This is a genomic window from Pseudomonas sp. EL_65y_Pfl1_R83 (assembly GCF_963970695.1).
Lineage (GTDB): Bacteria > Pseudomonadota > Gammaproteobacteria > Pseudomonadales > Pseudomonadaceae > Aquipseudomonas > Aquipseudomonas tritici.
The window spans coordinates 226341-341683 of record NZ_CAXAQI010000004.1; the positions used below are offsets into that span (position 1 = coordinate 226341).

The 115343-nt window shown below is 60.4% G+C and carries 104 protein-coding genes, 1 tRNA gene and 3 pseudogenes (2 of these 108 cut by a window edge); 51 read left to right on the forward strand and 57 right to left on the reverse strand.

Annotated elements, in window-relative coordinates; genetic code table 11:
• The 5 genes from AACY08_RS07520 to AACY08_RS07540 form a co-directional block, all read right to left on the reverse strand.
• Positions 1–1493, reverse strand: the 5' portion of a protein-coding gene (locus AACY08_RS07520) for an acyl-CoA dehydrogenase (RefSeq protein WP_339468853.1). The gene continues 250 nt to the left of window position 1, outside the view; 1493 of the gene's 1743 nt are visible here — the first part of the coding sequence; the start codon lies at positions 1491–1493; its stop codon lies beyond the left edge, outside the window.
• A 28-nt stretch (positions 1494–1521) separates the two neighbouring features.
• Positions 1522–2757: a thiolase family protein gene (locus AACY08_RS07525; RefSeq protein ID WP_339468854.1), complete on the reverse strand. Its 1236-nt coding sequence runs from the start codon at positions 2755–2757 to the stop codon at positions 1522–1524.
• Positions 2754–4628 carry a feruloyl-CoA synthase gene (locus AACY08_RS07530; protein WP_339468855.1) on the reverse strand — a complete coding sequence of 625 codons (1875 nt, stop codon included), beginning with the start codon at positions 4626–4628 and terminating at the stop codon, positions 2754–2756. Before AACY08_RS07530 ends, AACY08_RS07525 begins: the two co-directional genes overlap by 4 nt.
• A gap of 62 nt (positions 4629–4690) precedes the next feature.
• Positions 4691–6139 carry an aldehyde dehydrogenase gene (locus AACY08_RS07535; RefSeq protein ID WP_339468857.1) on the reverse strand — a complete coding sequence of 483 codons (1449 nt, stop codon included), beginning with the start codon at positions 6137–6139 and terminating at the stop codon, positions 4691–4693.
• Between the two features lie 76 nt (positions 6140–6215).
• Positions 6216–7046, reverse strand: coding sequence for a p-hydroxycinnamoyl CoA hydratase/lyase (locus AACY08_RS07540; protein WP_010567568.1), 831 nt, complete (start codon positions 7044–7046; stop codon positions 6216–6218).
• Positions 7047–7259: 213 nt separating this feature from the next.
• On the opposite strand from AACY08_RS07540, the gene AACY08_RS07545 reads away from it, so the two are divergent.
• Positions 7260–7748 (forward strand): MarR family winged helix-turn-helix transcriptional regulator, encoded by a 489-nt coding sequence (locus AACY08_RS07545; RefSeq protein WP_339468858.1) that lies wholly within the window; start codon positions 7260–7262, stop codon positions 7746–7748.
• 5 nt (positions 7749–7753) lie between these two features.
• Here the strand turns inward: AACY08_RS07545 and AACY08_RS07550 are convergent, their stop codons facing one another.
• Positions 7754–9079 carry an OprD family porin gene (locus AACY08_RS07550; RefSeq protein ID WP_339468859.1) on the reverse strand — a complete coding sequence of 442 codons (1326 nt, stop codon included), beginning with the start codon at positions 9077–9079 and terminating at the stop codon, positions 7754–7756.
• Between the two features lie 305 nt (positions 9080–9384).
• Between AACY08_RS07550 and mhpT the strand changes: the two genes are divergently transcribed.
• Positions 9385–10593, forward strand: a complete 1209-nt coding sequence (mhpT, locus tag AACY08_RS07555) for a 3-(3-hydroxy-phenyl)propionate transporter MhpT (RefSeq protein ID WP_339436233.1) — start codon at positions 9385–9387, stop codon at positions 10591–10593.
• Here the strand turns inward: mhpT and AACY08_RS07560 are convergent.
• From AACY08_RS07560 to AACY08_RS07570, 3 genes are all read right to left on the reverse strand, one after another.
• Positions 10571–11518, reverse strand: coding sequence for a SphA family protein (locus AACY08_RS07560; RefSeq protein WP_339428065.1), 948 nt, complete (start codon positions 11516–11518; stop codon positions 10571–10573). The two genes, mhpT and AACY08_RS07560, sit on opposite strands and share 23 nt — an antisense overlap.
• Positions 11519–11599: 81 nt before the next feature.
• Positions 11600–12367 (reverse strand): coniferyl-alcohol dehydrogenase, encoded by a 768-nt coding sequence (locus tag AACY08_RS07565; RefSeq protein ID WP_339419458.1) that lies wholly within the window; start codon positions 12365–12367, stop codon positions 11600–11602.
• Between the two features lie 73 nt (positions 12368–12440).
• Complete coding sequence (locus AACY08_RS07570) at positions 12441–13916, reverse strand: benzaldehyde dehydrogenase (protein ID WP_339468860.1); 1476 nt, start codon at positions 13914–13916, stop codon at positions 12441–12443.
• Between the two features lie 271 nt (positions 13917–14187).
• Between AACY08_RS07570 and AACY08_RS07575 the strand changes: the two genes are divergently transcribed.
• Both AACY08_RS07575 and AACY08_RS07580 read left to right on the forward strand, forming a co-directional pair.
• Positions 14188–15942: a sigma 54-interacting transcriptional regulator gene (locus AACY08_RS07575; RefSeq protein WP_339468861.1), complete on the forward strand. Its 1755-nt coding sequence runs from the start codon at positions 14188–14190 to the stop codon at positions 15940–15942.
• A gap of 98 nt (positions 15943–16040) precedes the next feature.
• Positions 16041–16652, forward strand: coding sequence for a TetR/AcrR family transcriptional regulator (locus AACY08_RS07580; RefSeq protein ID WP_339419463.1), 612 nt, complete (start codon positions 16041–16043; stop codon positions 16650–16652).
• A gap of 19 nt (positions 16653–16671) precedes the next feature.
• Here the strand turns inward: AACY08_RS07580 and AACY08_RS07585 are convergent, their stop codons facing one another.
• From AACY08_RS07585 to AACY08_RS07635, 11 genes are all read right to left on the reverse strand, one after another.
• Entirely contained in the window at positions 16672–17151 is a 480-nt protein-coding gene (locus tag AACY08_RS07585) for a DUF3237 domain-containing protein (protein WP_339468862.1), read from the reverse strand.
• Positions 17152–17193: 42 nt separating this feature from the next.
• A complete protein-coding gene (locus AACY08_RS07590) occupies positions 17194–18297 on the reverse strand; it encodes a polyamine ABC transporter substrate-binding protein (protein WP_339468863.1) in 1104 nt (367 codons plus the stop codon).
• A 40-nt stretch (positions 18298–18337) separates the two neighbouring features.
• The gene (locus tag AACY08_RS07595) at positions 18338–19675 is read right to left on the reverse strand and encodes an alginate export family protein (protein WP_339468864.1); all 1338 of its coding nucleotides are present in this window, start codon (positions 19673–19675) and stop codon (positions 18338–18340) included.
• Between the two features lie 116 nt (positions 19676–19791).
• Complete coding sequence (locus tag AACY08_RS07600) at positions 19792–21054, reverse strand: serine hydrolase domain-containing protein (protein ID WP_339468866.1); 1263 nt, start codon at positions 21052–21054, stop codon at positions 19792–19794.
• Positions 21055–21570: 516 nt separating this feature from the next.
• A tRNA-Gly gene (locus AACY08_RS07605) sits at positions 21571–21646 on the reverse strand.
• 63 nt (positions 21647–21709) lie between these two features.
• Positions 21710–22270 carry a CDP-diacylglycerol--glycerol-3-phosphate 3-phosphatidyltransferase gene (gene pgsA, locus AACY08_RS07610; RefSeq protein WP_339419471.1) on the reverse strand — a complete coding sequence of 187 codons (561 nt, stop codon included), beginning with the start codon at positions 22268–22270 and terminating at the stop codon, positions 21710–21712.
• Positions 22271–22303: 33 nt separating this feature from the next.
• Positions 22304–24127, reverse strand: coding sequence for an excinuclease ABC subunit UvrC (uvrC, locus tag AACY08_RS07615; RefSeq protein ID WP_065872297.1), 1824 nt, complete (start codon positions 24125–24127; stop codon positions 22304–22306).
• A 1-nt stretch (position 24128) separates the two neighbouring features.
• Complete coding sequence (gene gacA, locus AACY08_RS07620; protein WP_003190387.1) at positions 24129–24770, reverse strand: response regulator transcription factor GacA; 642 nt, start codon at positions 24768–24770, stop codon at positions 24129–24131.
• A 166-nt stretch (positions 24771–24936) separates the two neighbouring features.
• Entirely contained in the window at positions 24937–25287 is a 351-nt protein-coding gene (locus AACY08_RS07625) for a helix-turn-helix domain-containing protein (RefSeq protein ID WP_339468868.1), read from the reverse strand.
• Positions 25288–25379: 92 nt separating this feature from the next.
• Positions 25380–25811: a GNAT family N-acetyltransferase gene (locus AACY08_RS07630; protein WP_339468869.1), complete on the reverse strand. Its 432-nt coding sequence runs from the start codon at positions 25809–25811 to the stop codon at positions 25380–25382.
• Positions 25812–26561, reverse strand: a complete 750-nt coding sequence (locus tag AACY08_RS07635) for a carbon-nitrogen hydrolase family protein (protein WP_339468870.1) — start codon at positions 26559–26561, stop codon at positions 25812–25814.
• Positions 26562–27171: 610 nt separating this feature from the next.
• On the opposite strand from AACY08_RS07635, the gene AACY08_RS07640 reads away from it, so the two are divergent.
• Entirely contained in the window at positions 27172–28254 is a 1083-nt protein-coding gene (locus AACY08_RS07640; RefSeq protein WP_339468871.1) for a 3-deoxy-7-phosphoheptulonate synthase, read from the forward strand.
• A 58-nt stretch (positions 28255–28312) separates the two neighbouring features.
• On the opposite strand, the pseudogene AACY08_RS07645 reads toward AACY08_RS07640, so the two are convergent.
• Positions 28313–28603: pseudogene (locus AACY08_RS07645) on the reverse strand (NAD(P)H-dependent oxidoreductase); the annotation flags it as partial.
• Here AACY08_RS07645 and AACY08_RS07650 point away from each other — a divergent pair.
• Positions 28541–28798, forward strand: a complete 258-nt coding sequence (locus tag AACY08_RS07650; RefSeq protein WP_445261443.1) for a hypothetical protein — start codon at positions 28541–28543, stop codon at positions 28796–28798. The pseudogene AACY08_RS07645 and the gene AACY08_RS07650 sit on opposite strands and share 63 nt — an antisense overlap.
• A gap of 140 nt (positions 28799–28938) precedes the next feature.
• Positions 28939–29757, forward strand: a complete 819-nt coding sequence (dkgB, locus tag AACY08_RS07655; protein ID WP_339468872.1) for a 2,5-didehydrogluconate reductase DkgB — start codon at positions 28939–28941, stop codon at positions 29755–29757.
• Here dkgB and AACY08_RS07660 read toward each other — a convergent pair.
• From AACY08_RS07660 to AACY08_RS07690, 7 genes and pseudogenes are all read right to left on the reverse strand, one after another.
• Positions 29754–30182 (reverse strand): chemotaxis protein CheY, encoded by a 429-nt coding sequence (locus tag AACY08_RS07660; protein ID WP_339468873.1) that lies wholly within the window; start codon positions 30180–30182, stop codon positions 29754–29756. The two genes, dkgB and AACY08_RS07660, sit on opposite strands and share 4 nt — an antisense overlap.
• A gap of 134 nt (positions 30183–30316) precedes the next feature.
• Positions 30317–33931: a transporter substrate-binding domain-containing protein gene (locus tag AACY08_RS07665; protein WP_339468874.1), complete on the reverse strand. Its 3615-nt coding sequence runs from the start codon at positions 33929–33931 to the stop codon at positions 30317–30319.
• A gap of 1 nt (position 33932) precedes the next feature.
• Positions 33933–34559, reverse strand: coding sequence for a response regulator transcription factor (locus AACY08_RS07670; protein ID WP_339468875.1), 627 nt, complete (start codon positions 34557–34559; stop codon positions 33933–33935).
• A 335-nt stretch (positions 34560–34894) separates the two neighbouring features.
• A pseudogene (locus tag AACY08_RS07675) lies at positions 34895–35038 on the reverse strand (MgtC/SapB family protein); the annotation flags it as partial.
• A 16-nt stretch (positions 35039–35054) separates the two neighbouring features.
• Positions 35055–37760 (reverse strand): magnesium-translocating P-type ATPase, encoded by a 2706-nt coding sequence (mgtA, locus tag AACY08_RS07680; RefSeq protein WP_339468876.1) that lies wholly within the window; start codon positions 37758–37760, stop codon positions 35055–35057.
• A gap of 561 nt (positions 37761–38321) precedes the next feature.
• Complete coding sequence (locus AACY08_RS07685) at positions 38322–38921, reverse strand: GNAT family N-acetyltransferase (protein WP_339469033.1); 600 nt, start codon at positions 38919–38921, stop codon at positions 38322–38324.
• A 12-nt stretch (positions 38922–38933) separates the two neighbouring features.
• Positions 38934–39278, reverse strand: a complete 345-nt coding sequence (locus tag AACY08_RS07690; protein ID WP_339468877.1) for an FKBP-type peptidyl-prolyl cis-trans isomerase — start codon at positions 39276–39278, stop codon at positions 38934–38936.
• Positions 39279–39540: 262 nt separating this feature from the next.
• Here AACY08_RS07690 and AACY08_RS07695 point away from each other — a divergent pair, with 262 nt between their 5' ends.
• From AACY08_RS07695 to AACY08_RS07705, 3 genes are all read left to right on the forward strand, one after another.
• Positions 39541–41499: a flavin monoamine oxidase family protein gene (locus AACY08_RS07695; protein WP_339468878.1), complete on the forward strand. Its 1959-nt coding sequence runs from the start codon at positions 39541–39543 to the stop codon at positions 41497–41499.
• 103 nt (positions 41500–41602) lie between these two features.
• Positions 41603–42490: a nitrilase family protein gene (locus tag AACY08_RS07700; RefSeq protein WP_339419497.1), complete on the forward strand. Its 888-nt coding sequence runs from the start codon at positions 41603–41605 to the stop codon at positions 42488–42490.
• A 14-nt stretch (positions 42491–42504) separates the two neighbouring features.
• Positions 42505–43668: a hypothetical protein gene (locus AACY08_RS07705; RefSeq protein ID WP_339468879.1), complete on the forward strand. Its 1164-nt coding sequence runs from the start codon at positions 42505–42507 to the stop codon at positions 43666–43668.
• Between the two features lie 48 nt (positions 43669–43716).
• On the opposite strand, the pseudogene AACY08_RS07710 reads toward AACY08_RS07705, so the two are convergent.
• Positions 43717–44259, reverse strand: a pseudogene (locus tag AACY08_RS07710) (hypothetical protein).
• Between the two features lie 196 nt (positions 44260–44455).
• On the opposite strand from AACY08_RS07710, the gene AACY08_RS07715 reads away from it, so the two are divergent.
• Both AACY08_RS07715 and AACY08_RS07720 read left to right on the forward strand, forming a co-directional pair.
• Entirely contained in the window at positions 44456–45949 is a 1494-nt protein-coding gene (locus AACY08_RS07715; protein ID WP_339468880.1) for a helix-turn-helix transcriptional regulator, read from the forward strand.
• Between the two features lie 132 nt (positions 45950–46081).
• Positions 46082–46354 (forward strand): DUF1652 domain-containing protein, encoded by a 273-nt coding sequence (locus AACY08_RS07720; protein WP_339468881.1) that lies wholly within the window; start codon positions 46082–46084, stop codon positions 46352–46354.
• Here the strand turns inward: AACY08_RS07720 and AACY08_RS07725 are convergent.
• The 3 genes from AACY08_RS07725 to AACY08_RS07735 all read right to left on the reverse strand — a co-directional run bounded on the left by AACY08_RS07725 (position 46317) and on the right by AACY08_RS07735 (position 48407).
• Positions 46317–47510 (reverse strand): MFS transporter, encoded by a 1194-nt coding sequence (locus tag AACY08_RS07725; RefSeq protein WP_339468882.1) that lies wholly within the window; start codon positions 47508–47510, stop codon positions 46317–46319. The two genes, AACY08_RS07720 and AACY08_RS07725, sit on opposite strands and share 38 nt — an antisense overlap.
• Before the next feature lie 77 nt (positions 47511–47587).
• Positions 47588–47896, reverse strand: a complete 309-nt coding sequence (locus AACY08_RS07730; RefSeq protein ID WP_339420135.1) for an RcnB family protein — start codon at positions 47894–47896, stop codon at positions 47588–47590.
• Positions 47897–47951: 55 nt separating this feature from the next.
• Positions 47952–48407 (reverse strand): nuclear transport factor 2 family protein, encoded by a 456-nt coding sequence (locus AACY08_RS07735; protein ID WP_339468884.1) that lies wholly within the window; start codon positions 48405–48407, stop codon positions 47952–47954.
• Between AACY08_RS07735 and AACY08_RS07740 the strand changes: the two genes are divergently transcribed.
• From AACY08_RS07740 to AACY08_RS07750, 3 genes are read left to right on the forward strand one after another with little or no spacing between them, the layout of a single operon-like run.
• Positions 48396–48953, forward strand: a complete 558-nt coding sequence (locus AACY08_RS07740) for a helix-turn-helix domain-containing protein (RefSeq protein ID WP_339468885.1) — start codon at positions 48396–48398, stop codon at positions 48951–48953. The two genes, AACY08_RS07735 and AACY08_RS07740, sit on opposite strands and share 12 nt — an antisense overlap.
• 11 nt (positions 48954–48964) lie before the next feature.
• Positions 48965–50311 (forward strand): glutamine synthetase family protein, encoded by a 1347-nt coding sequence (locus AACY08_RS07745; protein WP_339468886.1) that lies wholly within the window; start codon positions 48965–48967, stop codon positions 50309–50311.
• Between the two features lie 21 nt (positions 50312–50332).
• On the forward strand, positions 50333–51430 hold the full coding sequence (locus tag AACY08_RS07750) for a DNA alkylation repair protein (protein WP_339468887.1): 1098 nt from the start codon (positions 50333–50335) through the stop codon (positions 51428–51430).
• Positions 51431–51477: 47 nt separating this feature from the next.
• On the opposite strand, the gene AACY08_RS07755 is transcribed toward AACY08_RS07750, so the two are convergent.
• Positions 51478–52368: a LysR family transcriptional regulator gene (locus tag AACY08_RS07755; RefSeq protein WP_339468888.1), complete on the reverse strand. Its 891-nt coding sequence runs from the start codon at positions 52366–52368 to the stop codon at positions 51478–51480.
• Between the two features lie 130 nt (positions 52369–52498).
• Between AACY08_RS07755 and AACY08_RS07760 the strand changes: the two genes are divergently transcribed.
• The 6 genes from AACY08_RS07760 to AACY08_RS07785 all read left to right on the forward strand — a co-directional run bounded on the left by AACY08_RS07760 (position 52499) and on the right by AACY08_RS07785 (position 60251).
• On the forward strand, positions 52499–54145 hold the full coding sequence (locus tag AACY08_RS07760; protein ID WP_339468889.1) for a GMC family oxidoreductase: 1647 nt from the start codon (positions 52499–52501) through the stop codon (positions 54143–54145).
• Positions 54146–54210: 65 nt separating this feature from the next.
• Complete coding sequence (locus tag AACY08_RS07765; protein WP_339468890.1) at positions 54211–55836, forward strand: MFS transporter; 1626 nt, start codon at positions 54211–54213, stop codon at positions 55834–55836.
• Positions 55837–56001: 165 nt separating this feature from the next.
• The gene (locus AACY08_RS07770; protein WP_339468891.1) at positions 56002–57951 is read left to right on the forward strand and encodes a DNA topoisomerase III; all 1950 of its coding nucleotides are present in this window, start codon (positions 56002–56004) and stop codon (positions 57949–57951) included.
• A gap of 130 nt (positions 57952–58081) precedes the next feature.
• Entirely contained in the window at positions 58082–58522 is a 441-nt protein-coding gene (locus AACY08_RS07775; protein WP_339420123.1) for a CBS domain-containing protein, read from the forward strand.
• Between the two features lie 8 nt (positions 58523–58530).
• Positions 58531–59376: an NAD-dependent protein deacetylase gene (locus AACY08_RS07780; RefSeq protein ID WP_339468893.1), complete on the forward strand. Its 846-nt coding sequence runs from the start codon at positions 58531–58533 to the stop codon at positions 59374–59376.
• Between the two features lie 545 nt (positions 59377–59921).
• Positions 59922–60251, forward strand: coding sequence for a hypothetical protein (locus AACY08_RS07785; RefSeq protein ID WP_339420121.1), 330 nt, complete (start codon positions 59922–59924; stop codon positions 60249–60251).
• Between the two features lie 61 nt (positions 60252–60312).
• Here AACY08_RS07785 and AACY08_RS07790 read toward each other — a convergent pair whose 3' ends face one another.
• Positions 60313–61218 carry a LysR family transcriptional regulator gene (locus AACY08_RS07790; protein WP_339468894.1) on the reverse strand — a complete coding sequence of 302 codons (906 nt, stop codon included), beginning with the start codon at positions 61216–61218 and terminating at the stop codon, positions 60313–60315.
• A gap of 188 nt (positions 61219–61406) precedes the next feature.
• Between AACY08_RS07790 and AACY08_RS07795 the strand changes: the two genes are divergently transcribed.
• From AACY08_RS07795 to AACY08_RS07805, 3 genes are read left to right on the forward strand one after another with little or no spacing between them, the layout of a single operon-like run.
• The gene (locus tag AACY08_RS07795) at positions 61407–62105 is read left to right on the forward strand and encodes a CoA transferase subunit A (protein WP_339420117.1); all 699 of its coding nucleotides are present in this window, start codon (positions 61407–61409) and stop codon (positions 62103–62105) included.
• 34 nt (positions 62106–62139) lie between these two features.
• Positions 62140–62799, forward strand: a complete 660-nt coding sequence (locus AACY08_RS07800) for a CoA transferase subunit B (RefSeq protein ID WP_065872325.1) — start codon at positions 62140–62142, stop codon at positions 62797–62799.
• An 11-nt stretch (positions 62800–62810) separates the two neighbouring features.
• Positions 62811–63992: an acetyl-CoA C-acetyltransferase gene (locus AACY08_RS07805; protein WP_339468896.1), complete on the forward strand. Its 1182-nt coding sequence runs from the start codon at positions 62811–62813 to the stop codon at positions 63990–63992.
• A 105-nt stretch (positions 63993–64097) separates the two neighbouring features.
• On the opposite strand, the gene AACY08_RS07810 is transcribed toward AACY08_RS07805, so the two are convergent.
• Positions 64098–64514: a PaaI family thioesterase gene (locus tag AACY08_RS07810; protein WP_339468897.1), complete on the reverse strand. Its 417-nt coding sequence runs from the start codon at positions 64512–64514 to the stop codon at positions 64098–64100.
• Between the two features lie 156 nt (positions 64515–64670).
• Here AACY08_RS07810 and AACY08_RS07815 point away from each other — a divergent pair, with 156 nt between their 5' ends.
• Positions 64671–65465, forward strand: coding sequence for a DUF4349 domain-containing protein (locus AACY08_RS07815; protein ID WP_339468898.1), 795 nt, complete (start codon positions 64671–64673; stop codon positions 65463–65465).
• On the opposite strand, the gene AACY08_RS07820 is transcribed toward AACY08_RS07815, so the two are convergent.
• A complete protein-coding gene (locus AACY08_RS07820) occupies positions 65466–66551 on the reverse strand; it encodes a DUF1615 domain-containing protein (RefSeq protein WP_339468900.1) in 1086 nt (361 codons plus the stop codon).
• Between the two features lie 146 nt (positions 66552–66697).
• Here AACY08_RS07820 and AACY08_RS07825 point away from each other — a divergent pair, with 146 nt between their 5' ends.
• On the forward strand, positions 66698–67312 hold the full coding sequence (locus tag AACY08_RS07825; protein WP_339468901.1) for a LysE family translocator: 615 nt from the start codon (positions 66698–66700) through the stop codon (positions 67310–67312).
• 119 nt (positions 67313–67431) lie between these two features.
• On the opposite strand, the gene hemB is transcribed toward AACY08_RS07825, so the two are convergent.
• The 3 genes from hemB to AACY08_RS07840 form a co-directional block, all read right to left on the reverse strand.
• Entirely contained in the window at positions 67432–68406 is a 975-nt protein-coding gene (hemB, locus tag AACY08_RS07830; protein WP_339420111.1) for a porphobilinogen synthase, read from the reverse strand.
• Between the two features lie 114 nt (positions 68407–68520).
• Positions 68521–69363 (reverse strand): PhzF family phenazine biosynthesis protein, encoded by an 843-nt coding sequence (locus AACY08_RS07835; protein WP_339468903.1) that lies wholly within the window; start codon positions 69361–69363, stop codon positions 68521–68523.
• 2 nt (positions 69364–69365) lie between these two features.
• Entirely contained in the window at positions 69366–70064 is a 699-nt protein-coding gene (locus AACY08_RS07840; protein ID WP_339468904.1) for a glutathione S-transferase N-terminal domain-containing protein, read from the reverse strand.
• Positions 70065–70315: 251 nt separating this feature from the next.
• Between AACY08_RS07840 and AACY08_RS07845 the strand changes: the two genes are divergently transcribed.
• Together AACY08_RS07845 and AACY08_RS07850 are read left to right on the forward strand one after the other, a co-directional pair.
• Positions 70316–71017, forward strand: coding sequence for a histidine phosphatase family protein (locus tag AACY08_RS07845; RefSeq protein ID WP_339420108.1), 702 nt, complete (start codon positions 70316–70318; stop codon positions 71015–71017).
• A 44-nt stretch (positions 71018–71061) separates the two neighbouring features.
• The gene (locus AACY08_RS07850; protein ID WP_339420107.1) at positions 71062–72117 is read left to right on the forward strand and encodes a permease; all 1056 of its coding nucleotides are present in this window, start codon (positions 71062–71064) and stop codon (positions 72115–72117) included.
• Positions 72118–72254: 137 nt separating this feature from the next.
• Here AACY08_RS07850 and mnmH read toward each other — a convergent pair whose 3' ends face one another.
• The 4 genes from mnmH to AACY08_RS07870 form a co-directional block, all read right to left on the reverse strand.
• Entirely contained in the window at positions 72255–73352 is a 1098-nt protein-coding gene (gene mnmH / locus AACY08_RS07855; RefSeq protein ID WP_339468905.1) for a tRNA 2-selenouridine(34) synthase MnmH, read from the reverse strand.
• Entirely contained in the window at positions 73352–74386 is a 1035-nt protein-coding gene (gene selD / locus AACY08_RS07860) for a selenide, water dikinase SelD (RefSeq protein ID WP_339420104.1), read from the reverse strand. The genes mnmH and selD overlap by 1 nt, the downstream gene beginning before the upstream one ends.
• Before the next feature lie 94 nt (positions 74387–74480).
• Positions 74481–75230, reverse strand: a complete 750-nt coding sequence (locus AACY08_RS07865; RefSeq protein ID WP_339420103.1) for a TerC family protein — start codon at positions 75228–75230, stop codon at positions 74481–74483.
• A 41-nt stretch (positions 75231–75271) separates the two neighbouring features.
• Positions 75272–75523, reverse strand: coding sequence for a hypothetical protein (locus AACY08_RS07870; RefSeq protein ID WP_339468906.1), 252 nt, complete (start codon positions 75521–75523; stop codon positions 75272–75274).
• 134 nt (positions 75524–75657) lie between these two features.
• Between AACY08_RS07870 and nhaR the strand changes: the two genes are divergently transcribed.
• Positions 75658–76560, forward strand: a complete 903-nt coding sequence (nhaR, locus tag AACY08_RS07875; protein ID WP_339420099.1) for a transcriptional activator NhaR — start codon at positions 75658–75660, stop codon at positions 76558–76560.
• Between the two features lie 4 nt (positions 76561–76564).
• On the opposite strand, the gene AACY08_RS07880 is transcribed toward nhaR, so the two are convergent.
• Entirely contained in the window at positions 76565–77722 is a 1158-nt protein-coding gene (locus AACY08_RS07880; protein ID WP_339468907.1) for an MFS transporter, read from the reverse strand.
• A gap of 239 nt (positions 77723–77961) precedes the next feature.
• On the opposite strand from AACY08_RS07880, the gene sstT reads away from it, so the two are divergent.
• Positions 77962–79182, forward strand: a complete 1221-nt coding sequence (sstT, locus tag AACY08_RS07885; protein ID WP_339468908.1) for a serine/threonine transporter SstT — start codon at positions 77962–77964, stop codon at positions 79180–79182.
• A gap of 63 nt (positions 79183–79245) precedes the next feature.
• Here sstT and AACY08_RS07890 read toward each other — a convergent pair whose 3' ends face one another.
• Positions 79246–79755, reverse strand: a complete 510-nt coding sequence (locus AACY08_RS07890; RefSeq protein WP_339468910.1) for a DUF1993 domain-containing protein — start codon at positions 79753–79755, stop codon at positions 79246–79248.
• A 115-nt stretch (positions 79756–79870) separates the two neighbouring features.
• On the opposite strand from AACY08_RS07890, the gene AACY08_RS07895 reads away from it, so the two are divergent.
• Positions 79871–80518 (forward strand): YceH family protein, encoded by a 648-nt coding sequence (locus AACY08_RS07895; RefSeq protein ID WP_339420092.1) that lies wholly within the window; start codon positions 79871–79873, stop codon positions 80516–80518.
• Between the two features lie 34 nt (positions 80519–80552).
• Here AACY08_RS07895 and AACY08_RS07900 read toward each other — a convergent pair whose 3' ends face one another.
• Both AACY08_RS07900 and AACY08_RS07905 read right to left on the reverse strand, forming a co-directional pair.
• A complete protein-coding gene (locus AACY08_RS07900; RefSeq protein ID WP_339468911.1) occupies positions 80553–81359 on the reverse strand; it encodes a sulfite exporter TauE/SafE family protein in 807 nt (268 codons plus the stop codon).
• The gene (locus tag AACY08_RS07905) at positions 81360–82604 is read right to left on the reverse strand and encodes an NAD(P)/FAD-dependent oxidoreductase (RefSeq protein ID WP_339436221.1); all 1245 of its coding nucleotides are present in this window, start codon (positions 82602–82604) and stop codon (positions 81360–81362) included. It lies immediately after the preceding gene.
• 168 nt (positions 82605–82772) lie between these two features.
• Here AACY08_RS07905 and AACY08_RS07910 point away from each other — a divergent pair, with 168 nt between their 5' ends.
• Complete coding sequence (locus AACY08_RS07910; protein ID WP_339420086.1) at positions 82773–83636, forward strand: MBL fold metallo-hydrolase; 864 nt, start codon at positions 82773–82775, stop codon at positions 83634–83636.
• Between the two features lie 67 nt (positions 83637–83703).
• On the opposite strand, the gene bkdR is transcribed toward AACY08_RS07910, so the two are convergent.
• Complete coding sequence (gene bkdR / locus AACY08_RS07915; RefSeq protein WP_049709031.1) at positions 83704–84192, reverse strand: Bkd operon transcriptional regulator BkdR; 489 nt, start codon at positions 84190–84192, stop codon at positions 83704–83706.
• A gap of 195 nt (positions 84193–84387) precedes the next feature.
• On the opposite strand from bkdR, the gene AACY08_RS07920 reads away from it, so the two are divergent.
• The 5 genes from AACY08_RS07920 to AACY08_RS07940 all read left to right on the forward strand — a co-directional run bounded on the left by AACY08_RS07920 (position 84388) and on the right by AACY08_RS07940 (position 90543).
• The gene (locus tag AACY08_RS07920) at positions 84388–85623 is read left to right on the forward strand and encodes a 3-methyl-2-oxobutanoate dehydrogenase (2-methylpropanoyl-transferring) subunit alpha (protein WP_339420084.1); all 1236 of its coding nucleotides are present in this window, start codon (positions 84388–84390) and stop codon (positions 85621–85623) included.
• Position 85624: 1 nt separating this feature from the next.
• The gene (locus AACY08_RS07925; protein ID WP_049709033.1) at positions 85625–86683 is read left to right on the forward strand and encodes an alpha-ketoacid dehydrogenase subunit beta; all 1059 of its coding nucleotides are present in this window, start codon (positions 85625–85627) and stop codon (positions 86681–86683) included.
• Positions 86684–87943, forward strand: a complete 1260-nt coding sequence (locus AACY08_RS07930) for a dihydrolipoamide acetyltransferase family protein (RefSeq protein ID WP_339420082.1) — start codon at positions 86684–86686, stop codon at positions 87941–87943. It abuts the gene before it with no gap.
• A gap of 3 nt (positions 87944–87946) precedes the next feature.
• Positions 87947–89326, forward strand: coding sequence for a dihydrolipoyl dehydrogenase (gene lpdA / locus AACY08_RS07935; RefSeq protein WP_339468913.1), 1380 nt, complete (start codon positions 87947–87949; stop codon positions 89324–89326).
• A 197-nt stretch (positions 89327–89523) separates the two neighbouring features.
• Positions 89524–90543 carry a branched-chain amino acid aminotransferase gene (locus tag AACY08_RS07940; protein WP_339468915.1) on the forward strand — a complete coding sequence of 340 codons (1020 nt, stop codon included), beginning with the start codon at positions 89524–89526 and terminating at the stop codon, positions 90541–90543.
• Positions 90544–90626: 83 nt separating this feature from the next.
• Here AACY08_RS07940 and AACY08_RS07945 read toward each other — a convergent pair whose 3' ends face one another.
• The gene (locus tag AACY08_RS07945; protein WP_339468916.1) at positions 90627–91520 is read right to left on the reverse strand and encodes a GNAT family acetyltransferase; all 894 of its coding nucleotides are present in this window, start codon (positions 91518–91520) and stop codon (positions 90627–90629) included.
• Between the two features lie 267 nt (positions 91521–91787).
• On the opposite strand from AACY08_RS07945, the gene AACY08_RS07950 reads away from it, so the two are divergent.
• Positions 91788–92834: an ornithine cyclodeaminase gene (locus AACY08_RS07950; protein WP_339468917.1), complete on the forward strand. Its 1047-nt coding sequence runs from the start codon at positions 91788–91790 to the stop codon at positions 92832–92834.
• A 121-nt stretch (positions 92835–92955) separates the two neighbouring features.
• Positions 92956–93453, forward strand: coding sequence for an Lrp/AsnC family transcriptional regulator (locus AACY08_RS07955; protein WP_016974875.1), 498 nt, complete (start codon positions 92956–92958; stop codon positions 93451–93453).
• Positions 93454–93464: 11 nt separating this feature from the next.
• Here AACY08_RS07955 and AACY08_RS07960 read toward each other — a convergent pair whose 3' ends face one another.
• On the reverse strand, positions 93465–94748 hold the full coding sequence (locus AACY08_RS07960; RefSeq protein WP_339468918.1) for a Zn-dependent hydrolase: 1284 nt from the start codon (positions 94746–94748) through the stop codon (positions 93465–93467).
• 82 nt (positions 94749–94830) lie between these two features.
• Positions 94831–96318, reverse strand: a complete 1488-nt coding sequence (locus AACY08_RS07965) for an NCS1 family nucleobase:cation symporter-1 (RefSeq protein ID WP_339468919.1) — start codon at positions 96316–96318, stop codon at positions 94831–94833.
• A 591-nt stretch (positions 96319–96909) separates the two neighbouring features.
• Here AACY08_RS07965 and hydA point away from each other — a divergent pair.
• The 3 genes from hydA to preA all read left to right on the forward strand — a co-directional run bounded on the left by hydA (position 96910) and on the right by preA (position 101069).
• Complete coding sequence (hydA, locus tag AACY08_RS07970; protein WP_339468921.1) at positions 96910–98349, forward strand: dihydropyrimidinase; 1440 nt, start codon at positions 96910–96912, stop codon at positions 98347–98349.
• A gap of 78 nt (positions 98350–98427) precedes the next feature.
• On the forward strand, positions 98428–99795 hold the full coding sequence (locus tag AACY08_RS07975; RefSeq protein WP_339468923.1) for an NAD(P)-dependent oxidoreductase: 1368 nt from the start codon (positions 98428–98430) through the stop codon (positions 99793–99795).
• Positions 99795–101069, forward strand: a complete 1275-nt coding sequence (gene preA / locus AACY08_RS07980) for an NAD-dependent dihydropyrimidine dehydrogenase subunit PreA (RefSeq protein ID WP_339420064.1) — start codon at positions 99795–99797, stop codon at positions 101067–101069. Before AACY08_RS07975 ends, preA begins: the two co-directional genes overlap by 1 nt.
• Before the next feature lie 517 nt (positions 101070–101586).
• Here the strand turns inward: preA and AACY08_RS07985 are convergent.
• The gene (locus AACY08_RS07985) at positions 101587–102207 is read right to left on the reverse strand and encodes a TetR/AcrR family transcriptional regulator (protein ID WP_339468924.1); all 621 of its coding nucleotides are present in this window, start codon (positions 102205–102207) and stop codon (positions 101587–101589) included.
• A 116-nt stretch (positions 102208–102323) separates the two neighbouring features.
• Here AACY08_RS07985 and copC point away from each other — a divergent pair, with 116 nt between their 5' ends.
• The 9 genes from copC (at position 102324) to AACY08_RS08030 (ending at position 110726) form a co-directional block, all read left to right on the forward strand.
• Positions 102324–102689, forward strand: a complete 366-nt coding sequence (gene copC / locus AACY08_RS07990; protein WP_339468925.1) for a copper homeostasis periplasmic binding protein CopC — start codon at positions 102324–102326, stop codon at positions 102687–102689.
• A gap of 3 nt (positions 102690–102692) precedes the next feature.
• Positions 102693–103550: a copper homeostasis membrane protein CopD gene (copD, locus tag AACY08_RS07995; RefSeq protein WP_339468927.1), complete on the forward strand. Its 858-nt coding sequence runs from the start codon at positions 102693–102695 to the stop codon at positions 103548–103550.
• A gap of 183 nt (positions 103551–103733) precedes the next feature.
• The gene (locus AACY08_RS08000; protein ID WP_339468929.1) at positions 103734–104996 is read left to right on the forward strand and encodes an OprD family porin; all 1263 of its coding nucleotides are present in this window, start codon (positions 103734–103736) and stop codon (positions 104994–104996) included.
• 141 nt (positions 104997–105137) lie between these two features.
• Positions 105138–105962, forward strand: a complete 825-nt coding sequence (locus tag AACY08_RS08005; protein ID WP_339468930.1) for an NAD-dependent epimerase/dehydratase family protein — start codon at positions 105138–105140, stop codon at positions 105960–105962.
• Between the two features lie 30 nt (positions 105963–105992).
• Positions 105993–106868 (forward strand): SMP-30/gluconolactonase/LRE family protein, encoded by an 876-nt coding sequence (locus AACY08_RS08010; protein WP_339468931.1) that lies wholly within the window; start codon positions 105993–105995, stop codon positions 106866–106868.
• A 51-nt stretch (positions 106869–106919) separates the two neighbouring features.
• Positions 106920–107882, forward strand: coding sequence for a TRAP transporter substrate-binding protein (locus AACY08_RS08015; protein ID WP_339468932.1), 963 nt, complete (start codon positions 106920–106922; stop codon positions 107880–107882).
• A 63-nt stretch (positions 107883–107945) separates the two neighbouring features.
• Positions 107946–108473: a TRAP transporter small permease gene (locus AACY08_RS08020; RefSeq protein ID WP_339420053.1), complete on the forward strand. Its 528-nt coding sequence runs from the start codon at positions 107946–107948 to the stop codon at positions 108471–108473.
• 1 nt (position 108474) lies between these two features.
• Complete coding sequence (locus tag AACY08_RS08025) at positions 108475–109755, forward strand: TRAP transporter large permease (protein ID WP_339428162.1); 1281 nt, start codon at positions 108475–108477, stop codon at positions 109753–109755.
• A 98-nt stretch (positions 109756–109853) separates the two neighbouring features.
• Complete coding sequence (locus AACY08_RS08030) at positions 109854–110726, forward strand: aldose 1-epimerase (protein WP_339468934.1); 873 nt, start codon at positions 109854–109856, stop codon at positions 110724–110726.
• Between the two features lie 119 nt (positions 110727–110845).
• Here the strand turns inward: AACY08_RS08030 and AACY08_RS08035 are convergent, their stop codons facing one another.
• From AACY08_RS08035 to exaC, 5 genes are all read right to left on the reverse strand, one after another.
• Positions 110846–112309: a DASS family sodium-coupled anion symporter gene (locus tag AACY08_RS08035; RefSeq protein ID WP_339436214.1), complete on the reverse strand. Its 1464-nt coding sequence runs from the start codon at positions 112307–112309 to the stop codon at positions 110846–110848.
• A gap of 64 nt (positions 112310–112373) precedes the next feature.
• Entirely contained in the window at positions 112374–113744 is a 1371-nt protein-coding gene (locus tag AACY08_RS08040; protein ID WP_339468935.1) for an ATP-binding response regulator, read from the reverse strand.
• Positions 113728–114891: an alcohol dehydrogenase-like regulatory protein ErcA gene (ercA, locus tag AACY08_RS08045; RefSeq protein WP_339468936.1), complete on the reverse strand. Its 1164-nt coding sequence runs from the start codon at positions 114889–114891 to the stop codon at positions 113728–113730. Before ercA ends, AACY08_RS08040 begins: the two co-directional genes overlap by 17 nt.
• A 128-nt stretch (positions 114892–115019) precedes the next feature.
• Positions 115020–115091, reverse strand: coding sequence for a pyrroloquinoline quinone precursor peptide PqqA (gene pqqA / locus AACY08_RS08050; RefSeq protein ID WP_010209364.1), 72 nt, complete (start codon positions 115089–115091; stop codon positions 115020–115022).
• Between the two features lie 146 nt (positions 115092–115237).
• Positions 115238–115343, reverse strand: the final stretch of a protein-coding gene (gene exaC, locus AACY08_RS08055; RefSeq protein ID WP_339468937.1) for an acetaldehyde dehydrogenase ExaC. Its footprint extends 1415 nt past the window's final position; 106 of the gene's 1521 nt are visible here — the last part of the coding sequence; the start codon falls outside the window, past its right edge; the stop codon is at positions 115238–115240.

The window sequence follows — 115343 nt, forward strand, 5'->3', positions numbered from 1 at the left end:
CGCAGGGCAGTCACCACACCGGCCAGCGAGTCGCACAGACTGCCCAATGCACGGGAGAACCCTGCACACTCGACATACTGCAAGCCCTGCCCGGCCTCGGCACGCAACTCGGCCAGCAGCAGGCCAAAGGCTCGACCTTCATCCCCCAGCACTTTGCGCAGCAACAAGTCATTCGCCTGGATCTCGTTACTGCCCTCGTAGATCATCGCGATGCGGCTGTCCCGCAGGGTTTGCTCGATGGCGAACTCGGTGACGTAGCCGTAACCGCCAAACACCTGCAACGCATTGCTCGCCTGGCGAAAGCCCTGTTCGGTGAAAAACGCCTTGATGATGGGTGTCAGCAAAGGCGCCAAACGGGCGGCCGACAAGTCCTGGCCATGCTCGGCCTGATCAAGCAGGTGCGCCGCCCAATAGCCGATGGCGCGCATACCCTCGCTGGTGGTGCGCAGCTCCAGCAACACGCGGCGCATGGCCGGGTGATAACGGATCGGGTCAGCGGCCTGGGCTGCCACGCCTTCGGGCCTTGACGGTGCACGCATCTGCACACGCTCGGCGGCGTACTGCCGAGCATTCTGCCAAGCTGCCTCGACATGACCCAGGCCTTGCAGGCCGACATGCAGGCGCGCCGAATTCATCATCACGAACATCGCCGCGAGGCCCTGATTGGCCTCGCCGATCAGCCAGCCCTGGGCGGCGTCGAATACCAGGGAGCAGGTGGCGCTGCCCTTGATGCCCATCTTGTGTTCGATGCCGTCGCAGTGCACGCCATTGGCACGGCCGTCGTCCAGTTGCTTGGGCACCAGGAACAGTGAAAGGCCGCGACTGCCCGGCGGCGCATTGGGCAAACGCGCCAGCACCAGGTGCAGGATATTGGCCGTGAGGTCGTGCTCACCGCCGGAGATAAACAGCTTGCTGCCGCTGAGGCGATAACTGCCATCCGCCTGGGGCTGCGCGCGACAGCGCAGCAAGCCGACATCGCTGCCGGCCTGAGGCTCGGTCAGGCACATGGTGGGCAAGGCCTGGCCACTGACAATCTCGGGCAGGTAGCGTGCCTGCAGCCAGGGAGCGGCGTGGGTCTTGAGGCACAGGTAGGCGCCATGGGCGATCCCGGTGTACATGGCCCAGGCGTGGTTGCTGGCGTAGAGCATCTCTTGCAGCGCCGCATCGAGTAGTTGCGGCAAGCCCTGCCCGCCCTGCTCCTCAGCGCACGCCAGCGCCGGCCAGCCACCGTCGACATAGGCGCGATAGGCCTCGACGAAGCCGTCCGGGGTGCTGACCCGGCCCGCCTGCCAGCGGCAGCCCTGGCGATCACCGCTGCTGTTCAACGGTGCCAATACGCCCTGACTGAAGCGTGCCGCCTCCTCCAGCACCTGTAGCGCCAGCGGCAGGTCCAGGGCCGCGAACGCCGGGTGGCGCTGCCAGGTTTCGGGCGCCTGCAACCAGTGTTCAAGGACAAATTGCATATCGCGCAAAGGCGCCTCGTAGCTCCACATCGGGACACCTCATCGACTAAAAAAACAATCAAGCGCGGTAGACAGGGTTCTCGATCAGCAACGCCATGCCCTGCCCGCCACCCACGCACGCTGCGGCAATCCCATAGCGCAGGTTGTGCTGACGCAGTTGTCGGGCCAGGGTCATCACCAGGCGCAGGCCGGTGGCAGCCAGTGGATGCCCCAGCGCAAGCGAGCCGCCCTGGACGTTGAGGCGGGTGCTGTCCAGCTCCAGTTCATAGGCCACCGCCAGTACCTGGGCGGCCTGGGCTTCGTTGATCTCGAAGCGGCCGATGTCACCCAGGTTCAACCCGCTGCGTTGCAGCAGCAGGCGGATCGCCGGTGCCGGGCCGATGCCCATGAACTCGGGGGCCACACCGACCACCGCGCTGGCCAACAGACGCGCCAGGGCCGGACGCGTGCAGGCCGAGGCGCGCCCCACCAGTGCGGCGGCGGCGCCATCGACCACGGCGCAACTGTTGCCGGCGGTTTGTACACCGCCAGGGTGCACGGCGCGCAAGCGTGCCAGGGCTTCAAGGTCGGTGGGACGTGGGTGGCTGTCCGTGCTGACGGCACTGGCCCGACGCGCCAGGCTGATGCCCCTGGGCTGATACCCCTCAAGCTCGAACACCTGGTTGTCGACCGTGACGATTTCTTCCGCCCACACGTCGTCACGCTGCGCCTGCAACGCTCGCTGATGGCTGTCACAGGCGTGGCGGTCCACGGACTTGCGGCTCAGGCCATAACGGCGCGCCAGGTTATCGGCGGTGGCGATCATGTCCAGGCCAGGGGCCGGGTCATAAAGGGCCTCCCAGAGAAAATCCTTAAATTGCACCTCGCCGCCGAGTCGAAACCCATCCCGATGGGTGTAGGCCGCAATCGGGTTGCGCGACATGGATTCACTGGCCACACACAAGGCCAGTTGCACGCCATCCCGCAGTTGCACAGCGGCCTGGCGCAACAGCTCGAAACCGGTGGCGCAGATGCGCTGCACCCCCAGTGCCGGTACCGCTTGCGCCACACCGCTGTACAAGCCGATATGCCGTGGCAGCAAGTAGGCATCGAAGCTGGCCTGGGCCATGGAGCCGGCCAGTACGCTGTCCACTGCCTGCGGCTCAATACCCGCCCGGGCCAGTACTTCACGGCCAACCTTGATCCCCAGGTCAATGGGTGAGACCTGAGACAGTGCTCCACCCAGGTCAATCCAGGGGGTGCGCACGGCCTCGAAAATCGCCACATCGGCAAATGCCGAATACTGCCCGTTCAAGGCTTGGGCTCGGCACGCAACAGCGTGGTGTCTTCGCCGCGATACAACGCCTCGACCTTGGCGGCGCGCCATTGCAGTACCGCCCGCTGGTTGATCGAACCTTTGTCGGTGATTTCCCCACGATCGATGGACGCCGGCTCGTCGAGCAGGGCAATCCATTCCAGGCGACTGGCATTGCCGGTGGCCTCACGATTGAGGCGTTGCAACCAGTCGCCGAACCACTGGCGCACCGGCGCGCTGCCCAGCACTTGGGCGTCGCTGGCGTCGGCGTCCAGGCCCGCTAGCCGACGGCATTCGTGGAGCCTGGGGAACACCAGTGCTGCGAGGCACTCGCGGTCGGGGGCGGCAATCACCAGGTCCTGCACATAGGGCGAGCCGTCGAGCACCGCGCGATTGCGCAACGGACCAACGCTGACAAACACCCCGGAAGAGAGCTTGAAATCCTCGGCAATCCGCCCATCGAACATCAGGCCCAGTTGCGGCTGCTGAGGGTCGGCGAGCTTGATCGCATCTCCTGAACAGTAGAACCCCTGCTCGTCGAACACCTCGGCGGTTTGCTGGGGCGCCCGCCAATACCCCGGCATGATATGCGGCCCGCGAAAGCGTCCTTCGAACTTGCCATCCACCGGCACCAGGCGCACCTCGCAGCCCGGCGCGGGCAAACCGATATAACCGGCCATGGACAACGGCCCGGTGGTGAACGTGCAGGACGGTGCGGCTTCGGTCATGCCCAGCCCGGCCATCATGCGGATGCGTTCACCACAGTGCTGTTCGGCCACGCGGTCGAGGCGATCCCAGATACGTTGGGAAAGGCCGGCGGCGGCGAAGAAGAACAGTTTCATGCGCGCAAAAAAACGCTCGCGCAACTCGGCGTCCTGTTCCAGGGCGTTGACCAATTCTTCCCAGCCCTTGGGTACCGTTAAATAGGCCGTGGGCGAAACCTCCTTGAGGTTGCGCAGGGTCTCGGCAAAGCCTTGGACCGTGGGTTTGCCGTCGTCGAGGTAAAAGGTGCCGCCGTTGTAGAGCACGATGCCGACGTTATGGCTACCGCCAAACGTATGGTTCCACGGCAGCCAGTCCACCAGCACCGGCGGCTCCTCACCGAACACCGGAAACGTCTGCAACAGCATCTGCTGGTTGGCGCAGAGCATGCGCTGGGTGGTGACCACGGCCTTGGGCAATTTGGTCGAGCCCGAGGTGAAGAGAAACTTGGCGATGCTGTCAGGCCCGGTGGCCTTGAACGCCGCTTCAGCCTCTGCGCCACCCGGTGTGTGCAGCAGGCTGGCGAAGCTTATTTGGCTGCGCCCGGGCACTTGGCCGCGCACGCAGATCAGCGGGGTTTCGGCCGGCAATACGGCGTCGATCGCACGCTGGTAGGCCGGCGCATCACTGACGAACACCAGCCCGGGTTGCAGCAAGTCGCAGACATGCCGCAGCTTGGCGAAATCCTGGGACAACAACGAGTACGCGGGCGATACCGGGCAGTAGGGAATGCCGGCGTACATAGCGCCGAGGGCGACCTGCAAATGCTCGATGTCGTTGCCCGACAGCAAGGCCAGCGGCTTGTCCGCCGACAGCCCGTAACTCAGCAGGCCCTGGGCAATCGCGCGCACGCTGTCGAGCATCTCGCGGTAGCTGACACGGCGCCAATCACCGCCGGCCTGGCGTGCCGCGATAAACGTCTGCTCGGGCCGCACCCGCGCCCAATGCACCAGGCGATCGAGCAAGCGCGCCGGCAACTCGGCCAGGGGTTCCAGGGAGCGCATGTGCAACACGCCCTGCTCTTCAGTGACCGCCACCGGTGCGTGGCCGATGGAGACCTCGCGGTATCGCGGTACGGGCTGGGGTTGCGGTCGAAATTCGGAACTCACAAGGATGTCCTCCAGCAAGGCGGATCACAGCCGCCTTGTTATTGTTATGTCGCGGCGCCTGCTCAGATCGGGTAATGCCGTGGCCCGTTCTGCAAGGTCACCCAGCGCAATTGCGTGAAGTGCTCAATGGACGCCTTGCCACCAAAGCTGCCGTACCCACTGGACTTGACCCCACCAAACGGCATCTGCGCCTCGTCATGCACCGTCGGGCCGTTGATATGGCAAATACCCGACTCGACCCGCTGCGCCAGCGCCAGCGCGCGCCCGGTGTCTCGACTGAAGATCGCCGCCGACAGGCCGAACTCGGAATCGTTGGCCAGGCGCAACAAGGCTTCATCACCCTCACCACGCAGCAGTACGGCCACCGGTCCAAAGGACTCTTCGCGGTACAAGCGCATCTGTTCGGTGACACCATCGATCAGGGTCGGCTGCAGGATGCTGCCCTCCAGTTGGCCGCCTACCACCAGCCGCGCGCCCTTGGCCAGAGCATCGTCGATCAGGGCCTTGATGCGTGTGCCGGCGCTGGCGTCCACCAGGGAACCCAGCACCGAATCAGCCGCCGCTGGATCACCCGCACGCAGGGTCGCAACCTTGGCCGCCAGCTTGGCGCTGAACGCATCGGCGACCTTGGCATCGACGATCAGGCGTTCGGTGGACATGCAAATCTGGCCCTGGTTGAAATAGGCGCCAAAAGCCGCCGCCGCCACAGCAGCGTCAAGATCGGCATCGTCGAGCACCAGCAACGGCGCCTTGCCACCCAGTTCCAGCAACGCCGGCTTGAGGTGACGCGCCGAGAGCTCGCCGACAATGCGCCCGACATGGGTCGAGCCGGTGAAGTTGACCCGCCGCACCGCCGGGTTGGCGATCAGCCGCTCGACAATCGCGGCGGCATCCGCCGGGGCATTGCTGATGACATTGACCACACCATCGCCCAGGCCTGCGTCTTGCAATACCTGGCCCATCAGGCGGTGCACCGCCGGGCTTAATTCCGAGGCCTTGAGCACCACGGTATTACCGCAGGCCAGCGGCATGGCGATGGCGCGAGTGGCGAGGATGACCGGAGCGTTCCACGGCGCGATGCCCAGCACCACACCGCAAGGTTGACGCAAGGCCATGGCGAAACTGCCGGGGACATCGGAGGGGATCACCTCCCCCGTGATCTGGGTGGTCATCGACGCCGCTTCGCGCAGCATATTGGCCGCCAGGCGCACATTGAAGCCATACCAGTTGGGCATGGCGCCGGTCTCGCCGGCGGCAGCGATGAATTCGCTGCTGCGCGCCTGCAATTGCTCGGCAGCGTTGAGCAAGCGGGTGCGGCGTTCGTTGGGCGCCAGCGCCGCCCACGCGGGGAACGCGGCGTGAGCGGCGGCGACGGCGGCGTCGGCATCTTCCAGGGTCGCGGCGGCCACCCGAGAGACCACTTCACCGGTCACCGGGTTGCGACGTTCGAAGGTTCGACCGTCACGGGCGTGGCACGACTGGCCGCCGATCAACAGGGGCACGTCCAGCATGGTGATTCCTCTTTATTGTCTTTATCGGGAATACGTTCAAGCAGAGTACAACGGCGCGGCCAGGCGGCCGCGCCCTTCAGCGTTTATACGCCTGCAGGCCAGGCTTGATGCTCTTGTCGTCGAGGAACTGCTTCATGCCCTGCTCGCGACCGCCTTCGGTGTCGAGCAGGCGCGACTGATCGAGCTTGGCGTAGAGGTAATCCTCGTTCTGCTCCCAGGTCAGTTCGCGGCAACGCTTGAAGCCATGCTTGGCGGCACGCAGCACCACCGGGTTTTTCTCCAGCAGGTTACGCGCCAGCTCGATGGTCACTTCGCGCAGTTGAGCCAGCGGCACGCTTTCGTTGACCAGGCCCATTTCGGCGGCTTTCTGCCCGCCAAAGGTCTTGCCGGTCATGATGTAGTACAGCGATTGACGATGGCCCACGGTATCGGCCATGGCCTTGCTCACCAGGTTGCCCGGCGGGATACCCCAGTTGATTTCCGAGAGGCCGAAGGTCGCTTCGTCGGCGCAGATTGCCAGGTCACAGGCCACCAGCGGGCTGAAGCCACCGCCGAAGCACCAGCCATTGACCATGGCGATGGTCGGCTTGGCGTACATGCGCAGCAGTTTCCATTGCCATTGCGAGGCTTCGCGGCGGATTTTTTCCTGGAGGATTTCCGGGCCGGCATCCACCTCGCGAAAGTATTCCTTGAGGTCCATGCCGGCGGTCCAGGCTTCCCCGGCGCCGGTCAGTACCAGCACGCCGGCGGCAGGGTCCTGCTCCAGGGTTTCCAGGACGTCGATCATTTCCCGGTTCAGGGTCGGACTCATGGCGTTGCGTTTTTCCGGACGATTGAGAATGACCCAGGCAATGCCTTCTTCGATCTCAACCTTGACAGTGGTCCAACGGCCTTCGTAATTGCTCATGGCGGTACGCTCTTGTTCTGGGTGTGAAGATGATTCGAAATTAAACCGCAAATATAGTTATGTCAATTAACTATTAATTTGAATAACCAATATTTCACGTGATTAAACCCCTTACATTGCAGGCGCCGTAAAAACCCGGCGTAGCCATAGCCCGCCAATACCGGCAAACTAGATAGCCTTCTTAACCTCCACCTTCTGAGGATTGCACTGCCAATGGCCAAGCCTTCCAACATCGCCACCGCCAGCCAGGGCCTGCCCGACAACGATGAGGGACGGCCGCCGCTGGATTCAGCCCTGGACGATCTGATCGGTTACGCCATGCGCCGCGCCCAGCTCAAGCTGTTCCAGAACCTGATCGGTCGGTTATCGGACCACGACCTGCGCCCTGCGCAGTTCTCGGCCCTGGCGATCATCGAGCAGAACCCCGGGATGATGCAGGCCGACCTGGCACGTGCCCTGGCCATCGAGCCACCCCAGGTGGTGCCGTTGCTGAACAAGCTGGAAAGCCGCGCCCTTGCCGTGCGGGTACGCTGCAAGCCGGACAAGCGCTCCTACGGGATCTTCCTCAGCAAGACCGGCGAAGCCCTGCTCAAAGAGCTCAAGGCAATCGCCGCACAGAGCGACCTGGACGCCACCGCCGCCCTCGACGGCCAGGAGCGTGAAGCGCTGCTGCGCTTGCTGAAGAAGGTCTATCAGGACTGATCGGCTTACCAGAGCGCCACGGTGTAGAGCACCAGGAAACGGGTCTGGTTTTCATCGCGAAAAGCCGCGCCGCTCGGGAAGTCATTGCGGTAGATCGACTTGCGCGCCATAAACCCGACGTCCTTAAACGGGCCGCTCTGAATCACATACCCCAGTTCCATCTGAAACTCGCGCTCCTTGCGATCCTCGGCATTCAAAGCCGCCAGTTCGATATGGTCGCCACGCACATACCGCAGCCGAGCCTTCAGCCCCGGCACACCCGATGCGGCGAAGTCATAGTCGTAGATGGCTTGCCAGGTGCGCTCCTTGGCGTTGAGAAAGTCTGAACTCATGGTCAGTTCGCTCATGCCCATCAACTCTGTTCCCGAGATATAGGGCGTGGCCGTCTCCCCGCTTGAGTGCATGTAGCCAAGGCTGACGCGATGGCCGCCCAGGCGGTAGCCAAACAAGGCCGAGAGGTTGCGGTTATCGACGTTGCCCGCCTTGGCACTGCCATCCTCACGGCTGAAAAAACTGCGCAGGTCGCTGGTAAGCACGCCATCGCCTACCGGCAGGTTGTGCAGCAGCGCCAGGGTGTCCTGCTGGTAGAGGTCCGCGATCTGCGAATGGTAGGCGCGCAGGCTGAAATCTTTATTGACCTGGTAATCACCGCCCACGTAAGCCAGGTGCGACGTGGTGGCGGTGGCGTTGAAACGCCGGTTGGGTGAGGCGACAGTCATGGATTGGTAGTCGGTGGAGTCGCGTTTGTTGATGCGGTCGATGTAGCCGGTGTTGAGGGTCAGCCCATCGATGTCCTTGGAGCTCAAGGTGGTGCCGCGAAAGGTTTGCGGCAGCAGGCGCGACGGGCTGGCAAAGGCGAACGGCAGGAAGATCGACACATCGCCGGCCTTCACCGTGGTTTGCGCAAACCGCAGCTTGGCGGTCGGGGCCAGGCGCGAGTACTCATCGGCGGCGCGCTTGTCGCTGGCCGACACCGGCAACAATTCGGTACCGCTGCGGTCCGGCGAAGAGTCGAGCTTGACCCCCATTAACCCGCGTACATCCAGGCCAAAGCCCACTGGGCCAGGGGTGTAACCCGATTCCAGGTTGAGGATGAATGCCTGGGCCCATTCCCGCGCGGCGGTCTTCGCACCGTCGTCCTTGTAGTCACGGTCCAGGTAGTAATTGCGCAAGGTCAGGGTGCCGTGGCTGTCGTCGATAAAGCCTGCAGCCCACAGCGAACCGGGCAGCACGCTCAAGGCCAGCAAAGCCATCAGCCGGCGTGGAGTGTTGTTCGACACACAGGAGACAGACGCCGCTGCAACGGCGTCCTCCATAGGGAGTTCTGGCATGTTCGATGTCCATTTTTGTTGTTTTTTTGGGTTGGCACACGCTCGGCCTTGTCAGCCTCGCGAGCCAAGAATGGAAACAGCCGACGGCACTCGTCAACTGCACATGACCGATAATCGAACATTAATAAAACTATCTATTTTTTGGCAAAACCCATATCGATATCTCAATTGATTGAATTAAATGACTTTATTCTGTTTTTTTGCGGACTTTATTCCACGATTCATTTTTTAGTTATATTTGTTATCTTAATATCCAGCAGCCACTCAAGCTCGCCACCACAACAAAAACAACAATGAGGTTTGCCATGAACAGTCCATCGCGTCGTTCGACGCTGACTATTGCGTTGTGCTTTATCGTTGCGCTGATCGAAGGGTTCGATCTGCAAGCCGCCGGCACCGCCGCTGCGGGGTTACGTCAAACCTTCGCCCTGGATCCGAAGATGCTCGGCTGGGTGTTCAGCGTCGGAATCATCGGGCTGCTGCCGGGGGCGTTCTTCGGCGGCTGGGTTGCCGACCGGATCGGGCGCAAGAAAATCCTGGTCAGCGCGGTGCTGCTGTTCGGGCTGTTTTCCCTGAGCACCGCCTTTGTCGACAGCTACTCAAGCTTGTTGCTGGTGCGTTTCCTCACCGGCCTGGGCCTGGGCGCCGCGTTGCCCAACCTGATCGCCCTGTGCGCCGAAGCGGTGACCGAGCGCAACCGGGGCACGGCCATCAGCGTGATGTACTGCGGGGTGCCGCTGGGGGGAGCATTGGCCGCGGTAGTGGCGATGTTTTCCAGTGAGCACTGGCAGACCACGTTTATCATCGGCGGCCTGGCGCCCTTGCTGGCCGTGCCGTTGATGATCCTGCTGCTGCCTGAATCCAGCGCCTTTCGCCAACAACTCGACCACACGCACGGCGCCCGCCCCTCCACCGGCCAGGCGCTGTTCGGCGAGGGCCGCGCCCGCACCACACTGGCCTTGTGGCTCAGCTACTTCTTCACCCTGACCGTGATGTACATGCTGCTTAACTGGCTGCCGTCGCTGTTGCTGGAACAGGGTTTCAGCAAACCCCAGGCGGGCATGGTGCAGATGCTCTTCAATATCGGCGGCGCCCTGGGTTCGCTGCTCGGCGGCGTGTTGCTGGACCGCTGCAATGCCCTCAAAGTGGTGCTGTCGGTGTATGCCGGGTTGCTGGCGGCGCTGGCCGGGGTGGGGTTGTCGGTGGGCATCGTGCCCATGGCCTTCGCCGGCTTTGCCGCCGGCTTGTTCGTGATGGCTGCGCAGTTGGTGCTGTACGCCTCGGCACCGCCCTCCTACCCCACGTCGGTGCGTGCCACCGGCGTCGGTGCCGCCGTGGCCGTTGGCCGCCTGGGTTCGGTGGCCGGGCCCCTGGCGGCTGGGCAACTCCTCGCCGCCGGCGCCGGCACCGCGGGGGTACTGCTGGCGACGTCCCCCGGGGTGGTGATTGCCGCACTGACCATCATCAGCGTGATGGTGCGTAAGGCGCCAACTAGAACTTATGCAGCCAATTGAGCACCAGTTTGTTGCCCTCGGTGCGGTTTTCCGCCTGCTGTTCAAAGTAAGCGTTTACCGATAGCACATCTTCCTTGCTGAACGCATAGATCAGGCCTGGGCCAATGGCCCAGACCTTCTCCCGGCGCCCGCTCACGGCGTGTCCATCGACCTGGGTGTCGGTGATTTGCTTCAACCAATAGCCGTTGACCCCCACGCTCAGTTGCTGGCTCAAGGCATATTGCAGCGTCAGGTTGGCATGCAATGCCTGGCCGGCCTGGGTATCGGAAACATCCCCAAAGCCTGCCTGCGGATCATCATTCTTGCCATTCCACAGGTACATGAAGCGTCCGCTCGCCGACCATTTCGGGCTGAACCAGTACGTCGCCGCGTAATACGGGTTGAATGACCAGAAGTTGCTGCCGGGGTTGATCGAGCGATTGCGGTCATAGGCCCCCACCGGGATCGAGACATCAGCCTCGACACGCTGGGTCAACAGCGGGCTGCCATCAGCGCGGTTCAGGGTTGGCAGTTGCAGGAAGGCACCGACAGTCAGGTCACCGAAGCCAGCACGGGAACTCAGCGCCGCATTGTTCAACCCATCGTCGACATTCACATGGGCCAGCGAGGTGTTGATCAGGGTGAATCCGGGCATCGCGCCATTGGCCAGGGGTTGGCCGACGTAGATGATCTGCGTGGTAGGCGCCACCACTTCCACGTCCTGCTTGGGCAGCGCCAGCTTGTTGCCGTTGGCATCATTGAAGCGGCTGGCCCGGGAGTACGTCAGGTATTCCTCCAGGTACCAGCCCGGGCCGGCCGGGGCCGGTGAGCCGTCGTAGAAACTGGTGCTGCCGAGGTTGAGTCCGGGCAGGTCGTAAGCGTGTGCAATCGGTGACAGTGCGACAAAAGTCGTGGCCGCAACCGTCCGCAAGATAGGCTTGAGCATCTTGTATGTCCTGTATTTTTGTTGTTGTTCAAGACGCCCGGCACGGTGGATCCGCGCCGGGGTTTACCGCTGGTGCAACCCCTACACGTAGGTCGCCGCCAACCCGCCGTCCACCGGCAGATTGACCCCGCTGACCCAGCGCGCGGCGTCCGAGCAGAGGAAGGCAATCACCGCCGCCACCTCATCGGCCAGGGCTGGACGGGTCATGCGCTGGCTGTCCTCGGCCACCCGCTGCGGCCCGAGCATGCTGACGAAATCGCCGAGAATCGGGGTAAACACCGGCCCCGGCGCCACGCAGTTGATACGCACCGAGTGATCGCGAAACCAGCCCTGGGATTGTTGGAAGCTCCACACGATCAGCGCTTCCTTGAAGTACTGATAACAGCTGGCCGGCTCCACCGGATTGGCCGCCAGCCACTGCTGCCCGGCCTCGAAGCTGGGCGTCTCGGCCAGGGCCTTGTGCAGCGCCAGCCGTTGCGGCCATTGCGCGCCGAGCACCGAGGCAACATTGACGATGCTGCCGCCCGCCGGCATGCGTGGCAGCAACGATTGAGTCAGGTGCCGCAGCCCCAGATAATTGACCGTGGCCACCGCTTGCACGGGCGCCGTACCGGGCACCCCGGCGATGTTACACAGCCCGTCGACCCGCGATGGCAGGCGCGCCACCAGTGCATCAATGCTGGCAGGGTCACCCAAGTCAGCCTGGAAGAAGCCATCCAGGGTCAGTTGCGGTTCATGGCGATCAACACCGATCACCGTAGCGCCCTGGAAGCGCGCGAGCCGCGCCAGTTCGGCGCCAATGCCTGAGGCGACGCCGGTGACAATCAGGGTTTTGTTGTGCAGGTTCATGTTCAAGCCCTCTTATTTTTGTATAGGCGTGGGTGTATCAAATCGATGAGCCAGGGCTCAGAACGACCACGGCTCAGAACGGATAGACGGGCGGAGTATTTTTCACCGTGACCCACTGCCACTGGCTGTACTCGTCCCAGTCGGCCGGCCCGCCGACGCTGCCGCCATTGCCGGAGGCACCGCGCCCGCCGAACGGGTTGATGCATTCGTCGGCCACGGTCTGGTCGTTGATGTGCAGCAGGCCGCAGTCCAGCCGCTCGCCGATGGCCATGGCGCGCCCGACCGAGGGCGAGATGATGGCGGCCGAGAGGCCGTACTCCGTGCGGTTGGCCAGTTCGATAGCCTCCTCGTCGGTGGTAAAGCTGACCACCGTGGCCACGGGGCCGAACATCTCTTCCTCAAAGGCGCGCATGCCCGGGCGCACGCCACTGAGCACGGTGGGCTGGTAGAACAACCGGTCATAGTCGCCACCCGCCTCCAGCCGTGCACCGGCCTGCAGGCTGTCGCTGACGATCTCGTGCACGCGCTGCAATTGCCGTTGGTTGATCAACGGGCCGAGCGCCGCTTCACCCCGGGCGGCGTTGCCCACGGTGAGCGCCCGGGCCTTGTCCACCAGCTTGCGGGTGAGGCTTTCGGCGATGGATTCATGCACGAGAATCAGCCCGGTCGCCATGCAAATTTGCCCCTGATGCAGCCAGGCGCCCCACGCAGCATTGCTCGCGGCCAGATCGAGGTCGGCGTCTTCGAGAATGATCAGCGGGTTTTTGCCGCCCAGTTCCAGCGCGACTTTTTTCAGCTGTCGCCCGGCCACTTCAGCAACTTTGCGCCCCGCCGCAGTGGACCCGGTGAACGCAATCATCCGCACATTAGGATCGCGGCACAGCGCTTCCCCCGCTGGCGCCGCGCCGGGCAACACCTGCAACAGGCCCTTGGGCAAGCCCGCCTCTTCGAACAGCCGGGCAATGAGAAACCCTCCGCTGACCGGGGTCTGCGGGTCGGGTTTGAGCACCACTGCATTGCCCGCCGCCAGCGCCGGGGCCACTGAACGCAGCGACAGCACCAGCGGAAAGTTGAACGGTGAAATCACCCCGACCACGCCGTGGGGCTGGCGCCGGGCATAGGACAGTCGGCCTGCTGCACTGGGCAGCAGCACCCCGTGAGGTTGGGACAACAGCCCCGCCGCCTGATGCAGCAGCACAATCGCTTCGCGCACTTCGTGTTCGCCCTTGAATAACGCGCCCCCGGTTTCCCGGGCGACGTACAGCGCAAGTTCGGCGAAGGACCGCTGGGCCAGGTCCGCCGCCCTGCGAAACACCTCGGCGCGTTCCCGTGGGCCGAGTGCAGCCCAGGCCGGCTGCGCCAGGGCCGCGCTGCGGCAGGCGATGGCGATGTCGGCCGGGTTGGCCATGGCGCAGCGCATCAGGGGTTCGCCGGTGGCGGGTTCAATCACGTCAATCACAGATCCCGAAGCGGGAATCCAATCGCCGTTGAACAGGCATGCGGACGCGATGGCCCGCTGTAGAAAGGGGGTGGTTTCAGACACTGACATTGGCAACTCCCGGTTCTTGTAATTGTCATCGTCTGCACAAGGTGCAAACGCCGCATCAAGCCTTGAGCAAAGGCTGTGCCGCTTGCACGCAACGACGCGCATATAAACCGGCGAAGGCTCTGGGTCGAGGCCTGCCACGAAGCGTTCACACGCCTGGGGCGATCGCCCACAAAAAACCCGGGTTCTGCCACTTGTTCAATTGATAAGGTTATGTTTTATAACTATCTGAGCAATTGCTCATATCGATCACTCGCTTTGCAGGGGCATAACAATGACTAATCCCCACAGCGCGCTACGCGACGACCGGGTGGCCACCGCGCCCTACCCTCCGCGTGGCGACAGTCGCCAACTCAGTGACAGCAGCTCGCCCACCACGGCGGAACTGGCCGACTGCCTGTTCTTTTCCCCTGAAGATGGGCGCATCTGGCTCAACGATCAACGCATGTTGTTGCTGCACAGTTCGTCGTTCGGCGCCCTGCGCGCCGAGGTCATCGAGCGCCTGGGACTGGACCAGGCTCGGGGTCTGTTCACCCGCACCGGTTATGCCTCCGGCGCCCGGGATGCGCGCTTGATCCGCGAGCGTTGGCCGCAGGCCGATGCCGCCGCTGTGTTTCGCGCCGGCACACACCTGCACACCCTGGAAGGCATGACCAAGGTCGAACCGCTGCACTTCAAGTTCGATGCCGACTCAGGGTTCTATGAAGGGGAATTTCTCTGGCACCACTCGTGCGAAGCCGATGAACATGTAGGGGCCTACGGCATCGGCCAGGACCCGGTGTGCTGGACTGAAACCGGCTACGCCATCGGCTTCGTCAGTGGCCTCTTCGGGCAAATGGTGATTTTCCGCGAAGTGGAATGCCGTGGCATGGGCCATCGCCGTTGCCGCGTGATTGGCAAGACGGCCGAGCAATGGGGTGATGTCGAGCAGGACCTGCGCTACCTGAATGTGTCCCAGGCCGTCACCGGCCCTGCCGCCCCCACGCTCGCAGGCCCCGTGGGCAGCAGTGGCGGAACCCGCCAGCCCCAACCGTTGGTGGGCGCCAGTGCCGCGTTCAACGCGGCGATGCAAGCGCTGCAAAGGGTTGCACTGACGCCCGCGACGGTGCTGATCAGCGGTGAGTCCGGCGTGGGCAAGGAGATGTTTGCGCGCCAGCTGCACCAGCTCAGTCGTCGCCATGACAGCCCGTTTGTGGCACTCAATTGTGCCGCCATCCCGGATAACCTCGTGGAGGCCGAACTCTTCGGTGTCGAACGCGGCGCCTATACCGGCGCGACGCACTCGCGCCCCGGGCGATTCGAACGGGCCCAGGGTGGCACCTTGTTCCTGGATGAAATCACCAGCCTCAGCCTGCCCGGGCAAAGCAAGTTGCTGCGAGCCTTGCAGGAACGGGAAATCGAACGGGTCGGCGGGGTGCGCGGGATCAAGGTGGATGTGCGCGTGGTCGCCGCCACCAATATCGACCTGCGTAAAGCCGTGGCAGACGGGAGCTTTCGCGAAGACCTGTTCTACCGGCTGAACGTATACCCCATCGCCCTGCCCCCGCTGCGTGAACGCCGGGACGACATCCCGCTGCTGATTAATGCGTTCCTGACGCGCTTCTGCCAAGACTACGCCCGGACCCCGGCAGGCCTGACCATGCGCGCCCTGAAGACATTGCTGCGCTACGACTTCGCGGGCAATGTGCGCGAGCTGCAAAACCTCATCGAACGCGGCCTGATCGCCAGCGACGAAGGCCAAGCCATTGACTTGGGGCATCTGTTTCGCAACGAACCGATGCCCGCCGAGCCCTATGGCCTGGACGACCAAGGCAGCCTGTCAAATACCGGGCAGGCGCCCCGCTCGACGCTGCTGGATACCCTCGACCAGTTGGACCAGGGGTTTTCCATCGAAGGCCTTGAATCGCGCCTGATCAATGAAGCGTTGCAACAAAGCGCCGGCAACCTGGCCGCGGCCGCCAGGCTCGTGGGGCTCAGCCGGGCTCAATTTGCTTACCGTATGAAGAAGCATCAGCGGCAAACCCCTTGAATGGCAATGAGTGCTTTAAAAGCTTTACCCAATTAAGTATTTTGCAGGGGTCTGGGGCCAACACGCGCCCCTCTTTTAATTCGTGACAAGGATCTCCTGTGAGCGGACTGCGTGAACGTCAGAAAGCCGAGCGCCGGCAAGCTATCAGTAAAGCCGCGATCGAACTGTTTGAGCGCCAGGGTTTCCAGAACACCACCATCGAACAGATCGCCAGCCAGGCCGGGGTGTCGCCGCCGACGGTGTTCAAGTACTTCGGCAACAAGCAGGAAATCATCTTGGAGATCCTGCACCACGCCGATCAACGCGCGATCACCGACACCCGCAGCCTGATCCACAAAATAGACGACCCGGTCGAAGCGCTCTGCCACTTGGAACGCCTGCTCACGGGCTATGCCCTGGAAGTCATGCACCCCAGCCTGTGGCGTGAACTGCTGCCGCTGATCCTGTTCGGTGGCAGCAACGAACTGCCCGCGGGTTATCGGGCCATGAACGATGCGCTCAGGGCCGAAATCAGCGAACTGCTTCGGGAATTGCAACGGGCCGGCAAGCTGCGCCCGCAACTCGATGTGGAGTTGGCCGCGTTCCTCTTGAATGACTACTCGCACCTGCAACTGTTCAGACTGGTGAACCAGGAACACCCGGATATCGACGCGCACTCAACCCAGGTCAGGCGTATCACCGAGCTGCTGTTCTACGGCATGCAGGCCTGACAGCTTCTGGGGTCGGGCCTCAGTAAAAGCGATAGCAACGAATCATCACCTGGTCGGCGCACGGATAATGCACCAGGCCGATAAAACTTGATCGGGTGAGCCAGTCCAACCGCCCCCTGGGCACCTGGAACACCGGGGTGCAGGTGCAGCGGTACTCCGTCTCAGGAATCGGCCACTGACCATCGCGCTCCAGCTGGCGCCCGTACTCAGTCATGCTCAGCACACCCCGGTTACGGATGTTGATCACCTCGCCTTCGTCGGTCCTAACGCTGTAGCGGGCATCCAGTTGACCGATACCATCCTGGCGCAAAAGAAAACAATCTTCTCCGCCCGCCAGGACCTGGCCGCTGATGCCGACTCCATCGAAATCCCCGCCCAGAATCGGGTAGTTACAGCGCAGACCTTCAACGCTGTCGCCCAGCATCACACCTGGCCCTATCGCGACGCGAAGGGTCAGCACCCGCTGCAAGTTCGGGGCAATGTCCATCCGTTCAGTCATGGCAAGCTCCAAGCCCGGCGCGCACGCACCGGGCCACACTGATCAGCGGTTGCTCTTGATGGCGGTCCACGTGCGGGTACGGATGCGCTCCACGGCGGCCGGAATCGGCTCCAGGGCAAACAGGGTCTTGCGCGCTTCGTCCGGCACATACATGTTGGGGTCGTTACGGATGCTGGCGGCCACCAGCGCGGTGGCGTCCTTGTTCGGGTTGGGGTAGCCGATCTTGTTGCTGATGCGCGCAATCACGTCCGGGCGCAGGATGTAATTGATGAACGCATGGGCCTCCTCCAGATCGGGGGCCTTCGCCGGGATCATCATCACGTCCGACCACATGGGCGCGCCTTCCTTGGGCAGTGCCATCTCGACCTTGACGCCCTTGCCAGCGGCATCTGCCAGTCGTGTGGCCAGTGCGATACCGCCGGACCAACCCACGCCCACACAGATATCACCGTTGGCCAGGTCCATGCCGTAGCGCGACGAGTTGAAGTAACTGACGTAAGGGCGAATCTTCATCATCACGGCCTGGGCTTGCACATAGTCCTCACGCTTCTGGCTATTAGGATCGAGGCCCTTATAGTGCAAGGCAATCGGCAGGATCTCGTTGCCGGCGTCGAGGAAACCCACGCCACAACTGGCGAGCTTGGCGAGGTTTTCTTCCTTGAAGATGATGTCCCAGCTGTTCATCTGCACGTCGGGGCCCAGGGCTTTGCGCACCTTGTCGACGTTGTAGCCGATCAGCGTGGTGCCCCACAGGTAAGGTGCGGCGTAGCGATTGCCTGAGTCACCTGCGGTTTCCAGGGTTTGCATGAATTGCGGGTCCAGGTGCTGCCAGTTCGGCAACTGCTTGCGGTCCAGCGGCTGCACGGCACCGGCCGTGATCAAGCGTCCCAGGTTGGCGGAGCCGGGAAACACCACATCATACCCGGAGTTGCCCGTCAGCAGCTTGGACTCCATGGTTTCGACGCTATCGAACACATCGTAAATCGGGCGAATGCCGGTTTCCTCCTGGAAGCTCTTGAGCACTTCGGGTGGCAGGTATTCGATCCAGTTGTAGATCCGTACGGTTCGTTCTTCAGCCAGGCAAACACCACTGATGAGCAACGAGGCGACAGTGCCCAGCACGGTGTTACGCAAAAATCTGTTCATGATCAAAACACTCCAGCGCGGCCGCGATGGCTCGCAGCACTTAATAGCGGTAGGTGAAATACAGTTCCAGCGCACTGAACATCTGGTCGTTGCCGAACACCTGTTTGGCGGCGGCCAGTGGCTTGACCCAGTTGTACGACAGCGACGTATAGAACGACGGCGTGGGTGTCCAGTCGAGGAAAACCACACTTTCGTCAGCAAAGCGCCGATCACTGACCGATGCGCCCATGTAGTTTTTCTCGTCCAGCCAGAACTGATAGTGAATCGCGCCGAGGGTCAGGGTTTCGTTGAGGTGGGTCTTGAGGGAGAACTGCTGGACGTTTTCGTTGCTGTTGAACAACAGGTAGTTGCCGACCACGTCCCCGACCAGCCACGTGCTCCAGTCGACGAAGCCTTTGCTCAGTGGGTCCCAGGCTTTTTGCCGGTTGTCGGTGAGGTTGTCGTCGCCGGAAAAGCTCGCGTAGCGGTAGCCAAGGACCGGCGTCAGCGGCAAGGTGTTGAAGGCATAGTCGGCCTGGGCATACCAGGCGTTGGCATCGTAGTCGACCCCCTCGCCGCTGCCGCGCTCCAGCGCGTACTCGGCATTCAGCGTCAGCGCCTGTACACCGGGCACCTTGGCGTTGAGTGCCCGCAGGTTGTACACCTGCATCCCGTCCCGGCGGCGCGGGAGCGTGCTGCCTCTGGGGCCAAGGGCATTGACCTTCATGGCCATGGCGCCGAGCGTCACCTGGTCATCAACGTTGTAATCCACGTTGACGCCGGTCATGCGGAAATCGCCCAAGTCATCATCGGTGCGCAAGGTGAAGGCCTGGGACTTCAGCGCGCCATGATCCCAGGCAAGGATCGCCGAATCCTTGAAGGCGGTTCGCGGGCCGAGCCAGTAGGCGCCATCCTTGTACTGGTCGAGGTTACCGTCCATGACGATGAACCCCGTACCGATCATGTAGTTCTGGCGGCCGGCGGTGAGCGTCCACTCGCCGGCGCGAAAACCGCCGTAGAGTTCTTCGGCTGCGGCCTTGCCATCGGAGCTGCGGCTGAAGCCCCCCGCGTCGCCATCGCCGAAGGTGCTCGCTGCCACCAGGGAACCGCTCGCGAGCAGGCTAAAATCCGGTTGCAACGCATACTCGAGTTTGACCCCCGGTTTTACGTAGACCTCTTGCCAGTTGATCCGGGCGCCGCCGTTTTTACCGTTGCGCGCATCGACCTGGCCGCTGCCGAAGTTGACACCACGGGTAAACAACGTTGCGCCGCCTGCCGTGAGATTGACTTCGCCCTTGAGATCGCCGTCCTCAAAGGTGTAGCCCGCGAATGCGACGTGGGTGGTCAAGGGTAAGCCGACCGCTAACAGCGCTCGAGAGAAACGCTTGCTGAATACCATAAGAAGCTCCTGTGGAATTATTGTTGTTACAGGGCAGTCAATGGCGACGCAGGGCGCCGCCAACACCTGGGCAAGCCAGGTGAATAGAACGCAAAACTCTTATTTTTTGGCGTGGGTCAGTGGCTCAAGTGGGCTGCGATCGCGCGCAGCATGCGCACGCTGTCGGTATCGAACGGGCTGACCGCATCGGTGAGCGAAGATTGCTTGACGATCACTACGCCGGACGGCTTGTCGATGAACAGGTACTGGCCGTGAATACCCCCGGCCATCAGGGCCTGGCTGTGGTCGTTGAACACGTACCACTGGCTTCGATAGGACGCACCGGGCGTCCAGTGGGAGAACTCGGCATTTTGCGCGTAGACCGCCGGATCCGCGCCGGCGGTGATACGGGCCACCGTCTCGGGCGACAGCAGCTCAACGCCGTCGTGGCGACCGTTGTTGGCCAGCAGGCGACCGAAACGCGCCATGTCTCTCAAGGTGGCGCTGAAGCCCGCTCCGGCCACGTTACGGCCCCAGGGATCAGCCAGGAAATAGCCGTCGCGCTCGCACCCCAGGCGCCCCCAGACCTCCTCCAGCATCTGACTGCACGCTTTGCCCGAGGCACGCTCCATGACCCACGCCAAGGCTTCGGTGGTGGCCGTCACATAATGGAAAAACCCACCGTGGCTGCCGCGCTTCTTGAGGGAGGGCAAGTACTGGTACAACGATTCGAACTGCGCGTACTGCGCCGGTGCCGGTTGAAAGCCGCAGGCATAGCCGTACTGCGAGCTTTCTGAATTGGGGTCGTCATACACTTCGCTGTAGTCGATGCCCACCGCCATGTCGAACAATTGGCGCACCGTGGCATCGCCAAACGCGCTGCCCGCCAGTTCAGGCACGTAATAAGCGGCCGGCCGCTCGGGCTTGAGCACACCGCGCGTCACCAGCTGTTCACCCAAGGTACCGATCAGCGACTTGGTTACCGAGAACATGATATGCCGGTCACAGGCGTGCTGACCGTTGAAGTAACGCTCGAACAACACCGTGTCACCCTGCATCACCAAAAAGGCGTCGGTCTGGCTGGCGACAAGGTGCTCGATCACACGGATGCCCAGCCCGCTCTCACTGTCGAAACACAGTTGATCCAGAGCGCGGGGAGCCTCCTGGAGCTGACCGGCAGGCCCTGGCCCCGCCGACACATCAATGCTGGGGCGCAGTCGCGCCAGATGACGGAAGCCCCACTGATTGAAGGGCGCGCGCATCCAGTTGTTCCACGTTACCCGGTGTTCCAGCGCGGCGGGAAAACCCTGCATCAGCAGCGGTGCCACGCGAGTGGCCAATGAAGACTCATTGGCCTCGACGTAAGAAGTCGCAAGGGAGAATTGGGCTTTATGACTCATCGGGATAACCCTGAAGATGACTCTGCATGAAGCAGATGCAGAGAAATAATTACCCCATATAATATTTTAGTCAATAAAACTTTTTACCAAAAAAACAAATTCTGCTGCACGCTTGGATAAGCTCTACGCCGTCCTGATAAGCCCCTGCAACAGGGTCAAATTTTGAAATGCCCCATGCCTACCGATCCCATGCACCTCATCGACGGTCTTGCGCCCCTGCTGCGCCTGCACGGCGCTGAACCGCATTCCGGCGTCGTAGGGCAGCGGCAGGTGTGACACGCCCCCAGCAGCGGCCCAAGGTCACGCCTCTGCCGGACGATCCCGGATACAGAGAGCCTGCCAAAGCCCATGCCGTGGTACCTCTGCTGCCGATGGATACGCGGATTGATGCACTGAAAACTGCGCACATAAGAACTGGATCGGAGTGTTTTCAGGGAGGTGCGCAGCAAAAGTCATAGAACGACTTTTTCTGGACGAAAAAAATGGACCTCTTTTCAGAGGTCCATTCTTAATATTTGGAGCGGGAAACGAGACTCGAACTCGCGACCCCGACCTTGGCAAGGTCGTGCTCTACCAACTGAGCTATTCCCGCGTCTTGGTGGTGCGCATTCTATAGAAATATCAGAACCCGTCAACCCCTTGATTCAAAAAAGTTTTATTTCTTTTCAATGGTGGTGCGCAGATGCGGCCAGGCGGCGCGCAGATACTGGAGCATGGACCACAAGGTTAGGCCGGCGGCGATGAGCAGCAAGGCGTAGCCGCTCAGGACCCAGAAAGAGAAATCCGACGGGTTGGCCAGCAGAATCACCAATGCGAGCATCTGCGCAGCGGTTTTCCATTTGCCCATGTTGGAGACGGCAACGTGGGCGCGGGCGCCGATTTCGGCCATCCATTCGCGTAGGGCCGACACCACGATCTCGCGGCCGATGATCACCGCGGCCGGCAGGGTCAGCCACAGGTTGCCGTGTTCCTGAACCAGCAGGACCAGGGCGACGGCCACCATGAGCTTGTCCGCCACAGGGTCTAGGAACGCGCCGAACGGCGTGCTCTGCTCAAGTCGACGTGCCAGGTAGCCATCGAGCCAGTCGGTGGCGGCGGCAAACGCAAACACCGAGCTGGAGGCCATATGACTCCATTCGTACGGCAAATAGAACAACAGAATGAAAATGGGGATAAGCAGGACGCGTAGAACGGTGATCAGATTAGGGATATTCATCGGCACAACTGGCTACGAGGTGGAAAGGGCATTCTATTCGCTATGCAGGTTCGCATAAATCAACTCAGCGAGCTTTTTACTGATACCGGGTGCTTTGGCTATTTCGTCAATGCTGGCACGGGACAGCTCCTGCAAGCCACCAAAATGTTTTAGCAAGTCGCGACGCCGTGTCGGCCCAACCCCCGCCACCCCTTCCAGGGTTGACGTTCGCCGGGTTTTACCACGGCGGGCGCGGTGGCCGGTAATGGCGAAACGGTGGGCTTCGTCGCGGATCTGCTGGATCAAATGCAGCGCAGGCGAGTCACCCTTCAAGGTGAACTCGTGGGCGGCATCATTCAAGTACAACGTTTCGAAACCGGCTTTGCGTGTGGCGCCCTTGGCCACGCCGAGCAGGATCAGGTCGGGCACGGCCAGTTCGTTGAGCACGTCGCGAGCCATCGACAGCTGGCCTTTGCCACCGTCCACCAGCAGGATATCGGGCAGTTTGCCCTCGCCGTCCTTCAGCTTGCTGAACCGCCGCGTGAGGGCCTGGTGCATGGCTGCATAGTCATCGCCAGCGGTGACACCTTCAATGTTGTAGCGCCGGTAATCGGATTTGATCGGCCCTTCCGGCCCGAACACCACGCAGGAGGCCACGGTGGCCTCGCCGCTGGAGTGGCTGATGTCGTAGCACTCCAGGCGCTGCGGGGGCTCGTCCAGGTTGAGGACTTCGGCCAGGGCGTCAAAGCGTGCTGCGACATGCTGTCGATTGGCCAGGCGTGCTCCCAGGGCCTGTTCGGCATTGGTCACGGCCAATTGCTGCCAGCGCGCTCGGGTGCCGCGTACGCGGTGGCTGATGTCCAACTCGCGGCCGCGCAGTTCGTGGATCGCCTCGATCAGCGTGGGGAAGTCTTCATGCACCACGTTGACGATCAGCTCCGCTGGCAGGTCGCGCTCGGGGCTGCTGACGTAGTACTGGCCAAGGAACGCCGCCATGACTTCGGCGACCTCCTCGTCGATACCGGTCTGTGGGAAGAAATTCTTACTGCCCAACACCCGCCCGCCACGCACGCTGATCAGGTGCACACAGGCACCGCCTGGGTTGACGAAGGCTGCGATCACGTCCACGTCGCCGGTGCCGCCTTCCATGCTCTGCTGGTCCTGCACGCGGCGCAGCAGGGAGATCTGGTCGCGCAGTTCGGCGGCCTTCTCGAAATCCAGGGTGCTGGCGGCTTGCTCCATGGCGCTGGAGAGTTCGTCGGTGAGCGCATTACTGCGTCCTTCGAGGAACATCACAGAATGGCGCACATCCTCGGCGTACTCGGCCGGTTCAACCAGGCCCACACAGGGTGCCTTGCAGCGTTTGATCTGGTACTGCAGACACGGCCGGGTGCGGTTCTTGTAGAAGCTGTCTTCGCACTGGCGCACAAAAAAGGTCTTTTGCAGCAGGCTAAGGCTTTCGCGGATCGCGCCGGCGCTCGGATAGGGCCCGAAATACTTACCCTTCGACTTCTTCGCGCCACGATGAATGCTCAGGCGTGGAAAATTACCGTCGGATAAATACACGTAGGGGTAGGATTTATCGTCACGCAGCAGAATGTTGTAAGGCGGCCGCCATTCCTTGATCAGCGTCTGCTCGAGCAGCAACGCCTCGGTTTCATTGGCGGTGATGGTGGTTTCGACCTGGGCGATACGCGCCACCAGCGCAGCGGTCTTGGGCGCGAGACCGCTCTTGCGAAAGTAGCTCGCCAGACGGTTCTTCAGGTTCTTGGCTTTGCCGACATACAGCAGGCGCGCCTCACTGTCGAACATGCGGTACACGCCAGGACGGCCACTGCAGGTCGAGAGGAAAGCACTTGGATCAAACAATGTGGTCATGTCAGGCGCTGGCGTCCACCATGCCGTGGCGCACCGCGAGCAGGGTCAATTCAACATCACTGCTGATGGCGAGCTTCTCGAAAATGCGATAGCGGTAGGTGTTGACGGTCTTGGGCGACAGGCACAGTTTGTCTGAAATCGTCTGCACCTTCTGGCAACCGACAATCATCAAGGCGATCTGGATTTCCCGCTCCGACAGCGCATCAAATGGCGAGTCGCTGGTGGGCTGGAAGGATTTGATGGCCAGTTGCTGGGCAATCTGCGGACTGATGTAACGCTGGCCCGCAAATACCAGGCGAATCGCTTGCACCATCTCCGCCAGGCCTGCGCCCTTGGTCAGGTAACCGGCCGCACCCGCCTGCAACAGGCGTGTCGGGAACGGGTCTTCTTCACACACGGTCACCACCACGACTTTGATGTCCGGGTGGCTGCGCAACAACTTGGTCGTGGCGCCAAGACCACCGATACCGGGCATCTTGACGTCCATCAGCACCACATCGGGTTTCAACTCCCGGGCCTTGATCAGGGACTCTTCCCCGGACTCGGCCTGGCCGACTACTTGCAGGCCATCGATGTCAGCCAGCATTCGTGTAATGCCTGTACGAACGAGATCATGGTCATCGACTACTAGCACCCTAATCAAGCAGACACCTCGCGATATGGTCTTATAGGTTGCTGAACACCTTAGCAAAAAACCTAGGCGCAGACCTAGCTGCAAGCGTCATATATATAGCGTTAGCACACACAGTAGCCGCCCAGTGTGGGCCGGACGGCTCAACTTTCTGAGCAACAGGTCAGGCATCCCGGGGCTAGGGCGTGGTTTTACCGTTATGCGCCACACAATGCTCAGCAAGGCTAGACGTCAAACGACGGATTGCAGCCTGGTCTTCCTTGAACATCGCGCGGTAGTCACCCAGTACTTTTTCTTCAAGCTTGCTGAGATTCTCCAGTTGAAGCGGCGTGGTTTCACCGGTCAGCACGTACAACACGTCTACACCTCTTTCGGCGACACGCGACAAGTAGTCGGCTTTGGGCGCTCGCCCTCCGTTTTCGTACTTACCCTGTGCATTGGCTTCAACGCCGCCTATTTCACCAAATAATTTTTGCGACAGGCCAAGTCGCTCCCTTTCTTGTCTCAAACGCGAACTGATTCCACTCATTTGAATACGCATTCCTGTTTGACACGTTGAAGCGACAACAAGAAAGTCGCCTCCTGTACCCAGTATGCGCTTATTAGAATGGACCATAGGGATTAGCTCGATTGACAGGCACGCTCCATGCGCCAGAAGCAATCATCTTCACCCACAATGTTCAGCCCACTGCGCTGATAGAGCTGCCTGGCAGGATTACTCTTGAACACCGTCAAGCGTAACAAACCCAAGGCTTGAGCCTTGGCTGCCATCTGCTCCAATACCCAACTGCCCGCGCCCAGCCCGCGACACGCCTCGAGCATATGCAACTCGCGGATATAGAGCGCGCGACTGTCGCGGCTCAGGCTGATAAAGCCCAGCACGACGTCATCATTGCAGATCAGCCAGTTTTCACGGCCCGCCCAGGCAACATCAAAGCCATCGTTGGACCACACCAAGCCGTATTGCACGTAGTAGCGGCTCATGGCTTCGAACGTCAACGTCCGCGCCAATGGCAGGTCGTGGTGCGTCGCCGCGCGTAAGTGGAACGCCATTTAGAGAGCTACCACTTGGCCAGCCCACACGGCGCCAACACGACGGGCAATCACCAGCGCGTCGCCAACACCGGGAGCGGCGGCCAGCAAACCGCCATCAGCCGCCCAGATGGCGCTGCGACCGGCGCAAACATAGCCACCGGACGGGCCGCCATGGTTGGCCATCAACACCAGCAGGCCATGCTCAGCCGCATAGCCCTGGAGTAACGCGCTGTCCGTTGCGTAGCCGCCCTCGCTAACCAGCACGCCAGCGGCGTAGACAGTGGCGCCCGCCTCTGCCGCCAGGCGCGGATGACTGGCGTGGGAGAAGTCCGCGCACACGGCCAATGCTATCTGCTCATCCTCACACTCGAGGGCCGCACCGCCCTGGCCCGGGACGAACGCAACCTCTTCGCCTGGGTGCAAATGCTGCTTGGTATAGAGCGCCAGGGAGCCATCCGCGCCCAGTACCAGGGCGCCAATCAATACACCGGCATCGGGTGCGAGGCGGACAGGCATTCCCACTACCGCCGTCAATTGCAACGCCCGGGCTATTTCACGCAGCGGCGCCAGGACTGGGTCATCTGGCGTAATCGCCAAACCGGCAGCCAATGACGGCTCGTACCCGGTCAACGAAAGCTCGGGAAATACAAGTAATTGCACGTTATGCTCGGCCGCCACGTGCATGAACGCCAGGTGCCGTTCGATATTGGCCGGCACATCACCCGCAATGGAAATGGATTGAGCCGCAGCAAGGGTCAGGGCAGTCATGGTCGCGTCCAAGCAATTATTGTCGAAGTGTTAGAAGCATATCCCGGCCGATAGCAGTAAGTACCCCGGCACGATAGAAATTTCTGATTGAATCCCCCCGTGTGCCTCTAGTAAGCTGCCCCCATCATTTGGAGACATACCGTGTTGCAACTCACCCACACTCAGGTTTGCCCTGCTGCCAGCGCCCCGCGTCCGGTATCGGCTACCCGTGTGAACGGTTCGAGCGCTGCGGTATGCTTTTATTTTGGGTATTGGTTTAGCCACTGGCGCGCCTGATACCTGAAATCGGCGCCCACTACTCAAGGGGTCGCCTACCAGAGAAATCTAACCCCCGGTCGGCTCCCCGACCGGGGGTTTTGTTTTTTCAGGCCTCCATCAATTTTGCAAGAACACTTAAAGGACTCACGACATGAACTACGCCACCTATTACCGCTACGACACTTCCACTGCATGGCGATTTAGCAAGCTCCGTTCGGGACAGCCTGCCGCCTCCGATCGGTCACCTATTGGTGGCAAGACAACACACGCAGCCGATACGGCCAATTGTCGAACACCCCAGTAGGGCAGAGCGCGCGGGAATAGCCCGCCGCTTGCCCAGGAAGCCTTGAATATGAACACTGCCATTGCCGCCCTGCCCCTCTCTGCCCTGACCAGCGCCAATGAAGCCCTGACCCAGCGCCTGCCCAGTTCCCTTGATTTAAAGCTCAAGCTGCCGCTCAGCCCGTTCCTCAACGAGCAGGTCCATGCCCATCGCCAAGCCGTACGCGGCATCCTCAATGGCGACGATTCACGTTTGCTGGTGATTGTCGGTCCGTGCTCGATCCATGATCCGGAATCGGCCATGGAATACGCGCGCAACCTGAAGAAGCTCGCGCTTGAAGTCAGCGACCAGATGCTGCTGGTGATCCGCGCCTACGTCGAAAAACCGCGCACCACCATCGGCTGGAAAGGCCTGGCCTACGACCCTCATTTGGATGGCAGCGATGACATGGCTGCCGGACTTACGCTGTCGCGCGAACTGATGCGCGAAATGCTGCGCCTGGGCCTGCCAGTAGCCACCGAGCTGCTGCAACCCATGGCCGCCGGCTACTTCGATGACCTGCTCAGTTGGGTCGCGATTGGCGCGCGCACCACCGAATCGCAGATCCACCGCGAAATGGCCAGCGGCCTGGGCATGCCGGTGGGTTTCAAAAACGGCACCGACGGCGGCGTGGCGATAGCCTCTGACGCGATGCGCTCGGCCTCACACCCGCACCGCCATTTCGGCGTCGACAGCCAGGGCCACCCGGCGATCATCCAGACTCCGGGCAACCCCGATACTCATCTGGTACTGCGCGGCGGTCACCGTGGGCCGAACTACGATGCGCAAAGCATGGCGCAGGTGAAACACGACTTGGCCAAATCCAAGGTGGCGGCGCGCATCATGGTCGACTGCAGCCATGCCAACAGCGGCAAGGATCCGTTGCGTCAACCGGCCGTATTCAACGACGTACTGGAGCAACGCCTGCAGGGCGACACCGCGCTGATCGGCATGATGCTCGAAAGTCATCTGTTCGAAGGTTGCCAGCCGTTGAGCGCGTCGATGAAGTACGGCGTGTCAGTGACCGATGGTTGCCTGGGCTGGAGCAGCACCGAGCAACTGCTGCGCAGTGCGGCGGAGCGGTTGCGCGGACAACGAAACATCACTGACTGATGAAGATCGATATGTGGGGAGCTGGCTTGCCTGCTCCCACATTTGATCAATGCTCGGTTCAGAGACGTGGGTACAACGCCTCATCAAACTGCTCAAGTTTCGGAAACACCAAGGGCGGCTCATCCGCCAACCCTTGCCGCCGTGTCTCATACCCCAGCAGGAAATCCTGGCGCGCCTCAGCGCTGATATACGGAACGTGCCACGCCACAAACGGCGCCAATACGTCATAGCCCCCATACGCCAGCGTCCCGCGCAGAATCGATCGCAACATATCCGCCAGCGGTCCGTGAAGCGCGCCCTCGCCGAACATATGTTCACGCCCGCCCAAGGTGACCGTGAGCAGCGCCCGGACCTCTTCGTTGGCGGCTTTGCCAGTGCCTTCGGCGATGGGATCACCTCGCGCACCGGGCTGGCGAACAACAGGGTGGCATCGTACCTGCGGGAATCAGCCTGCGCGGGTCACTCCCTGGATGACTTCGGGCATATCCGCCAGGACCTGTTCACCCTCGGCGCCCTGCTGCCCCCCAGCGCACGCAAATGTTGAGCGATGCGCTGGATGCCGACCTGGCACGCGCCCATACTCGTGACCTGGGGTAAAGAGTCCTTTTCGGATTCGGCGGTTTTTCCAGAGGAACGACGAGCGGATACTCGACTCCATTGTTTACACCCCTTCAGGAGTTACTAATGTCTATCCCAACGCAAAACGTTCCGGCCTTCGGCCTAGGCACCTTCCGCTTGCAGGGCCAGGTGGTGATCGATTCGGTCAGCACCGGCCTGGAACTGGGCTACCGCGTCATCGACACCGCGCAGATCTATGAGAACGAAGCAGACGTCGGACAAGCCATTGTCGACAGCGGCATACCGCGCGATGAGCTGTTTATAACCAGCAAAATCTGGATCGCCAATTTCGCCAAAGGCAAGCTGATTCCAAGCCTGCGTGAAAGCCTGAGCAAACTGAAAACCGACTATCTGGACCTCACCCTGATCCATTGGCCATCGCCGGAAGACCAGGTGCCTGTCGCCGAATTCATGGGCCAACTGCTTGAAGCCAAACGCCTGGGCCTGACCCGCCAGATCGGCATCTCCAACTTCACCATCGACCTGATGAAGCAAGCGATTGCCGCCGTTGGTGCCGAGAACATCGCCACCAACCAGATCGAGATGCACCCCTACCTGCAAAATCGCAAGGTCGTGGATTTTGCCACCGCTAACGGTATCCAGATCACCTCATACATGACCCTGGCCTACGGCGAAGTGCTCAAAGACCCGGTGATTGAGCAAATCGCCGAGCGCCATCAGGCTACCCCGGCGCAAGTGACGTTGGCCTGGGCCATGCAACTGGGCTACGCGGTCATCCCATCGTCGACCAAACGTGCCAACCTGGAAAGCAACCTCAAGGCCTTGCAACTGGCCTTGAGTGCGGCCGACATGGCGCAGATTGCCGAACTGGAGCGCGGCCATCGCCTGACCAGCCCGAAAGGTATCGCGCCACAGTGGGACTAGGCCACGGGCGCGCGCGATAACTCCCGCAGCCACGGTAAAACCCGCAGGCCGGTGGTGGCTGCGGGTGGGTCGATGATGTCCATGAAGTGTTCGAGGTTGACGTTATCCGGCATGCCGGGCAGCCGTACCAGCACCGCCGGCGTTGCATCGGCGGGGGTGTTCAGATCCAGACTCAGGTCCTGGTGATCGTAGACCAGCACATGATGTGCCTGGGGTTGAGGCCCGCAAGCTTGGACCGCCAGCCCCGCACTGATGATCAGCACGTCAAAAGGTTGGGCCGGGATAGCAGTGAGTAGCTGGACCTCTTCGAAGGTCTGCACCGGTACGATCCGGTGATACCCCAACTGGTTGAGCATTTTCTCGATGTACAGGCGTTGCAGGTGCTGCTCATCGGCAATCAGGATAGTCAGTGCTTTGTTTGGCATGGCAAACCCCTGGGCAGGCAGTGCTCGTCAGTGAGCGAGGCCCATTTTCCAGACATATACCGAAGACAAAATCAGGCTTATTCCCCTTCCATGTAGGAGTTCTCCCAAATCCGCCGAATGGCTATCCACCTCAGTCAAGCCTGCTTGCTGTGCTGGCTCAGGCTGTGATGCAAACCATCGATGGCCATGCCAACCGCCTGTTTCGCAGCCGCCAGTGCTCGATGGTCGTGCCTTTCACACACCCCCTCCAAGGTTTCGCAACAGGCGACCAAACTGTGGGCCTTGACCATGCGAGCGCCCCCTTTAACGCGATGGGCCAGGTCATGCAACTTGGCGATATCCGCGTGATCTTTCAGCGTCGACAACAGCACGCGATCGTCTGCAAGACTGATGAGCAATGGCATCAGTAACTCGTTAAGCGCGGCAGTGTCACCGCCTGTCAGCGCAGTCAGCGTACTCAGGTCGTACACCGGCTCGACCTCACCCTTCACGGCTGCTGCGGTGCGAGGAGCCAGCGCCGCACGCAAATCATCGAGGCCGGTCGGTTTGAACAAGCAACCATCCATGCCCGCCTGCCTGCAGCGCTCGGTTTCCTCCGGCTGGGCGTTGGCGGTGAACCCCAGCAGCAGGCACGGCACCAGACCACGCTGACGCTCTTGGGCACGGATATCACGGGCCAGCGTGTAACCGTCCATAACCGGCATGTTGCTATCAGTGATGACGCCATCAAAATGCCCGGCCTGCCACAGTGCAAAACCCTCGGCGCCATTTTCGGCCGTGACGATGTGATGCCCAAGGAAGCTCAGTTGACGAGTCAGTAACAAACGGTTGGCCGGATAATCGTCGACCACCAGAAGGTTCAACGCCTGCGTCGGTGGAACACCAGCGACGGAAGTCGAAACCCGTGCTGCGCGGGTCAACGCCAGCGCCAACGTCACGTCCACCCGCGTCCCCTTGCCCAGCACACTGCTCAAGTGCAGTTGACCGCCCATCATCTCGCACAGGTTGCGACTGATCGCCAACCCGAGTCCGGAACCACTGCGCGCCGATTGGTCGTTGTTACTCCCCTGGATAAATGGGTTGAACAACCGCTGCTGATCTTCAGCACTGATGCCAACCCCCGTATCTTCGACATACAACCGTAGGTTCAAGTGGTCCCCGGCCAACGCAGGGGCGCACTGGGCACCCAGGCGCACCTGACCGGTGGCGGTAAACTTGATGGCATTCCCCAGCAGATTGGACACCACTTGCTTGAAGCGCAAAGGGTCGATGAGCACCGGGCGGTCAATCATCGGATCGAGATCCACTTGCAGGTGCAAACCTTTGTCCCGAGCCAGCCCCTCAAACACACGCGCCACAGATGCCAACAACTCGTGGAGATTGGCCGGCGCCAGGGTCAGGGACAGGTGGCCGGATTCTATCTTCGCAATGTCCAGAATATCGCCGATCAATTCCAGCATGCTTCGGGATGCCATCGACGCCACCTCCAGCGCATCCTGATCGACGCGGCCCTGCTCGGCGTTTTTCTGGGCCAATTCGATCATGCCTATCACGGCATTCATCGGCGTGCGGATCTCATGGCTCATGGTCGCGAGGAATGTGGTCTTGGCACGGTTTGCCGAGTCTGCGTCCTCCTTGGCTGCCTGCAACTGGCTCAACAGCCGCTGGCGCTCGCTCACATCCACCCAACCTGCAATCATGCCTACAACGTGGCTATTGCTATCTCGGTACGGCAGCATCCACTGGTAGATGGTTAGCACACCGCCACCGGGAACCTTAAGTACGCGATCCTGGATCTGCGGCTCCCCCCGCGCCATCAAGCTCAAGTATTCGGCGTGGAACGACTGTGCCTGGGGCGGGTTGCCCGTATCGGTTTGCACCACGGTCTTGCCGATCACGTCCTCCAACTTAAAGCCAAATACATCGAGGTAAGCGTTATTACAGGCCATTAACCGGCCCTGGCGGTCGCGCACGTAAATGGGGTGCGGCGTGCCGTCGATCAGAACGCTCATGAACCGCATCTGGTCGCTCAGGGCCCGTTCGGCCTGTGTGCGCTTGTGAATCAGGTTGCGCAGGTAGAGCACCCAGCCCAGGGTGATCAGCAGCAGCAGCGCGGCCAGGCCAAACCCTTGGATAATCACGTTGCGATGGCTGATCCAGTAGCTGTCTTCGATGATGATCTCACTGCGCCAACGGTTGGTCAGTTCGTCCATTTCTTCAGGCGTGATACACAACAGCGCCTTTTCGAGGATCGAATACAGCTCCAGTTGGCTGCGATTGACACCGAAGGCAATGCGCGCTGGCTCCGTACCGACGGTGCTGGTGATACGCAAGCGATCACGGTAATGGCGCGCAATCATGTAGCGTGCACTGATCAGCGAAATAACGTTCGCATCGACGCTGCCCTTGGCGACCAGATCCATGGCCTGCTCGGGGTTCTCGACATTGACAAACTCGATGCCTGGATAGTCCCGGGCAATCTGCACGGAGAGCGTGCTACCGGCGAGCAATGCCAGGCGTTTTCCAGGCATGTCCTCCAGCGTCACCAGGCGTTCGTCACCGGTACGCGCCACTAACACATAGGGATTGGACAGATAAGGCCGAGTGAAGCGCAGCTTTTCGGACCGCTCGACGCTGGGCGTGATCACCGCCAGCATATCCACTCTGCCGGTACTGACCTCTTCAATCTGCTGAGGCTGCGAACTCCCTGGCACCACTTCGAACTTCAAGCCCGTAAGCAAGCTGACTCGCGACAATACCTCGTCACTCAAGCCCACAAACTGCCTTTGCTCATTAAAAAAAGACAACGGCACGAACTTATCGAGCACTGCAACTTTCACCCGTGGGTGCTTCTGCAGCCAACGCTGCTCACTCTCACTCAAACGCAAACGGTCGGCAGCCAGGAAACCGCTGTCACCGGCACTCCAGCGTCGCAGGATCTCCATCTGCTGGTTGGCCGGGATAACGGCCAGCGCTTCGTTGATGATATTCAGTAGGCGCTCGTTGTCCTGGTTGAAGGCAAACCCGAACGGGTTGACCTCCAATGCGGAAAAATCTGCCATGCGGACGTTATTGAGGTGGTTCTTGTTGATCAGATAGCGGGCGCTGATAGCGTCGCCCAAGTAGACATCCGCCTGACCGAACGCCAAGGCGCCGATAGCCTGGTGAGTCGAGCCATACAGCTGCAGTTGCGCGTGGGGGTAAAAGGCCTGGACAGCGTCAGGCTGCATATAGTGGTAAAGCATCGCTACGCGCTTGCCAGCCAGGTCGGCGCTCAATGAATGACTGTCACCCGTGCGGGTCACCAGCACGGGTTGATCATTAGCGTAGGAACGCGACAGTATCAGTGCCTTATCGGCCGCTTCGTAACCGTTGGCAGACCCGACTAAATCCACCTCGCCGCGTTTGAGCGCTTCGATGACTTCATCACGAGTGTCGTAGCGTCGAACCTCAATAGGCATGTTTAAAATCAGGCTGATCAGCCACGCATAGTCAGCTGTAATGCCTTCAAAGTCGTTTCCGTTGGACCGGTCGAAAGGTATGTAGTCAGGTGCTGACACCCCCATCACCAACATCCGTCGCTCGCGCAGCCAGCGCCAGTCACTTTCCTCAAGTTCCAGACGGGGGTTTTCCAGCGTTGAATGGCCGAACAGCCGCAGTGTATGTGGCTCATCCAGAGCCATCGCTGCACAGGGCAACAGCCCCATCAGCAGGATGGCCATGAAAATCAACAGCCGGGAGATGGTCATTTCAGATCAGATGATTGCGCTGGGCGAACTTGGACAGGTGCACCACCGAGGACATACGCAGCTTCTCCTTGAGTCGTGTCTTATAGGTGCTGATGGTCTTGTGGCTCAACAACATGTCCTCAGCGATTTCCTTGTTGCCCAGGCCCAGCGCCAGCTTTTGCAGTACCGTCAATTCGCGATCCGACAGCGCGTCCACCAGTTCTTGCTCGGTGGTCTGCAAATCATCACGGCGCACCGAACTGGTGGCCACGCTGGGGAAGCAGCTGTAACCGGACCTGATCGCCCTGATCGCCTTTTGCAACTCATCCAGTTCACCGGTCTTGTTAACAAAGCCCATGGCTCCGGCGCGCATGCAGCGGGTAGAAAAGAACACCGCCAGGTACGAAGTCAGCACGAGGATTTTACAGGGCAGTTCCAGCGCCTTGATCCGGCTGATCACCTCCAGCCCGCCAAGCTTGGGCATCGCCAGGTCAAGGATGACCAGGTCCGGACATTTCTCACGAGCAATCTGCATGGCGTCTGCACCGTTGCCTGCTTCATATATTTCAACGAATCCTTCCTGCTTCAACAGGTACTTCACGGTGGCACGTATAAAAGGGTGATCATCCACAATTAAAGCTTTGCTCATAAGACTCCCCGAGGGATCAATACGCTTACATATCACACGGGACCTATCTACCTGTAAAAAGTAACAGTTCCGACAAACGGTGCTGATTACTCTGCATGACACTTCAGGCAGTACAGACCCCTCCTTTTGATAAAGCACGGTAAACACGTAGAGCCGCGCCCTTGTTCCTGAGGCGCAAGCGCGCAACCTTAGCAACGTCGCGCCTTATCAAATGAAGGGATCATCTCGATTGCTTGTAGGATTTTTCCTCGTAGTAGCATAGTCAGCTTTGCGCGGGACAAAGCCTGACAGCCGGGGGGCTACTCGGTGGTACTCGGACTCCAGAACGCCTGCACCAGCAGCACGTTGGTGCGCAGACCTGCAGTGCGCTGGCGGTATTGCCGCTCGAAACCGATCAGGCCACCAAGGATGAATGCCGCAGTGAGGCTGACCAGGGTGTCGATCAGGGAATTGAGGTTGATGTTGTTGATTGCTTGCAAAGGAAATCGTCCCTGTTTATTGCCAGCCAAACTTACGGATGTAGTAACCCTTCACCGCCTGGGTCAGGGCCATGTACGCCAGCAGGATCACGGGCAGGAACACAAAGTACAGCGATGGCAGCGCCTGCAATTTAAAGTAATGCGCCAACGGCCCCATCGGCAGGAAAATCCCCACGGCCATGATCACACCGGTCATCACCATCAACGGCATCGCCGCACGGCTTTGCAGGAACGGGATTTTCGGGGTGCGGATCATGTGCACGATCAGCGTCTGGGTCAGCAGCCCCACCACAAACCAGCCGGACTGGAACAGGGTCTGGTGGTCGGGGGTGTTGGCATCGAAGACATACCACATGAGTGCAAACGTGGAGATGTCAAAGATCGAACTGATCGGCCCGAAAAACAGCATGAAGCGGCCGACATCGCCCGGTTGCCAGCGTTGTGGCTTGGCGAGCATGTCTTCATCGACGTTATCGAACGGAATCGCGATCTGCGAAATGTCATACAGCAGGTTCTGCACCAGCAAATGCATCGGCAGCATCGGCAGGAACGGGATAAATGCACTGGCCACCAGCACCGAGAACACGTTGCCGAAGTTGGAACTGGCGGTCATCTTGATGTACTTGAGCATGTTGGCGAAGGTACGCCGCCCCTCCAGCACGCCCTCCTCCAGGATCATCAGGCTTTTTTCCAGCAGGATGATGTCGGCGGCTTCCTTGGCAATATCCACCGCGCTGTCCACCGAAATACCGATGTCGGCGGTACGCAACGCCGGCGCGTCGTTGATGCCATCGCCCATAAAGCCCACCACATGTCCGTTAGCCTTGAGCAGGCGCACGATGCGCTCCTTGTGGCTCGGCGTCAGCTTGGCGAACACGTTGGTGGTTTCCACGGCCTCTGCCAGCTCGGCGTCGGTCATGTCCTCGATATCGTTGCCCATCAGCAGGCCTTGTTGCTCCAGGCCCACTTCACGGCAGATTTTGGCGGTGACCAGCTCGTTGTCACCGGTCAGCACTTTTACCGCAACGCCATGGGCTTTGAGCGCCTTGAGGGCGGGAGCGGTGCTTTCCTTTGGTGGATCGAGGAAAGCCACGTAGCCGATCAGCGTGAGGTTTTGCTCATCCGCCAGGCTGTAAGTGTCGCGCCCCGGCGTCATGGGTTGCGCGGCCACGGCCACCACGCGCAGGCCTTCTTCGTTGAACGCAGCGGTGACCTGGCGAATACGTGCCAGCAGTTCATCGGTCAGCGCCTCGTTGGTGTCGCCATGGCGCACGTTGTTGCACACAGAGAGGATTTCCTCCACAGCGCCCTTGCAGATCAACAGGTGCGGCAAGCCTTCCTCGGCCACTACCACTGACATGCGGCGACGATTGAAATCGAACGGGATCTCATCGACCTTGTGGAACGCGGTGCCGACTTTCAGCTCGCGATGCACCTCCACGTGCTCCAGCACTGCCACGTCCAGCAGGTTTTTCAGGCCGGTCTGGTAGTAGCTGTTGAGGTAGGCCATTTCCAGCACATCGTCGGACTCTTCGCCCCACACATCCACATGGCGCGCCAGGAAAATCCTGTCCTGGGTCAACGTGCCGGTCTTGTCGGTGCACAGCACGTCCATGGCGCCGAAGTTCTGGATCGCGTCCAGGCGCTTGACGATGACCTTTTTGCGCGACAGAAACACCGCACCCTTGGCCAGGGTGGAGGTGACGATCATCGGCAACATTTCCGGGGTGAGGCCCACGGCAATCGACAATGCAAACAGCAGCGCCTCAGTCCAGTCACCCTTGGTGAAACCGTTGATAAACAGCACCAGTGGTGCCATCACGAACATGAACCGAATGAGCAACCAGCTGACGTTGTTAACGCCGTGCTGGAACGACGTGGTCGCGCGATCGGTGGCCGTCACACGCTGGGCCAACGCGCCGAAATAAGTGCTGTTACCGGTGGTCAGGATCACCGCCGTCGCCGCGCCGGACACCACGTTGGTGCCCATGAACAGGATATTTTCCAGGTCCAGCGGATTGCGGGTGTTGGCGTCCTGCTGGTGGGCGAACTTCTCCACCGGCATCGATTCCCCGGTCATCGCCGCCTGGCTGACGAACAGGTCCTTGGCGCTGAGCACACGGCTGTCGGCCGGGATCATGTCGCCGGCCGAAAGTACAATCAGATCGCCGGGCACCAACTGCTTGATCGGTAACTCAATGCGCTTGGCCTCATCGCGACGCAGCACCGTGGCGGTGTTACTCACCATGGCCTTCAGGGCATCGGCGGCCTTGTTGGATTTGGCCTCCTGCCAGAAACGCAGCAACGTCGACAGCACCACCATGGAGAAAATCACCGTGGCGGCCTTCATGTCTTCGGTCAGCCAGGAGATGACCGCCAACAGGGTCAGCAACAGGTTGAACGGGTTCTTGTAGCAGTGCCACAGGTGCACCCACCAGGGCAGCGGTTGCTCATGCTCGACTTCGTTGAGGCCGTATTGCACGCGCAGGGCATCGGCCTCTTGGGTGTTCAAACCTTCGCAATGACTGCCTAGCGTGCCGAGCAATTGCACGGCACTGTTGTTGGCCGAGACCACGAGGGTTTGCGCCAGGGTCGGCGGTACTTCGCGGCTGACACTGGCGTCGGTCACGGTTTCGAGCATCGCCAGGCGGCGGAAATGCCGGGCAATATGCCGGGTCCGCAGGAAGCCGGCGAAGAACTCTTTGAGCAGCGTGAAGTTCATGGTGTTACTCCTGCGCGAGGAAACACTCGTGCAGGTACGGCCGTCTGCCCCGCACCGTTTTATAGGCACAGTCAGCTTGGCCCGCCCACCGTAAAGGCAGGCGCGTCCGTAGCATCCCGAGGTGAGTCAGGTGCTGGTCAGCGTCGATGAGAGGGATTCGGGCAGGCGCCAGGATTGGCTGCTGCCGGGATGCCGCTTCTCGCTTTTATTGGCGAGACAACGGCATCAGAAGAATGCGCGTTACCTTGCCAAGCCTGTGCCGGCTACCAGAACCGGCCGACTACTGTCACTCGAACAAGTACCCACTGAGGGTCTCCGCTATTGATGAAAACGCGCGAAGCTTACGCCTCGATTTCAGGAGCGTAAACCGTAGGAAAGTGTCTGCGTGAGGAATAAGAAGATTCTTCAGGGAGGGTTCAGGAACGCATCTTCCTGAACCCTCCAGAGATCTAAATGTGGGAGCGGGCTTGCTCGCGAAGACGGTGTATCAGCCACTGCAGATGTCGACTGAGCTACCGCATTCTCGAGCAAGCCCACATTTCGGACAGCGTACATCTGTTGCTACGCGGTACCCGGTCTATCCCTCGCCACCAGCCTCAAGTAATCCTCAACCGCCCCACCCGCCAGCGCCTTGACCTGAATCGACACCCGGTTCACCTGCCGTCCCATCGTGACGCCCTCCCGCGTACGTACCTGCGCATACCCAAGCCTGGGCCAGAAACGCTCGGCTTTGATATTGCCGATAACCACCGTCAACCGCAGCCATTGGGCGCCCTTCTTCGCAGCCCATTCTTCAAGGTCCGCATGCAGTCGTTGCGCAAGGCCAGTGCCATGCAGGCAGGAGTCGACCAGCAGCAGCCCGATATGCCAGACACCGCTCGCCAGCAAGTCCGCCGCAATGTTCACCACCGCGACCCATCGGTCGTCAGCATCGCGATAACCCAGCCAGTACATCCGGCGGCACGTCCATCCTGTGGGCAGCTGCCCGTGCAACTCCTCGCGCGCTTCAGTCGGCGTGGCGGGCTCGCCGTTCACCGCAATGAAGTAATCCGGCGCTCGCTCGAAAAAAAGTTGCAGCTCGGCCTCGTCGCCAGCGCACAGCTCAACCACCCGAATACCTGCAACAGAGCAACCGGGCAACACGTGCTCATCAACATCCATGTTCATCCGCCCTCAATCATCACGCGTCAGCACTTCCAACAACTCAATCTCAAAACACAGGTTACTGTTGGGCTTGATATGCGCGCCCATCGACCGTTCGCCATACGCCAGATGCGCCGGCACGAACAAGGTCCGAACACCGCCCACCTGCATGCCCATCAGCCCCTGGTCCCAGCCCTTGATCACCCGCCCGGTGCCGATCACACACTGGAACGGCTTGCCGCGCTCCCAGGACGAATCGAATACCGTGCCGTCTTCCAGGGTGCCGGTGTATTGGGTAGTAATCAACGCGCCCTTGACCACGGCTTTGCCAGTGCCGGGGCGGATGTCGGTGATTTGGAGTTCGTTGTGGCTCATGGCGGTTCTCATTGAGGGCGCAAAGGATGGCGTTTCTCCCAGAATCAAGCGGGTTTGGCAAGCTTCAAACGCAACACTGACAGTTTCTACGCGCCGCAGCGCCTTTCAGGATCAGAGGGCGCTCTCTGCGCTTGCTGCCTGAAATTCACTTACAAAAAAACACGATGTCCCCTCCCCCCAAAACACCTTCAGCTTATTTCTCGCGCCCAGTGCTGACGCTCAACCTATAAAGCGTTCATTACGCTGAATAGGGAATATCAGAATGACCATCGGTTCCGGCTTCAACTACCCCGCAGACATCGCCCAGCGGCAGCATCGAGAAAAGCGCTCTACCGAGAAAAAATGGAGGCCAACATTTCCTAATCCACCCGACCTGTGCTTTGACTACCGCGCGTTGGTTGAACAGGTAAACGGGATTGCCCAGGCCACTGAACCCAATCATAAGATCTGCGTTATTGGCGCTGGCATTACCGGCCTGACGACTGCACGCGAGCTTTACAGGTGCGGGTTCACAAACATTACCTTACTCGAAAAATCCAAGCGTATTGGCGGCCGACACCTTACCGCCCTCGGGAACAATCACACCAACACGCCAGGCAGGCCCCCTTTCGAGATGGGTGCAATGAGGATGCCGTTCTTCAACAAGACAAATGAGCCTCCCAAAGACGGTCGCTCACTGATGGCCTATTACGCTAACGAATTCGATTTGCGCTATTCAGACTTTCCAAACCCGGGCAGCCCGGCCGTCCGCTCAACAGGTATATTCCTCAGAGAAGGGAGCATAGATAACAGCAGTGAACCCACCCTGCTGATCTGGAAAAACGCCGATGGAAAAACAGCCCCGCCAGGGCAAACGCTGGGCCACGTTTTCGGGAAATGGAAGACATTTGCCGAGCGTATGACGCTGTGCGTCTCCGAAAATTACGGCTCCGAACGCTGGGAGGACATGTGGGCATCGATAGTAAGAAAATACGAAGGTATGTCCTTTCGGGATCTGGTCAAGTTGCCAAGTATTGATACGTGGCACCACAGGGATCCTGGAAACTTTGGCGGCCTGGGTATGAGTGCCCAGGAATCTGCAGTGTTCTACGCCATCGGAATAGGTGATGGCAGTTGGGGCGCCTTCTATGACGTCTGCGCGCTTTACCCTCTGCGCACGGCGATATTTGGATTCAGCAGTCATCTGCAGTTAATCCACGGACGGGTTGACGCAGACGGTACTCCCATGGACGCGCCGTACTTGAATGCTAAAGAGACCCTGGACTCCAGAGGGCTGAAATTCAACAAACCAAACTATATTGGCCTTGGATCGCTGGCGGAATCGCTGCTCTTCATAAAACCCGACGAGACCGATGATTCTTTGTACGAACACCTTTTAAAGCGCCCATCCGGTTTACTGACCAGCAGTGCAGTGACAACACTGAAAAAACTCAAGAACGGAAAAATACGGGTGTATTACAGCTGGAATGCCACACAAAAAGACAAAACAGAAAACGTATTTATCGATTGTGACGCTGTCGTAATGACACTTCCCTCCTGGCTGATCGAGACACAAGTATCAATTGAGAACTTCAGCCAGGAGACACTCCCATTCAACATCATAGAAGCCTATAAGACCGCCCACTGGGAAACCAGCTGCAAAGTCTACGCGCCACTAAAAAAGTCGTTTCTCTCAGAGAACAAGAACATACCTCAAGCGATCGTTACGGACAGCTGGGTACATGATGTATATACCTACCGCTACCACAATAATAATACCTATGACTGCATCCTCCTCAGCTACACGTGGGAAGACGACGCGACCAAGCTATCGGTATTTGACGACGAACAACTGGTCGATAAATGCATAAAAGAGCTTGACCGAATCCTCTTGAAGTCCACAAACATCAAAGAAAAAATATCACCTTATATAGGGCATAAACAGGCCGTCGTTCAACGCTGGATGAACGACAAGCACTCGCTGGGTTGTGCAAAGCTCTATCGCGCAGGCACCTACTACGCCGCGGTGTCCTTAATGAAATACAACAGGGACTTCTCGCACAAATCGGGACTTTATCTCTGCGGCGAGTCGTTTTCCGTTGATGCTGGCTGGACTGAGCCTTGCTTCAGAGGCGCCGTCGACACCGTGATAAACATCTGCAATAAAACACGCGCCAATTTCAACGGCGGCTTTGACATGCAGGACTACCCAGCCTACAAAACCGAGCAACAAAGGAAATAGACTACGCAGTAATGAGAACCGTCTGACTTTCAATTAAACATATTGTCGCCTCTTATAAACATCCAACCATTTTCCGGTTGTATAACAATAAGAGGTCACCTCAATGAGCGAACCAGTAAGCCCTGCACGCGTAGCGGTCATTCAACTTGATCCACAGGTCGGCATGGCCAACCGCGCCAATAATCTGAGTCAGAGCCTCGCACTGGCGGCCGAAGCCGCGAACGGCGGAGCCAACCTGATCGTGCTGCCCGAGCTCACCAATTGCGGGTATTTCTTCAGCAGTCGCCAGGATGCTTTTGATCACGCAGAACGAGTGCCAGACGGTACCAGCGTGCAGGCGTGGATAGATTTTGCCTGCAGGCACCAGGTGTATCTGGTAGCAGGCCTATGTGAAATAGACGGTATGCAGCTATTCAATACGGCCGTGCTGTTAGGTCCCGAAGGCTACATCGGAAAATACCGCAAAGCGCATTTGTGGAACCTGGAAAAGCTATGGTTCACCCCCGGCGATACAGGCTTTCCGGTATTTGAAACGCCGATCGGCCGTATTGGCTTGCTGATTTGCTGGGACATCTGGTTCCCGGAGGTACCACGCATTCTCAGCCAACAAGGCGCAGATATTATTTGCAGCCTGAACAACTGGGTGTGGACACCACCGCCGCTATTCGATGACGCGGGAAAATGCATGGCGTCGTACCTGACGATGACCGCCGCCCACGTCAACAACGTGTTTATCGCTGCCGCCAGCCGCATTGGCGAGGAGCGAGACGCCCGTTACCTCGGATGCTCATTGATTGCCGGAACCAATGGCTGGCCGATTGGCGCTGTCGCTTCGGCCAATCGCCAGGAAATTTTGTTCGCCGACATTGATATCACCAGCGCCCGCAGTGCACCGATCTGGAACAGCCTCAACGATTTGCAACGTGATCGACGCAATGATCTCTACGATCAAATGCTCGGTTACGCCCAACACCCTGCCCTGCCGCGCTGATTGGAGGGTTGACTATGGGTAACCTCTTAGAAAAACCACGAACCCCCTGGCCCAACATTGACAAGACTGTTGTTGTCATTGCGCTGACCAGCGCTCTGATCATTGTGTGGTTAGCGTTCACCGGGCCCTGGCCTGGCTACACCGATATGGTGCAAAGCCTCCCACACCCTGTTGCCTGGCTGCGCTGGGTACTTGGCGATATCAGCGAGGTCGCTTTCTACAAACATGAACTGGCGTCGCTCGGCCTGCTGGGAGGTGCCTACCTGGCCTGGTGGGCCAGCCGAAGGGGTAAGGCCTGGCAAGGTTTCTCCATTTCCTATGGGACCGGATTATGGCCTTGGCTGATAACCAGCTCGTTGCTCGGCCTGCTACTCAGCAACCTGCTGTGGGGATGGGCTGTCACCGCTCAGACGTGGCAACCGACGTTCGCGGCGTTCGTCTCGTTGCCGGCGGCAATGGTGCTGATGTTTGGCGGCGGGTGGAAGGTCACCCTCACTGGCGCAGCACTGGGCGCTGTGCTCGTTACGCCGATGTGCCTGTTGATCGTCAACTTTGTCTGCGTGCCGCTGGGGTTGCCGACGGTGATTGGCAATGTGATGGGCATGGCCATCGGTAGCGTGATCGCGTTTATGCTATGCCGTCGGATGCCCTCTGTGGTGCGCTCGGACTTTACCCCACCGGCCAAACCGGAGCCTGCCGCTCTTCCCACTTATGGCGTGACTTGGAGCCTGCGCCGGGTGCTGGCAGATTTCTCCGAAGCGCCGTTTTTTGGAAACGAGCTAGCCAGTCTGGGTCTGTTGGCGGGAGTCCTCTTGGCGTACGCCCTGAATCCCGTGAGCCCGGCGTACGGCTCAGGCCTCATATTGCACCTGATCGGCGCGCAAGCACTGACGTCTGCGCTGGGTGTGGTCATCTGGCGACGTGAGTGGATCAAGCGAGGATGGTATCCCACCTATGTTCCCTTGGTGTCAGTAGTACCGGCTGCCGTGTTGACCCATGGAGGAAGTTGGATGGTGATGGGATCAAGTGCGCTGCTCGGTGCATTGATTGCTCCACCTTTAGCGTGCGCCATCGCGGGGAGGTTGCCGGCCCACTTCCACCCCTACATCGGTAACGTGCTCTCAATGGCGTTGAGTACGCTGATCATCGTACCAGTCGTGGGATGGTTAGTGGTTTAGCATAAGCGTGGTGAGAGGTCCCCCTCTCACCACCCTCATCACAACACGTCAGGCCAACGGTACGCGACGATTAATCAGCGCCATACGTCCCACAAAGAAGCTCAGCGCCGCCCCCCAACAGCAGCATCGCCAAGGTGCTCCAGGCCGCACGGGAAACCTGCTTGGCAGCCACTTCACGGGCTTTCTGTTCAGCCTGTTGCTTCAGCTCTTCGACCTTCTGCATGGCTTGCTGATAAGCCTGGCCGTAATTGTCGACGATCTGCGTGGCTTCTTTCTTACTCTTGCCGGTACGCGCCGCCACGAAGTTGACCAGCGCTTCTTTATCCGCCGCGTTCAGCGCAGGTTCACCGGACGCTATCACGCGTTCAAACCACTCCTTCACTTGGTCGCCCGCCTGCGCAGGATTGGTCGCTGCATCCGTCGCCGCGGCAATACCGCTGCTGGCAGCCAACAAGCCTTTACCCACCATGTTGCCGGCGGTGCCGAGCACACTAAGGACCAGGTAGGTTACCAGGGCAATTGCACTACCGGCCAACACCGCGCTTCAGGGCAAGCGAACAGCGACCGATTGGTTTCATAGACAGCGGTCATACAGAGGTCCTTCACACGTTATGGGAGCAAGGTGATGTGCCTTGTTGAGTGGGAGTGTGGCGAAACGACATCTGTTCAGTCGTGGCGCAAATGCACCAGATTGCCTGATGCATTCGCACTCCGTCCCCCTCACTTTCTCTGCACTATCCTGAAGCGTGCATGTCGGAGTTTTTATGCGCTTTTTTCCGGAGAAATCATGAGCCAGGACGTCCTCGCTAAAGAAACCAACCGCCGCCAACTGCAGCAGATCATTTCCGGGTTATCCGATGGGATCATTCTCGCCGAGGTCGACCAGACCATCCTGTGGGCCAACGAAGCCGCACTGACCATGCACGGCGTGGGCGACGTGATGGGGCTAGGCGCGGATGCGCGGGAGTATGCCGAGCGCTTCACGCTGCGCTATCGCAACAATCACCCACTGCTGCCGGAAAACTATCCCCTGGCCCGTGCTGCCGCTGGCGACGAATTCAGCGACGTCGTGGTGGAGGTGATTCCAAACGCCGATTCGGACAAAACCTGGGTACACCGCCTGCGCAGCCTGGTGATCGCCGACTCGCGTGGCGAACCGGAGCTGCTGGTACTGATCCTCAGCGACGCTACCGAATGGGCCAGTGCCGAGCAGCGCTTCGAGAAAACCTTCAACGCCAACCCGGCGCCTGCGGTGATCTGCCGTCTGAGCGACTTGCGCTATATCAAGGTCAACCAAGGCTTTCTGGAGATGACCGGTTACAACCGCGACCAAGTCATCGGCAAGTCCGTCTATGAGCTGGACGTACTGGAGCAGGCCGAGCGCAAGGGCCTGGCGATCCAGCGCTTGGGCGATGGCGCGACCATACCGCAGATGCAGGCCGAACTGAGATTGCCCGAAGGCGGCAGCAAACTGGTGATCGCCGCCGGCCAGCCGCTGGACATGAACGAAGAGGCCTGCATGCTGTTCTCCTTCACTGACCTGGAGCCTCGGCGCAAGGCCGAAACCGCGCTGCGCCAGAGTGAAGAACGGTTTGCCAAATCATTTCGCCTGACCCCGGTGCCGACGTTGGTCTGCAGCGCCGCCAACCGCCAAGTGGTGGATGTGAATGAGGCGTTCATGACGATCACGGGGTACACCAGCGAAGAATTGATCGGCAAGGCCATCGAAGACATTGGTTTTATCGACAGCGCAACGGCTGGCGCCCTGTTGTTCACCACCCTGGAAAAAGCCGGAAGCGTTGACGGCCAGGACTTGAAGGTGCGCAAGAAAGGCGATGAGGTTATCGACTGTGTCGTGTCCGCCGACACCGTGATCATTCAGGATGTGCCCTGCTACCTGCTGGTGCTGATGAACATCACCGAACGCAAGCGCTCGGAGCTGGAACTGGTGGCCGCCATCGAGGAAGTCATGCAAGACGCTTCATGGTTCAGCCAGACACTGATCGAGAAACTGGCGAACGCCAAAAGCGTCAACAGCCCCAACCTGCCGAATGTCGCGTTCACCGACCTCACGGCCCGTGAGCGGGATGTTTTGGGGTTGATCTGCGAAGGGCTGGCTGACAAGGAAATTGCCTCGCGCCTCAAACTGGCGCCCAACACGGTGCGTAACCATGTGGCCACGGTGTACTCCAAGCTGGGGGTGCATAGTCGTAGTGCAGCGATCGTTTGGGCCCGCGAACGCGGACTGTTTGCCCGCGAATTGCGGCTCAAGAACAAGTGAACGCGGTGCAAATGCACTAGTGCGTCTAGTGCGAATTCAACTTATGACGCGGGCAAGTAAACCCTAATCTTCAGGGCGTGGGCACAAGGCTTTGATCGTGTGCCACCGCATTTACACCCTGAAGGAACCCACATGTTTACCCTCTCTCAACTGCGCAATTGCATCGAAGAAGGTCTGTCGCCACTGACGTGCGAATTCACCCTGTGCCGGGACGCGTCGCTGACCCTCAAGGTCTACGACGCGGAGACCGGCCGGGTCGACCTGGTTGTCACCGGGATCAGCACGAACCGGCTGCAGACCCCGCAAGAAGTCGAAAAAATGGTGGAAGAGCTGCGTTACGAACTGCAATGCAACACCGTGGGCAAGCTCACGCTGGATGATTTGCCTTCAACGACGCACCCATGAAATAGAACACCCCGCCCGCAATGATAAACGCCCCCAGCATGTAGAACATGTAGTGGGCCGGCAAGCTGGCCAGCACCAGCCCACACAACACCGGCCCAAGGGCAGCCCCCAGGTTGGACAGGTTCTGCGCCCCGTAGTACATGCCGCGCAGGTGGTCCGGGGCGATGCGGTCGATGAACATGTACTCGGCCGGAAACACGATGATCTCCCCCACCGTGAACACCGCCATTGCCGTTACCCACCACAGCACGCTGGTGGACAGCGCAAAACCAATGATCCCCAGCATGAACATGCCCAGGCCTGCGATCAGCCACTGGCCCAAGTAGCGATGCGAGATGCGCCGCCCAATCACATACTGCAGGGCAATCACCAACACGGCGTTGGTGGTCAGCACGGCGCTGACCACGGTGTAGGTGTATTCGGCGGTGGTGGTGGTGACCAAATATTGCGACAGCCATGCAGTGAACTGACCGAATACCACGGCACTGAGCACGCCGCCAACGGTGAAGCAGACAAGGCGACGATCGCGCAACAGCACGCGGCCAACGGCAAGAAAGGGCACCGGCTTTTGCGTGGCATCAACGGTCGCCAGCGCGCGGTCACCCCAACGCCAATACAGCAGGAAAAACCCTACACCCAATAGCGCCGAAAGGATAAACGGCAAGCTGATGTCCAGCTTGGCAATCATCGCCCCGAAAAAAGGCCCTACGGCATAGCCGATATTGGTCAGGGTGTACTTGATGGAAAACACTTCGCTGCGTGCCTCTTCGGGCAACAAGCTGGCAAAACCGGCTTTGACCGCGATATCGATCACCGCGTAGGCCAGGTTGATCAGGATCAGGCAGCTGTAGAACGCCCAGATATTCTGCGCGAGCAGCGTGCCGATAAAGCCCAGTACAAACAGCACGCTCATGCCGAGCAGCAATCGGTAGCTGTTGATACGGTCGACCAGGAAGCCGCCATACATGCTGAGCAGCGAGCCGACAATCAGCGAACTGCCGATCACCAGACCGACCTGAGTGATATCGAGGGCAAAGTGGCTGGTGAGGTAAATCACCAAGTACGGAAACGTGATCGCCTTGGCCAACGTGAGCATCAACGTGGCGGACAGCAACAGGTTAACGGTGCGGGGGTAGTTTCTTATTGTGGCAAGCATCCTGCTTTCTTTCCTGGAAGGTAACGCGGCCTTTACGGCCGGCTACCTTAACTCAGGAACAGGGCAAGAAAGCAAGGTCATTTCTTGACGGGAGTGATCTCAAGGATGGTGCCGTTAGTGGTCTTGAGCAGGACGAATTTATCGCCCACCCGCGCCCACTGGCTGTCTTCTTCAGGCTGCTTGAGGCCGCGTTTTTTCCAGTCGCTGACGGCTGATTCCTTGCGCATCAACATATCCGGTGCGCGGTCGCCCTCTTTCAAGTCACGGGCGTTGATATTCGAAGGTTGCACGGTTTCCTGGGGGGTATCACCGGCGTGCACGACAAAGCTGGCGGTGGACAGGCTGGCGGCAACCAGCAGGCAGGCGATTAGGGACTTGGACTTCATGGGTGCTCCTTCAATTAATGGCGCTTACCCAGGTTCGGACCGCTGGCGGGTCTGATCATTCAATCAAGCCTTGGCACGGAGTGAGCGACCCAACTGCCACAGGTGTGCCTTGATGGAACACCATCCGCCACTGCCCCTCTTCAGCTCGCCATACCGAGCTGCGCAGCGAAGCCCCACCTGAGTCCCGATGAGAGCGATAGGTCACCAGAGCCACACCTTCAGTCAGCCTTTTCACCGTGAAATCAGTTATACAGCGCGCAGAAAACACCTCATCCTGCAGTCCGGAAATCACCTCTGCCTTGCTGCCCCACACATTTCCACTGGCACCAAACTCAACAAAATCATCCGCCAATAGCTCCGCCAACCGCGTCGCATTCGAACGGGTAGCCGTTTGCTGCAGCCCCTGTTCAAGCTCAAATAAGTGCGCGTCTAAATCCATTCCATTGCCTCCGTGAAATAAATCATGTAATTTTTCATGAAATTTATCGAAATAAATTTCATGACCCCACAAGAAGAACTCGCCACCCTGGCCGCACTGATCCACGATCTGCGCAAGCACAAGAAGCTTACCCTCGCCCAGCTCGCGCAGAAAATCGAGCGATCCGTGGGTTTCCTGTCCCAGGTCGAACGCGGCCTATCGCGCCCGACCGTGGCGGACCTCACCGCTATCAGCCACGCCCTTGATGTACCGACCACCTACTTCTACAGCCAGGCCAAACCCAAGGCGGTGGACTGGATCACCCGGCCCAACGAACGGCGCACGGTGTATTACGCCAATGGCATCACCGACATCCTCGTCTCGCCCAGCATGAACGGCGCCTTTTCGATGCTCGACAGTCTATTGGCTCCCGGAGCCAACAGCGGTGAACAAACCATGAGCGACCGCGCCGAGCAGGCCGGCTTTGTACTGGAGGGCGAATTGACGCTGTGGGTCGACGGTGAGACCGATCCGGTCACCCTCGGCCCCGGCGACAGCTTCCACCTGGCCAGCTTCGCCCATTGCCGCTACGCCAATCTGACCGACCTGCCCGCCCGCGTGTTGTGGGTTTACAACTAGGAGCTGCACCCGTGAAAAGCCATGCCACCCCGTTACTGGCCGAAGTACGGACCTTTCGCCAGAACCATCCCGACGTGCGTTACGTAGACTTGATCGCCTTGGACATTCCAGGGCACTTCTACGGCAAGCGTTACCCCATCGAGATGCTGGAAAAAGTCGCCGCCGGCAGCCCGCTGAAGCTGCCGCAGAACGCCGTGCTGCTGGGGGTTCAGGGGGGGCTGTTCAAGATTGGTGACTATTGCTTCAACGACGGCGACCCGGATGCCAACCGCCGTCTGGTGCCGGGCACGCTCAAGCCGGTGAGCTGGGAGTCGCAGCCGCTGGGCCAGATGCTGATTACCTCAGACGGTACCGAAGCACCCATCGAATTCGAACCTCGCGAAGTGCTGGCCAAGGTGCTGGAACGCCTGCAACGCAAGGGCATTCACCCGGTGGTGGCGTTCGAGTTGGAGTTCTACCTGTTCGACAAGAAACTCGACAATGGCCTGCCGCAATGCGCCCGCGACCCACTGAGTGACGACCCCGACGACCAACCCAACCTGCATATCGAACGGCTATCGCGTTTCAGCGAAGTGCTCGACGACATGGCGCAAACCGCCAAGGACCAGGGCATCGACATCACGGTGATCACTGCCGAAATCGGCCCCGGCCAGTTCGAAATCAACTTCGGTCACCAGGGCGACGGTATGCGCGCCGCCGACTGGGCCGCCCTGTTCTGTCGCAGCACCCGCGGCGTAGCGCTCAAGCACGGTTACCGTGCGAGCTTCATGGCCAAACCCTATCTGCAATTCCCCGGGAGCGGCATGCATGTGCATGTCAGCCTGTATGACGGCGCGGGCAATAACCTGCTGGCGGCGCACCAGCAGCAGCCATTGCGCCATGCCGTGGCCGGCTGCCTGGAATTGTTGCCGCACTGCATGCCGATCTTTTCGCCCAACCACAACGCCTTTCGCCGCCTGGGCGGCACGGTCAACGCGGCAACGCGCGCCAGTTGGGGCTTTGAAGACCGTGATGCGTGCGTGCGCATCCCCGAGTCCGACCCGCGCAACCTGCGCATAGAGCATCGCCTGGCGAGTGCGGATGCCAACCCGTACCTGGTGCTGGCGGCGATCCTGGTGGGCTTGGAGCACGGTCTTGAAGCCAAGCGCGAACCCATCGCCCCACTGAACGAAGATCGCACCAGCGGTACCGACTTCCCCCTGGAAATGCTCGACGCCGTGCGCGCCATGCAACATCAACCGGTACTGCGCGATAAGCTGGGCGCCGAATTTGTCGACGTCTACTGCGAGAACAAACGCCAGGACCACTTGGCTTTCCAGCAAGAGATCCCTGCGCGGGAATACCGCTGGTTTCTCTAAACATCCCCTATGGAATCACCGATGACTGACCAAAGCGCCCCGGCCCTCAAGGAAATTTTCAACGTCGAACGCTTGCACCACATCGCCACGCAAATGACGGCGGTGTACCCGGCGTTCGACGCCAAGGGCTTCCTCCAGCACGCCAAGTCCGGGCTGACGGAGTTGTCGGTGATGCAGCGCATGGCGCGGGTCAGCGAGAGCCTGCATGCAGTGATCCCGCTGGATTATGCGCACACCCTCAAGCTGCTTTACGCCCTCGCCCCGCGCCTGAACAGCGCGTTCGTCAGCCTGTTCCTGCCGCACTTCGTGGCGAATTACGGGCGGGATGACTTCAAGCGCTCCATGGCTGCACTCAAATACTTCACCACCTTTGGCTTCGCCGAATTCGCCATCCGCCACTTCCTGCTGGATGACTTCCAGCGCACGTTGGCGGTGATGCAGACATGGTCGCTGGATGACAACGAACACGTGCGCCGCCTCGCCAGCGAAGGCTCGCGGCCGCGTCTGCCGTGGTCGTTCCGCCTGGCCGAAGTCCAGGCGAACCCTGAACTGTGCGCGTCGATCCTCGACAACCTCAAGGCCGACGGCAGCCTTTATGTGCGCAAGTCCGTGGCCAACCACCTCAACGACATCACCAAGGACCACCCGGAGTGGGTGCTCAGCCTGATCGAGGGCTGGAACCTGGACAACCCGCACACCGCCTGGATCGCCCGCCACGCCTTGCGCAGCCTGATCAAGCAAGGCAACACCCGGGCGCTGACGATCATGGGCGCCGGGGCCAGGGCCGAGGTGAATATCCATGACCTCAAGGTGACGCCGGCGGTGATCAACCTGGGGGAACGGATCGAGCTGTCCTTCAGCCTGGAATCAACCGCCGCCGCCCCACAGAAACTGGTGGTGGATTACGCAATCGACTATGTGAAAAGTGCCGGGCACAGCGCGGCAAAGGTGTTCAAACTCAAGACGCTTACCCTCGGCGCTGGGGAACACCTCAGCATCCGGCGCGAGCAGCATATTCGCGAGCTGACCACGCGCAGGCATTACCCCGGCAGGCATAGCGTGCACGTGTTGGTGAATGGAGAGCGGTTGGGCAGCGCAGAGTTCGAGTTGCGCGCCTGACACGATTGAGTGAATCTGCAAAGTGCCCACAGTTTTGATCCGTTCAGTCAGATCTCGCCGAGGAGCAAGCTTTGCTCCCGCGCGCACAACTCCACCACGTAATCCCACAACACCCGCAACCGCACTGACTTGTGCAACTCCCGCCGCGAACTGATCCAGTAGCTGCGCTGAATTCCCTCCCCCGGCAGCAAAGCCACCAGATCCGGATCAGCCGAGGCCATGAAACACGGCAACACCGCAATGCCCAACCCTGAGCGTGCCGCCTGGTGCTGGGCTATCACGCTGGTGCTGTGGAACACCACTTTGGGGTTGCGGCAGAAGCTGCTGAGGAACTTCAGTTCCTGGCTGAACAGCAGGTCGTCGACGTAATCGATCCACGAATGCACCGCGAGGTCTTCGCGCTTTTCGATCGGCGGGTTACGGTCCAGGTAGGCGCGGCTGGCGTAGAGGGCCAGGCGGTAGTCGGTGAGTTTGCGGGTGACCAATTGATCGACGCTGGGCCGTTCAAGGTGGATGCTGATTTCCGCCTCGCGGTTGAGGATGCTGACAAAGCGCGGCACCGCCACCAGCTCCACTTCCAGCCCGGGGTAGCGTTCGAAAAGCCCGCCCATGCGGCTGGCCAGGAACATCACGCCCAGCCCTTCGGCGACGCCCAGGCGGATCTTGCCCAAAGGCGCGGCGGAGTGGGTCAGTTCGTCTTCAGCCAGCAGCGCGACGTTTTCCATGGCTTCGGCGTGTTTGAGCAAGGCTTCGCCGGCAGGGGTCAGTTCGTAGCCTTGGGCATGCTGAACGAACAGCGCAGTACCGAGGCTTTTCTCGATCGCCTCGATGTGCCGTGCCACGGTGGCATGGGTGGTTTTCAGACGTTGCGCGGCGGTGAGTAGGCGGCCGCTGCGCTGCAACTCAAGAAAGTACCGCAGGTCATTCCAATCGAACATGGCGCCTCCATTGCGTGACACGGGGTCGTACTGTTTAAAAACGCACAGCAGCTGGGTAAAAACTAACATTTTTAAGACGAAAACTAACAACTAGGATGGAGCCAATAAGAAAAACAAGCGAGACCTTCAGATGCCCATTGCAACTGCTGAATACGATTACATCGTCGTAGGCGCCGGCCCCGCGGGCTGCCTGCTCGCCAATCGTCTGTCAGCCAACCCCGCTCACCGCGTGCTACTGCTTGAAGCCGGCGGCCGCGACAACTACCCCTGGATCCATATCCCCGTCGGTTACCTGTTCTGCATCGGCAACCCGCGCACCGACTGGTGCTTCAAGACCGAAGCCCAGGAAGGCCTGCAAGGCCGTGCACTGAGCTATCCACGCGGTAAGGTGCTGGGCGGCTGCTCATCGATCAACGGCATGATCTACATGCGCGGCCAGGCCCAGGATTACGACGGCTGGGCGGCAGAAGGCAACGCCGGCTGGGCCTGGAAAGACGTGCTGCCGTTGTTCAAACAGAGCGAAAATCATTTTGCCGGTGGCTCCGAATTCCATAGCAATGGGGGTGAGTGGCGAGTCGAACAACAGCGCCTGCACTGGCCGATCCTCGACGCCTTTCGTGACGCGGCGGCGCAAAGTGGCATCGCGCCGATCAGCGACTTCAATCAGGGCGACAACGAAGGCTGCGGCTATTTCCAGGTCAACCAGAAAGCCGGTGTGCGCTGGAACGCGGCCAAGGCATTTCTCAAGCCGATCCGTCAGCGCCCCAATCTCATCGTGCTGACCGAAGTGGAAGTAGACCGCGTGCTGCTGGAAAACGGCCGAGCCTCACAGGTGGTTGGTCGTCAGCAGGGCCAGCAGGTGAGCTGGAAGGCGCGCAAAGAGATTGTGCTGTGCGCCGGCTCCGTCGGCTCGCCGGGGATTTTGCAGCGCTCGGGGATCGGGCCTTCCAGCGTGCTCAAGCCGCTGGGCATCGACGTGCTGCATGAACTGCCGGGCGTGGGCGGTAACCTGCAGGATCACCTGCAATTGCGGCTGATCTACAAGCTGGAAAACGCCCGCACCCTCAACCAGATCGCTGGCACCGTATGGGGCAAGATGGGCATGGGCCTGCGCTACCTGTACGACCGCAGCGGCCCGCTGTCGATGGCACCCAGCCAGCTCGGCGCGTTTGCCCGCTCGGGCCCGGAACAAACCTCGGCCAATCTTCAATACCATGTGCAACCGCTGTCGCTTGAGCGCTTTGGCGAGCCGCTGCACGCGTTCCCGGCGTTTACCGCGTCGGTCTGCGACCTGCGCCCGCAAAGTCGCGGACGTATCGACATTCGCTCGGCCAACCCGGCGGACGCACCGCTGATCCGCCCCAACTACCTCAGCCATCCGCAAGATTTGCGCGTGGCCGCCGATGCCATCCGCCTGACGCGCCGCATCGTCGCAGCCCCGGCCCTGAGCCCATTCAAGCCGGTGGAATACCTACCGGGCGATTCACTGCAAACCGAGGACGAACTGCACGAGGCCGCCGCGCGCATCGGCACGACCATCTTCCACCCGGTCGGCACCTGCCGCATGGGCAGCGATAAAGACGCGGTGGTCGATGCCCAGCTGCGCGTGCATGGTGTGCCTGGATTGCGCATCGCCGATGCGTCGATCATGCCGCGCATTACGTCCGGCAACACCTGTTCACCTACGCTGATGATCGCGGAGAAGGCCGCGCAGCTGATCCTTTCGCCGAATACAAGGAGTCTCGCCCCGGAGAAAGAACTGGTTCATGCAATCTGAATAGCGGCGCTGAAACTGGCGCCGACAGTGGAACAACAATAAATAATCACTGTGAGGGCTACCCGATGTCAGAACATGCTCAACCCCTGGGCTCGGCGGTCACCACCGCCAGTACCCGCAACGACTCAAAGAAAGTCATCTTCGCCTCGTCCCTCGGGACGGTGTTCGAGTGGTATGACTTTTTCCTCTACGGCGCCCTGGCGGCGGTGATCAGCAAGCAGTTTTTTGCCGGGGTCAACGACACCACGGCGTTCATCTTTGCCTTGATGGCCTTTGCCGCCGGCTTTGTGGTGCGGCCGTTCGGTGCGTTGGTGTTTGGCCGCTTGGGCGACATGATCGGGCGTAAATACACCTTTCTGGTCACCATCATTTTGATGGGCCTGGCGACCTTCTGCGTCGGGCTGCTGCCGACTTACGCCAGCATTGGCATTGCGGCACCGATCATTCTGATCCTGCTGCGCATGCTGCAAGGCTTGGCACTGGGCGGCGAATACGGCGGCGCGGCGACTTATGTGGCCGAGCATGCACCAGCCGGCAAACGCGGGCTCCACACCAGTTGGATTCAATCCACCGCAACCATCGGCTTGCTGCTGTCGCTGCTGGTGGTACTGGCCTGCCGTTACTTCACCGGTGACCAGTTCGAAGTGTGGGGCTGGCGGATTCCGTTCCTGTTTTCCATTGTGCTGCTGGGTATTTCCACGTGGATCCGCATGAGCCTGCATGAGTCGCCAGCGTTCCTGAAAATGAAAGAGGAAGGCAAGACCAGCAAGTCGCCGATCCGCGAGTCGTTCGGCAAATGGGAAAACCTCAAGGTGGTGCTGATCGCGCTGTTCAGCATCAACGGCGGGCAAGCAGTGACCTTCTACGCGTCCCAGTTCTACGTGCTGTTCTTCCTCACGCAGTTCCTGAAGATGGACCCTGCCCTGGCCAATATGCTGTTGATCATCAGCGTGGTGATTGGCGCGCCGTTCTTTATCTTCTTTGGCTGGCTGTCAGACAAGGTGGGGCGCAAGCCGGTGCTGATGCTCGGCCTGCTGCTGGCAACCGCGCTGTACTTCCCGATCTTCAAGAGCCTGGCGCACTACACCAACCCGGCAATGGACCAGGCCAGCCGCCAGGCCCCAATCACCGTACTGGCCGACCCGGCCACCTGTACTTTCCAGTTCGACCCGGTGGGCAAGGCGAAATTTGACAGCCCGTGCGACAAGGTCAAGACCTTCCTCGTCAAGCAAGGCCTGCCCTACAGCAGCGCTGCCGCACCGGCGGGCAGCCCGGTGCAGGTGAGTGTGGGCGACGTGCGTATCGATGGGTTTGACGAAAAAGCCCTGCGTGGCGCCGTGACCCTGGCCGGTTATCCGTCTTCGGCGGATATGGCCCAGGTCAATAAGGTGATGGTAGTGGTGCTGATCGTGGCGCTGATCCTGATCGCCGCCATGTGCTACGGCCCACTGGCAGCGCTGATGGTGGAACTGTTTCCGACGCGTATCCGCTACACCTCGATGTCGCTGCCCTACCACATTGGTAACGGCTGGTTTGGCGGGTTCCTGCCGACCGTATCGTTTGCCTTGGTGGTGTACACCGGCGATATCTTCTATGGCTTGTGGTACCCGGTGGTGGTGACCGGGGTGAGCCTGATTGTGGGGTTGATTTGCCTCAAAGAAACGCGGCACGTGGACATTGATAACAACTGAATAAGCTTCAAGGGGCAAGCGACAAGCAGCAAGTAAAAGGCAATGGGCTCTTTCTTGCAGCTTGTCGCTTGAAACTTTCAGCTGTACATCCATACAGATAATGGTTGCCCCAACGCCGCTTACTAAGCATCCTGCACTGCATCAACCCGATCCGATGTGATGACCATGCGGCTGTACCTCTGTGAAAAACCCTCCCAGGCCAAGGATATCGCGGCCGTGCTCGGCGCCAACCGGCGCGGCGATGGGTGCTGGCTGGGCAATGGGGTCACCGTCACTTGGTGCATCGGCCACCTGCTGGAAACCGCCCCGCCGGATGCCTACGACGCCAAGTACAAGCGCTGGGTGCTGGCCGACCTGCCGATCGTCCCGGAAAAATGGAAGATGCGCGTCAAGCCCAAGACCGCCAGCCAATTCAAGGCGGTCAAGCGTTTGCTGGGAGAAGCGCAGGCGTTGGTAATTGCCACCGACGCCGACCGTGAAGGCGAGATGATTGCGCGCGAACTGGTGGAGCATTGTCGCTATCGCGGGCCGATCCAGCGGCTGTGGCTGTCGGCGCTGGACGATGCCTCCATTCGCAAGGCCCTGGCGTCCCTCAAGCCAGGCACCGAGACTTTCAGCCTGTATCATTCGGCCCTGGGCCGCTCACGCGCCGACTGGCTGATCGGCATGAACATGAGCCGCCTGTTTACATTGCTTGGGCGCCAGTCGGGTTATCAAGGCGTGCTGCCAGTAGGCCGCGTGCAAACACCGACCTTGCGCCTGGTCGTGGACCGCGACCGCAGCATTGCCGACTTCGTACCGGTGGCTTACTGGGCCATCGATGTCGACCTGCACCATGAGCGCATGACCTTCACCGCCCAATGGCGTGCGGCCGAGGACACCTGTGATGACCAGGGCCGCTGCCTCAACCCGCAAGTGGCGCGGGACGCCGCTGATGCCATGCGCAATGCCCCCAGCGCACGGCTGGTGAAGTTGCGTACCGAGCGCATGCGCGAAGTGGCACCCCTGCCCTTCGACCTGGGCACCCTGCAGGAAATCTGCTCCAAGAAACTCGGGCTCGGCGCGCAGGAAACCCTGGATATCGCTCAGTCGTTGTATGAAACGCACAAAGTCATCACCTATCCGCGCAGCGATTGCGGCTACCTGCCGGTAAGTCAGCACAGTGAAGCACCGAAGATCCTTGCCGCACTGGGGCGCGCCGATGCAGCGGTGAACGAGTTGATGCCGCATATCGATGCCCAGCGGCGCTCGCGGGCATGGAACGACGCCAAGGTGAGCGCCCACCACGGCATCATTCCTACCGGCGCCGGCAAGGACGTGGGTCAACTCTCGGGCAAGCATCGTGCGGTCTACACCTTGATTCGCGCGCGTTACCTGGCGCAGTTTCTGCCCAACCATGAATACGATCGTACCCAGGCGGATTTTGACTGTGCCGGCCAAGCGTTGCGCGCAGTGGGCAAAGTGGTGATCGAGCCCGGCTGGAAACGCGCCTTGCCCGAAGCCCTGGCGCCAGCCAAGGGACGTGAGGCGCCGGTCCCCCAAGCGCTGCCGACATTGGTGCAGGGCCAGGATTACGCGGTGGCCAAGGTCAACCTCAAGGACTTGTGGACCCAACCGCCCAAGCCCTTTACCGAAGGCGACCTGATCAAGGCAATGAAAAACGTCGCCAAGCTGGTGGAAGACCCGCTGCTCAAGCAAAAGCTCAAGGACACTACCGGTATTGGCACCGAAGCCACCCGCGCCGGGATTATCCAGGGCCTGCTGGACCGTGGTTACCTGGTGAAGAATGGCAAGGCGCTGTCGGCTACCCCGGCGGCATTCAGCCTGATCGACGCGGTGCCCCGCGCCATCGCCGACCCAGGCACTACCGCGATCTGGGAGCAGGCCCTGGATATGGTGCAAAGCGGCGAAATGAGCCTGGAGGAGTTCGTCGCCAAACAGGCAGCCTGGATGAGCAAGCAAGTCGCGCGCTGCAATGGCATGCGCATGACCATCACTGGCCCGGCCAGCCCGGCAGGCAAAGGCGCCGCGCCGTGGAAAAAGAAACGCAAAAGCGCGCCACGCAAAACCGTAGCCAGCCCCAAGCGGGCAAGAAAGCCTACAAATGCCGGGTAAACACCGAAAAAATCCGGCGAATGACGTTTTTCGAAGGGTTTAACGCCGCTTTGGACCTTGCCCTCGCGCGGGCCGTCTAGGATTCTTAAAGAGACTTGGACTTCCTAACAACAACACCGGAGTGGCCGCCATGAAAACCGTTGCACAAGTGCTCAAAGCCAAGGACCAGAAAAACCAGGACGTCCATACCATCAAACATGACCATACCGTGTTTGAAGCACTGGTGCGGATGTCGGAGAAAAACGTCGGGGCCTTGCCGGTCGTCCAGGATGGCGTGGTGGTAGGGATCATCAGTGAACGCGATTACGCACGCAAAATCATGCTTAAGGGACTATCGTCGGTCACCACAAAAGTCCATGAGGTGATGAGCTCTCCGGTGATAACCGTCGACACCCACAAGAGCGTCGATGAATGCATGAACATCATGACCGACAGTCACCTGCGCCACTTGCCTGTAGTGGAAGAAGGCAAACTGCTGGGCCTGCTGTCCATCGGTGACTTGGTGAAAGAAGCCATTGCCGAACAGGCTGACCTGATCAAACAGCTGGAGCAATACATCCGCGGCGAATAGGGGAACCCATGCTCGACACGCTGGAACATCAAGAGGATCACCTCGACACCCTGCAGCGAGCCATGGCCGAACGGCGCTTTGTGGTGCTGACCGGTGCGGGGATCAGCACGTCGTCGGGCATTCCCGACTACCGCGACAGCGAAGGCGTGCGCCGAGGTAAAGCGCCAATGATGTATCAAGAGTTCCTCGCCACCCCGCAGGCGCGGCGCCGTTATTGGGCGCGGGCGATGCTCGGGTGGCCGAGGGTACGCATTGCGCAACCGAACAAGGCCCACCTGGCGCTGGCGACACTGCAGCATCGGGAGCGCGTCAGCGGGCTGATCACCCAAAACGTCGATACCCTGCATGATCAAGCCGGAAGCGATGAAGTGATCGAACTGCACGGCAGCCTGCACCGGGTAGTGTGCCTGGATTGCCTGCAGCACAGCAGGCGTGATGTGATCCAGCACGTGATGGAAATCGAAAATCCCTACCTGGCCGGCGTCGATGCCGTGCAAGCGCCCGATGGCGACACCTTGCTGGACCCGGCCTTCGAAGAGCGCTTCCAGGTCCCCCGCTGCCCCCATTGCAACGGCGAACGCTTGAAGCCGGACGTGGTGTTTTTTGGCGAAAACGTAGCCCCGCCGACAGCGGCCAAGGCAATGGCTGCGGTGGAACATGCGCAAGGTTTGCTGGTAGTGGGTTCGTCGCTCATGGCCTATTCGGCGTTTCGTCTGTGCAAAGCGATGGTCGAGCAAGGCAAACCGGTGATCGCCATCAACCTGGGCAAGACTCGGGGGGATGAGCTGCTGCAGGTGAAGATCGAAGCGTCCTGCGAGCTGCTGTTGCCGTTATTGGCTGAACGATTGCAATAGCAAAAACACTGCAATTCAAAAATGTGGGGCGGGCGTGCTCGCTCCCCCATGGGTGATGCGGTGAATTAGCGACGGAAAGCCTACGACCCACCCTTCCAAAAAATGACGCCCAAGTCACGTTTCTCCGCATTACCCCGCCCCCACAACAAATTATGTAGTGACCAAAAATAATCACTACATAATCGTTGACGTAACGTTTTTGTCCTTGCATTATCGAGACGTCTCCCGGATCGGGAGCGTTGGCAACAAGCGTTTTGAAAGAGCTCGTCTGACCGCCGAGCTGTTTTTTCCGGATGTGCACTGCCCACAAGGCGGATTGATGAAGCTGACCGGCCCGAGAGGATCGGTACAAGGAGCGCAAGTGCTGCTTGTCTTCGTTGAGAAAGCATTGCGTAGCAGTTCATCAGCAAGACTACATGCATCAGGTTCAAGACCCTGCCCGTATTCGGCAGACAGTCGCTGACGCCCGGTTTTCAAAACCGGAGACAACTAAGCAGTTTTAACGAATCAATTGATAGATCGCCAACTGGTCAAGGGGCTTACACATGAATCTGAACAACCAACCCACTATCGATGAATTGGCTGAGATGTTCGCAGCGCAAAAAGACACGCTCGACGACCATATCCTGTGGATTGGCAAATCGGGCGAAGTCCAAATTGACTGCCTGGCGCCCCATACCGAAGAAGCCGAGTTCGACCGCAATAACCGTGAACTGGCGGCACGCCTGAAGATGTACCGCCGTGGCCAGGGTTATGTTGGCAAGAAGGCTGCTGCCGATCGCAACTTTATCGAACAGGTCTTCCACACACTTAATACCGAATGGCAGAACCTCAACGGCCAATCGCAGATTAAAGTGATTGATAGATACTGCTGATTACACAGCCTTAAACATTTAAGCCCGCTCGTTAATTCGAGCGGGCTTTTTAATACGTGTTTTATAACAACGCGGGTAATCGTCCCTTCCCCGCCTCATCGCAAAAAATATCAAACAGCACCTGCGCTGCCGCCGAAAGTTCATGCCCTGGCTTGGTCAGCACCCCAATCGGCCGTTCAATCACCGGATTGCTCAAGGTGATGCAATGGGCACCCGCCTCGACCATCTGCCGCGCGCACAATGCAGGTACGGCACTGACACCCAAACCATTCGCCACCATCTTGCCCACTGTCGCCAGTTGATGACTCTCCAGTGCTACAGGCAACTTCATCTGCAGGGCGCCCAGGTGTTCTTCCAGCATCACCCGCACCGTCGAAGGCCGTTGCAGCGTAATGAACGGCTGCTCCAGCAGGATTTTCCAATCGATTTCTGTGCATTGCGCCAAGACTGAGTCACCCGGCACAACCGCAATAAACCGGTCCAGGTACAGCGGGGTAAACGCCAGCGATGATCCTGCGGAGGGCTCGAATGCCACGCCCAGCTCCACCTGGCGATCGCGGACCATCTCCAGCACCTGCTCATTGATCAAGTCATGCACGGTCACATTTACCTGAGGGTAACGCGCGCGGAATATTTTCAGGATCGGCGGCAGCAAATTGCCGGCAAACGACGGCATCGCCGCCACCGTGACGCGCCCCCGCTGCAAGGTGAAGCGCTGGCGCAGTTCGTCTTCGGCGTTGTCCCAGTCGGCAATCAGTCGGCGCGCCAGGGGCAACAGGGATTCGCCTTCAGGGGTCAACGCAACGTTACGCGTATTGCGACTGAACAGGCGCCCGCCCAACCCTTCTTCCAGCCCCTTGATGGTCAGGCTCAGCGCCGATTGGGAAAGATGCAGGCGCTCGCAGGCGGCGGCAAAACTCAGGCTCTGGGCCACGGCGAGAAAAGCCCTCATCTGTTTAACGGTCATGGGTAAGCTCCAAGTGCCTGGTTGAAAGCTGCAAGTTAAAGCGGCCGCTGACTAGGCTGAAGCTTGCGGCTTGAAGCCAATTATTCTGTTTTCTAAATCAATCAACCTAAAAAAACAACTTAACAAATCAATCCGTCAGAGCAACACTCGGTTCATTGGCTGGCCCACAAACAATAATAGAGGTGCATATGGCAGGTTTCGATAAACGCGTGGCGTCCTACGAGGAAGCATTGGCAGGCCTTGAAGACGGCATGACCGTCCTCTCCGGCGGTTTTGGCCTGTGCGGCATTCCGGAAAACCTCATCGCCGAGATCAAGCGCAAAGGCACCCGCAACCTGACCGTGGTTTCGAACAACTGCGGCGTCGACGGTTTTGGCCTGGGCGTGCTGCTGGAAGAAAAGCAGATCAGCAAAGTGATCGCGTCCTACGTCGGTGAAAACGCCCTGTTCGAGAAGCAATTGCTCAGCGGCGAAATAGAAGTGGTGCTGACCCCCCAAGGCACCCTGGCCGAGAAAATGCGCGCAGGCGGCGCCGGCATCCCAGCCTTCTTTACCGCCACCGGCGTCGGCACCCCGGTTGCCGAGGGCAAGGAAACCCGCGAATTCAACGGTCGCCCGTACCTGATGGAAGAATCCATCACCGGTGACTTCGCCATCGTCAAAGGCTGGAAAGCCGACCATTTCGGCAACGTCATCTACCGCCACACCGCCCAGAACTTCAACCCGCTGGCAGCCACCGCCGGCAAGATCACCGTGGTCGAAGTCGAGGAAATCGTCGAACCGGGCGAGCTGGACCCGGCGCAGATCCACACCCCTGGCATCTACGTCGACCGGATCATCTGCGGCACGTTCGAGAAGCGCATCGAACAGCGCACCGTGCGCAAATAATCCGCCTCCAGCCCGAACAATAAGGACTCATAAAATGGCTCTTACCCGCGAACAAATGGCTCAACGCGTCGCCCGCGAAATGCAGGACGGTTTCTACGTCAACCTTGGCATCGGCATTCCGACCCTGGTGGCCAACTACATTCCCGAAGGCATGGAAGTCATGCTGCAATCGGAGAACGGCCTGCTCGGCATGGGCCCGTTTCCAACCGAAGACACGATTGACGCCGACATGATCAACGCCGGCAAGCAAACCGTCACCGCACGCATCGGTGCGTCGATCTTCTCCTCCGCCGAGTCCTTCGCGATGATTCGCGGCGGCCACGTCGACCTCACCGTGCTCGGCGCATTTGAAGTGGACGTACAGGGCAACATCGCCTCGTGGATGATCCCCGGCAAGCTGGTCAAAGGCATGGGCGGTGCCATGGACCTGGTGGCCGGTGCAGAAAACATCATCGTGATCATGACCCACGCGTCCAAGGATGGTGAATCCAAGCTGCTCAGCCAGTGCAGCCTGCCGCTGACCGGTGCGAACTGCATCAAGCGTGTGCTGACTGACCTGGCGTACCTGGAAATCGAAAATGGCGCTTTTGTCCTCAAGGAACGCGCACCTGGCGTCAGCGTGGAAGAGATTGTGAGCAAGACCGCCGGTAAACTGATCGTCCCGGACCACGTTCCAGAAATGCACTTCCAGTGAGGACAGAGCTCATGCAAGACGTCGTGATTGTTGCTGCCACCCGCACCGCCGTGGGCAGCTTCCAGGGTTCGCTGGCGAATATCCCGGCACCCGAACTGGGCGCCGCCGTGATCCGTCGCTTGTTGGAACAGACCGGCCTGGACCCGGCCGAAGTGGATGAAGTGATCCTCGGCCAGGTGCTCACCGCGGGCAGCGGCCAGAACCCGGCGCGCCAGGCCTCGATCCTCGCCGGCCTACCCCATGCGGTGCCAAGCCTGACCTTGAACAAGGTCTGCGGCTCAGGCCTCAAGGCCCTGCACCTGGGCGCCCAAGCCATCCGTTGCGGTGACGCCGAGGTCATCATTGCCGGCGGCATGGAGAACATGAGTTTGGCCCCGTACGTACTGCCCGCCGCGCGCACTGGTTTGCGCATGGGCCATGCCAAGATGCTCGACAGCATGATCACCGACGGCCTGTGGGACGCGTTCAACGACTACCACATGGGCATTACCGCCGAGAATCTGGTCGATAAGTACGGCATCAGCCGTGAAGCCCAGGATGCGTTCGCCGCCGCCTCACAGCAAAAAGCGACTGCTGCGATCGAAGCCGGCCGCTTTGTGGATGAGATCACCCCGATCCTGATTCCCCAGCGCAAAGGCGACCCGGTAGCCTTCGCCGTGGACGAACAGCCGCGCGCCGGCACCACCGCCGAGTCCCTGGCCAAGCTCAAACCTGCTTTCAAGAAAGACGGCAGCGTCACCGCCGGCAACGCGTCCAGCCTGAATGATGGCGCTGCTGCGGTGCTGCTGATGAGTGCAGACAAGGCCAAGGCCCTCGGCCTTCCGGTCTTGGCGCGCATCGCCAGCTACGCCAACGCAGGCGTCGACCCGGCCATCATGGGTATCGGCCCAGTCTCGGCCACCCGCCGCTGCCTGGACAAAGCCGGTTGGAGCCTGGGCGACCTGGACCTGATCGAAGCCAACGAAGCTTTCGCCGCGCAATCCCTGGCGGTAGGCAAAGAACTGGAATGGGACGCCAACAAGGTCAACGTCAACGGCGGCGCCATCGCCATCGGCCATCCGATTGGCGCCTCAGGCTGCCGCGTGCTGGTGACCCTGCTGCATGAAATGATCAAACGCGACGCCAAGAAAGGCCTGGCGACGCTGTGCATCGGCGGCGGCCAAGGCGTGGCACTCGCTCTCGAGCGCAGCTGATTCAAAGAGCAACAGGGAGGAGGCTCGGTTCCACGAAAACCGGGCCTTTTCTTTTCGCGATACGCCTGAAAAAACACAGTTCAAATGTGGGGCCGAGCTTGCTCGCTAGCTACTGCGCGGCACCGCAAACACCGCACTCGCCCGCGCCACCACCTTCTCCCCCACCTGCAGGCTCACCGTGGCAAACGCCATCTGCCGCCCGCGTTTGTAATGCTCCATGCGCACCACGATCCACTCCCCAACCTGCACCGCCCCCAGGTAATCCAAGGTCATGCTCGCGGTAATCAGCGGCAGTGGCGGCTCACTGGAAAACGCCATCGCGTAGCCCATGCCGACATCCGCCAAGGTCGCCAACACGCCGCCATGCACCGTGCCGCGTCCATTGGCGTGGCGATTGTCGGCACGCAGGGCGATTTCCAGGTGCACGCCATCACCCCGGCAATACGCCGGGCCAAGCAGATCAAGCAATGGGCTGCTGCGGGGCAGCGAAACGAAACCTTCGGGCACTGAGTGGGCGATCATGGCGAACGCTTCCTTGAACTGAAGATTGAGGTGTACGCCACGCCACAAGCAGCAGCCATTACCATCCATCACGCAAATCCCCCGCGATGCTTTGCGTTAATCCACCAGACCCGCTTTAATCGCCGTAAAATCCCCCGCACCCCGCAAGGAACAGCAATGCGCCATCTGGACGGCAAGCCCCATCCGCTTCGCACCGGCTTAATAATCTTGGTCGCCGGCCTGGCCCTGGTTGGCTGCTCGCCCAAGGACCACTCCCGCGCCAGGGTGATCAACGGCGAGCAGAGTCGTGCCGGTGCGCAATTGGCCTACGAGCACGAGCTGAGCCTGGCCATGCCCGGCGCCCTGCTCGCGCCGCGCATGCAGGCGACACGCGAGGCCTGCGAAACAGCACGCTTTGGCGCGTGCAATATCCTGGGCATCACCGAAGACGGCAACGGTGGCCAGATCATTCTGCGTATCGCGCCGACGGGTGTGGAGCCGATGGTCACGATGGCCGCTGAAGGTGGCAAACTCGGCCAACGCATCACCACCGCCGAGGACCTGGCCGATGCGGTCGCCGACGTACGCCGCCGCCAGGACCGCCTGCTGGCCCAGCAACAACGCCTGGATGAATTGGCCAAACGCAAGGACATCACGGTCAGTGACCTGATCGCCCTGAGCAATAAACAGGCGGGTATAGAGAACGAATTGCAGGCGCTCGCCCAAGTCGCTGCCGGCCAGCAACGCCGTCTCGACACCAACCGCGTGACCCTGAACTTCCGTTCCTCTGACGGCGCGAACCAGCCGTCACGGTTCAGTCGGATGTTCAGCAACCTGGGGGACAATATGGTCGAGGGCACTGCCGACGCCCTGGAACGCTCAAGCTATGTGCTGCCGTTCGTGATCCTGGCGTTCCCGGTGGTGTGGTTGTGGGTGTGGCTGTGGCGCCGCTTTGTCAAACGCCGCACCTGATCAGCGCTTCATGCAACGCTGATACCGCTCATCCACCCGCTTGGCAAACCACGCCGTCGTCAGGTTGCGGGTGATCTTCGGACTCTTGAGCACGATGCCCGGCAGGATCGCCCGTGGCATCGGCTTGCCGGCGGCTTTGTCCGCGAGTGCGAACACGCGTTTGTACAGAGCGGTCTCTTCAAAATCCAGTTGCTTACCCTGATCCAGCTGGCTGCGGATGCTCGGATTGCGCATATCCAGCTTCGCGCCCAGGGAACGCACTGCCAACTCGGTGGTGCCGGGTAGCAATGAGCCGTACCGTATCAAATCCCCATCCAGCGCCAACTCGGTGCCCGAGGCACGGCTGACGGCGGCCTGGAACGCGGCATTGCGACTGGCATACCAACCGGCATTGAAGTCGGCGAAGCGGTACAGAGGCTGGTCATAGTTCACCGGGTAACCCAGCAAATGCGCGATACCGAAGTACATGCCGCCACGGCGGCTGAAGACTTCACGGCGAATAGTGCCGTCCACCGTGTAGGGATAACCCCGTGCCTGTTTCTGCGCAAAGTCGATGCTGACCTGCATCGGACCTGCGGTATGCACCGGGTTGAAACCACCGAATAACGTGTTGCCCAGGGGCACCATGCTGATGAAGTCATCAAAGATGCCACTCAGGTCCCTCTCCGTGCGAGCGGCGCTCAGGCGATCGGCGTATGTCTTGCCCGTGGGCGAGCGCAATTGAAGTGCGCTGCGTACGAAAAAGGCTGGCACATGGACCTTACCGGCACGCCGCAGGATTTCATCCTGGGCGATCTTGCCCATGTTCGGCACGGGCGGGTCGACTTGGTAAGTGGATTCCTGTTCGGTCACCGCCAGCACGGCGCAGATATTTTCCGTACTGGCGTAGATTTTCTGGGTGTCGAAGGCGGTGTAGATGTCCTGGGCCCAACCGTTGCGGTCCGAGACGTTAGCCGGCAGCAAGCGCACGATCTGCGCCTTCACCTCAGCCTCGCTGCGCTCGGGCTGTTGCGGGTTGCGGGTTGTAGAGCAACCGGCCAGCACCAGCAACGTGGCAAGGCACAGGATCAGGCGGCTTGAATACATGGGGTTTCCTTGGATGACGGCGGGCCGGGCGTTGCAGATATCGACCGGTAAGTCTAACCAGGGTTCGCCGCGTTGGCGTGCTCGCCAGGCAATCACAAACGTGACAGGATCTGTCATCGACCATTCGTACACGGAGTTTGAATGCCATGCTCAGCCTGAACTTCCTCATCACCTGCCTGATCGTCGTGCTGATTCCCGGCACCGGCGTGATTTTTACCGTGTCCACAGGACTCACCGCCGGCAAGCGCGCCAGTGTGTTCGCCGCGCTGGGCTGTACCGCCGGGATCATTCCCCACTTACTGGCTTCGATTCTTGGTCTGTCCGCCCTATTGCACACCAGTGCATTAGCGTTCGATACGCTCAAGTACGCAGGCGTCGCCTACCTGTTGTACGTGGCATACGCCACTTGGCGGGATCGCTCGGCGTTTGCGGTCAGCGACACCCCTGCGCTTTCAAGTGCACGGACCCTGATGTTGCGCGGCCTGTTGATGAACATTCTCAACCCGAAGCTGACCATTTTCTTCCTGGCCTTCCTGCCCCAGTTCGTCACGCCAGGCAGCACGGCCCCAGCCCAGCAAATGCTGGTGCTGAGTGCTGTATTCATGGCGATGACGTTTGCGGTGTTCGTGATGTATGGCCTGCTGGCCAATGTGTTTCGCCGCGCAGTGATCGAGTCGCCACGGGTGCAGAACTGGCTGCGCCGCAGTTTCGCGGCGGCCTTTGCGGGGTTGGGCTTGAACCTGGCGTTTGCGCAGCGCTGATAAACACTGCAATCAAACAATGTGGGCTTGCCCGCGATGGCAGTGGGTCAGCTGAATATTTGCAACTGACCTGCCGTCATCGCGGGCAAGCCCACACACATTTAGACTTGCGGTTTTTTCTAGATCCCGGCCAGTGCCAGGTCCATCGCGAAGTAGGTGAAGATCAAATCCGCCCCCGCGCGCTTGATCGACCCCAAGGTCTCACGCACCACACGATCCTCATCAATCGCGCCAGCCTGGGCGCCGAACTTAATCATCGCGTACTCGCCACTGACCTGATAAGCCGCCACCGGCAAACGCGAGGCTTCGCGGATATCGCGAATGATATCGAGGTAGGCGCCGGCCGGCTTGACCATCAACGCATCGGCACCTTCCTGTTCGTCCAGCAGCGATTCGCGCACGGCTTCGCGGCGGTTCATTGGGTTCATTTGGTAGCTTTTGCGGTCACCCTTGAGCGCGCTGCCGCCGGCTTCGCGGAACGGGCCGTAGAGGGCCGAGGCGAATTTGGTGGAGTAAGCCATGATCGGGAGGTGGGTGAAACCGGCGTCGTCCAAGGCGCGGCGGATTGCCTGGACCTGACCGTCCATCGCTGCCGAAGGGGCGATCACATCAGCGCCTGCACGGGCAGCGGCCACGGCTTGCTTGCCGAGGTTGACCAGCGTCGCATCGTTGTCGACATGCGCACCGTGCATCACGCCGCAGTGGCCATGGTCGGTGTATTCACAGAAGCAAGTGTCGGACATCACGATCATTTCCGGCACCGCGTCCTTGATGATCGAGGACATGCGCGAAACCAGGCCGCGTTCTTTCCAGGTGTCGCTGCCGTTGGCGTCCAAGTGGTGGGACACGCCAAAGGTCATCACCGACTTGATGCCGGCACGCGCATAGCGCTCGATTTCACCGGCCAATTTTTTCTCGGGGATGCGTAACACGCCCGGCATGCTGGTGATGGGTACGAAGTCATCGATTTCTTCTTCGACGAAAATCGGCAGCACCAAGTCGTTGAGGGTGAACTCGCTTTCCTGAAACAAGCCACGCAGCTCCGGGGAGCGGCGCAGGCGGCGTGGACGGGCTTGGGGGAACTGGCTGGTCATGGCAATCCTGGATAAAGGTCAAAACTTTGGGGCGAAGCTTATGCCCCCAGGCACCGGCAACACAAACCCGGAGGGCCCAATAGTGTATTGCGAGGGCCGTAACAATTTATTGATCTAGAGCTGTAAACGCCCTTCGATACACACCGCCACAGCGCCACCCACCCAGATTTCCTCACCCTGGCGTTCAATGCGAATACGCCCCGCACGCCCCAGCGCAGTGCCCTGGCTGACCACATAGCGCTCAGGCGCCAGGCCTTCGGCCAGCAGCCATTGCGCGACACCGGCATTCAAGCTGCCGGTGGCGGGGTCTTCCGGGGCGCCGTCGCCCGCGATAAAGGCGCGAACTTCAAATTGCGCATCCACGTCGTCCCTCGCGGGATCACAGGGGGCGATCACACCCACGGCCAAACCGAGCAGTTGTGAGTAATCCGGTTGCAGATCCAGCACCTGATTGCGATCAGCCAGCATCACTGCCAACCATCCCGCGCCGTTGTCGACCCACTGGCTACGCAAGATGGCCTCTGGCGCCAAGCCCAACGCCAGGCGAACGCGCTCTATGACAGGCGCTTCCACCGGCCCGGCGCGCAACAAAGGCGGTGCGATAAACGCCAGCTCATCATGCTGGCGACGGATACGCACCAAGCCGATTTCGCACTCTTGGATTATTTCCTCACCTTTGGGAATACCGCCCGCCTGCAGCCATGCGTGGCAACTGCCCAGTGTCGGATGCCCGGCAAAAGGCAGTTCCTGCAAGGTCGTGAAAATCCGCACCCGGTAGTCCGCCTCGGGGTCGCGCGGGGTCAGCAGGAACGTGGTTTCGCTCAGGTTGGTCCAGTTGGCAAAGTCCGCCATCTGCTGGTCGGTCAGGCTATCGGCGCCGAACACCACCGCCAATGGGTTGCCTTTGAGCGAAACGCTGCTGAAGACATCCAGCTGTTTGAAATCGAACGTCGGCATGCTCAGCTCGGAATACTAAGGCCACGGATCACCGCTGGCCGTGCGACGAAACCGTCCAACGCACGCAGTACATTGGGGAAGTCGGCGATGCCCACCAGGTCACCGGACTCGTAGAAACCGATCAGGTTGCGGATCCACGGGAAGGTGGCGATGTCGGCGATGCTGTAGTCGTCACCCATGATCCAGGTGCGGCCCAGCAGGCGTTTTTCCAACACGTCCAGCAGGCGCCTGGATTCGGCAGCGTAACGGTCGCGGGGGCGCTTGTCTTCGTAGGCTTTGCCGGCAAATTTATTGAAAAACCCCAACTGGCCAAACATCGGGCCGATGCCCCCCATCTGGAACATCAGCCACTGAATCGTTTCATAGCGGGTGGCCGGGTCTTCGGAGAGCAGTTGGCTGGTTTTTTCCGCCAGGTAGATCAGAATCGCGCCGGACTCGAACAACGCCAGTGGCTGGCCGCTGGGACCATTGGGGTCGATGATCGCGGGGATCTTGTTGTTGGGGTTCAGGGACAGGAACTCGGGAGACAACTGGTCCTGGGTCTCGAAGCTGATTTTATGCGCTTCGTAAGGTAGCCCCAGCTCTTCGAGCATGATCGAGACTTTTACCCCGTTGGGTGTCGGCAGCGAGTACAGCTGCAAGCGCTCGGGATGCTGGGCGGGCCATTTGCTGTTGATCGGGAAGGCAGCGAGTGAGTTCATCGGGGAGCTCCTGAACAGAAAGGCTCCATGATAGACATCTGTCCCGTGTCCTGCATGGGTCATCAATACGCAACAACCGCTGGCTATTATCCCGTCTGGGCGAACCAATAGGCCCTCGCGCACTCTTAAGTGCGCTTAAACGGTGAACGGAGGCGAACCGCAATACTGACAGGGAACACCGCAGGACGCCGGATGCGTCACTGGGGCCGGGCTTGTCCGCCTTAATCCGATGCACTGAAGACTCGACAATAATGACCATCAAGCCGTTGTGCCTTGCGCTACGCCTAAAACGATATTCATACATCATGTTGCCGCTGTTGCTCGTAGGCGGCGCTATCGGCCTGACCCTTGAATCGCGCGTCAGCAGGGCCGAACAGGTGAACGGCGTACAAACCCTGGTGTTCCTGCGCCATGGTGAAAAACCGGCAGGCGGCCTGGGCCAACTCAATTGCCAAGGCCTCAACAGAGCAATGAACCTGGCCACCCTGCTGCCGGAAAAATTCGGCAATGCCGACTTCGTATTTGCGGCCAACCCCACACGTAATGTGGAGGAAGGTGAGCTGGACAATTCCTACAGCTACATTCGCCCCCTGATGACCATCAGCCCCAGCGCGATCAAGCTCGGCCTGCCGGTCAACATCAAATTTTCCGCGAACGACACCAGCGCCCTCGCCGATGAGCTGGTGGAAGACAAGTACCACAACGCCACGATTTACACCGCTTGGTCCCACGGCTATCTGCCGGAGTTGATCAACAAGGTGGCGAGTGAAGCGTCGGGCGAAAAGCACACCATCACCGACGATTGGTCGGGCAGCGACTACGACACCCTGTATGTGCTGACGCTGACCTGGCACAACGGCAAGGCCTCGCTGCTGAGCCGCAACTACAAGCAAGGCTTGAACAACGGTGAACAGACCTGCCCGAACCCCACGCAGGTGAGTGCCGATAGCTGACAGCGTATGATATGCCGCTATCGACTCACCTGCGGATCATCCCCATGCCTAACCTCACTTCCTCCCAGCCCAACCGGGGCTGGTCTATCTGGTGGAAACCTGCACTGTTCCTGCTGGTAGCCTGCGTTGGCCTCTACTATGTGAAGTGGTCCCCCTACTACCTCAAGGCCTTCGTTGCCGCCGATAACCACAGCATCGGCGCCTCGATTCTCAACGATCAACAACGCTCACCATTGGCGGCGGCGCTGGCCTATGCCCAGGTGTATTTCCTGGCGATCTGGAAGGCCGCTGTGCTGGCGGTGATTCTTGGCTCATTGCTGCAAGTGCTGATTCCCCGCGACTGGTTGCTGCGTCTGTTTGGCCGCGCCGGACTGGGCTCCACCCTGCGCGGCGGGCTGTTTGCTTTGCCGGGGATGATGTGCAGTTGCTGTGCGGCGCCGGTCGCGGCGGGTATGCGGCGTCAGCAAGTATCGGTGGGGGCCGCGCTGGCATTCTGGATCGCCAACCCGGTGTTGAACCCGGCCACCCTGGTGTTCATGGGTTTTGTCCTGGGCTGGGGCTTTACCGCCCTGCGGCTGGTGGCGGGGATTGTGCTGGTGGTGGGTGTCTCTCTCGTGGCGCAGCGCATTGCGCGGTCTGAACAGGTGCCGGCAGCCGCACTGGATGCGATAGCCGAGGTCAATATTGTCGACTCGCAACCGTTCCTGAGTCGCTGGTTACGCACCCTGTGGCAGCTGTTTTGGAGCACAATTCCGATCTATATCCTGGCGGTGCTGGTCCTGGGCGCGGCGCGAGTCTGGCTATTCCCCCATGTGGACGGCGCCATGACCAACAGCCTGATGTGGCTGGTGCCACTGGCAATCGTCGGCACGCTGTTTGTGATTCCGACCGCCGCAGAGATTCCCATCGTACAAACCATGATGACCCTGGGCATGGGCACCGGCCCGGCCGTGGCGTTGCTGATGACCCTGCCCAGCGTGAGCCTACCGTCGCTGCTGATGCTGCGTAAGGACTTTGATGCAAGGGTGCTGATTACGGTGGCCGGGTTGACCATGCTGGCGGGGGTGGTGTGTGGGCTGATCGGGGCGCTCATCCTGTAGTTATTCAGTGGGGCTGATGGCCCTTTCGCGAGCAAGTCGAATCGTCGCACCGCCGCGCGCCCATCCAGACCGCGTTTACCCTGCAGAAACACGGTCAACATGTGGGAGTGACTTGCTCGCGAATAGGCCCTTGAATATCACCCATTCACCCTGTTACGCAGATACTCCACTACTGCCCTCTGCTCTCCCGCGAACTCGACCCGCGCGCCTTTGCTCTCCCGCTGAAACGCATACATCGGGTCGTAATACTCGCGCAACAAGGCTTCGATCCACACGCGGTGCAAATCCACTGCACCGCTACGCGCCTGCTCCGCCAGCGCGTCCTGCAGGATCGCCTGCAGCCGCTGGAAGCGCTCCCCACCCAGGCGCTTGTGGATGTTGGCCAGGCTCTGGGTCAGACGCCCGGCAAACACCGCGTGGCCCTGCTCGCCAAACAGCGCGATGAACTCGGCACACAGGTCCACCACGTAATCGCGCAAGATGCGCTCGACCCGCCCTTCGACGCTGTCCTCAAGCCATACCATCGGATACGTCTGCATGCCTTTGTACAACGGCAACGGCAGCGCGCAACTGCCGATCATGCGGCTTTCGTCCTCGATCACGAACTGCTGGATACCCCCTGCGCGTTTTTTCAGCAGGTCCACCGCCAAGCGGTTTTCAAAGTCTATGTTGGACGGCTGCGCCGTGGCGCGCTTGCCGAAGCTGGAACCACGATGGTTGGCATGGTTTTCCAGGTCCAGGGCGTTGTTTAACTGGCCGAGCACCTCGGTCTTGCCAGTGCCGGTCATGCCGCCGAGCAATACGAAATCACACTGCGTTGCCGCTTGCTCGAGCGTCTCCAGCAAAAAGGTGCGCATGGCTTTGTAACCGCCGCCCACACGCGGGTACTCAATGCCCGCCTCAGTCTTGAGCCATTGCTGCACGATCTGCGAGCGCAAACCGCCGCGAAAACAATACAGGTAGCCATCGGGATTGGTCTTCGCGAACAGCGCCCACTGATCGATGCGTTCAGCCTTGATTGCCCCGGACACCAGCTCGTGGCCCAGCACGATTGCGGCCTGCTGGCCTTGCTGTTTGTAGCAGGTACCGACCCGCTGACGCTCGTTATCGCTCATCAGCGGCAGGTTGACTACACCCGGGAAGGCACCTTTGACGAACTCGACCGGCGCGCGGGTATCCATCATCGGCCGGTCATTGAGGAAGATATCGCGGTAGTCGGTGATGTCAGCGGCCATCAAAACACCTCTACCGCGTGGGTCTGTCGCTCAACCAGTTCGCCGATAGGCTCAAGGGCCAGGCCCAGTTCGGCGGCGGCGACATGAAACTCGGCGTCACCCTCGGGGGTGACCGCGATCAACAGGCCACCGCTGGTCTGTGGGTCACACAGCACACGCTTATGCAACTCCTGCAGGCGCCCGAGCCTGGCGGAGTAACTGTCGAAGTTGCGCAGGGTGCCACCCGGCATGCAACCTTGATCCAGGTAGTCCTCAATCCCCGGCAGACGTGGGACTTTGTTGTATTCGATGCGGGCCGTCAGGCGGCTGCCGTCGGCCATTTCCACCAGATGGCCCAGCAAGCCGAAACCGGTGACATCGGTCATCGCCGTGACACCCGTCAATTTGCCGAAACGGCTGCCAGGTGTGTTCAGCGTACACATCCAGTCACGCGCCAGGCCGATATCCGCCTCACGCAATTTGCCCTTCTTCTCAGCCGTGGTCAGGATGCCGATGCCCAGGGGTTTGGTGAGATAAAGCCGGCAACCCACGGTTGCGGTGTCATTGCGTTTCATATGGCGCTTTTGCACGATGCCGGTGACCGCCAGCCCGAAGATCGGCTCCGGGGCATCGATGGAGTGGCCGCCCGCCAGGGGGATTCCAGCTTCGTCGCACACGGAACGGCCGCCACGGATCACTTCCCGGGCAATCTCCGGTGCCAGTACATTGACCGGCCAGCCGAGAATGGCGATGGCCATCAGCGGGTCACCGCCCATGGCGTAGATGTCGCTGATGGCGTTCGTCGCTGCAATCCGCCCGAAGTCGAAGGGATCATCGACAATCGGCATGAAAAAGTCAGTGGTGGAGACCACGCCGCGCTCATCGTCGATGGCGTACACCGCTGCATCATCGCGCGAAGCGTTGCCCACCCACAGCTTGGGGTCGAGGTTCTGCGCGCCGCTGCCGGCAAGGATCACCTCCAATACCTGGGGCGATATCTTGCAGCCACACCCCGCGCCATGGCTGTACTGGGTAAGACGAATCGGCTCGTTCATGTATGACCTCACGCTATCAAGTGCGCGAATTCTAACAGACAGCAAAAGGCCGGCTGAGCTCTTGTGAGCGCAGCCGGCCTTTTGGTTTCAGCCGTTACTGCCGGGCCGCCAGCAAACGCTTGTGGCGGTTGCGCCTGGCAATGTTCAGACATTCGATGGCCGCGGAGAACGCCATGGCCGCGTAAACGTAGCCTTTAGGCACATGGGCACCAAAGCCTTCGGCGATCAGGGTCATACCGATCATGATCAGGAAGCCCAGGGCCAACATCACCACGGTCGGGTTGTCATTGATGAACTTGGCCAACGGTTCGGCCGCCACCAGCATCACGATCACCGAGGTCACCACGGCAATGATCATGATCGGCAAGTGCTCGGTCATGCCCACGGCGGTGATGATGCTGTCGATGGAGAACACCAGGTCAAGCAACAGGATCTGCCCGATGGCCGCGGCGAAACCGATGGCTACCGTATTGCCGACGCTGGCCTTCTCTTCGGGCTCGGGGTCCATGCTGTGATGGATCTCGGTGGTCGCCTTCCACACCAGGAACAGGCCACCGGCGATCAGGATCATGTCCTTCCACGAGAACCCCTGGCCGAGTACTTCGAATACCGGCGTGGTCAGTTGCACGATAAACGCGATGGTGCTCAACAGGCCAAGGCGCAATATCAACGCCATGCTGATACCAATGCGCCGTGCCTTGGCCCGATGCTTCTGCGGCAGCTTGTTGGTGAGGATCGAGATAAAGATCAGGTTATCGATGCCGAGCACGATTTCCATGACGATCAAGGTGGCCAGGGCAACCCAGGCGGTGGGGCTGGCAGCCAGCTGTAACAGGTAATCCATAGGTCAGTCCTGACGTTGTACGGGAAATTAAGCGCGGGCAGTTAGGCTTCTTTACTGTTCGATTCTGATGCTTTCTCTTCCTGATCATCCTTCTGCTGCGGGGTGATCAGGCCGTTTGTCGCTTCACTCAATGCCTGTTCGGCGGCTTTGTGGGTGTCATCGATCGCTTGCTTGGCCGACTCGGTAGCCTTGCCCAACACTTGCTGGGCGCTTTTTTCGACCTGATCGCAACCGCTGATCACTACCAATGAAAGCGCAAGCAACGATGCCGCGCCCAGAGAATTGAGTTTCATGACGTATTCCTCGTTAGAACCATTGGGTCCAAATAGTGGCCCCGCGATAGCGAGGCATTCTATGCAGGAGAACAGTTCAGGAAAATTCGTATTTTCCCCGCGTATACTTCGCTTTTTACGAAGTGATGGCCGCCATGCTCAATTACCGACAACTGCACTACTTCTGGGTGGTGGCCAAGACTGGCAGCATCGTGCGCGCCTGTGAGCAGCTTAACCTCACGCCCCAGACCATCAGCGGGCAGATCAGCCTGCTTGAGCAGACCTTTGGTGTCGCGCTGTTTCAGCGCGTCGGTCGCCAGTTGGAGCTGACTGAAGCCGGGCGCCAGGCTTTGCCGTATGCCGAGCAGATGTTCCAGACCGGTAATGAATTGGAAGCCATGCTGCGCGCACAACCCGACGAACAACAGATCCAGTTTCGCGTCGGGGTGGCGGACGTGGTGCCCAAATCCATCGTCTACCGGCTGATCGCGCCGACCATGGAGCTGAGCGAGCCGATCCGCATCACGTGCCGCGAGGACAAACTCGAACGCCTGCTGGCTGACCTGGCGATCCAGCGCCTGGACCTGGTGATTTCCGACAGCCCCATGCCGACGCACCTGGATATCAAAGGCTACAGCCAGAAGCTGGGAGAATGTGGCATCAGTTTTTTCGCCACCCAAGCCTTGGCTGACAGATATAGCGGCGACTTCCCACACTGCCTGCATGGCGCACCACTATTGATTCCGGGTGCGGAAACCGTCGTGCGCAGCCGTTTGCAGCGCTGGTTTGCCGAGCAACAGATTCAACCACGGATCATCGGTGAATTCGATGACAGCGCCTTGATGCAGGCGTTTGGCCAGTCCGGCAGCGGCATCTTCATCGCCCCCAGCGTGATCGCCGATGAGGTGGTGCGCCAGTACGGCGTTGCACTGATTGGCCAGACCGTCGCGGTGACCGAGTCCTTCTACGCGATCTCGGTGGAACGCAAGGTCAAGCACCCCGGCATCGTGGCGATTACCGAAGGTGCTCGGCGGGAGTTGTTTACCCCCCCGTCCTGACGGATCAGGCGTTGGAGGCGACCGGTTGCTTGGCGGTCATCAGCCACAATGCCAGCAGGATCGACAGCAGGATAAACCCGGACGCCGCAAAACCCAGGCTGCCCAGGCCGAGTGTGTCGATCACATGGCCGCCGACCAGCGCCCCAAGGCCGATCCCCAGATTGGCCCCGGCAATATTCAGCGACGCAGCAAACGCAGGCGCATGGGGGGCGGCTTTCATCAGTCGTACATGGCTGACCAGGAACATCGCCGCCTGGGTCACGCCCCACACCGCCATCGCCGCCGCCAGGCCGACGGTGGAGTGAATCGCCGGCACCAGTGCCACCATGCCGGCGATCATGAAGCCGCAGAACAGCATGGACGCGATCAACGGATGGCGATCCACCGCGCGCCCACCCAACGAATTGCCAATCAAACCGACCGCGCCAAAGCCCATCAAGCACCAGCCCACCAACGTGCCATCGAACCCGGCCAGGCGCTCAAGGATGTCTGCCAGGTAGGTGTAAGCGGTGAACATGCCGCTGAACACCAGGATGGACAGCAGGATATGGCCCTGCATCAGCGGGTTGCGCAGGATCTTGAATTGCGAGCGCAACGTCACTTCATCGTGCTTCGGCGCCGTCACTGGCAGGTAGATAAACAACAACAAGGCCTTGGCCACCGCCACCACCGCAAGAATGGCAAACGCGCTGCGCCAGCCGAACATGTCGGAAATCAGCGTGCCCACCGGAATGCCGAACACCGTAGCGCAGACGATACCGAAGCCAATCTTCTCGATGGCGCGCCCAGCGAACTCGGGGCCGACGATGTCCACCGCCGTTTCGCTGGCGAGCGCCCAGAACACCGGCAAACCCAGCGCCGGAATCAACCGCGCCACCGCCATCACCCAGATGTTCGGTGCCAGTGCCGCCACGGTATTGGCCACGCCAAACATGATCAAAATGCTGATAAACAGCCGCTTGCGTGGGAAACGCGCGCAATAGGCCGTCAGAAACGGGCCGAACGCCGCCACGGTGAACGCAAACAACGTCACCAGCAGCCCGGCCTGGGACACGCTGACATTCAGGTCGCGGGCGATGGACGGCAATAGGCCGACGATGACGAATTCTGTGGTCAGCACAGTAAAGCCAGCGGCCGACAGGAGCAGAATGGGAAACAGCATGAAAACTCCAGAAACAACGACATCAACGACAACCCGGAGGGCTCGCTGAAGGATAGGAAACGTGAGAGGCCGGAATCTTAACAGAGTCTGTCGGGCTGGGCGAAAACCGAAGAACGCGGGTGACGGAATGCCGCACCGACAGGGACATTTCCTACAGCATGCTAGACTCCGCGCCTGCTTCCTACACCCTCCCTGCTTGCAATGCTGCGCCCCACTAAAAAAACTAGAGACAACTGCTTATGACTGCTGCCCCTTCCCTCCTGCAACGACTAGCGCGCGTCAGCCTGGTCACGCAAATCGTCATTGGCCTGATCGCGGGCATTCTGCTGGCCTTGCTGCTGCCCGAGGCGGCGAAAGCCACCGGGTTTATCGGCAAGATGTTCGTCGCGGCGCTCAAGGCTGTGGCACCGATCCTGGTGTTTGTGCTGGTGATGGCGTCGATCGCCAACCACAAGCATGGCCAGGAAACCCATATCAAACCGATCCTGTTCCTGTACCTGCTGGGCACGTTTGCCGCTGCAGTGGTGGCCGTGATCGCCAGCACACTGTTCCCCTCGCCACTGGTACTCGCCACCCACGATGCGACGCTCAGTGCCCCAGGTGGTATTGGCGAGGTGTTGCAAGGCTTGTTGCTAAGTGTGGTGGACAACCCGATCAGCGCACTGATGAATGCCAACTTTATCGGCATCCTGGCCTGGGCCATCGGCATGGGCATTGCCATTCGCCATGCGGGCGAAACCACCCGCACGGTGCTGGATGACTTGTCCAACGGGGTCACGCTGATTGTGCGCGTAGTGATCCGCTTTGCGCCGCTGGGCATTTTCGGCCTGGTGGCCTCGACCCTGGCCACTTCCGGTTTTGGCGCCCTGCTCGGTTATGCCCACCTGCTGGTGGTGCTGATCGGCTGCATGCTGTTTGTGGCGCTGGTGATCAACCCGGCCATCGTGTTCTGGAAACTGCGTCGCAACCCTTACCCGCTGGTGCTGCTGTGCCTGCGTGAAAGCGGGATCACCGCGTTCTTCACCCGCAGCTCCGCAGCGAATATCCCGGTCAACCTGGCGTTGAGCAAGCGCCTGGGCCTGCATGAAGACACTTACTCGGTGTCGATCCCGCTCGGTGCCACCATCAACATGGCCGGTGCCGCGACCACCATCACCGTGCTGACCCTGGCCGCCGTGCACACCTTGGGCATTGCCGTCGACCTGCCTACCGCGGTGCTGCTCAGCGTGGTTGCAGCCGTCTGCGCCTGCGGCGCATCCGGGGTCGCGGGCGGTTCGCTGCTGTTGATCCCGCTGGCGTGCAGCCTGTTTGGCATTCCCAGTGAAATCGCGATGCAGGTAGTGGCCGTAGGCTTCATCATCGGCGTGCTGCAGGATTCGGCGGAAACAGCGCTCAACTCCTCTACCGACGTGCTGTTCACCGCAGCTGCATGCCTGGGCAAAGAAGAACAACCGGCTTAAACGCCGCGCATAAAAAAACCGGGGCGGTTCTTGAATGAACCGCCCCGGTTTTTTTATGGGTGTTTAGAACGCGCCCATGTAGTCGCGCTTGCCCACGTCCACACCGTTATGACGCAGCAAAGCGTAAGCGGTGGTGACGTGGAAGAAGAACTGCGGCAGGCCGTAGGTCAGCAGGTAGGACTGGCCGCTGAAGCGCTTCTCTTTAGGCGTGCCTGGGCGAGTGATGATCTCGATGCCTTCCTTGCCGTCGATTTGCTCAGGCTTAAGGGTGTCGACAAACGCCAGGACCTTGGCGATCAGCGCTTGCAGGTCGGCGAAGGTGACTTCGGTATCTTCATATTTCGGCACTTCGATCTCGGCCAGGCGTGCGGACACGCCCTTGGCGAAGTCGACGGCGATCTGCACCTGGCGCACCAGTTGGAACATGTCCGGGAACAGGCGCGCTTGCAGCAAGGCGTTCGGCTCGATGTTGTTGGCGGTGGCGTGGGCTTCGGCTTTGGTCAGCACGCCGCTCAGGGCGGTGAGCATTTGCTTGAAGACTGGGATGGAAGCGGCGTACAGGGAAATAGTCATGGCAGTCTCGCAGTAATGGCAGGATTGGAACCAGCGGCGATTATAGCCATGCCCATCGCTTGTCTTTTATTTTTTCAGGATTAGGCTAGGCAGCTCACTGCATAGGGAAAGCGCGATGACCGCCGAGCACGACACCGACACCCCTGAGCCGCGCCTGAACAGCACGGAAATCCGCGTTTTGGGCTGCCTGATCGAAAAACAGGCGACCAACCCGGAAACCTATCCCCTGACCCTCAATGCCCTGGTCCTGGCCTGTAACCAGAAGACCAGCCGCGAGCCGGTGATGAACCTGAGCCAGGGCCAGGTCGGCCAAAGCCTGCGCGCGCTGGAAGGCCAAGGTTTTACCCGCCTGGTGATGGGCAGCCGCGCCGACCGCTGGGAGCATCGCGTGGACAAGGCGCTGGAATTGGTGCCGGCGCAGGTGATCCTGACCGGGCTGCTGTTTTTGCGCGGGCCGCAGACCGTCAATGAACTGCTGACCCGCAGCGGGCGCATGCATGATTTCGAAGATGCCGAACAGGTGGTGCATCAACTTGAGCGCCTGATTGCGCGAGGGCTGGCGGTGTTGGTGCCGCGTCAGGCGGGCCAGCGCGAAGATCGCTACACCCATGCGCTGGGTGATCCGGCCGATATCGAATTGATACTCGCGGCGCGTGGCAGTCCGGTGGAGCGCGGGGCTGGGGTTTCGGTAGACCGCCTTGAAGAACTTGAAGCGCGGATCGCGGCGCTTGAAGAGCGGCTGGCTCAGTTGGAACAGGGCTGACGGCATCCTTGTGGCGAGTTCCCTCGCCACCGTTTCAGATCAAGGCGTTAAATAGCATGCCTGCGGCCACCAATACGCACAGGCTGGCAAACCCGACCTGCAAGGCGCGCGCAGGGATTACCGAACACAGGCGTCGACCCGCCAACATGCCGACGATGCTTGCGCCGATAAATACCCAGCCCACCGGCTCGATGCGCACCCCCGCATGAAACGCGCCAGCAACACCGACCAGCGAGAGCAGGCTGATCACCATCAGAGAGGTGGCGACAATTCCGCGCATCTGCACATCGGTCAGTTGCTTGAACGCCGGCACGATGAGGAAGCCGCCGCCCACGCCGAGCAAGCCCGATACAGCCCCTGTCACCGCGCCGAGGGCGGCCAGGGTCGCGCTGCATTTGGCGGTCCAGGCGAAGCGCCCGGTCTGCTGGTTGAGCATGCAGTTCTTCTGGCCCCAGGAGGCGGTGCCATGGTCACTCGGCCCGGCGTCGCACTTTTCGCGCTGCAACATGCGCCAGGCCACCAGCAGCATCAACGCGCTGAACAGGCCCATCAACACCGCTTCCGGCAACTGGTGGGCGAGAAACACCCCCACTGGCGAAAAAAGCGCGCCAAGCAAGGCGATCAGCAACGCGGCGCGGTAGCGCACCAAGCCATGGCGCAAACCGTCGATCGCCCCCACCGCGGCCGCCGCGCCGACGGCAAGCAGCGACACCGGCGCAGCCTGGGTCATGCTCATGCCCAAGCCCAGCACCAGCGCCGGCACGCCAAGGATGCCGCCGCCCGCGCCCGTCAGGCCCATGACCAAGCCCATCAATAATCCCAACACACTGGCCAGCAGCATTCAGTCCACCTTGCTCAGACGGGTCAGCCACTCGCGGCCCTTGAGCATGCCGTTCCAGTAGAACCACGGCAGCAAGGTGGCCTTGAGGAACCACATCGAACGTCGGGCCTGGGTCGGGTCGAGGGGGAAGGTTGGCAGCAACTTGCCGCCGTAGCCGAACTCGGCGAGCACCACCTTGCCCTTCTCCACCGTCAACGGGCACGAACCGTAACCGTCGTACTTGAGCGGCAGCGCCGCCTGCTTGCGCAGGGCCAGCAGATTCTCGGCGACCACCACGATCTGCTTGCGCACGGCGGCGGCGGTCTTGGCGTTGGTGGTGCCACATACATCACCCAGGCCGAAGATGTGCGGGTAGCGCAGGTGTTGCAGGCTATGGGGGTTCACTTCGCACCAGCCGGCAGCGTCAGCCAATGGACTTTGGCTGATGAAATCCGGGGACACCTGCGGTGGGACCACGTGCAGCAAGTCGAAGGATTTTTCTTCAACGCTGACACTGCCTTCGGCGTCTTTCACTTCGAACCAGGCCTTGCGGGCCGGGCCGTCGACTTTCACCAGGTTGGCGTTGAACGCCAGGCGGGCGTTGTATTTTTCCACGTACTTCATCAACGGTGGCACAAAGGTCGCCACACCAAACAGTGCTGCACCGGCCAGGTTGAATTCAACGTCGATGTTTTTCAGAGTGCCCTGTTTTAGCCAGTGATCGCAGGATAGGTACATGGCCTTTTGCGGCGCACCCGCGCATTTGATCGGCATGGCCGGCTGGGTGAAGATCGCCTTGCCGCCCTTGAGTTGCTGCACCAACTGCCAGGTATAGGCAGCGTGCTCGTAGCTGTAGTTGGACGTCACGCCATGCTGGCCGAGGGTGTCCTGCAGCCCTTCGACTTTTTCCCAGGCCAGGCGCAGGCCGGGGCAGACGATCAGGTTGTTCCAGCTGACGCGCTGGCCGCTGTCGAGGACCAGGGTTTGCTCGTCCGGCAGCAGTTCGGTGACGGCGGCTTGCACCCAGGTGACGCCATTGGGCAGTACGTCGGCCAGTGGCCGGCGGGTCTTTTTGACGTCGTATGCGCCGCCGCCGACCAACGTCCAGGCAGGCTGGTAGCAATGGTATTCACTCGGTTCGATCAGGGTGATATTCAGTTGGGGGTCGCGCTTGAGCAGGCTGGCCACCAGGCCGATGCCCGCCGAGCCGCCGCCGATGACGACGATATCGCCACTGATGGTAGGGCCCCAGTGTTGTTCGGTCATGGTCTATCGCCTTTTATCGTCAATGCACACAAGGGGCGTTGCCGTATGGCGTCACGTCCCGTTACAGGTCGATCCTTTGCCTCGGACCGTTTTTTTCCCTTAAGCTCGCAAGCCTATGTGGAAAACATCTCGAATGTAAGCCGCAATCCGCTACCAAGGACCGCCGCCATGCCCGCTTTGATTCAAGCCTTTCTGGATGAGGCATCGTCGACCTACACCTATGTCCTACATGAAGCAGATGATGGCCCCTGTGCCATCGTCGACTCGGTGCTCAATTACGACCCGGCCTCCGGGCGCACCGACACACGCCAGGCCGACAAAGTCATCGCCTATGTGCGTGAACATCGCTTGCAGGTGCAGTGGCTGCTGGAAACCCATGCCCATGCCGATCACCTGTCCGCCGCGCCGTACTTGCGCCGCACGCTGGGCGGCAAGATCGCCATCGGTCAGTCCATCAGCAAAGTGCAGGGCGTGTTCAAGAACCTGTTCAACCTCGAGCCGGAGTTTCGTGCCGACGGCTCGCAGTTCGATCACTTGTTTGCGCCGGATGAGGTGTTTCACATCGGCAACATCAAGGCCCAAGCCCTGCATGTGCCCGGTCATACCCCTGCGGACATGGCCTATTTGATCGACGACCGGTTGATCCTGGTGGGTGACACGTTGTTCATGCCGGATGTGGGCACGGCGCGTTGTGATTTTCCCGGTGGGGATGCGCGGCAACTGTATGCGTCGATGCGCAAGTTGCTGGCCTTTCCTTTGGAGACTCAATTGTACGTATGCCATGACTACCCGCCTGAGGGGCGTGAGGCGAAATGCCTGACGACCGTGGCTGAGCAGCGCGCGGGTAACATTCATGTGCATGACGGGGTGGATGAGGCGGCATTTGTAGAGATGCGTACAACGCGCGATGCGGGGCTGGGGATGCCGACGTTGCTGTTGCCGGCGATCCAGGTGAACGTGCGAGCGGGAAATATGCCGCCGGCAGAGAGCAATGGGGTGACTTACCTGAAGATCCCACTCAATCAACTTTGAAACGTTTAACCCTGTGGGCGCTGGCTTGCCTGCTCCCACATTTGGCCCGCGGTGATTCAGTTAATTATCAGCCGCCCAGGTTGATGCCGTTGGCGGGCAGCGGCAGTGCGGTTTTGTAACGCACTTGCTTGAGGGCGAAGCTGGAGCGGATGTTGGCGACGCCTGGCACTTTGGTCAGGAAGTCCATCATGAAGCGTTCCAGTGACTGGATCGTCGGTACCAGCACGCGAATCAGGTAGTCCGGGTCGCCGGCCATCAGGTAGCACTCCATCACTTCCGGACGGTCGGCGATCGCACCTTCGAACTGTTGCAACGCCAGCTCATTCTGTTTTTCCAGGCTCACGTGGATGAACACGTTGACGTGCAGCCCCAGCAGGTCGGCGTCCAGCAAGGTCACCTGGTCGCGAATCAAGCCCAATTCTTCCATCGCCTTCACCCGGTTGAAACACGGCGTGGGCGACAGGTTGACTGAGCGGGCCAGGTCGGCGTTGGTGATGCGGGCGTTCTCCTGCAAAGCGTTGAGAATGCCGATATCAGTACGATCCAGTTTGCGCATGAGACAAAATCACCTGTTTATTATGGTTATGCAGTTTTTTTATCCGCAAATGATCCCGAGCGCAATGAAACACAGATAAATATTCTTCTACGCCCCGCCTATGATTGTTGTAGGACAAGATTTCTCCTACCCGGAGACTGACTGTCAGCTAGCGCGCCCACTACAAGAAATTCACAAGATAGAGCGTAGAAAGCCATGACCCAGCAGTATGAACCACTGCGCCTGCACGTCCCTGAACCCTCGGGCCGCCCAGGCTGCAAGACCGACTTTACCTACCTGCGCCTGACCGACGCGGGCCTGGTGCGAAAACCCGCCATCGACGTAGAACCTGCCGACACCGCCGACCTTGCCAAAGGCCTGATACGCGTGCTCGACGACCAGGGCCAGGCCCTGGGCCCGTGGGCTGAAGGTGTCCCCGTCGAGATCTTGCGCAAAGGCATGCGTGCCATGCTCAAGACGCGGATCTTCGACAACCGCATGGTGGTCGCCCAGCGTCAGAAAAAAATGTCTTTCTACATGCAAAGCCTTGGCGAAGAAGCCATCGGCAGCGCCCAGGCCCTGGCCTTGAACATCGACGACATGTGCTTCCCCACCTACCGCCAGCAAAGCATCCTGATGGCGCGCGAGGTGCCGCTGGTCGACCTGATCTGCCAACTGCTGTCCAACAAGCGTGACCCGCTCAAGGGCCGCCAGTTGCCGATCATGTATTCGGTAAAAGACGCCGGCTTCTTCACCATTTCCGGCAACCTCGCCACCCAATTCGTCCAAGGCGTGGGCTGGGGCATGGCCTCGGCGATCAAGGGCGATACCAAGATCGCCTCCGCCTGGATCGGCGACGGTGCCACCGCCGAGTCCGACTTCCACACTGCCCTCACCTTCGCCCACGTGTACCGCGCGCCGGTGATTCTCAACGTGGTGAATAACCAGTGGGCCATCTCCACCTTCCAGGCCATTGCCGGCGGTGAAGCCACAACGTTCGCCGGACGCGGCGTGGGTTGCGGTATCGCCTCCCTGCGCGTGGACGGTAACGACTTCATCGCGGTGTACGCCGCCTCCGCCTGGGCCGCCGAGCGTGCGCGCCGCAACCTCGGGCCGACGCTGATCGAGTGGGTCACCTACCGCGCGGGGCCGCACTCCACCTCTGATGATCCGTCGAAATACCGCCCAGCCGATGACTGGAGCCACTTCCCACTGGGCGACCCGATTGCCCGCCTCAAGCAGCACCTGATCCGCATTGGCCAGTGGTCCGAAGAGGAACACGCGGCGGTCAGTGCCGAACTTGAGGCCGAAGTGGTCAAGGCGCAGAAAGAAGCCGAACAGCACGGCACCCTCGCCGGCGGCCAGATTCCAAGCGCCGCGACCATGTTCGAAGACGTCTACAAAGAGATGCCGGAGCACTTGAAGCGCCAGCGTCAAGCGTTGGGGATCTGACATGAACGATCACAACAACAGTATTGAAGTGGAAACCGCCATGACCACCACAACCATGACCATGATCCAGGCGCTGCGCTCGGCCATGGACGTGATGCTTGAACGTGATAACAACGTGGTGGTTTTCGGCCAGGACGTGGGCTATTTCGGCGGCGTATTCCGTTGCACCGAAGGCTTGCAGACCAAATACGGCAGCTCGCGCGTGTTTGACGCGCCGATCTCCGAAAGCGGCATTATCGGCGTGGCGGTGGGCATGGGTGCCTACGGCCTGCGCCCGGTCGCCGAGATCCAGTTCGCCGACTATGTCTACCCCGCCACCGACCAGATCATCTCCGAAGCCGCGCGTCTGCGTTATCGCTCGGCCGGCCAGTTCACCGCACCGTTGACCATGCGCATGCCGTGTGGCGGTGGTATCTACGGGGGGCAGACCCACAGCCAAAGTATCGAAGCGGTGTTCACCCAAGTCTGCGGGTTGCGCACGGTCATGCCGTCCAACCCGTATGACGCCAAGGGTTTGTTGATCGCCTCCATCGAAAACGATGACCCGGTGATCTTCCTTGAGCCAAAACGCCTGTACAACGGCCCGTTCGATGGCCATCACGACCGCCCGGTAACCCCGTGGTCGAAACACCCGCAAGCGCAAGTCCCGGACGGTTATTACACCGTGCCGCTGGACGTGGCCGCCATCGTGCGTCCCGGTTCGGCCGTCACCGTGCTGACCTACGGCACCACTGTGTATGTGTCGCAAGTCGCCGCCGAAGAAACCGGCATCGACGCCGAAGTCATCGACCTGCGCAGCCTATGGCCACTGGACCTGGAAACCATCGTCAAGTCGGTGAAAAAAACCGGCCGTTGTGTGGTGGTGCACGAAGCCACCCGCACCTGCGGCTTTGGCGCCGAGCTGGTAGCGCTGGTTCAGGAGCATTGCTTCCACCATCTGGAAGCGCCGATCGAACGCGTGACCGGTTGGGACACCCCCTACCCGCACGCGCAGGAGTGGGCGTATTTCCCTGGACCGTCCCGCGTGGGCGCGGCGTTGAAACGGGTCATGGAGGTCTGAATGGGCACGCACGTTATCAAGATGCCGGACATCGGCGAAGGCATCGCAGAAGTTGAATTGTCGGTTTGGCACGTGAAGGTCGGCGACATGGTCGTCGAAGACCAGGTGCTGGCGGATGTGATGACCGACAAGGCGATGGTGGATATCCCCTCGCCGGTGCATGGCAAGGTGATTTCCCTCGGCGGCGAGCCAGGCGAAGTCATGGCCGTGGGCAGTATCTTGATCAGTATTGAAGTGGAAGGTGCCGGCAACGCCAAGGAAGCGCCCGCCGCGAAGGAAGCGCCGAAGGCCGCCCCTGTGGTGGAGGCCAAGCCTGCGCCGGTGGCGGTTGAGAGCAAACCTGCGCCGGTGATCGCGGCCCAGGCGCCTGTTGCACGTGAAGCCGACGAACGTCCGCTGGCCTCCCCGGCTGTGCGCAAACACGCATTGGACGCCGGGATTCAGCTGCGCCTGGTCCAGGGCTCTGGCCCGGCGGGCCGGATTCTGCACGAAGACTTGGAGGCTTACTTGCTCCAGAGTCCGACGCAAAATAAAAACGCAGCCAACCCCTACGCCGAACGCAACGTCGAAGAACAGATCCCGGTGATCGGCATGCGCCGCAAGATCGCCCAGCGCATGCAGGACGCCACCCGGCGCGCCGCGCATTTCAGCTATGTGGAAGAGATCGACGTCACCGCCCTCGACGAGCTGCGTGTGCACCTCAACGAGAAACACGGCGCCACGCGCGGCAAGCTGACGTTGCTGCCATTCATCGTGCGCGCCATGGTTGTGGCCCTGCGTGACTTCCCGCAGATCAATGCGCGATACGACGACGAAGCCCAGGTCATCACCCGCCTCGGCGCGGTGCATGTGGGCGTCGCCACCCAGAGCGACGTCGGCTTAATGGTGCCGGTGGTACGTCACGCCGAAGCCCGCAGCCTGTGGGGCAATGCCGAGGAAATCGCACGCCTGGCCACCGCCGCGCGCAATGGCAAGGCCAGCCGCGATGAGCTGTCAGGTTCCACCATCACGTTGACCAGCCTGGGTGCACTCGGCGGCATTGTCAGCACGCCGGTCTTGAACCTGCCAGAAGTGGCCATCGTTGGCGTCAATCGCATCGTCGAACGGCCAATGGTGATCAAGGGCCAGATCGTGGTGCGCAAGATGATGAACCTCTCCAGCTCCTTCGATCACCGCGTGGTCGACGGCATGGACGCGGCGCAATTCATCCAGGCCATTCGCGGCCTGCTCGAACAACCCGCCAGCCTGTTTCTGGAGTAAGGCATGTCTCAGACGTTGAATACCACGCTGCTGATTATCGGCGGCGGCCCTGGCGGTTATGTGGCAGCGATTCGCGCCGGCCAACTGGGCATCCAGACCCTCCTGGTGGAAGGCCAGGCGCTCGGCGGCACATGCCTGAATATCGGTTGCATTCCGTCCAAGGCCTTGATCCACGTGGCCGAGCAATTCCAGCAAACCATCCACCACAGCCAGAACTCGAAACTGGGCATTGAAGTGGATGTGCCGACCCTGGACATCCGCAAAAGCGTGGAATGGAAAGACGGCATCGTCGACCGCCTGACCACGGGCGTCGCTGCGCTGTTGAAGAAACACAAGGTGCAAGTGATCCACGGCTGGGCCAAGGTGGTGGACGGCAAAACCGTCGACGTCGGCGACCAGCGCATTCAGTGCGAACACCTGTTGCTGGCCACCGGTTCGAAAAGCGTCAACTTGCCGATGCTGCCGATTGGCGGGCCGATCATCTCCTCCACCGAAGCCCTGGCACCGACACGCGTGCCCAAGCGGCTGATCGTGGTAGGTGGGGGTTATATCGGGCTGGAGCTGGGCATTGCCTACCGCAAGCTCGGCGCCGAGGTCAGTGTGGTCGAGGCCCAGGACCGCATCCTGCCAGCCTATGACGCCGAGCTGACCCAACCCGTGAATGAATCCCTCAAGCAACTGGGGGTGAAGCTGTACCTCAAGCACAGCGTCACCGGTTTTGCGGACAACTGCCTGCAAGTGCGCGATCAGAATGGCGACACGTTGTCGCTGGAAACGGACCAAGTGCTGGTCGCCGTGGGCCGCAAACCCAATACCCAGGGCTGGAACCTCGAAGCGCTGAACCTGGACATGAACGGTGCGGCGATCAAGATCGACAAGCACTGCCAGACCAGCATGCGCAACGTATGGGCCATCGGCGACCTGAGCGGCGAACCGATGCTTGCACACCGCGCCATGGCTCAGGGCGAAATGGTGGCCGAACTGATCAGCGGTAAATCCCGCGAATTCAACCCGGCCGCGATCCCGGCGGTGTGCTTTACCGACCCGGAACTGGTGGTGGTCGGCAAGACCCCAGACGAGGCCACGGCTGCCGGCCTGGACTGCATCGTGTCGAGCTTCCCGTTCGCCGCCAATGGCCGGGCCATGACCCTGGAGTCGAAAACCGGCTTTGTGCGCGTCGTTGCACGCCGTGACAATCACCTGATCGTCGGCTGGCAAGCGGTTGGCGCTGGCGTCTCGGAACTGTCCACCGCGTTCGGCCTGAGCCTGGAAATGGGCGCACGCCTGGAAGACGTTGCCGGCACCATCCACGCTCACCCGACCCTCGGCGAAGCCGTCCAGGAAGCCGCTTTAAGGGCCCTGGGCCACGCCCTACACCTGTAATTCTGATGCAATTCCCCTGTGGGAGCGGGCTTGCTCGCGAATGCGGTGGATCAGTCACAGGCGCACTGACTGACACTCTGCATTCGCGAGCAAGCCCGCTCCCACATAAAGCAAGAATGAAGTATTGTTGCGCCCATCCAGAAAAAAACCGACAAGCCTGCCTCTGACCAGGCGGTTGACCAGAGATAGAGGGTGTCATGGGTAACGAAAGCATCAATTGGGACAAGCTGGGTTTTGACTACATCAAGACCGACAAGCGGTTTCTCCAGGTCTGGAAAAACGACGAATGGCAAGAAGGCACCCTGACCGACGACAACGTGCTGCACATCAGCGAGGGCTCCACCGCCCTGCACTACGGTCAGCAATGCTTCGAAGGCCTCAAGGCCTACCGCTGCAAGGACGGCTCGATCAACCTGTTCCGCCCGGACCAGAACGCCGCCCGAATGCAGCGCAGCTGCGCCCGTCTGCTGATGCCGCATGTGCCGACCGACGTGTTCATCGACGCCTGCAAACAAGTGGTCAAGGCCAACGAGCGGTTCATCCCGCCGTACGGCAGTGGCGGCGCGCTGTACCTGCGCCCATTCGTGATCGGCACCGGTGACAACATCGGCGTACGTACCGCACCGGAGTTCATCTTCTCGGTGTTCGCGATCCCGGTCGGCGCCTACTTCAAAGGCGGCCTGGTGCCACACAACTTCCAGATCTCCACTTTCGACCGCGCCGCGCCACAAGGCACCGGTGCTGCCAAAGTGGGTGGCAACTACGCCGCCAGCCTGATGCCAGGTTCGGAAGCGAAAAAAGCCGGTTTCGCCGATGCGATCTACCTGGACCCGATGACTCACTCGAAAATCGAAGAAGTCGGCTCGGCCAACTTCTTCGGGATCACCCACGACAACCAGTTCATCACGCCGAAGTCGCCTTCGGTGCTGCCGGGCATCACCCGCCTGTCGCTGATCGAACTGGCCCAGACCCGCCTGGGCCTGAAAGTGGTCGAGGGCGAAGTGTTCATCGACAAGCTGGACCAGTTCAAGGAAGCCGGCGCCTGCGGTACGGCAGCGGTCATCTCGCCAATCGGCGGCATCCAGTACAACGGCAAGCTGCATGTGTTCCACAGCGAAACCGAAGTCGGCCCGATCACCCAGAAGCTCTACAAAGAGCTGACCGGCGTACAGACCGGCGAAGTCGAAGCCCCAGAAGGCTGGATCGTCAAAGTCTAACCAGAACACCCGCAACACCGGCAACACCACAAAACCAATGTGGGAGTGGGCTTGCTCGCTCCCACATTGGATCTCCAGTGTTCTTAAGATTGAGCCGGAATATTCCCCGCAATCTTCTTCCCCATACTTATTCTCGGCTCCACCCCATACCCCAGCGCCTCATAAAACCCCACCACCGCATCATTCCCCCCGGTGATCTGCAGGTTGATCTTCATACAACCCAAGGCAGTCAACGCCTGTTCCGCATGCCTCACCAGCGAGGAACCCAGGCCATGCCGGCGATAATCTGCGTGCACCGCCACCGAATACAGCCACCCACGATGCCCGTCATACCCGGCAAGCACCGTACCGATCACGACCTTTTTATCCGTCGCGACGAAAAAAAGCCCATCGTTGACCGCCAGCTTCTTATCGATCGCGAGCCTCGGCAGGTTATGCGCCGTCTCGTAACCAAAAGCCTCCTGCCACAACGCAACCACCTGCGCGCGATGCTGACGGTCGCGATACGGGCCTATGGGATGCCGGGACAGCAGCGCCTTTTCCATCACCAACGTACGCTCGTTGCCATGGTAAACATCGCGCACGGTGTAAAACCCCAGTTTGGTATAGAACGGCTCGGCGGTCAGCGATGACGGCACACTCAGTACCGTGACCCCGGCCTCACGGGCGCGCAGTTCGATCTCGATCATCAATAGCCGGCCAATGCCCTGCCCTTGCAGCGCCGGATTGACGAACACCGAACGCACGACATTGGCGTCCAGGGCCGCCGTGGCAACGATCACCTGATCCTTGATCGCCACCAGCACCACCCGGCGCGTGAGCAGCGCCAGCACGGCCTCCGGGGTAAAGTTGGTCGCAACCCGCGCAATCACATCCGCCGGGTAATCCCGTGCATTGCTGCTGTGCAAAGCCGCCAGGATGACCTGGCTGATCCCCTCGGCATCGGCGGGTTGGGCAAGACGTACTGCGGTCGACATGATTCCTCCTGACTGGCGGCGCTAGACCTGACACCACAATACCAATGCAGGCGCAAGCCAGCTCCCCCATTTCGATCACATCTCACTTTCACAGCCGATTCGGCTGACGGACCGCACTTTTCAGCTTTCCCGGCTGAGCCATCCCTGCGTTTCAGCCGGGAAAATCCGCAGATAACTCACACAATAACCCGACTGCACCTGCCTGCCGTGCCGCCTCACGCGCAGCAGAAAACGTTGGACGTACCCTCGAATAACAAGGAGCCTCACATGACCCGCTACATCGACGTCAACGACCTCTGCTACCTGGTCTCGCAAAAAAGCCTGCCCACCTGCATCACCGAGATGGCCGAGTACATCCGCGCCGACTACCTGCGCTGGCAGGACTTCGAAAAATGCGCGCGCCTGGCCAACCACTCACCGGATGGCGTGATCGAACTGATGCCGGTATCCGACGCGTCGCTGTATGCCTTCAAGTACGTCAATGGCCACCCGAAGAACACCCTGGCCGGCATGCTCACCGTGATGGCTTTTGGCGCGCTGGGCGATGTCGACACAGGCAAACCGGTGCTGCTGGCGGAAATGACCCTGACTACCGCGATTCGCACTGCCGCCACCTCGGCCCTGGTCGCCCGCTACCTGGCCCGCGACAACAGCCGCAGCATGGCGCTGATCGGCAACGGCTCGCAGAGTGAATTCCAGGCCCTGGCCTTCCATGCCATGCTTGGCATCAATGAGATCCGCCTGTTCGATATCGATGCCAAGGCCACCGCCAAACTGGCGGCCAACCTCAAGGCGTTCCCGGCGATCAAGGTGATCCTGGCCAGCAGCGTGGCCGACGCCGTGAAAGGTGCGGACATCGTCACCACCGTCACCGCCGACAAGGCCTATGCCACTATCCTCACCGATGACATGATCGAACCCGGCATGCACCTTAACGCGGTCGGTGGCGACTGCCCCGGCAAGACCGAGTTGGACCGACGTATCGTCGAGCGCGCCCGGGTGATCGTCGAGTACGAACCGCAAAGCCGCATCGAAGGTGAAATCCAGCACATGCCGGACAATTCGCCGGTGACCGAACTCTGGCAAGTAATCAACGGCCAGCAGCCCGGCCGCGAAAACGCGCGCCAAGTGACCCTGTTCGATTCGGTGGGTTTTGCCATCGAAGATTACTCGGCCCTGCGCTACGTGTTGGACGTGGCCAAGGCGCTGGACGTGGGCAGCGACCTGGCGCTGGTGCCGGACCTGGCGGATCCGAAAGACCTGTTCGCACGCCTGGCGCAGCAGCCGCGCGCGCAGCAGAAAAAGCGCGCCTGAGGCGTGCTGCAAGCCCTCGACCGCATACAGACGTTGACGCAGGAAGGCCGTACCATGTGACGGGTCAGGCAAACGCGAGGCGTTTGCCGCCATTTTTTCTCAACCGTTTGAAGTGAAAACCATGGATACCAAGGCCAACGGCCCCCATTCTTCCCCTGCGCTGGACCGCATCGATGAAGCCATCATCGAAGTGCTGCGGCACCAGGGGCGTATCACCTACGAAAAGCTCTCGTCGCTGGTGCACCTCACGCCCCGGCCCTGCCTGGAGCGGGTGCGCAAGCTGGAGCGACGCGGGGTGATCCGTGGGTATGGGGCGATCATTGATGTGCAGATGGTTTCACCAGGCCTGTCGTTGCTGGTGTTGGTGGCCTTGTCCAACCAGAGCGGGCGTTCGGCGCAGAAAGCCTTCGAAGCCTGTGTGAAGGCCTGCCCGCAGGTGTTCGAGTGCCAGCTGATCAGCGGCCCGTTTGACTACAGCCTGCGCATGCGCTGCCGAGACATGGAGCATTACCGGGTACTGACCGAGACCTGGTTGAACAATGACGAGTTGCACATTGATAAATTGGTGGCGCATCCGGAGTTGGCGGTGGTGAAAAACACCGCCACCGAATTGGCCTGAGCGGGCGCCATTCAGGCCGCCAGTTTGCCGCTGGCGATGGCCGCCGACGCGGCCACCATCGCCCTTAGCAGCACCGCACACCCCGCCGCCAAGTCATCCGGTGCGGCGTTTTCGATTTCGTTATGGCTGATGCCGCCTTCACAGGGCACAAAAATCATCCCCGCCGGGCCCAGTTCGGCAACAAAGATCGCGTCATGCCCTGCCCCGCTGACGATGTCCATGTTCGACAACCCCAGCCCATTCGCGGCATCACGCACAGCGTCCACGCAGCCCTTGTCGAAATACAGGGGTGGAAAATCTGCCGTAGGTTCCATCTCGAAACTCAAACCGTGCTTGGCGCAAGTTTCATCGATCACTTTGCGTACTTCGGCAATCATCGAGTCCAGCCGCACCGGCTCCAGGTGACGGAAGTCCAGGGTCATGCGCACTTCCCCCGGAATGACGTTGCGCGAACCGGGGTAAGCCTGCAGGCAGCCAACGGTGCCGCACGCATGCGGTTGATGCCCAAGCGCCGCCGCATTGACCGCCGCCACCACCGCCGCCGCGCCCACCAGGGCATCCTTGCGCAGGTGCATCGGCGTCGGTCCCGCGTGCGCTTCAACGCCGCGTAGTTTCAGGTCAAACCACTTTTGCCCAAGGGCACCCAGCACCACGCCAATGGTCTTTTTCTCGTCTTCAAGAATCGGCCCCTGTTCGATATGCGCCTCGAAATAGGCGCCTACCTTGTGCCCACTGACCGGCCGCGAACCCGCATAGCCAATCGCGTTCAGCGCGTCGCCCACGCTGACGCCGTCCACGTCCACCTTGGCCAGGGTGTCCGCCAGGGTGAATTTCTCGGCAAACACGCCCGAGCCCATCATGCAGGGCGCAAAGCGCGAGCCCTCTTCGTTGGTCCACACCACCACTTCCAACGGCGCCTCGGTTTCCACTTTGAGGTCATTGAGCGTACGCAGCACCTCCACCCCCGCCAGCACACCGAAGCAACCGTCGAACTTACCGCCGGTGGGCTGGGTGTCGATATGGCTGCCAGTCATAACTGGCGGCAGGTTGGGGTTGCGCCCCGGGCGACGGGCGAAGATGTTGCCGATGCCGTCGACGGTCACAGTGCAACCCGCCTCTTCACACCACTGCACAAACAAGTCGCGGGCCTTGCGATCAAGGTCGGTGAGCGCCAGGCGACACACACCGCCCTTGGGGGTGGCGCCGAGTCTGGCCAGGTCCATCAACGACTGCCACAGGCGGTCGCGGTTGATGTGCTGATGGGTGGATTGCAGAACGTCGAGGGCAGCGTTCATGGGGATCTCCTCAGGCTATATTCTTATGAACTGACTCGGTCAACTGTGGGAGCTGGCTTGCCTGCTCCCACATTGACCGTGTTTATAAAGGCAATTTGGCGGTGGCCGGGCTGACACCACGCCGGGCATTCAGGCCGTAATACAACAACCCACCCAGCGCCGATCCGGTAAACCAGCCGTAGCTGTAGAACCAGCTGAATGCATCACTGCCCAGCGACAGCAGGGTCATCACCACCGGCACGCCAAACGCGATAAACCCGCTCCAGTTCCACGCCGGGTACACGTCGTCGCGGTACAGACCTGCGAGATCAAGCTGTTGTTTGCGGGTGATGAAGTAGTCCACCACCATGATCCCGGCGATCGGTCCCAGCAGGCTTGAATAACCCAGCAACCAATTGGAGTAGACGGTTTCCAGGCTTACATCGGAAACGATCAGCCCGAGCTTCTTCAGCAGTTCATGCCCCATCAACGCCAACCCGACCAGACCGGTGAGCATCACGGCGGTGGTGCGGTTGATCAGCTTGGGCGCGATGTTCTGAAAGTCATTGGTGGGCGAAACAATATTCGCGGCGGTGTTGGTGGACAACGTCGCGACGATGATCAGCGCCATCGCCACGGCGACCCACACCGGGCTCTGGATATGGCCGATCAGGGTCACCGGGTCGGACACGCTCACACCCACCAGTTTTACCGACGCGGCGGTCATGATCACACCAAGAGAGGCGAACAGGAACATGGTCAGCGGCAGGCCGAAGATCTGCCCGAGAATCTGGTCTTTCTGGCTTTTGGCGTAACGGCTGAAGTCCGGAATATTCAGCGACAATGTCGCCCAGAAACCCACCATCGCCGTGAGGCCGGCCATGAAGTAACCGGTGAGGCTCGCACCTTCGGGGCGCTTGGGTGGAATCGCCATCAACTCGCTGATCGACACATTAGGCATCGCCCACACCAGCAGACCAATCCCCACTGCCACCAGCAGCGGTGCCGACAGGGTTTCCAAGCGTTTGATCGACTCGGCGCCGCGCAGTACCACCCATAGATTCAGCGTCCAGAAAATCATGAACCCGATCACCTCGCCGGTGCCGCCAAGGGACTTCCAGCCCTCGAAAATCGAGCCCAGGAACAGGTGAATCGCCAGCCCGCCAAACATCGTCTGGATACCAAACCAGCCGCACGCCACCAGCGCCCGGATCAGGCACGGCACGTTCGAACCAAGAATGCCAAACGACGAACGCAACAACACCGGAAACGGTATGCCGTACTTGGTGCCAGGGAAGGCGTTGAGGGTCAACGGGATCAGCACCACGATATTGGCCAGCAGGATCGCCACCAGCGCTTCACCCACCGACAACCCGAAATACGCGGTGAGCACCCCGCCCAGCGTATAGGTGGGCACGCAGATCGACATGCCGACCCACAACGCGGTGATGTGCCACTTGTTCCAAGTGCGTTCGTGCACCTTGGACGGTGCCATGTCGTGGTTGTAGCGAGGGCTGTCGAGGACGTCGGGGCCGGCGTCTAATTCGTACAGGCCGTTGCGTTCAATGACTTGCGATCTGTTCTGTTGCATGGCCGCTCCACGGTTTTTTCGAATTATTTTTGCTCATCCAACGCTGTGCGCTGGATGGCCGGAGTACCTCGTAAACAACATGACATCACGGGCCCGGCCAGCCGCCACTGCACTCAATATCCGTGCCGACACCCCACCTTGAACCCGCACCGCTTATATAACGTGCTGATGTTTATCAGCTTTCCGATTTATCCCGCGGTACTTGCCGCACTGCTCAGGCTAAACAATACGAAAGTTGTCAGAACCCTCAGGACTCAATCTGGTGCAACACAATTATTTTTATTTCCCTCCCCCGTCAAGAGGCATGTCTCAAGCGCCTGATTTGCAATAAGAAATTTTGCTCAATTTATGAACCTGTCAAGTGCGTCAAAATGGTGAGTGAACGCTACATTTTGGTGATTTTTATATTTTATCTATATAAATCAATAGGTTAATAATTGAATAAGCTTATAAAAAATCTTCTTGCCCAATCGAAAAACTCGGGCTAGTTTCTATTCCTGTCACTGATGACAGGAATTAACCCGCCATCGGTAAGCAGCATTACAACACTTAGAGCTGGCACAAGCCGGTCAAGCCTGTGAGGAACTCGACATGTCGCTGTTGATCCGTGGCGCCACCGTTATTACCCATGATGAAAGTTACCGCGCCGATGTTTTATGCGCAGGCGGTCTCATTCGGGCCATTGGCACGAATCTGGATATTCCCGCCGGCACTGGAACACTCGACGGCAGCGGCCAATTCTTGATGCCCGGCGGCATCGACCCCCATACCCATATGCAATTGCCCTTCATGGGGACCGTGGCCAGTGAAGACTTTTTCAGTGGCACGGCAGCAGGCCTGGCGGGGGGCACCACGTCGATCATCGACTTTGTGATTCCCAACCCGCAGCAACCCTTGATGGAAGCGTTTCACCTGTGGCGGGGCTGGGCGGAAAAATCCGCGTCCGACTACGGTTTCCACGTCGCGATCACCTGGTGGAGCGAGCAGGTGCGCGAGGAAATGGCCGAACTGGTCAGCCACCACGGCATCAACAGCTTCAAGCACTTCATGGCCTACAAGAACGCGATCATGGCGGCAGATGACACCCTGGTCGCCAGCTTCGAACGCTGCCTGGAACTGGGCGCGGTGCCCACGGTGCATGCTGAGAACGGCGAGTTGGTGTATCACCTGCAACGCAAGCTGATGGCCCAGGGCATCACCGGCCCGGAAGCGCACCCGCTGTCGCGCCCGTCGCAGGTAGAGGGCGAAGCGGCCAGCCGCGCCATTCGCATCGCCGAAACCATCGGCACGCCGTTATACCTGGTGCACGTGTCCACCAAGGAAGCGCTGGATGAAATCACCTACGCCCGCAGCAAAGGCCAACCGGTCTATGGCGAAGTACTCGCCGGCCACTTGCTGCTGGATGACAGCGTCTACCAGCACCCTGACTGGCAGACCGCCGCCGGCTACGTGATGAGCCCACCCTTCCGCCCGCGCGGGCATCAGGAAGCGCTGTGGCATGGTTTGCAGTCCGGCAACCTGCACACCACCGCGACCGACCACTGCTGCTTCTGCGCCGAGCAAAAAGCCGCTGGCCGTGACGACTTCAGCAAGATCCCCAATGGCACTGCCGGGATCGAAGACCGCATGGCGTTGCTGTGGGATGAAGGGGTCAACACCGGGCGCCTGTCGATGCAGGAGTTCGTTGCGCTGACCTCCACCAATACCGCGAAGATCTTCAACCTTTATCCGCGCAAAGGCGCGATCCGCGTGGGGGCCGATGCTGATCTGGTGCTGTGGGACCCCGAGGGTACACGGACCATTTCCGCCAAGACTCACCACCAGAAAGTCGACTTCAACATCTTCGAAGGCAAAACCGTGCGCGGCGTGCCGAGCCATACCATCAGCCAGGGCAAGCTGGTCTGGGCCGATGGCGACCTGCGTGCCGAACGCGGTGCCGGACGGTATGTGGAGCGGCCGGCGTATCCGGCGGTGTTTGAGCAGTTGAGCAAGCGGGCGGCGTATTCCAAGCCAGTCGCTGTGAACCGCTGATATCGCATTCGCGAGCACAGGCACCAAAAAACCAATGCCCATCAGAGGCAGCACCTCAATAACCGTGAGGCCAACACCGTGATCCAGACCCTGACCCACCTCCCCCATCCCGCTGAGGATGGACCCACGCTCGCCAGCCATTTCACCGACCTGGCGCCGCCGCTCAACGCCCGCCAGGCCCAACTGGAAGCCTCGCGCTGCCTGTATTGCTACGACGCACCGTGCGTGAACGCATGCCCCAGCGAAATCGACATTCCGTCGTTCATCCGCAACATCCACACCGAAAACGTGCAAGGCGCCGCGCAGAAGATCCTCTCGGCCAATATCCTTGGCGGCAGTTGCGCTCGGGTGTGTCCCACCGAGATCCTCTGCCAGCAAGCTTGCGTGCGTAACAACGCCGAAGAATGCGCCCCGGTGCTGATCGGCTTGCTGCAACGTTATGCAATCGACAATGCACACTTCAGCGAACACCCCTTCCACCGCGCCGCGCCTACCGGCAAGCGCATCGCCGTGGTCGGCGCCGGGCCGGCAGGCTTGGCCTGTGCCCACCGCAGCGCCTTGCACGGCCATGACGTGGTGATTTTCGAAGCACGGGAAAAAGCCGGTGGCCTGAATGAATACGGGATCGCCAAGTACAAACTGGTGGATGACTTCGCGCAGAAGGAACTGGATTTCCTCCTGCAGATTGGCGGCATCGAGATCCGCCACGGCCAGCGCCTGGGCGACAACCTGACCTTGAGCGACCTGCACCAGCAATTCGACTCAGTCTTCCTCGGCCTCGGGCTGGCCGCCAGTAAACAGCTCGGTTTAGCCCACGAGGACGCTCCCGGCCTGCTCGCCGCCACCGACTACATCCGCGAGCTGCGCCAAGCCGACGACCTGACCCAACTGCCCCTGGCCGACCGCTGCATCGTGCTCGGTGCCGGCAACACCGCCATCGACATGGCCGTGCAAATGGCCCGCCTCGGTGCTCGTGATGTGAACCTCGTTTACCGTCGAGGGTTGGCAGATATGGGCGCCACCCACCACGAACAGGACATCGCCAAAGCCAACCAGGTCCGCCTGCTGACCTGGGCCCAGCCTGAAGAAGTGCTGCTGGATGAGCAGGGCCACGTGCGCGGCATGCGCTTCCAGCGCACGCGCCTGGAAAACGGGCGCCTGCACCCCACCGGCGAAACCTTCGAGCTGGCCGCCGATGCAATCTTCAAGGCCATCGGCCAAGGGTTTGACAGCGAGGCGCTGCACGATCCGCTGGCCCAGCAACTGCAGCGTGTCGGTGAAAGAATCTTCGTCGATGAACAGCTGCGCACCAGCATTCCCGGCGTATACGCCGGCGGCGATTGCGTCAGCCTTGGCGAGGACCTCACCGTGCAGGCAGTGCAACACGGCAAGCTGGCCGCTGAAGCCATGCACGCCCAACTCATGCTGAATGTGGAGGCAGCGTAATGGCAGATCTCTCGATTGTGTTCGCCGGTATCAAAGCCCCCAACCCGTTCTGGCTGGCCTCCGCGCCGCCCACCGACAAGGCCTACAACGTGGTCCGTGCGTTTGAAGCCGGCTGGGGCGGCGTGGTGTGGAAAACCCTGGGCGAAGACCCGGCGGCGGTCAACGTGTCGTCACGCTACTCGGCGCACTACGGTGCCAACCGTGAAGTGCTGGGCATCAATAACATCGAGCTGATCACTGACCGCTCGCTGGAGATCAACCTGCGGGAAATCACCCAGGTGAAAAAGGACTGGCCCGACCGCGCGTTGATCGTGTCGCTGATGGTGCCGTGCGTTGAGGAATCCTGGAAAAACATCCTGCCGCGGGTGGAAGCCACCGGTTGCGACGGTATCGAGCTGAACTTCGGCTGCCCCCATGGCATGCCCGAGCGCGGCATGGGTGCGGCGGTCGGCCAAGTGCCGGAGTATGTGGAGCAGGTCACGCGTTGGTGCAAGACGTATTGCTCGCTGCCGGTGATCGTCAAGCTCACGCCGAATATCACCGACATTCGCGTGGCCGCGCGCGCGGCGTATCGCGGTGGCGCGGATGCGGTGTCGCTGATCAATACCATCAATTCCATCACCAGCGTCGACCTGGAACGCATGGTCGCGCTCCCGGTGGTTGGCACACAAAGCACCCACGGCGGTTACTGCGGTTCGGCGGTTAAGCCGATTGCGCTGAACATGGTCGCCGAAATCGCCCGTGACCCGCAGACACAGGGCCTGCCGATCTGTGGCATTGGCGGCATCGGCAACTGGCGCGACGCGGCGGAATTCGTTGCCCTTGGCTGTGGCGCGGTGCAGGTGTGCACGGCGGCAATGCTGCACGGGTTTCGGATTGTGGAAGAGATGAAGGACGGGCTGTCGCGGTGGATGGACAGTCAGGGTTACGCCAGCCTGCAGGAATTTTCCGGGCGCGCGGTGGGCAATACGACGGATTGGAAGTACCTGGACATCAACTACCAGGTGATTGCGAAGATCGATCAGCAAGCTTGTATTGGCTGCGGGCGTTGCCATATTGCCTGTGAGGACACGTCGCACCAGGCGATTGCCAGTTTGAAATTGGCGGATGGCACGCATAAGTACGAAGTGATCGATGATGAATGTGTGGGCTGCAATTTGTGCCAGATCACCTGCCCGGTGGCCGACTGCATCGAGATGGTGCCGATCGACTCGGGCAAGCCGTATTTGAACTGGACGCAAGATCCGAGGAATCCCTATCGAGAGGCTGTGTAGCGCTCTAGATCGCTATCGCAGGCAAGCCAGCTCCCACATTCGACTGCATTCCTTCAGGAACAATGCGCTCAACGGTGGGAGCTGGCTTGCCTGCGATGGCGGCCTCTGGCTGACCATGCGGTGTGGTTGGAATGAGTACATATCCATTTCTGCGGTAACGGCTACTTAGGGTTTCGCCCTTACGGCGAGTCACTTTTGGAAGAGCGCCAAAAGTAACCCAAAACGCTTCTCCCCACCACTCGGCACCTCGCTTAAGCTCGGTGTGCCAGAACGAAGGCTTGAATCCGTGGGCCGCCGCAATGGGCCGTCCTTGGCCCAGTGCGGCTAACCCGGCGTCCTGCCGGGTTACCCACGGATTCAAGCCTGCGTTCGGCCAGCGTGGTTGATGGGGCGCCTGAGATCAAAATCAAAAACAGATCAAAAGCCAGAGCAACCGCTGCTCAGCCGAGCTCGGGCATCGGGCGGAAAGTTGTGTAGATACCTATGCTGCGATGGGGCCTTCAGCCGCACCGTGACATCAAGGTTCCAACCCAATCCCCCGCAAAATCACCCCTGTCACCGTCTGTATCGCCTTCTCGAATTGCATATCCGACAAAGGCTGGTGATCATTCAGGATGTTCACCTGATGATCAAAGTCGGCATAGTGCTGGGTCGAGGCCCAGATCATATACAGCAAGCTCGACGGCTCAACCGGCAGGATGCGTTTGTCCTCCACCCACTGGCGAATTTTCGCTTCCTTCATCTTGGCCCAGTCGTACAGGCTTTCATCCAGCGCCTCCCCGAGTGTCGGCGCGCCGTGGATGATTTCGTTGGCCCAGACTTTCGAGCCATACGGCCGGGTGCGCGAGCGCTGCATCTTGGCGCGGATGTAACTGCTGAGTACCACCCGCGGATCATCAAAGGTCTCGAAGCTCAGGGCGTCCTGCTTCCACACTTCCAACAGGTCGAACAGCACCGCGCTGTACAACTCACTTTTGGTGGTGAAGTAGTAGTGCAGGTTTGAGCGCGGCAGTTGCACTTCTTCGGCGATATCGGCCATGGCGGTGCTGCCGTAGCCTTTTTCGGCGAAGATTTTCTCCGCCGCCAGCAGGATTTTTTCGACGTTGACCCGACGAATTCCGATCTTGTGATTGCCCATGAGGGCTCCCTGACAACGAGAGAGCTCAAAGACTACCATTCGCTCTAGATCGGGGCGACAGGCTGAGCCGAAACTTCGTACACTGCCTGCTCCTGCCCAGTGATTGGTATTGAACAATGTTGATCAAGAAAACCCTGACCACCGTCGCCCTGCTCGCGTCCTTGCTGGGGGCTTCGGCGGCGTTTGCCCATGCTCACCTGAAAAGCGCCACACCCGCCGCCGACAGCACCGTCGCCGCCCCCGCTGATCTGCACCTGACCTTCAGTGAAGGCGTCGAGGCCACCTTCACCAAGGTGTCCCTGAGCAAGGACGGCACCGAAATCGCCATCAAGGGCCTGGAAACCCCGGACGCCGACAAGAAAACCCTGGTAGTGACGCCTGCCGCCCCACTGGCTGCTGGCAACTACAAAGTGGTGTGGAACGCCGTCTCGGTCGATACCCACAAGAGCAATGGCGAATACAGCTTCAAGGTCGGCCAATAACCCATGGCAACCCTGCTGGTGCTGTGCCGCTTTGCGCATTTCATCGTCGTGTTGCTGATGTTCGGGGCCTGTGCGTTCAGGCCCTGGCTGCTGGGCGCTGAACCGCAGCCGGTGCTGGATCGGCAACTCGAGCGTATCACCCGCAGCCTCGCTGGGTTGGGCCTGTTCTCCGGCGTCGCCTGGCTGCTGTTGATCACCGCCAGTATGGCGGGCAGCTGGGACGCGGCGTTGCAACCGGCCACCCTCCAGCTGGTGCTGGGCAAAACCTTTTTTGGCCAGGTGTGGGCCTGGCATTTGCTGCTGAACCTGTTGCTGGTGATTGTGCTGATCAAACCCTGGCCGCTATTGCGCCTGCCGTTGACCGCATTGCTGCTGGCGACCCTCGCGCCTGTGGGCCATGGCGCCATGCTGGATGGGCTCAGCGGGCAATTGCTGATCCTTAATCAGGTGGGGCATCTGGTCTGCGTGGGCGCGTGGCTTGGGGGGTTGCTGTTGCTGGTGCTGATCCTCAAACAGCCGCAGCCATTCACGCTGGAACCGATCCTCAGGCGTTTCAGCGGCGTGGGTTATGCCCTGGTCGTCGGTTTGCTGGTGACCGGATTGATCAATGTGCGCGTGTTGACCGGGCAGCTGTGGCCGACGCCGCTGTTCAGCGGGTTTGCACTGATTCTGTTGATCAAGGTGATGTTGGTGTTCGGTATGCTGGCCCTGGCGGTGCTGAATCGATTGCGTATTGAGCATTGCGAACAGCGGCTGGGCGCTTTGAAAACCAGTGTGATGCTTGAATGGTTACTAGGTGTTTCAGCGGTGGCGGCCGTTTCCTTGCTAGGGACCTTGCCGCCAATGGTCATAGCCGGCTAAATCCACTGCACCTCAAGTGGAACGCTCCCACATTATTTGACCCTGGCCACACGCAATCTCCGTGGCGCAGATCATCGTACAACTTCTGCTTGACACATCCCGAAATCCCCGCAAATATCCCACCTAATGTTGTACGACAACGTATGACAAACAATAAAAATAACAATCGAAGGGAGCTTCACCGTGAGTCAATTCGCCCGCAATTCCTCCGCGCGTATCGGCCTCCTCGGCCTCAGCAGCCTGGCGTTCACCCTGCCCCTCAATGCCCAGGCCGAAGGTTTCATCGACGACGCCAAAGCCACGCTCAACCTGCGCAACGCCTACTTCAACCGCAACTTCACCAACCCGACCAACCCGCAGGGCAAGGCCGAAGAGTGGACGCAGAGCTTCATTCTCGATGCCAAATCCGGCTTTACCCAAGGCACGGTCGGCTTCGGGATTGACGTGCTCGGCCTGTATTCGCAAAAGCTCGATGGCGGCAAAGGCACCGGCGGTACCCAGTTGCTGCCGATCCACGATGACGGCCGCCCCGCCGATAATTTTGGGCGTCTGGGCGTGGCGCTGAAAACCAGGCTGTCGAAGACGGAATTGAAGGTGGGCGAATGGATGCCCGTGCTGCCAATCCTGCGCTCCGATGATGGTCGCTCCCTGCCCCAGACGTTTCGCGGCGGCCAGGTGACCTCCAACGAAATTGCCGGCCTGACCCTCTACGGCGGCCAGTTCCGCGGCAACAGCCCGCGAAACGACGCGAGCATGGAAGACATGTTCATGAACGGCAGAGCCGCGTTTACCTCGGACCGTTTCAACTTCGGCGGTGGCGAGTACACGTTCAACGACAAACGCACCCAGGTCGGCGTGTGGTACGCCGAACTCAGCGATATCTACCAGCAACACTATTTCAACCTGACCCACAGCCAACCCGTGGGCGACTGGACCCTGGGCGCCAACCTTGGCTTTTTCAATGGCAAGGAAGACGGCAGAGCCCTGGCTGGCGACCTCGACAACAAGACCGCCTTCGCCCTGCTCTCGGCCAAATACAACGGCAACACCTTCTATGTGGGCCTGCAGAAACTCACTGGCGACAGCGCGTGGATGCGGATCAACGGCACCAGCGGCGGCGCCCTGGCCAACGACAGTTACAACGCCAGCTACGACAACGCCAAGGAAAAATCCTGGCAAGTGCGCCATGACTTCAACTTCGTGGTGCTCGGCCTTCCGGGGCTGACCATGATGAACCGCTATATCAGCGGCAGTAACGTGCACACCGGGGCGATCACCGATGGCAAGGAATGGGGTCGGGAATCGGAGCTGGCGTACACGGTGCAGAGCGGCGCGCTGAAGAACCTCAACGTCAAATGGCGCAACTCGACCATGCGTCGGGATTTCAGCAATAACGAATTTGATGAGAACCGGATTTTTGTCAGCTATCCGATTTCACTCCTGTAATTCGCACATTTACGTAGCCGCTGGCGCTCGGCAGCGGCTACACAAGAGTGACTTCGACCAATGGCGCGTTGACAACCTGGGGAATCCTTAACGATACTTTTGAAAAGTCATACGACAACCTACAACAATAATGGAACCCTCATGACCACCACCACACTTACGCCCGTTCCATTCAACCGCCTGCTGCTCACCGGCGCCGCGGGCGGCCTGGGCAAAGTCCTGCGTGAACGCCTGCGCCCTTACGCCCAGGTACTGCGTCTGTCGGACATCGCCAACATGGCCCCGGCTGCCGACGCGTGCGAAGAAGTGCAAACGTGCGACCTCTGCGACAAACAAGCCGTGCACCATTTAGTGGAAGGCGTCGACGCGATCCTGCACTTCGGCGGCGTATCGGTTGAGCGCTCGTTCGAAGAAGTGCTCGGCGCGAATATCTGCGGTACTTTCCATCTCTACGAAGCCGCGCGCCGCCATGGCGTCAAGCGTGTGATTTTCGCCAGCTCCAACCACGTGATCGGCTTCTACAAGCAGGGCGAAAAACTCGACGCCCACTCCCCTCGCCGTCCAGACAGCTACTACGGATTGTCCAAGTCCTACGGCGAAGACATGGCCAGTTTCTACTTCGATCGCTACGGCATCGAGACCGTCAGCATCCGCATCGGCTCCTCGTTCCCGGAACCGCAGAACCGCCGGATGATGCACACCTGGCTGAGCTTCGACGACCTGACCCAACTCCTCGAACGCGCGCTGTACACACCCAACGTCGGCCACACCGTGGTCTACGGCATGTCGGATAACCTCGACACCTGGTGGGACAACCGCTACGCCGCGCACCTGGGCTTCGTCCCCAAAGACAGCTCCGAAGTGTTCCGCGCCCAGGTCGAAACCCAGCCACCGGTCGCCGCCGACGACCCGGCCAAGGTCTACCAGGGTGGCGCATTCTGCGCTGCTGGGCCGTTCGGTGACTGAGCGCACACCACCCCAAGGGAATGAGTTGCCATGACCGCTGAACTGATTGTCGATGCGCGCAATGCCGTGGGCGAATGCCCGGTGTGGGTGCCCGGGGAAAACGCCCTGTACTGGGTGGATATCCCCAACGGCGGCCTGCAACGCTGGAGCGCCGCCACTGGGCATATCGCTGCGTGGACAGCCCCGCAGATGCTCGCCTGCATCGCCCGCACGGATGCGGGCAACTGGGTTGCCGGGATGGCAACCGGCTTCTTCCAGCTCACCCCGCACAACGATGGCAGCCTCGACACCACGCCACTGGCGAGTGTCGAGCACCCACGCGTGGACATGCGTCTGAACGATGGCCGCTGTGATCGCCAGGGTCGTTTCTGGGCCGGCAGCATGGTGCTGAATATGGGGTTGAACGCGGCCGAGGGCGTCCTCTACCGCTACGCGTCAGGCCTGGTGCCCCACGCTCAGCTGGACGGTTTCATCACCCTGAACGGCCTGGCCTTCAGCCCCGACGGCCGCACGATGTACGCCTCGGACTCTCACCCGCTGGTGCAGCAGATCTGGGCGTTCGATTACGACATCGACAGCGGCACCCCATCCAATCGCCGCGTGTTCGTGGATATGCACAACCACCTCGGCCGACCCGACGGCGCGGCGGTGGACGCCGACGGCTGCTACTGGATCTGCGCCAATGACGCCGGGCTCATCCACCGCTTCACCCCCGAGGGTCGCCTCGACCGTTCCCTCACCGTACCGGTGAAAAAACCCACCATGTGCGCCTTTGGCGGCAGCCGCCTGGACACCCTGTTCGTCACCTCGATCCGTGATGACCCGAGTGAGCAGTCGCTGTCCGGCGGCGTGTTTGCCCTCAACCCCGGCATCACCGGTTTGCCGGAGCCTACGTTCACCCTTTAGCTGCATCGCTATGCCTTGAATACAACAATAACAAGACAGGAATGAACCCCCATGGACTTCAAACGCACCTTGCTCGCCGCTGCATTCTTTACCCTCAGCAGCGCCGCTAACGCGCTGGAAATCAAATTCGCCGACATCCACCCCGCCGGCTACCCCACCGTCGTTGCAGAAGAGAACATGGGCAAGGCCCTGACCAAAGAAAGCAACGGCGAACTGGCCTTCAAGTATTTCCCTGGCGGGGTCCTCGGCTCCGAGAAAGAAGTGGTCGAACAGGCTCAGGTCGGCGCCATCCAGATGACCCGTGTCAGCCTCGGCATCGTCGGCCCGGTGGTGCCGGACGTGAACGTGTTCAACCTGCCGTTCGTGTTCCGCGACCAGGCGCATATGCGCAAGGTCATCGACGGTGAAATCGGCGATGAAATCCTCGCCAAGATCACCGACTCCGAGTTCGGCCTGGTGGCCCTGGCCTGGATGGACGGCGGCACGCGCAACCTCTACACGAAAAAGCCGGTGCGCAAGATCGAAGACCTCAAGGGCATGAAGATTCGCGTGCAAGGCAACCCGCTGTTCATCGACGCCTTCAATGCCATGGGCGCCAACGGCATTGCCATGGACACCGGCGAAATCTTCAGCGCCCTGCAGACCGGCGTTATCGACGGCGCAGAAAACAACCCGCCCACGATGCTGGAACACAACCACTTCCAGAACGCCAAGTTCTACACCCTCACCGAGCACCTGATCCTGCCTGAACCCATCGTGATGTCGAAAATCACCTGGAACAAACTCACCCCTGCGCAACAGGACATGGTCAAGAAAGCCGCCAAGGTCGCCCAGGCTGACGAGCGCGTGCTGTGGGACGCCAAGTCCGCCAGCAGCGAAGCCAAGCTCAAGGCCGCCGGCGTCGAGTTCATCACCGTCGACAAAAAACCCTTCTATGACGCCACCGCAGCGGTGCGTGCGAAGTACGGCGCGCCTTACGCCGACATCATCAAGCGTATCGACGCCGTTCAATAACGCCCCTCCCCTAAGCAAGGCCTGGCGCTGTCCACACTGACGCGCCCGGTTACGGTGAACGCCATGAAGAATTTACTGCTGCGCATCAACGACCGCATCTACATGACCTGCATATGGGTCGCCGGCCTTTCGGTTCTCGGCGTCGCACTGATTATTCCCTGGGGCATCTTCGCCCGCTATATCCTCGGCACCGGCGCAAGCTGGCCGGAGCCTACCGCCATCCTGCTGATGCTGGTCTTCACCTTTATCGGCGCCGCCGCGAGTTACCGCGCCGGGGCGCATATGTCGGTGGCCATGGTTACTGACCGCTTGCCGGCGCAACAACGCCGCCTCGTCAGCATTTTTTCCCAATTGCTGATGGCGACGGTCTGCCTGTTCATGACGATCTGGGGCACCAAGCTGTGCATGTCCACGTGGAACCAGTTCATGAGCGCCATCCCTACTCTGCGCGTGGGCATTACCTACATGCCGATCCCGATTGGCGGGCTGCTGACGCTGATTTTTGTCGTGGAAAAACTCCTGCTCGGTGACCAGAGCAACCGTCGGGTCGTGCGCTTCGACCTGGTTGAAGAAAGCGAAGGGGCCGCCTGATATGGACGCATTGATTCTGTTGGGCAGTTTTGTCGCCTTGATCCTGATCGGCATGCCGGTGGCCTACGCGCTCGGGCTGTCGGCGCTGATCGGCGCGTGGTGGATCGACATCCCGTTCCAGGCCCTGATGATTCAGGTGGCCGGCGGGGTGAACAAGTTTTCGCTGATGGCGATTCCGTTCTTTGTGCTGGCCGGGGCGATCATGGCCGAGGGCGGCATGTCGCGGCGGCTGGTGGCGTTTGCCGGGGTGCTGGTGGGCTTTGTGCGCGGCGGCCTGTCCTTGGTGAACATCATGGCTTCGACGTTTTTTGGGGCAATTTCCGGCTCGTCGGTGGCGGACACCGCCTCGGTCGGCTCGGTGCTGATCCCGGAAATGGAACGCCGTGGTTACCCCCGCGAATTCGCCACGGCGGTGACCGTCAGCGGTTCGGTGCAGGCCTTGCTGACTCCGCCTAGCCATAACTCGGTGCTCTATTCCCTCGCAGCCGGCGGCACCGTCTCCATCGCCTCGCTGTTCATGGCCGGCGTGGTCCCCGGCCTGTTGATGAGCGCGTGCCTGATGGCGCTGTGCCTGATCTTCGCGAAAAAACGCAATTACCCGAAGGGCGAAGTCATCCCCTTGAAACAGGCGCTGAAGATCGCCGCCGACGCGCTGTGGGGCCTGATGGCAATGGTGATCATCCTCGGCGGCATCCTCTCGGGGATTTTCACCGCCACCGAATCCGCCGCGATAGCCGTGCTGTGGGCGTTCTTCGTGACCATGTTCATTTACCGCGACTACAAATGGAACGAGCTGCCCAAGCTGATGCACCGCACGGTGCGCACCATTTCCATCGTGATGATCCTGATCGCCTTCGCCGCCAGCTTCGGCTACATCATGACCCTGATGCAGATCCCGGCGAAGATCACCACGATGTTCCTGACCCTGTCGGACAACCGCTACGTCATCCTGATGTGCATCAACGCCATGTTGCTGTTGCTCGGCACAGTGATGGACATGGCGCCGCTGATCTTGATCCTTACGCCGATTCTGCTGCCGGTGGTGCTGGGTATTGGCGTCGACCCGGTGCACTTCGGCATGATCATGCTGGTGAACCTCGGCATTGGTTTGATCACCCCGCCCGTGGGCGCGGTGCTGTTCGTGGGCGCGGCGGTGGGCAAGACCACCATCGAGAAGACCGCGAAGGCGCTGCTGCCGTTTTATGCCGTGCTGTTCCTGATCCTGATCGCCGTGACCTACATCCCGGCGCTGTCGCTGTGGCTGCCAAGCGTGGTGCTGTAAACCTTTATCAAAAACACAACAGATTCAAATGTGGGAGCGGGCTTGCCTGCTCCCACACTGAACCTCTGCGTTGGGCCTATTTCATACGGCGAGACACCATGTCGTCACACCTCATCGAACTCAGCGATCAACTCACCCACCTCACCCTCGCGCCGGCCACCGGCGCCAGCATCGTCAATTGGACGGTACGAGCAACCGGGCAGCCTTTGCTGCGCCATAGTGACCAACAAGCGCTGAACACCGGTTTGCCGGGCAAACTGGGCTGCTATCCCTTGGCCCCCTGGTCCAACCGAATTTCCCGAGGCGGTTTCGACAACCCCGACGGCTGGCTGGCCCTGGCGCCCAATAGCCTCACGGACCCCTTGCCGATTCATGGTTCCGCCTGGCAGCAGGCGTGGCGGGTGGTGAGCCAGTCAGCGAGTGAAGTGGTACTGGCCGTGGAGTGCGACACGCCGTTCGCCTATCGCGCCGAGCAGCGCTTTCGATTGAGCAAGGGTGAGCTGAGTATTACGCTGAGCGTGACCCATCTGGCAGAAACACCCGCGTGGCATGGCCTGGGATTGCATCCCTACTTGCCACGTCGGCCGGGCACACGCTTACAGGCCGAGGCGTCACAGGTGTGGATGAGTGATGCGTCCAAGTTGCCTACGCTCTTGGCGCCCGTGCCGGATGCCTGGGACTTCCGGGAACTGAAAACCCTACCCGAAGGCCTGGTGGACAACGGCTTTTGCCAGTGGGATGGGCATTGCGTTATCGAGCAACCAGAGCTGGGCTATACGCTGGAATGCCAGGCCAGCGGCGCCGATTACTTCCTGCTGTACTGCCCGCCGGGGCTGGGGTTCTTTTGCATCGAGCCGGTGAGCCATCCGGTGAACGCCCATCATCTGCCGGGCAGGCCTGGGCTGAGACTGCTGGAACAGAGCCAGTCGATCCACCTCAATTTCAGCATGAAATACAGCCCAAATGTGTGAGGGGACTTGCTTGCGAATGCGCTGGATCAGTCACAAACACGTCGCCTGACACCCTGCTTCGCGAGCAAGCCCGCTCCTACAGTCGGATCTCATGCGTGCTGAAGACCACATTCCAAATGTCAGATCCAACCAAGCCAACTCCAGTAAGTCGCCGCAAACACCAGCATCAACAGATAGCCAATCAGCGTCACCAGAAGCCCCACCTTGGCAAACTGCCGCGCCGTAAACGTCCCAGTCCCCATGCACACCATGTTCTGCGGCGCATTGATCGGCAGGATAAACCCATAGCTCATCACAAACCCCAACAGCATGGTCATGCCCAACCGGCTGAAATCCCCCGGCAAGGTCTGCAGCACCGCGATCAGGATCGGCAGCAACGCCGAGGTCAATGCCGTGGCGCTGGCGAACCCCAGGTGAATCAGGATCAGGAATGCGCCAAGAATCGCAAACATCCCCAACGGCCCAACTTGATCCAACCCCGTGTGGGCCACAACAGCAGAACCCAGCCATTGCCCGGCCTGGGTGGTCAGCAGCGCAGTGCCGAGGCTGATGCCAACCCCGAACACAATCACCGTGCCCCACGGAATGCGTGACTGCACATCCTTCCAGGTCATCACACCGATGCCCGGCATTAGCAGAAACACCAGCCCGGCATAGGTCGTGGAGGCGGTGTCGAAACTGTGCAGGCGGCCTTCCGTGGCCCAGGCCAGCAGCAGCAATACCGAAACGCTCAACAGGCGCTTCTGCGGCCCGGTCATGGGCCCGATCTCCACCAGCGACTGCGCCACCGCCTCTTTACCGCCCGGGATGCTGTCGGTTTCCGGCGGCAGCAATTTGAGCACCAGGAACAGCAACACCGCCGACATGATCAACGCCCACGGCGCGCCGGCGATCAGCCAGTCGATCCATGACACGCGCTGACCCAGCATCTTGTCCATGAAGCCGACGGTCAGCAGGTTCTGCGCGGCGGCGGTCTGGATGCCGACGTTCCAGATGCTAGTGCCCTGGGCGACGACGATCATGATGCCAGCGGCGATATTCGAGCGTTTGTCGACACCAAAGGCCGCGATCACGCCCATCATGATCGGCACTACGCAGGCACTGCGCGCCGTGGCACTGGGCACCACGAGGCTGAGCAGGATGGTCACCGCAATCGCCCCCAGCAGTATGCGCCGGGTGCTGGTGCCGACCCGACTCAAGGTCACCAGGGCGATACGCCGATCCAGGCCGGTGTGGGTCATGGCGGCGGCGATAAACAGCGCGCCGGCCACCAGCGCCAACGCCGGGTTGGAGAACCCGGTAAGGGCCATGCTGATCGCCGGGCTGGTGCCGATCAAGTGCGTCGGGTCTTGCAGCGACGGCGCGGTCCCCAGCAAAAACGCTATCAGCGAAGTGATCATGATCGCGCTGGCTTCATAGGACACCGCTTCGGTGATCCACACCACCACGGCAAACGCAAGGATCGCCAGCATGCGGTGCCCGGCCACGGGCAAGTCGGCGGGCAGCGGCAACAGCAGCACGCCGGTCATTACCAACACCGCGACAACCAGGCCCAGGGGTAATTTAAAGGATGCCGCGCTCATCGGGTGCTCCAAGGCTCTAAATCAAGGCTTGAGCATGGGGCAAAACCACCTGCGGCGTGTTGACCTAGGCCAATAGCTGACTCAACACCGCGCGTAACTTGCCGGGCTTGACCGGTTTGTTCAACAGCGGTGCTTCGAGGCGACGCAAGGCACGTCGGCATTGGTCAGTGCGGTCAGCCGTGATGATCACCGCAGGAATGTTCTGCTCGAAATGCTCGCGCAGGTGCTTGACCACCGCACAGCCCACCACCCCATGGTCCAAGTGATAGTCCGCCAGGATCAGCTCCGGCGCCCTGCCCTGCAAAGCCAGCAACGCACCCGCCTGGTCGGTGGCGGTGACCACTTCGCAGCCCCACTGCCCGAGCAGCGCGCGCATGCTTTCTAGGATGCTCACTTCGTTATCGATCACCAGCAAACGCCGCCCAGGCAGCGGGTTGCCCGTGCTCGGTTGCACCGGCAACTGGCTGATCGGCAGGGGCATTTCGTCACTCAACGGCACCTCGATGCTGAACATCGAACCCCGCCCCGGCCAGGAACGCACGGCAATCGGATACCCCAGAATCTCGGCGATACGCTCGACAATCGCCAACCCCAGCCCTACGCCCTTGCGGTCCGAGGCGCGGGCGACGTCGAGCTGGTTGAACTCGAGGAAGATCGCCTGCAGCCGGTCGGCCGCAATCCCGCGACCGGTGTCCCACACTTCCAGGCGCAGGCGCCCCCCTCGGCGTCGAGCACCGAGCAAGATGCAACCTTCGTCGGTATAACGACAGGCATTGCTGAGGAAATTACGCAGAATCCGCGTCAGCAACCGCAGGTCGGTATTGATCGCATAACAGCCGGTGCGCACCCGCAGGTTCAACCCGGCCGCCAGGGCCACCGATTGGAACTCCGAGACCAGCGGCGCGAACAGCTCATCCAGCCGATACAACGCCACGTCCGGCTTGACGGCCGCCTGGTCCAGCCGCGAGATATCGAGCAAATCGGTGAGCAAATCCTCGGCGCCTTCCAGCGCCTGATGCGTGCGCTCCACCAGCACCTGCTCGACGCTGGGCAACTGTCGCTCGCGCAAGGTGGCGATCAGCAATCGCGCGGCATTCAAAGGCTGCAGCAAGTCATGGCTGGCGGCGGCGAGGTATTTGTCCTTGCTGCGGTTGGCGGCCTGGGCGGCGTCACGGGCATCGCGCAGGTCCTGTTCGATCTGTTCGCGCTGGGCGATCTGCTGTTGCAGGTTGAGGTTGGCTTCGAGCAGTTCATCGGTGCGCGCGGCGACGCGCTGTTCCAGCTCATCGTTGAGGCGGATATAGCGGTTGCGCTCGGCCTCAAGCTCGTCCAATCGCGCGGCGAGTTCCGGGTAATGGCTCTTGCGCGCGGAGTGATTGCCCAGCCCCAGCAACCCGGCGAGGGCGAGTTGCTGGTCCTCAGAGCGCTTCGCCATAGACAACCTCGACGTCGCGCTGGCTCGACTCCCTCGGATTCGTGAGGATGCACGGGTCATGCATCGCATGCTGGGACAGGAAGGGAATATCCGCCACGCGCACGCCATGCAGGCCGAGGGTTTCATGGAAGCCAATCGCATGTTTCAGTGCGATCAGATGCTCCACCAGCCGCCCGCAGATCTGCCGATGATTGAGGCCGCGGCAGTCGATGCCGAACGTCTCGGCAATCACCTGGAAACGCTCCGGCGCCGAGTTGTAGTTGAACGCCACCACATGCTCCACCAGCACCGCGTTGCACAACCCATGGGGCAAGTCGAGGAAGCCGCCAAGGCTGTGGGACATGGCATGCACCGCGCCAAGGATCGCATTGGAAAACGCCAGCCCGGCCTGCATGCTGCCGAGCATGATTTTCTCGCGCAGGGCAATGTCGCCGGGATTGGCGATCATCTGCACCAGATTGCCGTTGATCAGGCGCATCGCCTCCAGCGCATGCGGGTCGGTCAGCGGACCATGGCCAGTGGAGACGAATGCTTCGATGGCATGCACCAGTGCGTCAATACCGGTACAGGCGGACAGGAACGGGTCCATGCTGGCGGTGGTTTCCGGGTCGATCAACGCCACGTCCGGGACCACCGCCTTGCTGACGATGGAGAACTTCATGCGTTCCTGCTGGTTGGAGATGATTACGAACTGCGAGACATCCGCCGAGGTGCCGGCGGTGGTTGGGATGAGGATCAGCGGCGGGCTGGGCACACAAATGGTATCCACGCCCTCGAACTCAAGGATGCTGCGCCCGTGGGCCACCGCAATGCCGATGGCCTTGGCGCAATCCATCGGGCTACCGCCGCCAATGGCCACGATCACATCACAGTGGTTTTCACGGTACACCTCGGCGCCGAGCATCACTTCTTCGACCCGGGGGTTGGGCGACACGGCGGTGTACAGGCAGTAGTCGACACCAATGGCTTGCAGGCTGGCTTCCACATCAGCCACCCATCCGGCGGCGAGCACCCCGGGGTCGCTGACCACCAGCACCTTGCGCGCGCCAAAGGTCTTGGCATAGTTGCCGACGTTGTGCCGGCAGCCGGCACCAAAGATGATTTCAGGCGAGACGAATTTGCGCAGAAGGCTCAGATTTGGGCTCATTGGAAAGCCTGTTTTTATTATTTTGGAAGAATGCGCTCCACACTAACCCATCCGGCTGCGATTGCAATCAGACCAAAGGGGCATGCTTGCGGCCAGCACCGGCCAGCGCTGGGCTGGCCGGGTGGAGGTCAACGGCTGGCGAAGTACATTGTCACTTCGAAGCCGATACGCAGATCGGTAAAGGCAGGTTTGGTCCACATGGGGAGTAGTCCTCTTGTTGTACCGGGGGGTTCCGGTGATTTCATTAATGCACGCAGATCAACGGGGGCGAATGCTACTTTCGAAGTAGCAGCCGCACTGCATTAGTCTCAGGTGCACATCAATCAAACTGTGGGAGCGCGTTGAATCAGAAGAAGCCCAGTGGATTGATGTCGTAGCTCACCAGCAAATTCTTGGTCTGCTGGTAATGATCCAACATCATCTTGTGGTTCTCACGCCCCACGCCCGACCTC

Coding starts and splice junctions, on each gene's coding strand:
- AACY08_RS08025 (WP_339428162.1), top strand. CDS start 108,475: ATGGACGCATTGATTCTGTTGGGCAGTTTTGTCGCCTTGATCCTGATC.
- AACY08_RS07600 (WP_339468866.1), bottom strand. CDS start 21,054: ATGAGTCATAAAGCCCAATTCTCCCTTGCGACTTCTTACGTCGAGGCC.
- AACY08_RS07695 (WP_339468878.1), top strand. CDS start 39,541: ATGACCATCGGTTCCGGCTTCAACTACCCCGCAGACATCGCCCAGCGG.
- AACY08_RS07780 (WP_339468893.1), top strand. CDS start 58,531: ATGCTCGACACGCTGGAACATCAAGAGGATCACCTCGACACCCTGCAG.
- AACY08_RS07835 (WP_339468903.1), bottom strand. CDS start 69,363: ATGCCGACGTTCGATTTCAAACAGCTGGATGTCTTCAGCAGCGTTTCG.
- AACY08_RS07740 (WP_339468885.1), top strand. CDS start 48,396: ATGACCCCACAAGAAGAACTCGCCACCCTGGCCGCACTGATCCACGAT.
- mnmH (WP_339468905.1), bottom strand. CDS start 73,352: ATGGCCGCTGACATCACCGACTACCGCGATATCTTCCTCAATGACCGG.
- AACY08_RS07870 (WP_339468906.1), bottom strand. CDS start 75,523: ATGAAACTCAATTCTCTGGGCGCGGCATCGTTGCTTGCGCTTTCATTG.
- AACY08_RS07805 (WP_339468896.1), top strand. CDS start 62,811: ATGCAAGACGTCGTGATTGTTGCTGCCACCCGCACCGCCGTGGGCAGC.
- AACY08_RS07960 (WP_339468918.1), bottom strand. CDS start 94,748: ATGAACGCTGCCCTCGACGTTCTGCAATCCACCCATCAGCACATCAAC.
- dkgB (WP_339468872.1), top strand. CDS start 28,939: ATGTCTATCCCAACGCAAAACGTTCCGGCCTTCGGCCTAGGCACCTTC.
- AACY08_RS07670 (WP_339468875.1), bottom strand. CDS start 34,559: ATGAGCAAAGCTTTAATTGTGGATGATCACCCTTTTATACGTGCCACC.
- AACY08_RS07810 (WP_339468897.1), bottom strand. CDS start 64,514: ATGATCGCCCACTCAGTGCCCGAAGGTTTCGTTTCGCTGCCCCGCAGC.
- AACY08_RS07635 (WP_339468870.1), bottom strand. CDS start 26,561: ATGACTGCCCTGACCCTTGCTGCGGCTCAATCCATTTCCATTGCGGGT.
- AACY08_RS07700 (WP_339419497.1), top strand. CDS start 41,603: ATGAGCGAACCAGTAAGCCCTGCACGCGTAGCGGTCATTCAACTTGAT.
- AACY08_RS07585 (WP_339468862.1), bottom strand. CDS start 17,151: ATGACTGAACGGATGGACATTGCCCCGAACTTGCAGCGGGTGCTGACC.
- lpdA (WP_339468913.1), top strand. CDS start 87,947: ATGTCTCAGACGTTGAATACCACGCTGCTGATTATCGGCGGCGGCCCT.
- selD (WP_339420104.1), bottom strand. CDS start 74,386: ATGAACGAGCCGATTCGTCTTACCCAGTACAGCCATGGCGCGGGGTGT.
- AACY08_RS07925 (WP_049709033.1), top strand. CDS start 85,625: ATGAACGATCACAACAACAGTATTGAAGTGGAAACCGCCATGACCACC.
- AACY08_RS07920 (WP_339420084.1), top strand. CDS start 84,388: ATGACCCAGCAGTATGAACCACTGCGCCTGCACGTCCCTGAACCCTCG.
- AACY08_RS07590 (WP_339468863.1), bottom strand. CDS start 18,297: ATGAACAGATTTTTGCGTAACACCGTGCTGGGCACTGTCGCCTCGTTG.
- AACY08_RS07845 (WP_339420108.1), top strand. CDS start 70,316: ATGACCATCAAGCCGTTGTGCCTTGCGCTACGCCTAAAACGATATTCA.
- AACY08_RS07770 (WP_339468891.1), top strand. CDS start 56,002: ATGCGGCTGTACCTCTGTGAAAAACCCTCCCAGGCCAAGGATATCGCG.
- AACY08_RS07820 (WP_339468900.1), bottom strand. CDS start 66,551: ATGTATTCAAGCCGCCTGATCCTGTGCCTTGCCACGTTGCTGGTGCTG.
- AACY08_RS07730 (WP_339420135.1), bottom strand. CDS start 47,896: ATGAAGTCCAAGTCCCTAATCGCCTGCCTGCTGGTTGCCGCCAGCCTG.
- copC (WP_339468925.1), top strand. CDS start 102,324: ATGTTGATCAAGAAAACCCTGACCACCGTCGCCCTGCTCGCGTCCTTG.
- AACY08_RS07625 (WP_339468868.1), bottom strand. CDS start 25,287: ATGAGTGGAATCAGTTCGCGTTTGAGACAAGAAAGGGAGCGACTTGGC.
- AACY08_RS07540 (WP_010567568.1), bottom strand. CDS start 7,046: ATGAGCAATTACGAAGGCCGTTGGACCACTGTCAAGGTTGAGATCGAA.
- AACY08_RS07840 (WP_339468904.1), bottom strand. CDS start 70,064: ATGAACTCACTCGCTGCCTTCCCGATCAACAGCAAATGGCCCGCCCAG.
- AACY08_RS07550 (WP_339468859.1), bottom strand. CDS start 9,079: ATGCCAGAACTCCCTATGGAGGACGCCGTTGCAGCGGCGTCTGTCTCC.
- mhpT (WP_339436233.1), top strand. CDS start 9,385: ATGAACAGTCCATCGCGTCGTTCGACGCTGACTATTGCGTTGTGCTTT.
- AACY08_RS07760 (WP_339468889.1), top strand. CDS start 52,499: ATGCCCATTGCAACTGCTGAATACGATTACATCGTCGTAGGCGCCGGC.
- AACY08_RS07545 (WP_339468858.1), top strand. CDS start 7,260: ATGGCCAAGCCTTCCAACATCGCCACCGCCAGCCAGGGCCTGCCCGAC.
- ercA (WP_339468936.1), bottom strand. CDS start 114,891: ATGAGCCCAAATCTGAGCCTTCTGCGCAAATTCGTCTCGCCTGAAATC.
- hydA (WP_339468921.1), top strand. CDS start 96,910: ATGTCGCTGTTGATCCGTGGCGCCACCGTTATTACCCATGATGAAAGT.
- AACY08_RS08035 (WP_339436214.1), bottom strand. CDS start 112,309: ATGAGCGCGGCATCCTTTAAATTACCCCTGGGCCTGGTTGTCGCGGTG.
- pgsA (WP_339419471.1), bottom strand. CDS start 22,270: ATGAATATCCCTAATCTGATCACCGTTCTACGCGTCCTGCTTATCCCC.
- AACY08_RS07945 (WP_339468916.1), bottom strand. CDS start 91,520: ATGTCGACCGCAGTACGTCTTGCCCAACCCGCCGATGCCGAGGGGATC.
- AACY08_RS07825 (WP_339468901.1), top strand. CDS start 66,698: ATGCTCAGCCTGAACTTCCTCATCACCTGCCTGATCGTCGTGCTGATT.
- uvrC (WP_065872297.1), bottom strand. CDS start 24,127: ATGACCACATTGTTTGATCCAAGTGCTTTCCTCTCGACCTGCAGTGGC.
- AACY08_RS07665 (WP_339468874.1), bottom strand. CDS start 33,931: ATGACCATCTCCCGGCTGTTGATTTTCATGGCCATCCTGCTGATGGGG.
- AACY08_RS07660 (WP_339468873.1), bottom strand. CDS start 30,182: ATGCCAAACAAAGCACTGACTATCCTGATTGCCGATGAGCAGCACCTG.
- AACY08_RS07705 (WP_339468879.1), top strand. CDS start 42,505: ATGGGTAACCTCTTAGAAAAACCACGAACCCCCTGGCCCAACATTGAC.
- preA (WP_339420064.1), top strand. CDS start 99,795: ATGGCAGATCTCTCGATTGTGTTCGCCGGTATCAAAGCCCCCAACCCG.
- hemB (WP_339420111.1), bottom strand. CDS start 68,406: ATGACCAGCCAGTTCCCCCAAGCCCGTCCACGCCGCCTGCGCCGCTCC.
- AACY08_RS07865 (WP_339420103.1), bottom strand. CDS start 75,230: ATGGATTACCTGTTACAGCTGGCTGCCAGCCCCACCGCCTGGGTTGCC.
- AACY08_RS07690 (WP_339468877.1), bottom strand. CDS start 39,278: ATGAGCCACAACGAACTCCAAATCACCGACATCCGCCCCGGCACTGGC.
- AACY08_RS07900 (WP_339468911.1), bottom strand. CDS start 81,359: ATGCTGCTGGCCAGTGTGTTGGGATTATTGATGGGCTTGGTCATGGGC.
- nhaR (WP_339420099.1), top strand. CDS start 75,658: ATGCTCAATTACCGACAACTGCACTACTTCTGGGTGGTGGCCAAGACT.
- AACY08_RS07725 (WP_339468882.1), bottom strand. CDS start 47,510: ATGCTTGCCACAATAAGAAACTACCCCCGCACCGTTAACCTGTTGCTG.
- AACY08_RS07790 (WP_339468894.1), bottom strand. CDS start 61,218: ATGACCGTTAAACAGATGAGGGCTTTTCTCGCCGTGGCCCAGAGCCTG.
- AACY08_RS07685 (WP_339469033.1), bottom strand. CDS start 38,921: ATGGATGTTGATGAGCACGTGTTGCCCGGTTGCTCTGTTGCAGGTATT.
- AACY08_RS08015 (WP_339468932.1), top strand. CDS start 106,920: ATGGACTTCAAACGCACCTTGCTCGCCGCTGCATTCTTTACCCTCAGC.
- AACY08_RS07630 (WP_339468869.1), bottom strand. CDS start 25,811: ATGGCGTTCCACTTACGCGCGGCGACGCACCACGACCTGCCATTGGCG.
- AACY08_RS07785 (WP_339420121.1), top strand. CDS start 59,922: ATGAATCTGAACAACCAACCCACTATCGATGAATTGGCTGAGATGTTC.
- AACY08_RS08010 (WP_339468931.1), top strand. CDS start 105,993: ATGACCGCTGAACTGATTGTCGATGCGCGCAATGCCGTGGGCGAATGC.
- mgtA (WP_339468876.1), bottom strand. CDS start 37,760: ATGAACTTCACGCTGCTCAAAGAGTTCTTCGCCGGCTTCCTGCGGACC.
- AACY08_RS07895 (WP_339420092.1), top strand. CDS start 79,871: ATGACCGCCGAGCACGACACCGACACCCCTGAGCCGCGCCTGAACAGC.
- AACY08_RS07535 (WP_339468857.1), bottom strand. CDS start 6,139: ATGCTGGACGTGCCCCTGTTGATCGGCGGCCAGTCGTGCCACGCCCGT.
- AACY08_RS07775 (WP_339420123.1), top strand. CDS start 58,082: ATGAAAACCGTTGCACAAGTGCTCAAAGCCAAGGACCAGAAAAACCAG.
- AACY08_RS07560 (WP_339428065.1), bottom strand. CDS start 11,518: ATGCTCAAGCCTATCTTGCGGACGGTTGCGGCCACGACTTTTGTCGCA.
- AACY08_RS07815 (WP_339468898.1), top strand. CDS start 64,671: ATGCGCCATCTGGACGGCAAGCCCCATCCGCTTCGCACCGGCTTAATA.
- bkdR (WP_049709031.1), bottom strand. CDS start 84,192: ATGCGCAAACTGGATCGTACTGATATCGGCATTCTCAACGCTTTGCAG.
- AACY08_RS07595 (WP_339468864.1), bottom strand. CDS start 19,675: ATGGTATTCAGCAAGCGTTTCTCTCGAGCGCTGTTAGCGGTCGGCTTA.
- AACY08_RS07950 (WP_339468917.1), top strand. CDS start 91,788: ATGACCCGCTACATCGACGTCAACGACCTCTGCTACCTGGTCTCGCAA.
- AACY08_RS07715 (WP_339468880.1), top strand. CDS start 44,456: ATGAGCCAGGACGTCCTCGCTAAAGAAACCAACCGCCGCCAACTGCAG.
- sstT (WP_339468908.1), top strand. CDS start 77,962: ATGACTGCTGCCCCTTCCCTCCTGCAACGACTAGCGCGCGTCAGCCTG.
- AACY08_RS07765 (WP_339468890.1), top strand. CDS start 54,211: ATGTCAGAACATGCTCAACCCCTGGGCTCGGCGGTCACCACCGCCAGT.
- AACY08_RS07880 (WP_339468907.1), bottom strand. CDS start 77,722: ATGCTGTTTCCCATTCTGCTCCTGTCGGCCGCTGGCTTTACTGTGCTG.
- AACY08_RS08020 (WP_339420053.1), top strand. CDS start 107,946: ATGAAGAATTTACTGCTGCGCATCAACGACCGCATCTACATGACCTGC.
- AACY08_RS08005 (WP_339468930.1), top strand. CDS start 105,138: ATGACCACCACCACACTTACGCCCGTTCCATTCAACCGCCTGCTGCTC.
- AACY08_RS07905 (WP_339436221.1), bottom strand. CDS start 82,604: ATGACCGAACAACACTGGGGCCCTACCATCAGTGGCGATATCGTCGTC.
- AACY08_RS07575 (WP_339468861.1), top strand. CDS start 14,188: ATGACTAATCCCCACAGCGCGCTACGCGACGACCGGGTGGCCACCGCG.
- AACY08_RS07795 (WP_339420117.1), top strand. CDS start 61,407: ATGGCAGGTTTCGATAAACGCGTGGCGTCCTACGAGGAAGCATTGGCA.
- copD (WP_339468927.1), top strand. CDS start 102,693: ATGGCAACCCTGCTGGTGCTGTGCCGCTTTGCGCATTTCATCGTCGTG.
- AACY08_RS08040 (WP_339468935.1), bottom strand. CDS start 113,744: ATGGCGAAGCGCTCTGAGGACCAGCAACTCGCCCTCGCCGGGTTGCTG.
- AACY08_RS07565 (WP_339419458.1), bottom strand. CDS start 12,367: ATGAACCTGCACAACAAAACCCTGATTGTCACCGGCGTCGCCTCAGGC.
- AACY08_RS07640 (WP_339468871.1), top strand. CDS start 27,172: ATGAACACTGCCATTGCCGCCCTGCCCCTCTCTGCCCTGACCAGCGCC.
- AACY08_RS07955 (WP_016974875.1), top strand. CDS start 92,956: ATGGATACCAAGGCCAACGGCCCCCATTCTTCCCCTGCGCTGGACCGC.
- AACY08_RS07940 (WP_339468915.1), top strand. CDS start 89,524: ATGGGTAACGAAAGCATCAATTGGGACAAGCTGGGTTTTGACTACATC.
- AACY08_RS07890 (WP_339468910.1), bottom strand. CDS start 79,755: ATGACTATTTCCCTGTACGCCGCTTCCATCCCAGTCTTCAAGCAAATG.
- AACY08_RS07930 (WP_339420082.1), top strand. CDS start 86,684: ATGGGCACGCACGTTATCAAGATGCCGGACATCGGCGAAGGCATCGCA.
- AACY08_RS07985 (WP_339468924.1), bottom strand. CDS start 102,207: ATGGGCAATCACAAGATCGGAATTCGTCGGGTCAACGTCGAAAAAATC.
- AACY08_RS07800 (WP_065872325.1), top strand. CDS start 62,140: ATGGCTCTTACCCGCGAACAAATGGCTCAACGCGTCGCCCGCGAAATG.
- AACY08_RS07570 (WP_339468860.1), bottom strand. CDS start 13,916: ATGTCAGTGTCTGAAACCACCCCCTTTCTACAGCGGGCCATCGCGTCC.
- AACY08_RS07965 (WP_339468919.1), bottom strand. CDS start 96,318: ATGCAACAGAACAGATCGCAAGTCATTGAACGCAACGGCCTGTACGAA.
- AACY08_RS07850 (WP_339420107.1), top strand. CDS start 71,062: ATGCCTAACCTCACTTCCTCCCAGCCCAACCGGGGCTGGTCTATCTGG.
- AACY08_RS07720 (WP_339468881.1), top strand. CDS start 46,082: ATGTTTACCCTCTCTCAACTGCGCAATTGCATCGAAGAAGGTCTGTCG.
- AACY08_RS07910 (WP_339420086.1), top strand. CDS start 82,773: ATGCCCGCTTTGATTCAAGCCTTTCTGGATGAGGCATCGTCGACCTAC.
- AACY08_RS07750 (WP_339468887.1), top strand. CDS start 50,333: ATGACTGACCAAAGCGCCCCGGCCCTCAAGGAAATTTTCAACGTCGAA.
- AACY08_RS08030 (WP_339468934.1), top strand. CDS start 109,854: ATGTCGTCACACCTCATCGAACTCAGCGATCAACTCACCCACCTCACC.
- AACY08_RS07755 (WP_339468888.1), bottom strand. CDS start 52,368: ATGTTCGATTGGAATGACCTGCGGTACTTTCTTGAGTTGCAGCGCAGC.